The following is a 115,343-nucleotide window of genomic DNA, read 5'->3' as shown; positions in this document are numbered from 1 at the left end:
TCTAACGTAGGCGGTGGTTGGGGGAACTGAAGTCACCGGGAAAGTCTTGGCGACAGACAGAGGATCAACTAAAAGCTGGTAGGCGAGATAGGGGTTTTGAGCCAAGGTGGCATTAGATTCCTGACCAACGTTGGTATTTAAGCCTTTGATAATATAGGCCCCATCAGCAGCACTGACCGTAGACTTTTCGCCCAAGTCAAAGACGTTATTTCCGTTAGAGTCGAGAAAGACAGTAATGCCGTTAATTCCGGGTTCGTTGGCTTCTGGGACGCCATTACCATTTCGGTCATTAATGACTTTACCGTAAACACTATTGGGAACCACAAGTCCCAGATCCACTTTGTTGGTGGTTGAGCCAGCAAAGACATCAACAACTAATGGAGTATTGGTTGTTTGTACATCACCCAGAATAGAGATTGCTCCGTCTACCTTATCAGCAGGTTGAGCAATTCTTAACAGGTAGGAGCCAGCAGGTAAAGCATTAAAGTTATAGAACCCAGCTTCATTGCTGAGGGTTCTGGGTTCGTTAGCATTCAGGAAACCATCGTTATTGAGGTCAATGTAGACGGGAACCCTTGGTAACGTGGCATCCACTAAGGGATCGTATACCTGAGTCTGAGAGGAAAACCCATTGGGATTGACAACAAGGTTACCATTAACGTCGTAGACGTTAGTGTTGTTATAGGTAACAAGATTGCCTTTATCGTCATAGGCGTAGTTGTAGAGACCCTGTAGATTGTTATCTACAAAAACAGCCCCACTAATGTTGCCGGTCAAAGACGGAACTACCACAGGAGCAACGGCTCCAGTATTGGCAATGTTAACTGTAGTTGCATCAGCCGCTCCAGTCAGAGTAACTGGGGTTGCAAGCGTTGTCCGTGTGAAACCTGGAGGAACAATTTGTCCCACCAGAAAATTTCCTGCCGCTAGGTTAGGAAACGAATAAAAACCATTAATGTCAGTGACACGAACCTGTTCTAAGGCTTCCGGCGAACCATTGCCATTGGTATCTAAAAAGACAGTGACATTGGGCAGTGCCACGTCCCCGGCATCAAAGATGCCGTTGCGATTAATATCATTAAATGTTGTACCGTTGAGTGTACTCACGATTTGACTCCTCCACCAGAGTGAATTGCGAAACGCATCGAAAACCTTGACTGATTCCGTTTGACTTAGGGTAGAACTCCTTGCTTAACCTTCAACTACAACCCTTAATCGGAATCACCAGGGTGTATCCAGTCCGAGCAAGATATGAATTCTACATTATCGTAGGCAACTATATCAGACTTCCTAGAGATCTGGCAATTTGGATCGCCAGATTGATTTACAGGTTGCCCTTAATAGGCATCTTGCAACTCATGGAAATCAGGAGAGATATAATCTTTTCTTAAAGGCCAACCGATCCAATCTTCAGGCATTAAAATCCGTTTCAGATTAGGATGACCTTCGTAGACGATACCATACATATCGTAGGATTCTCGCTCCTGAAAATCGGCTGCTTTCCATATCCAGTAGACTGAAGGGACTTTGGGGTCATCCCGTGGGACGAAGACTTTGACGCAGATTTCCTGCGCTTGTTCCACGTCATCATCAATTTTAACTAAATGATAGACACTAACTAGGGCATCCCCGGGGCCAGCGTCATAGGCACATTGACAACGTAAGCAGTTAAATCCGTAAGCATACAGGGCAGTGGCAAGGGGAATCAAGTAGTCTCGATCAACTTTAATAATTTCTACCCCCATGGCATTAGGGCCAAGGGATTCATGCTCAAAGCCATTTTCTGTCAACCACTGGGAGACTTTTCCCGCTTCAACCAGGGGAGCTTCGGTGTTATCCACGTTTTTCCTCCCGGGCTGGTTCAGCAACTAAGGCAGGGGGAATTGCCCCACCCATCGCTTCGGTTAACTGTTTGGGCGGAACCTGACGGGATTGTGTCACCAAATATTGACCGGTTAAAATCGGTTCCACTGGTTTGAGATTGTGGGGGCGGGTGTAATAGCGATGGGTTTGTTGGAGATTGGCCCGCTCCTGGAGGGCATCATTGGCCACTTTCTTCCGTAGTTTGATCACCGCATCAATAATTGCTTCAGGACGGGGGGGACACCCGGGAATATAAACATCCACGGGAATTAATTTATCCACGCCTCGCACCGCCGAGGGGGAGTCCATACTAAACATCCCCCCGGTGACGGTACAAGCTCCCATGGCAATCACATACTTAGGTTCGGGCATTTGCTCATACAAACGCACCAAAATCGGGGCGTATTTCATGGTGATGGTGCCGGCGGTAATCAGTAAATCCGCCTGTCGAGGGCTAGACCGGGGAACCAGACCAAAACGGTCAAAGTCAAACCGAGAACCAATTAAACCCGCAAATTCGATAAAACAACAGGCTGTCCCGTACAACAGCGGCCATAGGCTAGAGAGCTTTGCCCAGTTGTAAAGATCATCTACCGTGGTCAGGATCAAGTTTTCCGAGAGTTCCTGAGTCACTTGGGGTCGCTCAACCGGATTAATAATTTTTTCCATGTCGGATGAAACGCTTTGAGTCATGGTTGTATCACTGTCTATGACCATTCCAATGCACCTTTACGCCAGGCGTAAACCAGTGCAATGACAAGAATTGAAATAAAAATTAAGGCTTCAATAAAAGCCAAGAGTCCCAAATTATGGAAGACAACGGCCCATGGGTAGAGAAACACGGTTTCAACGTCGAAAATGACAAACACCAAGGCGAACATATAGTATCGGATGTTGAATTGAATCCATGCCCCTCCAATGGGTTCGTTTCCTGATTCATAGGTGGTGTGACGGACACCCCGACGACTTTTTGGCCCTAAGATCTTGGAGGCTGTCAAAGCCAGGATGGGAACTAGGCTGCTGATGATTAGGAAGCCTAAAAAGTATTCGTAGCCACTGAGAACAAACACAATAAATTACTGACCGTTCTAGGTTTGTAACTGATTTTTTACATTTTGACATACTCCCACCCTTAATCTTCGATCTGATGGGGGATTCTTAAATTTAAACTTCTATGGGGCTTCCCAACTCAGAAAGTTTCCGTGATTTGCTCAAATTTTGTAATATTATTTAATAGTTATTTTAATAATCCCAAACTCATCCTTGTTGAAGTTATGAGTGATCCAGCCACTGAAGTTACAGTCCTTGATCGTCATGAGTGTAGGGCTTGTGGCTATGTCTATGAGCCGAATAAAGGGAGTTCTAAGGTTCCTGTGGGAACAGCCTTTACCGATCTACCCAAAAAATGGCGTTGTCCGGTTTGTGGTGCTCCCTCCAGCCAGTTTATCAATATTGGTTCTCAGGAAAACCCCTCGGGGTTTGAGGAAAATCAAGGCTTTGGTTTAGGGGTCAATACCTTGACTGCCGAACAGAAGAATCTCCTGATTTTTGGGGCCTTAGCCCTAGGATTTTTGTTTTTTATGAGTTTGTATGGCTTAAGTTGAGGGAGTTTAAATTTCTTTGAATCTGATGCACATTGTTAAATTTTTGCAAAAAATCGTTATAGTATTGACAGTTTCTCTCATCTGTGTTAGCTGTCGCTACTTGCCCCAACTCAGTTACAACCCCTGGGAAGTGGTTTCCACGGGAACCCAGTCCAATTTGGCCGATATTGCCTTTACCGGAACTAATCCCCAACGGGGTTGGGTTGTGGGGAGTGAGGCTACGCTACTGGAAACAACTGATGGCGGTGACCATTGGGAGGTGAAACAACTGGATTTAGGGGAAGAAAAAGTTCGCTTTAACTCCATTAGCTTTAATGGGGCTGAAGGGTGGATTGTGGGACTTCCCTCGATTCTGCTGCACACGACCAATGAGGGTCAAACTTGGGATCGGATTCTTCTGAATGCCAAGTTGCCCGGCGCCCCCTATAGTATTGTGGCTCTGAGTCCTAATCGCGCTGAGATGACCACGGATTTGGGGGCAATTTACCAAACTGAAGATGGCGGGAAAACCTGGACAGCCCTGGTGGAAGATGCTGTGGGTTTTGTCAGAAATTTATCTCGCTCTGAGGAGGGTCGCTATATCAGCGTTTCGGCGAAGGGCAATTTTTACTCGACTTGGGAACCCGGATCTCAAGCCTGGGAACCCCATAATCGCTTTAGTTCTAAGCGATTAGAGAAAATTGGCTTTGGTCAGGACGGCCGACTCTGGATGATTGCTCGTGGGGGTGAATTACGATTTACTGACCCGGAGAATCCCCAGGAGTGGGGTGAACCCATTAACCCTGAATATTCAACCAGTTGGGGATTTTTGGATTTAGCCTATCGCACCCCAGAGGAAATTTGGGTCAGTGGTGGGAGTGGAAATCTCCTCTGTAGTTTGGATGGGGGTAAAACCTGGCAAAAGGATGGGTCAGTGGAAAACGTCCCGTCTAACCTGTACAAAATCAAGTTTTTTAGCACGGAACAGGGTTATGTCCTGGGTCAACGGGGAGCCTTACTCCGTTATCAGGGTTCTACCCCACAAACGGCTTAAACCGATTCGCAGGAAATCTATGGGGTAGGCTTGTTCCACATTCCCTGCTCCCGTATCATTAGAGTTGAGTATTTAACTATTCCTTGAGGAGATTTAACGATGTCAGGTACAACTGGAGAGCGTCCTTTTGGGGATATTATTACCAGTATCCGGTATTGGGTAATTCACAGTATTACTATTCCGGCTTTATTTATTGCTGGTTGGCTGTTTATCAGCACGGGTCTGGCTTACGATACCTTTGGAACTCCCCGCCCCGATGAGTATTTTACTCAACAACGGCAGGAAATTCCGATTGTAAGCGATCGCTTTAGTAGCAAATCACAAATTGGCGACTTTACTAGTAAATAGTTGACATAGGAGTTTAATAAGATGGCAACTGGTAGCAGTTCCAATGAACCGATAACTTATCCGATTTTTAGTGTTCGTTGGTTAGCAATTCATACTTTGGCGGTACCTACGGTTTTTTTCTTAGGTGCGATCGCGGCTATGCAATTTATTCAACGATAGGAGACTAACTATGGATCGCAGTAATAATCCTAATCGCCAACCTGTGGAGTTGAACAGAACTTCACTCTATTTAGGTTTGCTGTTGGTTTTTGTTGTGGGTATTTTGTTCTCCAGTTATTTCTTTAACTAACTGGATTTTTTCTCGATTTAACGATTTTGGATTCACTTCGTGACGCTTCGCGAACGTTGATTGAAGAAACATATTTTTTCTAAAATATTTATCCTAAATCTCATATCCAAAATCTAAAATCCCTTGTCAATTAAACTTTGAATTAACGAGGTAATAACTGTGTCGCAATCAGGTAGACTTCCTTTGTGGTTAGTCGCCACTGTTGCCGGAACTGGCGTTTTAGTGGTGGTTGGTTTGTTTTTCTATGGTTCCTATGTGGGCATAGGTTCCTCCTTCTAATCAGTTAACAGTTATCAGTTAACAGTTAACAGTTATAACTGTTAACTGTTAACAGTCTAATTAAGTAGGTGGGCGAGAATATCCCACCATCCCAGTGTGGCTGAAAGGTATTTACAGCAAGGGTTTTCCCTATCTAAATAGTTAGGTTTAATTACGCCTACCTACTTAGTATCAGTGTAAGAGTTGATATTTCTGATAACTGGTAACTAATGACTGTTAACCAATAACTATTAACCGATTAACTGATTACTGATAACTGATAACTCTTAAACTGATGACTGATGACTGATAACTGATGACTGATTCTGTCTTTGATGCTGAACGTTTACTTTTTACTCCGACTCCCTCTAATTTAGATGCCATTCCAGTTATTTTTGCCTTTCCCAATGAATATACAGTAGGGATTACCAGTTTAGGATATCAACTGGTTTGGGCAACTTTAGCTGCGCGTTCCGATGTGGAAGTGAGTCGTCTGTTTACAAATCTACATGAACCCTTACCCCAAAATCCTGAATTGGTAGGTTTTTCCTTTTCTTGGGAACTCGATTATGTCAATATTTTTGAGCGTTTAGAATTTTTAGGTATTCCTTTACGTTCAGTTAAAAGAACCGAAAAACACCCCTTAATTTTTGGCGGGGGCCCGGTATTAACTGCTAATCCAGAACCATTTGCCGATTTTTTTGATATTATTTTACTTGGGGATGGGGAAAATTTATTGGGAGATTTTATCGACGCTTATCTACAGGTTCGTCATGAATCTCGCCTGACCCAATTACGACATTTAGCACAGGTTCCAGGCATTTATATTCCCAGTTTATATCAAGTATCTTATCACAGTTTAGAAGGCGAAATTGAAGATATTAAACCCCTAGATGCTAGTATTCCTTCCCAAGTCCAAAAACAAACCTATCGAGGCAATATTCTATCAGCTTCAACCGTCGTAACAGAAAAAGCCGCTTGGGAAAATATTTATATGGTAGAAGTGGTTCGCAGTTGTCCTGAAATGTGCCGTTTTTGTTTAGCCAGTTATTTGACTTTACCCTTTAGAACTGCTAGTTTAGAAGCCTCATTAATTCCCGCAATTGAAAAGGGACTGCAAGTAACAAGGCGCTTAGGTTTATTAGGAGCATCGGTAACACAACATCCCGAATTTGATCAATTATTAGACTATTTAACCCAACCGAAATATGATGATGTGCGGTTAAGTATTGCTTCAGTTAGAACTAATACCGTGACTGAAAAACTAGCAAAAACCTTAGCAAAAAGAGAGACTCGCACCTTGACAATTGCCGTAGAAAGTGGTAGTGATCGCCTGCGAAAAATTATTAATAAAAAATTAGAAAACCAGGAAATTCTGCAAGCCATTATTAACGCTAAAAATGGCGGTTTACAGGGCATGAAAATCTATGGGATGGTGGGGATTCCAGGGGAAGAATTAGAGGATGTAGAAGCCACCGTAGACCTAATGAAAGCCTTAAAAAAAGCGGCTCCAGGTTTTAGATTAACCTTGGGTTGTAGTACCTTTGTGCCCAAATCCCATACTCCCTTTCAATGGTTTGGAGTGAATCCCGATGCGGAAAAACGCCTAAAATTATTAGAAAAACAGTTAAAATCCCATGGGATAGATTTTAGACCCGAAAGTTATAAATGGTCAGTGATTCAAGCCTTACTTTCGAGGGGCGATCGCCGTCTTTCCCATCTGTTAGAATTAGTTAGAAACTATGGAGAATCTTTAGGAAGTTATCGGCGAGCCTTCAAAGAATTACGGGGAAAACTACCCACTATGGAATATTATGTTAACCAAAATTGGGATTTAGATCAAGTCTTACCTTGGGAACATCTGCAAGGCCCCTTACCCGTCGCCACCCTAAAAAAACACTTAGCCGACTCCCTGTAGGGTTATTCAGCAAACCTATCTATTTCTTAGTGACAATAGTGCTTTTGTGGTTTCTTCTTGACTTAAAACCCACATTCCGCAGATGGGGGCTAAATTTTCCACTAATTCTAAAAAATTGAAAACCCTTACAGTTCTTCGTTGAACTTCCGATGCTTTACTATCAGATTTTATAGCCCGTTTACCGCTTTTTAACTAAACATAAATAATTGCTATTTTTTCATAGAAATAGAATCCTATTTTTTTAACACATTTGTATTTTATAACCAAGTTCTTTGGTTTATTCGTTAATTTCTTGACCTGATTTTTTACCCCTTCTTGGGCTGTTTCTAGTTGTTTTCTCAATTTTCTTTGGGCTAGGTTATACACTAACAAACACAATTTCCTGATTTTCTTCTTCTTTACTTTTGTATTCTCCCTCTACTGATATCGAACTGCTGTCTAGGTGTACGCTCTCCCTTTCTACTTGGAATTTTTGGGCTGCTTTTAGGGCTATTGCTGTGAATAACTTTGTTGTTCCCGCTTGATAATATTTATTTACTTCTTCTACTAATTCCATCTCATCTATTACGCTTGCCACTATTCCTAAATGGTCTAAATTCACGATTTCTATCGCTTCTAGGGGTTTTTTCATATTTTTATTTGTTCAGTTACTCTAATTATTATTCTACATTAAAAATAGCCCAAATTATTACATGGCAATCATTTGGGCTATTATTTATTACAATTTAATTGGAAATTCAATTGGCTTAAATATCTGCGGAATGTGGGTTTCATTATACCCTATTTAGATGCTTAACAGCTTAGGTCTGAAAGAAGTCTTTAATAAAATTAGAAAAAAAGAGGATCAAACCTTTACAATCAAGGGAATTGCCAGGGCTTGTTGTCCTAAAAGACCCGAATATATTAACTTATATGTTATCGCCGATGAAGCTCAATATATAGGGAATTCAGGAAAACAACTGGTCTTGGTATTCTTTGAAGATGCCTCCGAACAGATGATTTATAGCAATTGCCTGGGTCGTTAGGAATTACCATGAATAACCATCCCATTAGGATTTAAACCCAATCAACTTATAACTAAGGTCTTAAAAAATTCAACAATTCCCGATTCACGGTTTGGGGAACTTCCTGTTGCATCCAATGACCACAATCGGGAATTAATTGTAGTTTAAACGGGGCAGCAATTAATCTATCTAAACCCTCAGTTAGATGATAACTTAAAAATGAGTCTTCCTTTCCCCATAATACCAAAGTGGGGGATAAAACTTTTGCCGGGGTTTTTGTCAAATTTAACAACCAAGTAGGCGGCCAAAATAAATGACGATAATAACTCATCGCCGCTTTTAATACCCCTGGTTTTTCTAAAGCTGCTTCATAAATTTGAGTTTCTTCGGCACTAAAAGCACCCTTACGAATAGCGTGTTCTCGCAACGCATTAGTGACAAATTCTTTTAAATTTTGTTGGATTAACCATTCGGGAATCCCCGGAACTTGAAAGGCAAAAACAAACCAACTGCGACGAATTTGATCTAAATTACTAACTAATTCTTGAACAAAGCGAGAGGGGGGAGGAGCGTTTAGAATCGCCAAACGATTGAGAGATTCGGGAAACTTCTGGGCAAAATGCCAGGCAATTAATCCCCCCCAATCATGCCCAACAATATGAGCTTTAACATAGCCTAATCGTTGAATCAAGCCTTGAATATCAGCTACTAGGGTGTCTAAATCATAACCACTATCCGGCTTATCAGAATCATTATAGCCGCGTAAATCAGGCACAACGACTTTAAAATGACGAGCCAGAGCCGGAATTTGATAGCGCCAGGCGTACCAAAATTCAGGAAATCCATGCAGAAGTATGACGAGTTCACCCTCACCTTGGGTAACCGTGTGTAAACGAATGTTATTCGTTTCTACAAACAGATGTTGCCAATCAGATTCTAATGTCACCATAAACTCCAATATAATGCTCACAAGCGCTTAGGCTAACGTCTTAGAGAATTTCCTCAACGGATTGGAGCAATGTTAAACAGTTGCTCGGTGATTTCAGATTACCACCGACAGGGGTTAACTCCATCAACTTCATTAGGTCTGTAGAGAGGCAATTCCGCATCTTCTACACACGCTGGGCAAGTTTGGGACTCATAAGATGGGGAGAAGGTGTTCCTCTGTAAATTACCAAATTAGCCAACTCCTGCAATTGTTGAATGGCTTCGGCACCCTCTAATTTCATGAGTTCCCGGTCATCACGCATTTCTGTCCAGGTAATTCCATAGTCTGATACCAGGAAACGAATCAAATGACTTTCGCCCAAACTGACCATGAATGAGGCACTATTCATCTGACCGCCACAGGTATAGCAAGAGGCAAGATACCCCTGTCTTTCTAGCACCGTAGCTAGAGCTTGGAGGTTCATCACCAAGTCCTGAACGAATTTGCGGTGTTGTTCTGCAATTCTGAGAAACATAATTCTCCTCCTATCACCACACCTAGGATTATTTACAAAATGTAACATAATCTTAAAGTTATGGTGCTGAAATATTAATCTTAGTCTGATCAGCCTAAATTGAAAAGATCACCCCCCCAGTGCCAGAATATAGACTGTTTTGCAGATTAACCAAAACCCTCCGTTGAGAAGGTATCTAGGAAAACAATAACCTTAAATTTTTCTAACTTTACTGTTTCAACTAGGCTAATATCCTGACACAACAAGGATTAGCAGGAAAATCGGGTCTAAACTGATAAAAAGATCTAATATTTGTGATAAGTTTAAACCCTACTAATCGGATCTTTGATATGTCGCCCTCGGAAACCCGTTTTAGGCACAGAAACTTTCCCTCAACCTCAATCAATTTGCCACCAACCAAATCCCGGGCCGATAAATCGAATCGTAACCCAAACAACAACCAGTAAACCAATCCCAAACCAACTGGCTTTACTCGTAATTTCTATGAATTGTTGACTTTGGTTTTTAGTAACGGGAAACCAAGGGGCAATTTTTTCCTCTTGGCCATAACGTTCTCCCATGGAATCTTTTCGGCGTTTTGCTTCACCCATATTTGTATATAAAAGTTAACAGTAGGACTCATTTACTCAACTTCATTTTATTTGATCTGTTGGCGAGTTGACGATTATTCCTTGATCGATCACAAATGGTAATAGTCGCTGCCAATTCAAAGTAACAGTTTCAGAGGCTGGATCAAATTTCCACCGCAAAAGCTGACTGGCGGATTCACCCATGAAGGAAAATAGACCCAGGGCTTGCCTCGGGGCAATAGTGGCTAAGGCGATCGCCTCCCCCAGATCACAACAATTCCACTTCACCAAATTTTCTACCCCTACCAATAAAGGTAAGGTGGTTCCAGATAACGTGCCATCGGCTAAACGGGCGGTACCTTCTTTCACTTCAATTTGTCGCTCATCCCAAGGATAAACCCCATCAGGTAGTCCCAAGGGGGCTAAGGCATCACTCACCAAAAACAGGGGAATTAAACCCTTGGCTTCGGTGGGTTGGTTAATTCCCGAAATCCGTAACAGCAAATTAACCATTAGGGGGGAAACGTGCTGTCCATCGGCAATAAAGCCCGATTGAACCTTTTTGTTAACTAAAGCCGTCCCTAATAAACCCGGTTCTCGATGGTGCAGACTGGGCATGGCATTAAAGGCATGGGTTACCATCGTTGCCCCGAGGGTAAAAGCGCGTTCTGCCTGCTCTGCTGTAGCTTGGGAGTGGCCCAAACTGACAATTATCCCTAAATCTCTCAAATAGGGAATCACCTTGTCTGTGGGGTCTAATTCGGGGGCTAGGGTAATGATTTTTACGACGTTTGCATAGTCCCCCAGAACCCGTTGCACCTGATCTAAGGTCAGGGGTAATAAATGCTCTTGAGGATGGGCACCCCGTTTGCTGGGATTGAGAAATGGCCCTTCCAGATGCACCCCTAGAATTTTGGCGCTGGGGTGATCGGAGGGAACCGCTTGGATAAATTCCGCTATTGTGGCGAGCGATCGCTGAATTTTATCTATTGAAGTAGTGACAATAGTGGGCATAAACCCATCAATGCCCTGTGCCCATAAATACTGGCAAATTTCGGTCAACTTAGAAAAATATTGCGGTTCTAAATCGGGAAAAGCTAATCCTAATGCCCCATTAATTTGTAAATCTATTCCTCCCAAAGATAGCCAATCTCCTTGCAAATCTAGTTGTTGAATTGCTGCGGTTGATGTGGGTTGAGATGAACCTGCCATCGCTTCAACGCCAGAGATTTTACCCTGACGAATTAAAACTCGTTGCAAATTTTGTGTTCCAGGGAGACGGACATTGATAATATCGAAGTTAACGGCGTCTGGCTGTGGTGTTGTGATCATGAGGAATGGTTGGCTTTGAACTCTACATTATTATCGACTAACTCTACTCCTGTGGTTGGGATTATCATGGGAAGTGATTCAGATTTACCCACAATGGCGGCGGCGATCGCCGTTTGTGAGGAATTTAATATTCCCCATGAGGTTGCCATTGTTTCCGCCCACCGTACCCCAGAAAGGATGTTTGAATATGCTAAAACCGCCCATTTGCGAGGATTAAAAGTGATTATTGCCGGAGCCGGAGGAGCCGCCCATTTGCCCGGGATGGTGGCATCTTTAACCCCTCTGCCTGTAATTGGGGTTCCGGTAACAACTCGCACCTTACAAGGAGTTGATTCTCTATATTCGATTGTACAAATGCCCGGGGGAATTCCGGTGGCAACGGTGGCAATTGGTAATGCTAAAAATGCGGGTTTATTAGCGGTACAAATCTTAGCCAGTCATGATCCTGAACTATTACAAAAAGTTCAAGACTATCGGGAAAATCTCAAACAATCTGTTCTGGAAAAACAACAGCGTTTGGATCAAGTCGGGTATGGTGAATATTAGGTGAAAAGCTGGAGATCTGCGAGCAGTCATTGAGAACTATAGTGCTATCAATATTCCCCATTCCCCATTCCCTATTGCCCATTCCCCATTCCCCATTCCCTATTGCCCATTCCCCATTCCCTATTGCCCATTCCCTATTGCCTATTCCCCAGCGCTATAACAAAAAAAATAGGATAAAAAAATTATGACAACCCCTTGGCAGTTTGGCAGTAATCACCCCGATAATGGCACCCATCTGGATATCATTCGTCAGTGGTGGGCATCTTTACAAGGTCAGGAAATTCACTGGCAACAACGTTTACTTCCTAACGATGGAGATTATTTAGGCGGTTTAGATTGGCAAGCCCAACGTTTCGATGAAACCTTTACGATAAAAAACCCAGAAATTCGCGGAATTACACTCTATTATTTTAAACCAGAACTCTCCCAAGAACTGAGTATTACTCCCCATAAATTAGAACTAGATTCTCAACAACAACGACTGTATATTTTCCCCCAATCTCAACAGCAAGTGGTGATTCGAGTCGAAGGCTATAAACCTCCTTATCAAATCATAGAATTAACCGATCCCGATTTGGCTGTTGGTAAAGATGGGATAATTTTATTCCGGGATCATCAACAGTTAACCGATGTTAAAATTAAACTGAGTTCTGATCGGCTAAAGTTATTAAAATCCAAACTGAATTCTATCGAATAATCAGTCTTTAAGAGATTCAACTTGCCGATCAGTTTCTTGACATCCCTGAGACGGATGCACTACCATATCCTCAATTACCGAAAAGCGAGGGTCAAGCTCCCGGATTTAGGCGTGGGGAGTATGTCAAAGACCCATCCCATAAATACTGACAATTTAGGACGTTTCTGATGTCAAAAACCTACAGTACAGAGGAACTGATCCAAATTTTAAATCAGGAGCGCCAAGCCTGCCTGAAAGGGGAGCGTTTGAATTTAAGGGCAACTCCTGCGGTTGGTAATCCAGTGGTTGATTGCTTTTTAAAACCCGAGGGAATTCAAAAGTTTACAGCCTATCAAAATTTTAAGGCAACGATTCATCAATACCAACAAGAACATCAAGTTTCCGGGATTGTTTGGCGGGAAATTGTTGTTAAGGGAAAAACCCTACGGTTTCCGTTTGTCAATGAACAATTAATTGCCTTACCCTATGATTTAGAACAGTTAAAAGCAGAAAAAACTAAACTATTAGAATTTTGGGATGATGTAACCGCCGGGATGGATTTATATTTAAGTTTAAATAGTGGTAAGGATTATCGTAAAATTTGCGTAGAAGAAGTAGATGCTATTGTCCAACGTACGGAATGGACTTGTGTTTGGAAGTGGGAGAAATCGAGTTTTTTAGAAATGTTATTACAATTAGGTTGGGGACAGCCCTCAGAAGCGGGTGATCGAAGGGGATGGCCCCAGTCAGGAAGCGAAAATATTCATGCGGTTAAGCCTGGTCAGCATCCGATTTGTTAAATCTATAGCAATCCTATTTGAGTTGTGTTCAAAATTTTTTCTCAAAAGGGAACAGCGGATCTGGGGTAATACTTCTGGCTGTTTGATGTCAGTATTAAAATGTTATGACCTCGGCGCGGATTGCTATATAGTCTAACTAAACCTACTATTGAAGTCGATGCTTATACGAGTTGTTCAAGCTTAATTAAATATCTGAAAAAAGTGCTGGAAAATTTAGGTCAAGAATATGCAATTAATTTTGTTTAGGTACTTATTAGATAATTCTACCATTTATGTAAATCATTTAAAATAGTAAAGTGGCTATTTAAGTTTTTTGCTGATGGTCAAATATTTGATTTTCCGAAACTTTCTCAGTATGGAATTTTGCCACAACCTATTTAGGATTGCTATAGATACTCAATCTTTATAGGGCTACGCATTACAGTTAGGACACTTCTAAATCCAGCAAACCCTTTCACAGCTTACTGTTCTCGTTCGACCGTTCGACTGGCTCACACGGCTCACGACGCGGCCTGTTCCCTAGCGCGTAGCGCTATAAAATTAATTCAGCCGTGAATCTGAAGTTGCCCAAAAGGGCGGTGTTTAGTTCAAATTGGCTAACACAACCTTTGAGTCGTTGGAGGAAGCATCACTAACCATCCCTGAATATTCGCCGTTATAGTTGGTAAATTGAGACGGAGATCTCCGAATATTAGATAGACGAATTTGCCAATCGGAAACCTGCTCGTAGTTAAGGTGATTAGTATTGGAAGTAGTTGTCCATACCCCCCAAAGACAGGTGTCTTCAAACTGTAGCAGTCCTGACTTGCGTAAGTTTTGGGATTGCGGAGTTCCGGGCAAGGGAATAATGCTGTAGCACGAAGTTTGAAATTCCAATTGAGGGTTAATCTCTACCAGTTCATCCACCAATTCTGTGATTGCTTCTTCAAGACGTAACAAGTCCTCATGGTCATCATCGGGTAGCCCGATAATGATGCCATAAGCAATAACAGGTACACCAGTTCTGACTACAGATTTCATCAAGGTACAATGCTCTTGCCAAGGCAACAACTTCTTGTAAGCTTCTCGTCCAAAAACGGGACGTTCGGCAGGGATATAAGCCAAAGGACAACCGACTTTGCCATCCCAGCCAAACAGTGCTTCAATCAGTTCTTCGTCAGGTCTGAGGTCGCTGCTTTCGTAGTTACGCCCAGCGCCGAGAGTTGTTTTCCTCAGTTCCAAACCATTCGGCCACATGAGTGTTATTCCCATCTCCCGCGCACCATTGGTAATGTCGAGGATCTCTTGTCGCCCATCAGGAAAGAGTCCACGGGCGAGGAATTGATCGGAACCGATATTGATCGAACGAGCCCCTGCTTCTTTCTGAATCGCCAACCATTTGAGGGATGTTTGTGGGGACATTCTCCGAAAGCCAGTGCCGTAGGTGGGTGTCATGCAAAAGTCACAGGTGCGATCGCAACCAATGTCAGCCACCAGTGAACCTACTGGAACAGTTCCCTGGACATTGGGAAGTGTCCCTAAACACTCCCGCGCCACTTCCACCGATGGTAGTGCCCACTCCTCTGGACTTTTGGCTTTAGCCTTCCTGGGATACTGTTTACCATCTGCGAGAATGACACCCGTGAGTTCTTCTCGTGGGGTTTTTCCGAGTACATAGTCAAAAATAGCCCAATTCGCTGCCCCGGATTTATCCTGAACGACTGCTGCTGCGCCAGCCTTCAAGTAGTGGTGCGGTTCAGCGAAAGCATCCGACCCGCCAACGACAATGGGACGACCTCCCTTAGCCAGATGCTCAATCACCATACAAGTCACTTGACGATCTTGGGAGAAATTCACTGTAATTCCCCAAGCATCGAATGCGTGGGGATCGAGCGCGGAAATTTTGCCCCCGACGTAGGTTTTCCGCAGGGTCATCCCTTTCCAGATAATCTCCCCAAATTCTTCACTATAATAATCATCTCTGAGGTTGACTAATCGGGCATCAAATCCTCCTGCTTGCAAGTCAGGTATCAAAACTTGCTTGCTGATTAAGGAACGATGTCTGTATAAAGAAGTCCAATTTTTGCCGTCTGCATCGTATAGTCCGGTGGCTGGAGGTTCAATCAGTCCAATGGTGGGATACTTGTTAGCTACCATAGTTCAGGGTGGGGAATGTGGGATAAGAGGATGGGATTTTCGATGGCTCGCGATCGCCTACGGCATCCAGGAAGCCGATCGCAAATCTTTGGCGATAGGACAAGTCAGTGAGCCAATCTTTGATAATATCAGAGGATAGGATAATTGGGCTATTTGTTTTTGAGTCTTGTCACTGTTATAGTCAACTATCTGGGATGGGGCGATCGCATTTTAGCCAATTTCGCACTCTCAGGAATTGCTACTCAGAAAAAAATAGCGTGATCGCTTGCTGTGTCTACGCTCTAAGACTCAAAAAATGCAATATTTTTCGGGGAGTGACAGAAGATGGATATAACTGTTAAGGAGGCATTTTAAATGACTTACCATTTTCGTGATCAAGTTCATTTTGCAAAATCTTTTCATAAATTTCGGGTAAGGAATTCGTGACCAGATTATCTTCAATTCCATAGCCTAAACTTGTCCAGGTTCCTGATAATAACTCTAACACCTGATCTACTTTTCCTTCGCGTAATAATTGAGAAATATTAACCCCCCAAAATTTGTCATCTAATAACCAACGATAAACCACCGTATCTTGATATTCCGGTTCAAAACTATAGGGAAGCCAAAACCAAAATTGAGCGGGTTTTGGATGATAGTGTTCGGCTTTTTCATCCCAGGTGGTTTTTAACATTTGATAGCGGCCGGCGGCGGTGCTACATTTGCCTTGATTTGGGCCCGTAACAATCTTCATACACAGGTCAGGATGGCTGTGTAAATTAGAGACATATTTTCCCCCGTATAAAACATGATAGGGGTCAGAATAACTGGACTCACTGGCGGAAATGGTGCGCATCAAAGCCCGAATATAGGGATCTCCTCCCCGCATCACTAACGGTGGCCATTGTTCTTCTACCTGTTGATCAATTAACGGTTCAAAGTCAGATTTTCCCTGGCAACTTCTGACCCCAATAAAGGTTAACGTCAACAGCAATAATCCACTCCAGAATAGCCGTTTTCGGCGATTAAGGTTCTGTCTTTTTCTTTGATAATGTTCCATCAATGACTTACACTGGCAAATAGTTGTTCTAAGGGCTGTTGTTGAGCCTCTGGGTTAGCTACAATTTCAATAATTTTATTCCGCGAATCTTCAACAAATAGGGCTTCTACACAAACTTGAGCCACTTTTGTTCGGGGAATACTGCCTTCAAATAGGGTATCGGCTGACTGCATGACTAAATTATCATTATTATCCTCATTTTTTAACCCACCCGGACGAACAATGGTATAATTCAATCCACTATTTTGAAGATATTCTTCCGCCTGTTTTTTCCACAAAAGAATCAGCCAAAATAAATTTAACGGGTGAAAAAATTGTGAAACACACAGGGAAGTCACTAAAACAAAATGTTCAATTCCCTGGGATTTTGCCCCGTCCACTAAATTTTTTGTTCCTTGATAATCCACTAGATAGGGCCCAGTAAAATCAAAACTGGGTTTGGCTCCAGTGGCACATAAAACAACTGTACAATCCCGGAGTGCTAAAGCTAGACTATCGGTATTTAAAACATCTCCGACCACCAGTTCCACCTCGGTCGGTAAAATTTGTTGAGCGGTTTCTGGATTCCGAACCAAGGCTTTAACCGGGATTCCCCGCTTCACTAATTCGGCAACAATTCGCCGTCCTGTTTCTCCTGTTGCCCCTGCGACAAATGCTTTCATAGTCTTAAAAGTTTTTCAGTAGATGTTAAGTTTTGCCAGCAATATCAAAAGTTCCATATATTGATTGTAGCGGTTCACGACAAGACAGGGCATTCTGGAAATAGAAAGCAAAGCAACCCTCACAGGAGAACTTATCATGCAACAGGACGAATCTGTTGAACTTCAACCATTAAGAGGGTCATCTGAGTCTGTTGATGATTCTGTTACTCTCCCAAACCCCGAAGAACAAAGCAACCCAGAGGCAGAAACTCAGGAGTTAATCTGGTTTCACAGCACTTTTGAAGACTGTATGGAAATGTTCGCCGATATGGATACGGTGGCGGAATATTTAGGTCAACATAGCGGGTGGTTTTGTCGGTGTGCATTACCGATGAAAACCGAACCCCTGGGAAATAATGCCTATGATTTATTAATTGGACGGTTTGGAGCCTTGGGTTATCGGGTGGAAGCGCGGATTGGGTTGGAATTGGTTCCACCGGATGCCGAGGGGATTTATCGGATTCGGACAGTTCCCATCCCTAATTATACGGCTCCCGGTTATGAGGTGGATTTTCAATCAACGATGAAGTTAGTAGAATTAGCCACGGCGGACTTTTGTACTGAACGGGGGATTAAATTAACGGAATGTCCGACTCAAATCACCGGGGCGCAATGGTGCTTAAATTTGGCCGTCGGGGTACAAATTCCCCAGTTTATTCGGGCTAAGTCGGAAGGGTTAATTCAAAAAACCGGGGACGCGCTGCTCAAAAATATTGTTAAACAAGTTTCTCGACGTCTGAGTGCAAAAACTCAACAGGATTTTCATAGCAGTTTGGGGATTCCTTTTCCAAAACATCGCTGTTAAGGCGGGCTGTTACGGATTTAAACTTTATTACCCTAGCGAGCACTGGACGTTTACTTGCCGTCTAATATAAGCGCACGCGACTATATAAAGCACCCCAACCCAGTCGGAGTATATTGACGTTTTTATATGTAAAGCATTCTAAGTATTGTTTTCTGTCAATGCTTGTCATCGGCTGTTTTTTCTTGACTTAAACAATCAATTTGTTGTTTAAATCTCAATTTTTGGCCAAAAATGGCGATTTTGATAATATTTGATTATATTTTAAATAAATATATTTAGAATAAACGATGAATGATAAGCAAAGCCTGATCACTCCCATTAAAAAAAAAATCATATTTAGCACTAAAAGGTAGTGACAATCTATAGATATGATGCTACTTTAGTATTTATAGACGGCTATGGCACGACTTAATTAACAATCAAGTCCCAACCTAAGTCACCCTGACCCTAGGGTAGTGTTTTATCTAGTGACTACCTCTAAGGAAAAGCTAGATCCCTTTAATGCAACAATGTACTACTACAAAATTCATTTTGTAAGTAGCAACCTATTTTTTCAACAGACAGGTTGTTAGGAGGTTTAATGTCTGAATTTTCAACAGGTTATTCTCGCAGAAAGTTTTTAATTACCGCCGGAGTTTCGGCGGCTAGTACCATCTTTTTAAAAGGATGTTTAGGCAACCCACCTGAACCTACAGCTAATACGGGAAATTCACCAGCGACAACAAACGTTCCGACGGCTAATATTAGTCCAGAACAAGCCCCAGAAGTGACAGCAATTAAACTAGGTTTTATTCCGATTGTGGAAGCTGCACCATTAATTATTGCCAAAGAAAAAGGCTTTTTTGCTAAGTATGGAATGAGCGATGTTGAAGTATCCAAACAGGCAAACTGGGCCTCAGCACGGGATAACGTCACCATTGGGTCAAGTGGGGGTGGAATTGATGGTGGACAGTGGCAAATGCCCATGCCCCATTTAATTACAGAAGGCATTATTACCGGGGGCAAAAAAGTTCCTATGTATGTCTTAGCCCAGTTAGTAACTAATGGCAATGGAGTCGCTATTTCTAATACCCATTTAGGCAAAGGAATAGGCTTAGATATTAAAGGTGCTGCCGAATATATTCGCAGTCTTCCAACTACCACTGGGCGCAAATTTAAAGCAGCTTATACCTTCCCTAATGCTAACCAAGATTTTTGGATTCGTTATTGGTTAGCTGCGGGTGGAATAAACCCAGATGTTGATATTGATTTGATAGCAGTTCCTCCGGCAGAAACGGTGCAAGGAATGCGAAATGGAACCATGGATGCCTTTAGTACAGGCGACCCTTGGCCCTATCGAATTGTTAGTGATAACATCGGTTTTATGTCCTGTTTAACCACTGAAGTTTGGCCGTTTCATCCTGAAGAATATTTAGCGATTCGTGCCGACTGGGTTGATAAACATCCCAAGGCAACAAAAGCCCTATTAAAAGGGATAATGGAAGCCCAACAATGGTGTGATAAACCGGAAAACAGAGCGGAATTAGTCACGATAGTTTCTGGACGGAATTATTTTAATGTTCCTGAAGCAGTTCTGACTCCTCCCTTCCAAGGAAACTATCAAATGGGAGATGGAAAACCGCCGATTCAAGACTTTAATAAAGGGCCGTTATATTGGAAAGATCCAATTGGGAATGTTTCCTATCCCTATAAAAGTCATGATTTATGGTTTTTAACTGAAAGTATCCGTTGGGGTTTCCACCAGGGTCAAATTAAAGATATTGCCCAAGCAAAAGCCATTGTCGATAAAGTAAACCGGGAGGATATTTGGCGAGAAGCAGCTAAAGAAGCTGGGTTTACTGCTGATATTCCCGCTTCAACATCAAGAGGTGTGGAAAAGTTCTTTGATGGGATTACTTTTGATCCGGCAAATCCAGAAGCCTATCTTCAAAGTTTAACGATCAAAAAAGTCTAGTGATGAGTTCATAATTAAGAATTAACCTATAGTAATCATAGATAATTCTTAATTGTGAAAAAGTGAATCTTCCCCATTCTCATTATAGACTCAGAAAAAAATAAAGGCTCATCTTCCCATTTGATTTACTAATAACTAATCAAGGAGTTTAAAAAATGACAAGTACCGCTAAAAGAAGAAGCAACGGAAATAGCTTTGTTGACAACTTGGGTGAATATTGGAAAAAGAACTCACAAAATATTATTCTTCCCTTCATGGGAACTTTGGGTTTTTTAGTAGTTTGGCAACTTTTATCCTTATCGGGAATTACCCGTTTACCAGGGCCGTTAAGTGTGATTACCAATGAACAAACCCGAATTTTATTAATGTATCCTTTTTATGATCGGGGAGGATTAGATAAAGGCTTATTCTGGCAAACTTTAGCCAGTTTAGGACGGGTGGCTCAAGGCTATTCAATTGCTGCAATTGTTGGCATTGGCGTTGGTATTTTAGTGGGAACAAATCCGATTTTAGATAAAGCATTAGATCCCCTATTTCAGTTTTTAAGAATGGTGGCTCCTTTAGCCTGGGTTCCCATTGCCTTAGTTGCCTTTCAACAAAACCAACCCGCCGCGATTTTCGTGATTTTTATTACCTCCGTTTGGCCGATTTTAATTAATACCAAAGAAGGTGTTAAACAGATTCCCGATGATTATAATAACGTTGCCAAAGTCTTGCAATTATCTCGCAAAGAATATTACTTAAATATTCTATTCCCTTCCGCCTTACCTTACATTTTCACCGGATTAAGAATTGCCGTAGGTTTAGCTTGGTTAGCGATTATTGCCGCCGAAATCGTGATGTCTGGGATTGTGGGAATTGGTTTCTTTATCTGGGATGCTTACCAACAAAACTATATCAGTGACATTCTTTTAGCCGTGGTTTATATCGGTGCCGTGGGTTTAATTTTAGACCGAGGTATTGGCTATGTTCAACAACTAATTGTGCCTGGGGAAAGAAAGTAATAACGGAATTGATAGGATTTACAGGATTAACCGGATAGACGAGACAGTTAATCCTTAATTCCCAACAGTCAAAAGTTACAGTGTGAGCGTCCTCGCTTGCTGAGGGTAAAAATAAACCATTAATCAGGAGTTAATATCATGGAAAAACCCTTAATTGAAGTGGAACAAATTGATAAAGTCTTTAACTTAACCGGGGGAGGTCAATATGTTGCCCTCAAAGGCATTGACTTACAAATTAAAAAAGGTGAATTTGTTACCTTAATTGGACACTCTGGCTGCGGAAAATCAACCTTATTAAACATGGTGGCGGGGTTAGATTTACCCTCAGAAGGAATTGTCACCATTGAAGGTCAAAAAATTACCAAACCAGGGCCAGATCGCATGGTAGTATTTCAAAACTATTCTTTATTACCCTGGCGAACTGTCCGAGAAAATATTGCTTTAGCAGTAGATTCCGTGATGAAAGGATTACCCTTAGCGGAACGGACAACTATCATTGAAAGCCATATTGATATGGTAGGATTACGCCCCGCCACAGACAAATATCCTGCCCAATTATCAGGGGGAATGAAACAACGGGTGGCGATTGCCCGTGCCCTAGCATTACGACCAAAATTATTATTATTAGATGAACCCTTTGGGGCTTTAGATGCCTTAACCCGGGGCAATCTTCAAGAACAATTAATGAAGATTTGCCAAGACAATGAAATTAGTGCCTTAATGGTGACTCACGATGTCGATGAAGCCGTGTTACTTTCGGATCGAATTGTGATGTTAACCAACGGCCCCGAATCAAAAATCGGACAGATTTTAGATGTAGATATTCCCCGCCCCCGCCAACGGATGCAAGTGGTAGAACATCCCAGTTATTACCGCTTGCGGAGTGAAATGATTTATTTCCTCAATCAACAAAAACTCATCAAAAAAATGCGGGCGAAAAAGAATAAAGTTGTTGCCCGTCATGGCCTAGAAAAAATTAATTTAGAACTCGGTTTTGTTCCCCTGACCGCCTGCGCCCCCCTCGCCGTGGCGAAGGAATTGGGATTTTTTGAAAAACACGGCCTCGATGAAATCAATCTCGTCCGAGAAACCAGTTGGCGCGGCATTAGTGATGGCATCGCTGGAGGCTATTTAGACGCGGCCCAGATGCCCTCGGGGATGCCTCTGTGGATGACCTTGGGAGGGGATGACACCCAACCCATAACGGTGATTACAGCCCTGACTATGACTCGCAACGGTAACGCCATTACCCTTGCCCGTCGCTTTTATGACCAAGGGATTTACACCCTGGCTGACTTTAAACAGATGTTGTTAAAATCCCCGGGACAACAACATCGCATGGGGGTGGTGCATCCAAGTTCCATGCACAACCTGTTACTGCGCTATTGGTTAGCCTCCGGGGGTATTGACCCAGACCATGATGTGGAACTGTTGACCATTCCTCCAGCCCAAATGGTGGTGGACTTACAAGGTGGTACTATTGATGGGTTCTGTGTGGGGGAACCTTGGAACCTGCGGGCGATGATGGAGGACGTCGGGTTTACCGTGGCGACGGACTTGGAAATTTGGCCGGGACATCCGGGGAAAGTTTTGGGAGTGCGCGAAGACTGGGCGCAGGCCTATCCCAATACCCATATTGCCTTAGTTAAGGCGTTGTTAGAGGCTTCCGCCTATTGTGCTAACCCGGAAAATTCCGATGAAATTCGGCAACTGTTGGCCCAACGTCACTATCTGGGAACCCGCCCCGAATATATTCAATTAGTCGATCCCAATGATGCAGCGTGCAACTTGGATCAACCCATGGGTCAATATGCCCATCATCAATTTTTTGGCGATGGAGTAAACCGTCCCAGTCGCACCGAACAGCTTTGGCACATGGTTCAAATGGCCCGTTGGGGACATACGCCTTTCCCCCGCAACTGGGTGGAAATTTTAGAACGGTTATGTTCGGTGGGTGCTTTTAGTACGGCAGCCCGGGAATTAGGACTTTCTGAAATTAGTTATAGTCGGGGCGCAATTCAATTATTTGATGGTACAAAATTTGATACCGAAGATCCCATTGGTTATCTGAATAGTTTGAAGATTAAACGGGATTTTACCGTAACAGAAATTGTATTAGATTCTCCCCGGATTAAAGTGGCTTAATTCAACAAAATTAGAGACGCGCTCCCGGCACGTCTCTACAAATCTAATTTAAAATTCAGGAAATATCAACCATGACTACTACTAAAATTTCTGCCTCTACCTTTGGGAAAAAATTTACTAAAAAATCCACCGATAAAACTGAACCTTATTTAGTATTTGATCAGGTTTCTAAGGTTTATCCCACTGCTAAAGAGCCCTACACGGTTTTAAAAGATGTTAACCTCACGATTAATGAAGGTGAGTTTATTTGCGTCATCGGACATTCCGGTTGTGGAAAATCGACTTTATTAAATATGGTGTCTGGGTTTAATATTCCTTCCGATGGTCAGGTGACATTGCGTTCAAAACCGATTTTGAAACCTGGCCCCGACCGGATGGTGGTCTTTCAAAACTATGCGTTATTGCCTTGGCGCACGGTGTTTGAAAATGTCTATTTAGCGGTTAATGCGGTTCATCCCAATAAGTCAAAGGCTGAAAAAAATGCTATTGTTCGAGACCATTTAGCCATGGTGGGATTATCAGAAGCCGCTGAGAAAAAACCTCCTCAAATTTCGGGAGGGATGAAACAACGGGCGGCGATCGCCCGGGCTTTAGCTATTCGTCCAGAAGTGTTAATTTTAGATGAACCTTTTGGAGCTTTGGATGCAATTACAAAGGAAGAATTGCAGGAAGAATTGTTAAAAATTTGGAATGATCATCGCTGTACAGTATTAATGATTACCCATGATATTGATGAAGCATTATTCCTGGCAGATCGCTTAGTGATGATGACTAATGGCCCCTCGGCAACCATTGGAGAAATCCTAGAAATTCCCTTTGAACGTCCCCGCGATCGCACTCAAATTATGGAAGATCCCGAATATTATAACCTGAGAAATTATGCCCTTGATTTCCTCTATCGTCGTTTTGCCCATGATGACGAATAAATAAATAATTGTTAACAGTTGACTACAACCCAAAACCCCGGTTTCTTCCAAAAACTGGGGTTTCAGTCTCCGTATCGTCTTATATACAAAAGCAATTCTAATAGGACTTACTACTTTTGTAGTAAGTCCTTCCGGGCTTAATCAGAGTCCTAAAGGACTCACTACGATTTTAGAATCAATTAATCATTGAAATGCTTAATAATTGCATCGGCAAATTCTGAACATTTCAAGGGTGTAACAGGGGGTTCCATCAACCGAGCTAAATCATAGGTGACTTCTTGATTAGCGATCGCTCCACTTAACCCTTTTTTAATCAAATCAGCGGCTTCTTGCCAACCCATATATTCTAACATCATCACCCCCGATAAAATCAGAGACCCCGGGTTAACTCGATCCAGTCCGGCGTGTTTGGGTGCAGTCCCATGGGTGGCTTCAAAAATCGCACAGTCATCCCCAATATTTGCCCCTGGGCCCATGCCTAAACCTCCGACCATCGCAGCGGCCGCATCGGATAAATAATCCCCATTTAAATTCATGGTAGCCAGGATAGAATACTCATCAGGACGGGTTTGAATCTGTTGGAAAATACTATCGGCAATCCGGTCATTGACCATAATTTTTTCTTTCCATTTCCCATTGCCATGGGTTTCCCCAATAGCCTTGAGAACATCTTCCACTTCCTGACAAATTTCGGCTTTTTTCTCAGGCGTTAGGGAGTCGTAACCTGGGTCAATCATTCGGGCATTATCTTCAATAGAAAGATCGGGATTTGTTTCCTGATTCCCCAAAATCCAAGATTCCCGTTCAGTCACACATTCGTTGCGAAATTCCGTGGTTGCCAGTTCGTAACCCCAATCCCGAAAGGCTCCCTCGGTATATTTCATAATATTACCTTTATGCACTAACGTCACCATTTGTTTGTTTTTAGGTAGACGCAACGCTTGAAAAATAGCTCGACGAACTAACCGTTGAGATCCGGTTTTACTAATGGGTTTAATTCCAATGCCAGAATCAAGGCGAATTTGTTTTTTCCCATGTTCAGGAGTCGCCGGAATTAACTCCGTATTCAGAAAATTAATTAATTTTTCGGCAATTTCCGTTCCCTGCCGCCATTCAATTCCTAAGTAAATATCTTCGGTATTTTCCCGATAGATAATCACATCTAATTTTTCCGGGGTTTTGTGGGGGGAAGGAGTTCCAGTATAATATTTACAGGGACGCACACAGGCATACAGATCATGAATTTGTCGTAATGCCACATTCAAAGACCGAATCCCGCCTCCGATGGGAGTGGTTAATGGCCCTTTAATGGCAATCCCATATTCCCTGATGGCGGTGGTAGTATCTTCGGGTAAATATTGATAAGTGCCGTAGAGTTCGCAGGCTTCATCGCCAGCGTAGACTTTGAACCAACTAATTTTACGTTGATCTCCGTAGGAGGCTGCAATAGCCGCGTCTAAAACTTTCTCCGTGGCGGGCCAGAGGTCAATTCCTGTCCCATCTCCCCGGATAAACGGAATAATCGGATTATTCGGGACAATGGGTTCGCCATTTTTGAAGGTAACTTTTTCGCCTGTGGTCGGTGGAGTGATTTTGTCGTACATATTCCTAAGAGGTGGAAAATAATTTTCCCTATTTTGTCATGATTGTTTACACCGATCCCCATTATTCACTGAAAAATTTTAGTTTTTCTGTTAGAATTGGCACAAGTATGTTGTTTTTTTACGGTTTATATCAAGGAATTATGACATTTTTAGCTAAGGATAGAATTTTGATGCAAAAGCTGCACCTTGGCATCATTTCTTAAACAATTGAAAGAAAAATACAAGAATATTTTAAAAAAAGTTAATATTCAAAAATTCAAACCTGTGTATGATGATTAGTAGCGAAAGCTAATGGAAATTGATTAACTTTCGACCCAACCTGGATTAGAGACCGACAAAGGGTTAAACTAGAGATTAAATATCAAACTCGTTGTTTCTTTTCTGAATATTTATATTCCAGTTATCTGTCATGCTGGGTTGCCAGGGTTAGACTGGCAATCCCAACCCGGACATCAAACGAATCAGTTGGAGAAAAGTGACCTCCTTCAAACTGAGTTTGTCACTTCAATAGGTTATTAATTTTTTACCCTTTTTAATTAATCCTAATTTCAGAAAACTTCAGATTTAATATTTATTGACTGGAGATTGCAACTATGGAAACCACTAGATCCATTAATCAAAACCCCTATCAAGATGTGTTTTCTCCCACATTAATTAATAGTCGATTGGCAGATCAGCAAGGGGATTTTCCCACAAATTATACCCCCAAAAAACAGACAGAACAACCCCTTTTATTAGAATTATCCGATTATGGGTTAGGAGAATTAGGACTGAGAAATCTGGGTCATGTTTATCGGAATTTAGCCATTCCCATTTTAGTAGAACATTCGATTGCTCGCATCGAAGGGATTTTGAGTGCTAACGGGGCGCTGTGTGTGAAAACCGGAAAATATACCGGACGTTCACCCCACGATAAATATATGGTGGATGAAGCCGAAAGTCGGGATGAAATTCACTGGAGCAAAACCAATGTTCCCATCCCAGAATTTAATTTTGATCGGCTGTATCGTCGAGTGCGGTCTTATGTTCAGGGACGGGATTTATATATTTTTGATGGCTATGTGGGTGCTGATCCTCAATATCAATATGGGGTGCGAGTGATTACCGAAAGAGCGTCCCAAAGTTTATTTGCACAACAACTGTTTATTCGCCCCACTCCTGAACAACTTCAAACCCACCACGCCGATTTTACCGTGATTGCGGTTCCCGGGTTACACGCCGATCCCGAAGATGATGGGATTAATAGTGAGGCTTTTATTGTTCTGAATTTATCAAAAAAAATGGTAATTATTGGGGGGTCTAAATATGCTGGAGAAATCAAAAAATCCGTATTTTCCCTGATGAATTACTTCATGACCAAAGCCGATGTGCTACCCATGCACTGTGCCGCCAATATGGATGCAGATGGAAACACCGCCCTCTTTTTTGGTCTCTCAGGAACTGGAAAAACCACCCTCTCGGCTGACCCCCAACGCTATTTAATTGGGGACGATGAACATGGCTGGTCAGATCATGGGGTATTTAACTTTGAGGGCGGCTGTTACGCCAAAACGATTAAACTGCGTCGGGAACAGGAACCCCAAATCTGGGATGCGATTCGGTTTGGGGCGTTGATGGAAAATGTGGTGTTAGATCATGACACCCGTGTTCCTGATTATGATGATAGTAGCTTGACGGAAAATACCAGGGTTGCCTATCCCATCGAATATATCCCGAATGCGGTGATTCCGGGCGTCGGTCGCCATCCTAAAACTATTATTTTCCTGACCGCAGATGCCTTTGGTGTGTTACCTCCGATCGCCAAACTGACTTCATTACAGGCGATGTATCATTTTATGTCCGGTTATACCAGTAAGGTCGCCGGAACCGAACGGGGGATTAAAGACCCAGAAGCCACCTTTTCCGCCGGGTTTGGTAAATGTTTCCTGCCCCTAGCTGCGTCAGTGTATGCCAAATTATTGGGGAAACGTTTGGAAGAACACCCAGAAACTAAGGTCTATTTGGTAAATACCGGGTGGTCGGGGGGGCCCTATGGCGTGGGTGAACGAGTGGCCATTGCCCATACTCGCGCCATGGTATCGGCGGCGGTGAATGGAGATTTAGATCAGGTAAAATTTAATCCCCATCCGATTTTTAAAGTCTTAATACCCGAAACTATTCCCGGGGTTCCCGATGAAATTTTAGATCCGGTGAAAACTTGGAAAGATCCCCAAGAGTATGAAAAACAGGCGAAACAATTAGCCCAGTTATTTGTGGAAAACTTCCAGAAATTTGAGGGAGTTCCTGAAAGTGTTCTGGAGGCTCAACCCCATATCAATTAAGTTCACCCGTAGTGAGGGCTGAAGCCCTCAATTCTATTAATCCCTTTGCTGTTGGAGCGGAGGGTTTTTAGATTTTTAAAAAGTTACAAATTTTGTGTTTTTCCGGTTTAATCTTATTTAGGTTCGGTTTGATCATAAAATGTAACTATTTAATCCATGAACCAGCTAATCAAACAACAAGCAATTCCGGGAATTATTGGGGGGTTAGGGCCCTTAGCTCATATTGAATTAGAGCGTCAATTAATTGCTTTAAATCAAGCGCGAGGAGCCTGTTGTGATCAGGAGCATCCCGTTTGGTTTTTAATTAATGCTACGGATATTCCCAATCGGACGAAAAGTATTATTGGAGAGGCGGAAAGTTGCACCCCCTGGTTAGTTAAATATGGCAAAATTTTACAAACCGCCGGGGCTAATTTTTTAGTGATTCCTTGTAATACTTCCCATGCGTTTTATGATCAAGTTCAACCTCAATTAGAGATCCCTTGGATTCATTGGATGAAGTCCACAAGCCTATTCATTCAAACCCATTATCCGCAATATCAAAATATTGGGGTTTTAGCAACAACAGGAACACTCAAAACCCAACTTTATCACCACAGTTTAACTGCATTGGGACTGAATTCGATTCAAACTCCCTTAAATTCTGAAATCCAAAACCAGATTATGAATGCCATTTATCATCCAATTTGGGGAATTAAGGCTACAGGAATTCAAGTTTCTGTCCCAGCTTTGGACATCTTAGTTAATGCGACCCATTGGTTAGCCGATCAGGGTGCAGAATTAGTGATTGCTGGATGCACAGAACTTTCTGTAGGTTTTAATTATTTAACAGATCTGCCTTTGATTTGGGTTGATCCGATGAAAATTATGGCTGAAATTACTTTGGATTTAGCTTGGGGATATTGTGCAACTTAGACCATTTCTTTTTGATCTATTACTGGATATTCAACTAAAATTCTAGTATCAGCAACAACTGAAGTTGCAGCGATCGCCGTATGAACAATACACAATGTTCGGAAAGGGTCAATAATCGGGTCAATGGCAATTAACAGGACTAACACCGCTTCTAAGGGTAATCCCAAGGGTTTTAGGACTAAATCTAATAGAGTTAGGGTTAAAACCCCCGTTGTCCCTGACGTTGCCATGCCCGCAAAAATGGAGGCAATAATAATAATTAAAAAACTAGATAAATTTAAGGATGTATTATATAACTGGGCAATAAAAACCGAAGATATCGCAAAATAAGTAACCGAACCAAATCGACAAATCGTAATCGCTAAGGGAGTGACTAAATCAACCGTTTGCAAATTAAATTTTAAGATTTCAGTTAAGGAGGAAATAGAGGAGGGTAAACAGGAAAAACTACTTCGGGTTGCTAGGGCTAATATGGTGGGTTCTTTTAAAGCTATACAGACATTTTTGAAGGAAGTCTTAGCTTGTTTAGAAACCACTAAGGTACTGAGACAATAGATTAAGGCATAGGCAAGAATCACCACTCCTACAAAATCACCCATAGCCAGAACAATTCCAAACCCAGTTTTAGCAATTTGGCTGGCTAATAGACAGAATAAGCCAAAAGGTAAGAGCAGAATCAGCCAATCAATTAATTGTTTTGAACTTTTATAAATAGTATCAAGCAGCAAAAACAAGCTGGAAGATGATGATTCTTTTACCGACCCTAAAGCGATGCCAAAAATAATTGAAAAAAACAAAATTTTTAAAGTATTACCCTCGCTCAAAGCTGAAAAAATATTGTCAGGAATCAAGTTGAATAAAAAAGAGATTAACATAGAAGTTTCTTCTGGTTTAGGGGTATCACTGCTAAGAGAGACTTCTAAATCTAGTTCTGATGAATTAACAATTACCCCTAAAGCCGTTAAAGTTGATTCATCTAAATTTCCCCCTGGATTAGTAACGACAGCTAGGGTCATACCGATGACGCTACAGGCTAATAGTCCAACAGAAAAAACCAACAGAATGCGTTTGATATATTTCTCAGTGTCTTGACTACTAATTAACCGCCCAACACTCATGGTTGTCGCCGAGAATAATATCGGTAAAACACACATTTTTAATAAGGCTAAATACAAATTGCCAAAGGGCGTTAAAAATGCCGATATTTCTTTTTGGAATATGCCAAAATATAGCCCTAATATAATTCCTGGAACAATCGCCAAGGGATGACGCAATATTTTGAATAATTGATCAAAATTGAAATATTTTTTAAGCATTTTCAGGATGATATTTATTGTTGTTTAGGTTGTCCGGGTTTTCCAAATATATCGGAATATTCTTGAATCAGACTATCAACGGTATAGTTGATTTTGTTCAAGTCTAGGTAGAGATTAACAAATTGTAAAAGATGCCCACTTGACCAAGGAAGGGCAATTGCAATCGGATCGTAACTATCTGAGAGGGCAACCGTTTTAAAATTTAATGCTATATTAGGTTGATTCAGAAGAATTTTTTTCACTTCTAACTCATCCCGATAGGCTGCTAAAACATCACCGTTGATTGCGGCTTCAATTACCTCCTCCCAAGTCGTAAATTCAACAATTTGAGCTTGGGGAAATTTCTCTTTGGTAAATCCCACATAGGATGATCCTTTAATCACCCCAATTTTTCCTTCAAAATTCTTTAAAAAATCAACCGTATCTTTCCCTTTTGACGCTTTTGCTAATTGTAAACGATTGATTAATAGACCATGCCTTAAGGTTAAATAAGGACGGGAAAAAGAGACCATTTTGGCTCTGGTCAAGGTCTGACTTAGTTTGGAAATTCCTAAATCGGCTTTTCGAGAATCAACAATATCCACGACATCATTAAAGGTTTTAGCCGTGCGATCAATTTTGAGAGAAACACCTAAAGCCGTAGCTAAATCTTGCGCTATTTTAATATCTGATCCGGTTAAATCACCCTGTTTATTTTTGACAAAAAATGGAAGAATATCAATTCCTATAATCGCAACAATTAGCTGATTTCGATCTACAATGGTTTGCAGATCGGGGGACAAACCAACAGAGGAAGTGGTTAACCCGATATTAGAGGTTAGTTCAGCCCTCATGCTATCATTGGGTTGGAGGTATTGCCAAGTTTGAGAATCAACTGTTCCCGTTGCCTCTAAGCCCATACTGACTTGAAAATTATAAACAGCCTCTTGTGTCCCTTCTCCATAAACTCCATCTAATGCACCTGGGTAATATCCTCGTTTTTTTAATTGAGTTTGTAAGTCAATGACTTGATTTCCCTGGCTATTAAGAGTGAGTAATGGTTGATCTGGATTAGATTGAACACTGACAGATATTGCCTGGGTTTCGGCAGTTTTTCCTATTGTTTCCTTAGGTAAAATATTGCTGGTTGAAATTGCAGAATCTCCCGTTGTCACCAAGACAGCTACAATGGCTGCTATACAACAAATAATCCCGATCAATTTTAGGAATGTCTGTTTCCGACTGGGGGGAATTGACATATTATTTTCCAAACTCCAAATCCTATTATACTCTGGTTGTGCTATTCTTCTAAAAATTCATAACTTTATCAGGAAAAATTCACATCTTTATGTGGGAATTGGGCATGAGTTATGACACTTTGCGGAATATTATCCAAAAATTCAGATATAATATATGTCAGTCGATTTTGCTAAAATGGAATTAGGAAGTTAACTTGATCTAATCCAGTATTAATCGGTCAAAATCATTTCAGGGTAATAGACTAATGAATTAGCTACTCTATTTTATAGAGTCCTATCAACTAAAGCATCTACTTTTAAACTTTCCCACTGGAACACCACTGCTTGATAAATTACCGGATTTTAGTCATAAAAACAAAAAATATTGATTTAATTTACTGAATTTTATCATCAGATAACCATGAAAAAAATCACAAAACAACAAAAAACAACAACCAGTATAAGTTTAAAAACAATGTTAACTGGTTTTATTGTTTTAACCATCAGCTTTACAACGGCAATTGTTTATTTACCTTGGTTTTTTACCTCTAAAAAAAATATTGCTAAAATTGTTACTCAAATCAACGAAGAAATTGCTCTATCAACCTCAAAAGAATTTACTGATTTATTCCAGAATGTTTACTATGCCCAGGATTTTATTAGAAGTGCCATTAATCGGGATTTAGTAGATATTAATAATCCCGAAGAACGCGATCGCTTTTTTTTAAGTATTCTGCAATCTAATCCCAGCTTTTCCTTTGTGCAATTTGCCTATCCGAATGGGGATTATGTCGGTGCTCAACGGGTAACAACAGCTTTTGAAAAACAAAATACGTTTAAACTGCATTTTCGTCAATGGGATGAAGAAAGAAAATTAGCGATTAAAACAACGGATAACTATGAATTAGTAGGCCAAAAACTACAATTAATTAAAACCACCCAAATTGAAGAACCGAATTGGTATACCCCGGGTCGTCCTTGGTATCGAGATGCACTGAAAACTCCTGGTCAAGCTGCTTGGACAGTCTATGTTTATCGCTCTACCAATACCCCTGGAATTGACTCTAATATCGCGCTTTATAAAGAACAAACAAATAACATCTACTGGCAGGTCGAAAACCCACCTGCACTCTTAGGCGTGATTGGTGTGGGGTTTGAATTCAAACAGATTTCCCGGCGTTTACAAGAACAACAAAAAGGGCGATCGCATATTGAGGTTTTTGTGATTAATTCTCAAGGAGAAATGATTGCTTCTACCGATCCCAATGAACATTCTCCAATTCAAATTAAAGGCCAAGATCAACCTCAGCTTCAACTCTTAAAATATTCTAAAAATCCCTATTTTCAGCTGGCTGTAAAAACACTAGAAGAACAAGCAGTAGATCTAAAACTGGTTAATATTCCTCAACAATGGATATCTAAAAATCCCCAGAATGGCAAATATTATTATGTCTCTCTGACTCCTGCTGTCACTCCAATGAATCAATTAGATTGGTTCATCGGAACAGTAATTCCCGAAGATCAATACATGGGAAAAATCAAAAAAAATAATCAAATTTTATTGGGGTTTGTGACAATATTAATTTTAGGAACAACGGGTTTAGTAATCACCGTTAGTGATCAATTATTGGTCAAACCGATTAATCAGATTAAAGAAGTGACTCATCGCGTTGAAAATGGAGATTTAGAAGTCAAAAAACTAGAAATTGAAACCTGTCAGGAGTTAAGCATTTTAACCAATTCGATTAATAATATGATTGTGGGACTTCGAGAAAGACAGCGAGAACGGGATATTTTCGGCCGTGTGGTTTCCCCGGAAGTCCGAGAAAAATTATTACAAGGTCAATTAAAATTAGGAGGGGAACTCTGTTGGGTCTCAGTTTTATTTACCGATATTCGCAATTTTTCTACCCTATCAGAACAGATGCAACCCCAAGAAGTGGTGGCATTTTTAAATGAATATCTAACCGAAATGACCGATGCAATTCGTCCTTGGGGGGGATATGTCAATAACTTTATTGGGGATGCAATTGTGGTAATTTTCGGAGCTCCTTTATCCCCAGCAGAAACAGAATGGCGTTCAGTGGCAGCCGCATTAACCATGCGTGAACGTTTAGAAGAACTAAATCAACGGCGAATTCAACGGGGTGAAGTTACTATTCAAGCGGGAATTGGTATTAGTAGTGGAGAAGTTGTGGCGGGACAAATTGGTTCCTTAGAACGGTTATTATATACGGTGATTGGGGATGCAGTAAATGTGGCGGCGCGTTTGGAAACCTTAACTAAAGAATATCCTGAATATACCATTTTAATTAATGAATCAACGGCCACCGCCATTGCCGAACATCATCATATTGTTCTCAAAAGTTTAGGTGAAATTAAAGTTAAAGGTCGCCAAAAGTCCGTAGAAGTTTATGCGGTTTTAGATTGGAAAAAAGAAGAAATTCTGGTTGTGACCTAGATTTAAATTAGGAAGGCAAAGGTGACATATAACATCGCTACGAATAGTTGCACAGCCATGACTGGAATTCCATAACGAAGAAAGGTTTTAAAGGAAATTGTTCGTCCATGTAGTTCAGAAATTCCGGCGGCGACAATATTAGAAGAAGCTCCCACTAATGTGCCATTTCCGCCCAAGGTTGCCCCAAACATCATCGCATAAAATAGCGGTAATACTTCCGGGGGAAACTGTCCGTTAAAAGCCGGGTCAAGCACTTCTGTACCGACAAATCCCACATTAACTAAATATTGTTTTAATAGAGGAACCATCGCCACCACTAAGGGAATATTAGGCACAACACTAGAAATAATCCCTACTGTTAATAGTAGCAAAATTGAACCGAGAGCAATATTTTTTCCTAAAATTACTGCTAGAAATCCTGATAAACCATTAATCACTCCGGTTTTTTCTAATCCCCCAATTAAAACAAAAATCGACATAAAGAAAATTAAGGTACTCCAGTCTACATCTCGTAAAATATTATTAACGGTATCGATCTTACTATGATGGGCTAACATCAAAGCTAAAGCTGCCCCTAATAAGGCCACCGCCGCCGGAGAAATCGGAACAGGTAAGGTTTCTCCAATTACAAAAAAGGTTAAAACAAAGGCTATAATTAAACCCCCCATTGCTAAAATGCGGGGATGATTAATTTTGGGACTGGGTAAATCTTCTAAATGTTCAAATTTTGCATTCCAGGTTTTGCGGAATAAAATGGGTAATAAAATCACTACACTAACTACGGCTAATACTCCTCCAATACTTAATCGTTGTAAGTAATCAAAAAAGCTAATATTAATCGCATCTCCGACAATAAATGTGGCAGGATCTCCAACTAAGGTTAATAATCCAGAACTATTAGCAATGAATACCATTAAAATTAATAAGGGGACAAAATCAATTCCTAAATCCTGAGCAATGGGAGGAATTAAAGGCGCTAACAACATCACTGTTGTAGCGTTGGGTAACATCGCACAAATGGGAGTCGTTAAGGCGACTATTCCCAACAATAATCGTTTCCCTTCTCCCTTAGCCATCAAAATCATTTTGACGGCTAAATAATCAAAAATTTTAGTAGGTTCAAAGCAACGGACTAAAACCATTACCCCAAAAAATAACCCTAAAGTTGCATAACTTTGACTGATATAATTAACAGCCTCCGTCAAGGTCATGACATGGAAAAAAATCAGAATCAGAGCACCTAAAAATGCGGCGATGGTCAGGTGTAGCCACTCTCCTATAATTAGGATAATTACCCCAATGAAGGTAATTCCAGCAATGAAAGAATCCAGGGTTTCTATTGATAACATAGGTTTAGGAATAGAGGATAGAATTTAAGCATCAATGAACTTTTTTAAAAGTATTAGATCTTTTTCCAAAGCCAAAATCAGCTTTAGTAATTTAATGAGCTTGTTTTTCCGATTTAGATACCGGGTTTAATTTTGCGGTAAAATTGATCGGATTGGATAAGGTTTTATCCTGTATTTGACCTTTAAATAGTTTGTTTTTAAATTCTCCTGTAAGTGTTAATGGATTAGAAGTTTGGGACAGATCAGATGAACAGAACAATAACGGATTTGAAATTCCCGATAATATCATTTTTGGCTCCTTAAATTTGCCACTTAACGCGATTTTATTCAGATTATCTGGGGATTTTTCTAATACTAAATTGGCAAAAATATAAATACCTGACTGTTCAATTTTCAAGGTTAAATCTTTGTTTTTTAAACAGTTGGGAGGGGTATCAAACTCTATAGAATAATCACCCCCAATACTGACAGGTGCTTTTAATTGGGTTTCTCCATAGGTTGTGACTCCTTTAAAAAGGATCAGAACTGAGGCGATTGTAGCCGCATAAAAGACGAAGGATATCCAGTTAAAATTATGGCGCATAGTTCAATAATAATTGTTAGGTGTTAATCGATTGCTGTAATAATGATTCGAGGTGGGAGGTAACTTGAGAATAACTCCGAGTAATCAGTAAAGATGAATGACAATCTTGAGCCAGTTGATCGGTATACCGTCCCAAAGTTTGCCTTTCAATTCCCCAGGTGCGGCTGGTACCTACAATGGTTAAATCTACGGTTTTTGAAGTTTCAATTACCGCTTGAATGGGATCGGTTTCTGGCAGTCGAATCATTTCTAAACGGGATTGAATCTGGGTGGGCAATATATCAATCATATTCCGTAATTCATAGCTTAATTCTTTCTCTGGTTCGTTAGATGTCACTAAAATTTTTAACTGACAATTGGGGTCATTGAACATCATTCTTAAGGCTAAAGTCAACCCTAAATCATCGTGAATATTAGAAGCATAAGCCACTAATAAGGACTGAATTTGTTGCTGTTCTTTATTGACAAATACGGCAACATCGGTGGGAGAAGTATTCAAAATTTTGCCAACTCTCCCACCTAAACGATTGTCACTGAAGGCGGGACGATGCCAACCTACTAATATTAAATTAGCTTGATCAACTTGTGCAATTTCTATCGTTTTTTTAGCAACATCCTGGGCAATGCGGATAATTGGATAAACTCCTTGTCTGAGTTCAGGAGGTTCTAAACTTTGAATTAATTCTTCTAAACGTTGTCGTTGTTTCTCAATTAAGCGGTTTGCTTCATCGGGCGTACTTTGAAATAAATAATCTTCCTCTAGTTCGATTAAACTTAAAGGATGAACAACAGCAGGAGGTTTTCCGGCGATCGCTAAAGCTAATTGTACTAATCCTCTTTGAGTATTGGGATTTGCAACAGGAACTAAAACTCGATAAGCAGGAGTCAGAGGTTCAGGACTTATTGTTCGGGTTTCCGGTTCAATAATATCAAGTTTAATTAACTCTTTGGGATAGGTCATTTCTAATAATGGCGAAGTCATAAAGGTTGTGACTAATGCCATAATGACTAATAGGGTAAAAAGTAACGGTGAAATTACCCCAAAACTTAAGCCAATATTTAAAACAATTAGTTCAGTTAATCCCCTAGTATTCATTAACCAACCTAACGCCGAGGCTTCCCGTTTTTCAATTCCACTAACCCTGGCGGCGACATAGGTTCCGACATATTTTCCAATAATTGCCACCCCAACGACTAACGCACATAATAACCACAATTCAGGACGATTTAGCAAGCCAATTTCCGTGCGTAATCCACTGTAAGCAAAGAAAATTGGCAGTAAAAAAATTAAGACAAAATCCTCTGTTTTTTCAGCTATTTCTCGGACTAAACCTGGATCTTTGGGCATCACAGCCCCGAGTAAAAAGGCTCCAAAAATTAAGTGAATTCCGATCAATTCAGTAATTAATGCAGAAGCCACCACTCCCATATAAATCCAAGCTAAAACCCATTGGGTGAGTCGTCCTGTGCGTTGATAATGGACAGAGAGTTTTCGCAAAAGCCACCGCCCTGCGGTTGCCATTAAAATAATATAAAGAATCGATGCAATAATCGTGGGAAATGCCCCCGATATACTGTTAGTTCTGGTGACCGCGATTGCTAAGGCTAATAAACACCAGGCGGTGACATCATCAACGGCGGCACAAGTTAAAGCTAAGGTTCCTAAACGAGTTCCTTGTAAATTATTTTCTGTGATAATTCGCGCTAAAACGGGAAAAGCCGTAATCGATAAAGCCGAACCTAAAAATAAGGCAAACGCAGTGAAGGAAACGCCATTATTAGAAACAATTGGATACAGAATTAATGCGGTCGAAATTCCCAATGCAAAGGGAACTACAATACTAACGTGAGAAATTAAAACTGCCTTTTCTAGTTGCCCACTCAAATATTTCGGGTTCAGTTCCAACCCAATTAAAAACATGAAGAAAATTAGTCCAATTTGAGATAAAACATTCAAGTAGGATAGAGTTTCGGCAGGGAATAAAGCGGTCATCACATTAGGAGCAATTAACCCTAATAATGATGGCCCCAACATAATTCCGGCAATAATTTCTCCAATGACTAAGGGTTGTTTAATTTGACGACAGAATAATCCCATTAATCGGGATAATCCAATCACGATCAAAACTTGCAGGAGAACTAAAATCGCAGGGTGCATAGTCAGCCTCAAATGGAATACGAAAGTTAAAGGGAGATTAATGTTTGTTAATCCCCGCACTCATTGAATTTTAGGACAGGTTATCTATATCTGTGATTACCCAAAATTAGCAAACAACAAAACCTAGCCATTTCCATGACCCTCACACATCTTTGCAAGTGGGTTTGATTCTCGTATTCAACCCTCACGGATTGAATATTAATAACACAGTCTGATATACTTAGAATTCCGGTGAGGGCAATGATCAAAACTTTGCCGATCAACAGTCTTCTCTCACAGCCGACGGGGTTAGCTGACGGGCTAGGACTGAGAGATGTCCTTCTCGACAATCGTAAACAATCGAAGATAAGCCCCTAAAAATGGTTCCCCCGCTCTTAACTCATTAAAAAAGAGTGGATTAGGCTGACTGACTCTACTTAATAGGTTAACCTAGCATATTAATTGAATTTTGTCTATCTATAGCAATCCGTGTAGGGGTTGTAACATTTTATAGTAGGGGTTTGGTCTCCAAACCCTCTTTGCGCCTGGGTTTGGTCTCCAAACCCCTACAGGTTTTTATCACAAATCATTTAAGATTGCTATATAGCAATCAAAAGCGCCCTGAACTTCGATTCAAGGCGCGTAAAGTTTCGATTAATTCGTTGAAATTAAGATAAAATTCGTTCAACGGTAGCGCGATAGGAATTGCTATCTAACCCATCGCCGGAGTTAACCATACTGGGATCAAGAAGTCGTTGCATGGCGGAAATGCGATCGCCCGTGGCTGGGTGAGTGCTAATAATGGTTGGCGGAGACCCACTTTTTAACAGTTTGGCCATAAAATCTACAGCACCCCGCGGCGCATAACCCGCACGAATTAAAGTTGCTAAACCCAGGCGATCGGCTTCATATTCAGCTTCACGGCTTTTAGGGCGGTTTAAGGCTAATTCCACCCCAATTTGAACTAATTTATTCTGATCCGCACCAACGGCCGTAGCCACCCCCGCCGCCACCGCCGCTTGACGCATTTGTTTAATCGCATGACGTCCAGCAATATGTCCGATTTCATGGGCTATCACACTCGCTAATTCCGCTTCATTATCCGCCGCCGCAATTAAGCCCGTATTAACATAAACAAACCCGCCCATAGTGGCAAAAGCATTGACATTCCGATCATCAATCACTTGAAACGTGTAGGGAATATTCGGGCGCTCGCTGGCTTGGGCTAGACGTTGACCAATTTGATTAATATAGTTTTGAGCCTCTTGATTACGAAATAATTTAACTTGTTTAGAGAGTAATTCTTGATTAATTTGTTCCCCGATCGCAATTTCCTGACGGGCCGATAAATTCGATAACTGGATAACTTGAATTCCTCTAAAGATTAATTCGGGTAAAGGAATTGCCAAAGTTGTGACCGTTGAACTCAATACAATACCCAGGGTAAGAGTTATTGAAATCACCGGATACAACCAACGACGGCGCAAAGATCGGGCAATTGTCAAGCGGTTTAACATAATGAGTGCAGGTGAGAATTTACAGGTTAAAGGTATAAAACAAAAGTGGGGGTGTATTTAAGTCTATAGACGCAGATTTAAGAAACCGGGTTTCTAATCCTTATCTCTGAGTCTCCATCAAGTTCTGTTGAGAAACCCGGTTTCTGAGCTAAACTGACCAAGTGGCTAAATAAGCATCATTTCCTCCTAATGGATTAGGATTAATCGCGTTAGTTGTTGTCGCAACAGAGGGTTGGGTTACTGTCCCCAAAATCACCGCTTGACCCTTTGCCACCGCAAAACCATTCACACTTCCTTTCGCCCCATCAGCGTCACTGGTTTGAGTTAAAGGAGTCCAGAATTTTCTGATAGTATAATCAGCCGATAATCCTAATACTGCCATTTCTCCCAAGGTATAAGCTCCAACGGGTTGATTATTAATGGTTTTAGCCGGACGATTTTGCAATTGAAATGCCGAAGATCCTCCTATATATACATTACCAAATTCGTCAGCCGTGATGGAATTGGGGGTAAAACTATTCGCCCCGGTACTAGTCCGGGTAACAATAAATTGACCCCGATCAACAATTCCATTATTCGGATTAATTTTGGCATGAAAAGTGAAAGTTCCCGCCCCAGCACCGGAGAAATTATTAAAAGAATCAACATCAACTTTTGAGGCTAAATTTTGCGTAATGGTTTGACCATCCCGTTGAAAAACATTATTGCCACCATCGGTTCTTCCTAAGAAATACAGTCCCCCATCTTTACCCATTGTAATTCGTTCTCCTCTTGTATCTGCTCCTAAATTTTGTCCGGTGACTTCCGTTGCACTAAAATCCCAGGTTTTCCATAACAAATTTAAGGAAGAATCAAACCCGCGTAAGAACGGCGTTTGTAAAGTGCTGGTAACTTGATTATACCCGGTAACAAAGACTTGTTTAGTGGTAGGATCAATCGTAATATCCGCCGGATTAACATTCGTTCCAGTTAAGGTTGTGCTAGTTAATTGAGTTCCCGCTGCATTCCATAAAGTAATCGTATCTGTACTATTATTTAAAGTGGCAACTGTACCATCCGACGCGATCGCAACTCGATTAAAAGTTCCCAGTTGTGACCATAAAACCGTATTAGCTGTAGGGTCATAAACCTTAATTCCAAAATCCCCAACAGCGACAATTTCTCCACTATCTCGATCCACATCTAAATCATTCACAACACCGCCTAATGGTGTATTAGATAAAGGTGCTGTATTGCCATTTTGTAACCTTTGAATTTCTCCCACACCGTTGAAATTACCCGCAATAATAATATTATTATTAACTGGGGAAATTTCAACCGATGTACCACTATCATTTCCAGTTGTTCCTAAATAGGTTGCACTATTTAACGGGAGATTTTCACTCGGATCATTATCAACAATTTGTAAAATTGCAGTATTTTGAGTTCCGATGGTCGCGCTTCCTTCGGTAATAGCTAAGGTCAAATTAATGCTTTCCGTCGGTTCAAATACCGTATCCTCAATGATGGGAATTGTAATAGTTTTAGGGGTAATATCTCCATCCGCAAATGTTACCGTTAGGGGCGTATTAGTATAATCTGAAATTGCCGTTGCAGTTCCATCCGTTGGGGTGATTTGTGCCGTCACTAAACCACTACTTCCTCCCGTTCTATTGATCGTAATAGTGTTAACAGGTATGCCATTTTCATTAACACTAAAATTAGCAGAACTAAACCCTAAAACACTAAGAGGTACTGGTGTTGGTGTTGGTACTGGAGTCGGATCGGGTGTTGGTATTGGAGTCGGTAATGGAGTCGGTACTGGAGTTGGTATTGGAGTTGGTATTGGAGTCGGTACTGGTGTTGGATCGGGTGTTGGTAATGGTGTCGGTACTGGTGTTGGTGCTGGAGTTGGTATTGGAGTCGGATCGGGTGTTGGTGCTGGAGTTGGTATTGGAGTCGGATCGGGTGTTGGTGCTGGAGTTGGTACTGGAGTCGGATCGGGTGTTGATACTGGAGTTGGTATTGGTGTGGGCGCTAATGTTGGTGAAGGTGTGGGTTCTAATGTCGGTGCGGGAGTTGGTTCTGGGATAGGATCAGAACCTTTAAAAATAAAATTATCAGAATTGAGACTATTGTTATTTACATTTTTGAGAATTGCTAAATATTCATTAGAACTTTTATCTTGAATAATTGTATCATTAGTATATTCCCCAGTTCCTTGAGTAATCTTTAACGCAGTGAATGTCAGATCTCCTAATAATCCAATAGCATCTTGATTTAGAGTAAAATCTGTGATAATATCAGCGTCAGTAATCGCAAATCCTCCCATAGTTTTGCCAATATAAAAGAGATCATTTCCCTCTCCACCCGTGATCATATCAGCACCTAAATCTCCATAGAGAATATCATCTCCAAAATCCCCGAATAATTGATCATCTCCTTCTCCTCCGGCGACTAAATCATCCTCTTTTCCCCCATAAATAATATCGTTATTCTGGTTTCCAAATAATGTATCTGCACCGCGATCGCCCACAATAAAATCACTTCCCACATCACCAAAAATCAGATCATTATCTTGACCTCCAGCTAAAGTATCGTCATCTTGACCGCCATAAATACTATCATTTCCTAGATTACCAAAAATATAATCAGCTTGTTCATTTCCTCCTAAAATATCATTACCTTCTAAACCATAAATCGTATCATTTCCCTCCAAAGCAAAAACATTATCATCAAATGTAGTACCAATAATTAAATCAGAATTATTAGTTGGAATAAAATTAGTTTCAGTCGGAGTAATAGCTGTAAAACTTCTTCCCACGGGAAGATTACCACCCAAACTAAACGATAATATTTGAGGATCAGGAATAATCTGGGTCGGACTGAAAAACAAATTTCCAGAATCAAAAGTGTCAAAACTCATAATCTAATTTTCCTCGCAAAGACTCGCAATAGCTATACTATTTTTCTGGATATTTTCAATTAATCAGGAAAATATTTAATTTAATCTGATCAACAATTTAGTAGATGTAAAAGCTGTTTAAACCCTGACTCTGAAGGTAATACACTAAATAATGAAGACGATTTATTGAGGCAAAAAGTTTCTGACATTTAGCTTTTTTTGATCCAAATTATTGATTTATAAAAGTAATTTAATATACATTAATTTTAAAAATCACCGTATTTTTAAGGATACTCAGTTATTCATTACATCCTGTAGTCATTAAAAATACTGAGTAAATTAATAACTTTTATTGAAATTATTCTATATTTGATCAGTAGATCGACTTAGACCCATAGAATTTTATAGAATTGACCCATAATCGGTTAAAATAGTATCTCAGTGAAAACCAGTCGTCGAAAAATGATTAAACCTGATAGCACTCAACCCGGTTTAGGACAGCAAAGTTGGCAAAGTCAGTTAGATCGGTTTGTGAAAGATAACCGTCAGGAATTAGCCGCCTTAACTTGGGGTTTACACCTACAATGGGGAGAAGAACCCAATACCCTCGGAATTGATCTCAAACCCACCCCGCACTTTGTCGCTTGTCCGAAATCAACCATTGAACAACTGAATCAAAATGTTGAAAATCGGTTAAAAGAAATTGTCGGAATTGTAGACGGGTATCAACCGGAAAAAGAAGTATTAATCATTGGAATTGGTTTTGATCATGTCAGATTAATTTATTTTGAATCTAATCCTACTCCTCCAGACTGTTTTCAACAAGTGGGAAAGGATGTGGATACTTTATTAACACAGTTAGAAGATTCTATGAATCAAATCATAAATCTTTCCAATCTGTAGGGGCGGGTTCTGAAACAATATTTAATAATAATAAAAAATCTGAATAAACCCGCCCAAACCAAACCAAAAATCGAATTAATTATTGATTTATGAATATAAAAAAAGGGCGGGTTGATTTAATTCTTTTGTTGTTATTCAATATTATTGTAGAACCCGCCCCTACATATAAAAACAGGGTTTCTGGTTATTGACAATTTAAAATAAGATATTGTTGAATAATAGGAGAAACCTTAAAATATGTTTGCTGTTGCTGTTCTTCAGTTTCAATTAAACAACGCCGTTCTAAAGATTGAATCGCTTTAAATACATCCGTTGCAGGTAATTTAGATATTTCTATTAATTCTGCAATTCCTAGCGGTTGCTTTTCTTGACTCAGAGTAGTAATCACCGTTTTTTCAATCTTTGATAACCGTTCCAAATGCTGTTTTAAGATTTCGGTCAGTTCCTCCCCTAAGTATAGATTATCATATTTGAGAAATTCTGCAACCCTTCCCCTAAAAATATCTTGAATCATGTTTGCTACGATTTTTAACCATAAAGGATTTCCTTGATAAGTCTCAATTAACAGATGCCATTGTTCCTCATCTTTTAATCGTTTTTCGTGTAAAATTTCCGTTGCTGCTGAACCCAAACCCGATAACTTTAAACAGCGAATGGGTGCATTATCATCGGTTAAAGTAACAATATCTTGGGGAAGTTCCCAACTGTTGAGAATTAAACAACTCTGATGGGAGGTTTCAGCAATTAATTTAAATAATAGGCTATAATTTTTAGAGTCAGGATGATATTGTCCGGCTAGGGTTCCTTGATTGAGTAAGGTTTGCACATCATCCAGAATAATCAGACAGCGTTTTGTTCTCAGATGTTCGATTAATAAAGATAATTGTTCTTCTAAACTAACAGGTAATTCTGTTAAGGATTGATTAGATAAAAATAATAATAAATTTTTGAGGGTAATCTCTAAACTGGGGGAAGTATAAAAACTTCGCCAGATAATTGCTTCAAATTCCGGTTGTAAAGTTTGAATTAAATAACGAGTTAGGGTAGTTTTACCAATACCACTTAATCCAATAATAGAAACGAGGCGACAATTTTCTTGAATTATCCAATTTTGTAGGGTTTTTAATTGGTGAGTGCGATCGCATATTTTCTTAATATCGGGTGCTGTTCCTAAGTCAATTTGTTGTTGTTTTGGGGGAGAAGGTGATCGCTCTTTGGGTATGATTGATGATGGGTTATTACTGCATATATGAACGTTACTAATATTAAAAGAATCATTTTTGCAATTCAAAAAATAAGCTGATTGTGAGCGTTCTAAACTCGATCTAATATTCGATTTCCTAATATTTTCACCTAAAATCCCTGAAAACATTTTCCATAATTCTGAGGCTAAATTTCTCACATAAGCCTCGGTACGATAACATTCTTCTGCGATTTCAGAATATTTTTGGCCATCCCATACACCGCGCAAGACCGCTTTTTGCAGATCATCCAGATGTTTTTCTGTCTCCGAAAAAACCACACTGTCTGCTAACTTTAAGAATTCTTCTATATCCATAACTCCACAAAATAAGCTGCTACGCAGCTTGATTTAATAAATAGCATTTCCTTTGTTTTTAATTTTGCGAGACCAATTAATGATTAAATCTCCTTCGTTTAACAATTTATTCAATAATTCTTCTAACTGCTCTACTGATTCAAATAGCCGATGAGCAATATATTCTTTAGCTGAGTGCCAAACCAATTCAATTAAATTAAAGTCAGGGCTGTAAGGGGGCAAAAACTCTAACCTAATATTCGGCATTTCTGCTTCTATTCTCTCTAAAATCTCTTTCTTTTTATGAAAACTAGCATTGTCTAAAATTATTACTAATTTAGGCCCAGTTTCTAAAAATTCTTCGGCTAATTTTCCCGACTCTATCCATTCTTCAACAATCCAATTATGTAAAGCTTTGATTTGTTGATAAAAGGTCTCCGATTCTCCTTTCTTAATCACAAAATTTATTCTTTTTTTATCGCTATACCTTAACCCTCCCATTAGATTTACTCTTCCTTTCCTTCTTTGTCCTGTTACTTTTTTTCGGCTTCCCTTTTTCCCCCAGGTTTTTCTTCTTATTACTCTCAAACTAAATCCTACTTCATCCCAAAACCATACTTGCAAGCGTTCAGGTGATTCTTTTTCTATTTTTAAATACTCTAACAATTTCTCTTTAAATGCTTTCCTGTGTACCGGATTTTGTTTGTCCTCTAAGCTGTACTTTGCCCAAAGGTAAACGTACTTTTTTCTTTGTAATATTCTCCTGACTTGAGAGCCACTCAACTTAATTCCTGTTGCTTGCTCTAAATATGTTGCTAATCTATTTCCTGTCCATCTCCCAAATTCATATCCGTATTCTGATGGTTCTTTTTCTACTACTTTTAGTAACATTTCTTCATATTCAGCCGTAGCTTTCCGAAAGTTTCCTTGGCTTCTTCCATCTATAAAACTCTCCATTTTATCGGGATCACCATGAACAGCCCAGTACGCTACTGTCGGATAGGAAATTTCTAAAAAATTGGCTATCTTTTGATAGGTTTTTCCCTCATTCATTAATAATAAAATTAAAATCCTTTCTCTAATTTGAGCATTTTGATTTTCTTTCATTTCTTTAAGTAATCTTTCTTTTTGCTCTTTAGACAGATGATTTTTGGCTGGCATTGGGGGTTATATCCCTAAAAATACTTAATCTTCTATTATACAATCAAGCTGCGTAGCAGCTTATCAGTATTTTCACTAGGATATCAGACTTTTTGTGATTTAACATGACATTTTTCAAAATATTATGACAATTTATGATGAAAACAATTTTAATTATCTGCTTAAAAGTGATGTTTTATTACTTTACAAAAACAGGTTTTTCATCCATACTATTTTTTAAATCAGTTACTTGAGTCAGTTAATTATATTTATCAAAATTATCTCACTTTTACCTCACCTAAATTCAGGGAAGATATATGTCTAATCCACTTTCGCAAGATCCTAGTCAGAATTTGCTCCCATCTGCCAGTTTTTCTGCTTTGAATTGGAACCCTAGTCAGGAAACTAATCCAGTAGTTGTTCTACAATCTGACTTATTAATCGGTCATATTAATCAAAGCCCCAATATTACAACACTCACGCCAAACCCCTCTGATAGTTTATTGCTGGCTCAAATTCAAGGATCAATTGCAACTATTGACCCGAATATAACGTTACCGAATGACAATTCTTTCGATGGGTTGACGGGTGAAGCAATGGATATTGTCAAGGAACAATTAACCCAGTTTGCAAAGGTTCCTAATTTTGTCAAAAAGATGAATTTAGCCTTTGGAGAAAGTTGGGATACTCAAGCTGCAAATGTTCTAACCCAAGATTGGTTAAACGGTGATTTTAGTTTAATTCCCCCAGTTAAATTTGTCTCGTCTGCCGAAATTGGTGGGGCGAATGGGGCTTTTGCAGGGGCGACAGATACGATTTATTTATCGAGAGAATTATTGGCTGGGAATAGCGCAAATCCGGCGGCGGTGGCCGATGTGTTGTTGGAAGAAATCGGGCATTCTATTGATGCGCGGTTGAATATTACGGATGCACCCGGAGATGAGGGGGCGATTTTTGGGGCGGTTGTGCAGGGGAAGACATTGGAGCCACAGGAACTTTTAAAGCTGAAAGCTAAAGATGATAGTGGTACTGCAATCATAGGCGGGATTAACTTTCCTATTGAGCAGTCAAGAATAAAGAAACAAAGAGACTTTAATGGCGATAACATAAGTGATCTGCTCCGTCAAGAAAAAGGTTCATGGATAAATAATAGTCGTGATGCTGAAGTTTATCTATCCAATGGATCTTGGGGCTTTAAACAGCAAAGTGTTCTGCCCGATGGTTATTGGATGAACGGTGACTTGGCAAATTTCATCTATGGTGACTTCAATGGAGATGCCAAAACAGATTTCATTCGTCAAGAAAAAGGTTCCTGGGTGGATGGCGGTAATGATGTACAAATCTTTATTTCCAAAGGTGATGGAACTTTCCAAAACCCCGTCAACATGAATGAAATGACTTCTATGAATGGCAATAATGTCAATCTAATTGTCGGTGATTTTAATGGTAATGGGACTGACGACATAATCCGTCAAGAAAAAGGTAACTGGGTAAATGGCGTAAATGATACTCAATTCTATACTTATTCCAACGGCAATTTTGTCAAAGTCAAAGATGTACCAGATATGGCTGCTATGAACGGTAATTATACCAATTTAATCGCTGGAGACTTTGATGGGAATGGAATAACTGACCTGATCCGCCAAGAAAAAGGTTCCTGGATAAATAATACTCGTGATGCTGAGGTTTATCTATCCAATGGGTCTTGGGGCTTCAAACAACAAACTGTTCTGCCCGATAGTTCTTGGATGAACGGTGACTTAATAAATTTAATTTCTGGTGACTTCAATGGAGATACCAAAACAGATTTCATTCGTCAAGAAAAAGGTGGATGGGTGGATGGCGGTAATGACGTAAACATCTTTATTTCCAAAGGAGATGGAACATTCCAAAACTCCGTCAATATAAATGATATGGGTATGATGAATGGTAATGTTGCCAACCTAATTGTCGGTGATTTCACTGGCGGAGGGGCTGATGACATCATTCGTCAATCAAAAAATTCTGGTGATGCGCAGTTTTACACATTCTCAGCAGGTAACTTCCGTAAAGTAGGAAATGTACCTGATATGGCTGCTATGAACGGTAGTGGTGTTAATTTGGCTCCTCAAATAGATGGAGCATCGTCATATCCTTATGCTGCCCCACCTCCGTCCCAACCAACCAATCCTGGAAATTTTCAACCCAATCCGAGCTACATTTACAAAGATTCTGATTACTTGGGTTCACTTTATCAAGATAATATTTCCAATGGTTTTAGTCGCAAAATACATGATGGCACATCAGCATTTGATTCTGATGATAGTGCTACAGATGGAGTTGATGGAGATAATCGACTATATGCAATGGTTGGTGGAGAGGTTATTGAGGCTAAAAATGGGAAGGAGATTTCATCTAAATACTGGGGATATAATGGGACAGTAGCAATTTATAATAAGGATTTGAATAAAACCTTCATATATTGTCACTTGCAAGAGGGTTCTATTAATGAATCTATGAAAGGAAAAACCATCTCACCCGGTTCTTTAATTGGTCGAGAAGGCAATACGGGAAATAGCTTTGGCTCTCATACTCATGTGGAAGTTCATAACGGTCGGGCTTCCGTCAATATGTCTAATCCATTGAGTCCACAATTTCCTGCTAATAGTGGACGCTTAGATGTTGCATCGGTGTTTCAGGATGCTGTAAGGAAAGGACTTGTTAAGCTTTATCGTTAGCTATCCCTGTTTCCCTCATTTCCCAGGTTCCAATGCAGAGCATTCTCAAGATTACGAATACAAATTCGGCTGTGACTAATCCAGCGTCAACTTCAGAAACTACTTTATCACTGCCCACTATTCTAAGTTGAAATATACTGGTATCGCTCCTTTTTTATTAGGGGCGATCGCTCTTTATTTAGAAGATGCGATCGCCCTTTTAATTTTTTACGGGGCGATAGTTTTTGTTTAGAAGATGCGATCAGGCTTTTTTTCCGAAAGTGCGATCGCCCCCACAATAGATTATAATTGAATAGCCTAAATCACTCGACAGATTAAATAACATAATCAATTGAGGTAATTTTAAATGAGATTAACAGCAACAGAGCAAGGATTATTAATACCTAAAGAAATGTTAGGAAAAGACCAAGAGTTTGAAATCATTCAAGAACAGGAAAAAATTATTATTACGGGTATCAAAAAAGAATCTTCTATTTGGGATTTAGGTTCAAACCCTGTGGAATGTGATGTAAAAGATGGCGCAGTTAACCATGATCATTATCTGTATATTCCATGAAAAATATCTATTTTTTAGATACCAGCCATATTTTAGCTCTGGAAATAAGAAATGAAGACGCTCATAAAAAAGTATTACAAAATTGGGCAGCTTTAGCAAGCTCCAAACCTTTTTTAGTAACCACAACTTATGTTTTTGATGAAGTTGTCACTTTTTTTAATAGTCGCAACTTTCATTATAAGGCTGTTGAAGTCGGTAATCGTCTCTTGGAAAGTCCTGATATAGAGTTGATAGAGATTGATCGGACTTTCTTTAATCAGGGATGGCAATATTTTCAAAAGCATAAAGACAAATCTTATTCCCTCACTGATTGTTTATCATTTATCGTTATGGAAGAACGAGAGATTGTTACAGCTTTAACCTTAGATCATCATTTCATTCAAGCTGGATTTCAAATTTTACCATCATAACCTAACTGCAAATAACTTTTTATTTTTATCCCATAAAAGTTAGATGATAGTTCATGTATGATGGTTTCTGAGATGGTTATTTTGTTTCGGTGACTTTTTGTCACTTGATTTCCTACTGCCTACTATTTTAATTTGAAATGTGCTGGTATCGCTCCTTTTTTATTAGGGGCGATCGCTCTTTTTTTACAAGATGCGATCGCCCTTTCCTAATTTACCGCACGTTTGAGAATTTGAGCGACAACTCCGTACCTGTCGCCAACCAACCCATCCAATTCGTGTTCAATATCTTCCAACCAGCCCAGCTTACTCGTCCACTTACCATTAGCTAATTGTCTAGCTGCATGAGTTGGAATACCGCTTGAGTCAACATATATCGCTATTTTCTGATATCCAACTTCTAATCCATCGCCCTGACAAATTTCATATCCCAGTGTTTGATAAGCCTGAATATAGGCTGCTATAGTCTCCTCTTGTGGCACACCTTCTGGCCAATAAAATTGCTCTCCAGGTATCGGTTGCCACCAACGATCATTTTCCGCCGCCGCCCATGCAAAGCAGTTATATTCTTGAGATTTGGGGCTGGTAACTTGATAATCGGTGCGGGATAAATTTGGCCACTTAACTTCAAGTTCTGGTCTTCTATACATTATCTTCGATCGCGTAACCTTGATTTTTACCCCACTCTATCCAAGCTGATGCCATCTGTTTTACCCGCCCCCTTTGTTCTGGTTTAATCGGATTTTCACCCGTAATTGCACTCAACGCTGATAACCAGTAAAGCGGATTATTTTTCAGTTCTAATAGCAAAAGCGGCACTATTTTAGTTCCCATATTAATAATTTCCTGATAGGCCGGATGCTCAGATATTTGGGCAGTTGAAGACATTCCAGAAACCTCTTTCTCCCAATCGGAGGCTAGTACATAAAATTTCTCAACTACCTCTGTGGAAATTTCAGCATTGTTGTTAGGGCTATTTTTAGCAGTATTTGGTGAAGAAAATTCTCCCCGGGCGAGGAAGTTTTCTATGCCTATTAAAACTAATTCTTCTATCGACAGATTCAGTTCGTTGGCGACTTGTTTTAACTTGAGAAGGCGTTCATCTGAAATAGTGATCGAGATCGTGTTCATCTGGATTACAAACTAGGATGATACCTTGAGTGTAGCAAAAAAAATTACTTACTTTTTATTGCGATCACCCTTTTTTTCCGAAAGTGTGATCGTTCTTTATTTAGAAGATGCGATCGCCCTTTTGATATTTTATCGGGCGATCATTTTCAGAACATCAAAAATATTTTGCTATAATCAATTTAATTTTGATAAAACTATGAAATATTAATATGAACATCACTTTTAAACAAGATTTGATTAATACATTTGATAATTTAACTTCAGAAGAACGAGATCAACTGATTGAGTTTCTGCAAAAACGCCGGCTAGAGTTACAAGAACAAGAAATACTAAAATCTGTCAAGCTGACACGAGAAGCCAAGAAAAATGGCACAGCTTTTTGTGGCACTGCGGAAGAAGCAATTGCAAATCTTTTGGCAGACTAATTCATGAAAATAGTCTATGAAAATAGTTTTAAAAGGTCATTTAAAAGATTAGTAAAGAAGAATCCCCAACTGCAAGAAAAAGTCATTTCAGTAATAACTTTATTATCTGAAGACCCTTTTATCCCATCCCTAAAAACCCATAAATTAAAGGGAAATCTGGATGGTTTGTGGTCTTGCTCTGTTGCCCATGATTGTAGAATTATTTTTGATATGGAAACAATAGACGAGTCAACAGGAGAGGAGATTATTAGGGGTCGAGGGGGGCTTTGCAACCCCCGACTCCCATTCAAAACCGTGCTTGCGACTTTCATCGCACACGGCTCCTAGTCTAGTTGACTGTTATCATCAGAACATCCGGTTTCTTTTGAGTTGTAAGACCCATCAGTTGCCGTTTTAGTATCGTGACAATGGCGGTGTAGTAATTGCAGGTTCTTATAGTCATTTTTTCCGCCTAAAGACGTAGGAATGATATGGTCGATTTCTGCAATGTCTTCTGAGGTGAAATATTGTCCACAGAAGGTACACTTGCCTTTCTGTTTTTTAAGCAGAAACGCTACTTTGTTGGGTACATCGAAGGATGTACCTTTTCTTGTACTCCAATATGTCCAGTTTCCGTCATAGGGTGATGCTTCAGGTCTTATAGTTACATGACGGGTGATAGATGTATCTTGATGGGCTAATAGTTTATAACCCTCTTTGGTTTCAAAGTTCCACGAACTATTCCCGTTTTTCCTGAAATAATTTTTCAGTTTTCCATAACTTGCTTTACCGCATCTTCTGACTGTCCATGCTCTTAATCTTTGCCATGTCATGTGGTCTAAGGAGGAGAACGTTTCTTTAGAAACGACTTTGGAATGATAATTGCACCATCCTCTTATGACCGGATTTAGGTTTTTGATTAATGCGTGTTGGGGTGAGGATTTGTGGTTTTTTATCACTTCCTTTACCTTATTCGCGTGAGCGTTGATTGCCTTATTACTAGGTTTAATTAGGGTTTTGAGTCCTAATAATTTAGGATTTTTACCACCAGTTTTACTGGCATGATGTTTACCAACTGGATATTGGCGAAAATTCCAACCTAGAAAGTCGAATCCTGGTGCTACCTTTTTGCCGTTTACTTCGATTTCTCTCAGTGTGTGGCATATACGGGTTTTGGCTGGTTTCAGTTCTAACCCTATAGGTTTTAACCATTTTTCGATGGAGGCTTGGCACTGTTGAATGATTTTTAATTGTGGACTGATTACCACGAAATCATCGGCATATCTGATGGTGGTAGCGTAATTTTTGCTATTTGGTTTCTTTGGAAAGAAATTTTTAACTAAATTAATCATTCCATCTAGTGCGATGTTTGCAAGTAAAGGACTAATGACACCTCCTTGCGGAGTGCCTGCCTCTGTTGCGTTAAATATGCCGTTGTCCATAACTCCAGCTTTTAACCATTGTCTGATTTGGGCTTTTATTGTTGATGGACAATCAATTTTGGACAGTAGGTGTTTATGGTTAATCTGGTCAAAGCACTTTGAGATATCAGCATCTAGGATGTAGTATTCACCTTGATTGATGCTTTGGAAGATTCTTGACATTGCGTCGTGGGCTGAACGTCCAGGTCTGAACCCGTAGCTTTCACCCTCGAATCTGGCTTCCCATTGTGGCTCTAACGCCGATTTAACCAAGGCTTGCCTTACTCTGTCGTTTATAGTTGGGATTCCTAAAGGTCTTTCCTCACCGTTGGATTTGGGTATCCATTTCCTTCTGAGTGGTTTCGCCTTTTGGTATTTACTCAGACTTTCGACAAGTTTTAACCGTTCTTTGGGTGTGATGGATTTAACTCCGTCTACCCCGGCTGTTCTCTTGCCTTGATTGTCTTGAGTAACCCTTCTAACTGCTAAGAGTTTTGCGTAATATGACTTAACTAGAAGTTTTTGGAGCTTCCGAGATGCGGCATTTTGTCCCGATAATGATGCCTGGTAAATTCGCTTTTGCAGCTTGAATACTTTTCGCTGAACTTTCGCCCAGTTAATTGTATTCCATGCTTCCGTAGTCTTGGTTATACTCGTTTTCACCGTTTATACTGCTATTAACAACTTTACCTAACAACCAAACCGGAATCTATCGGCATATCCTAAACATTACATTTAGGCATTAGCTTCTGACTCCATCTTTCACCCTCATAACATACACCTTAGATTTGTGGCTACCTGACAGTTTTCGACCACTGTAGGGGTTAATGAGGGGTTTTAACGTTCCTTAAATATGGGATTATTGCCTTTAGTTTCATCCTATCTGCCGGGGTACTTTTGGGAATCTCAGTAAGTGTTGTATAAAAAACCTTACCTTTTATAAAGGTGTTTGGAGACCTCTATCTTTTCCCCTTGTTCTTTTGAACGCAGTGTATCAAGTCAATTTCACTACATAATGTTTACGACAGTTCAGACGGATGTTTACTCGCGTTAAACTTGGGCAATTGGCTAGAGAACTACCTAGGCATTTGACTTACACCCGATTTCCCGTTATTCCCAGCTTCAACGTTTTGATAATCAGTCTGGCGTTGTGGGAATTGCCGAATCTTTTTGGTTTGGCTACCGTATTTTTTTTAATTTCGGATATCCGTACCATTGATTCCAAGATTGACCTTCCTTTAAGGTCACATATTTAAAGTTAAGACAGGTTTTGATTGGATTTATTGGTGGATTTTAACTCCATTGACCAATTGTCTGAACCTATCTCCCTGCTTACGTTTTCGGGTTTTATTCCTAGACTTTGGCAGGAACGTCTCGCACTTAAACTTATATTATATTGGTAGTCATGATGAGGCTTATAGTTGATATGATTTTGATTTTTGAAAGTGTGATCGCTCTTATTTTCCCAAATAACCAAAAGGGAAATCAATTTTTGTTTAGAAGATGCGATCACCTTTTTTGGCGATCGCGCCTCTCCCATCCCAAATCTCACGCGATCGCTCTTTCTTTCCCAAAGCGCGATCGCTTCTCTCTAACTTCTATTCCTCTTACGTTTCTAAGCAACAGCTAGTTCATATTGCAGAACTAAAATTTCATCTGCTTTTAAAATAGCCATAGCATATTCAATCCCTTGACTATCAGCAAACTCCACTAAATACTGACATTCTTTTCCCGTATTATACACTTCAACAATAGTTCCCACAAGTCCTTCGGGTAAACTAGAAACAGATTCGTATTCCGGTTCCACTAGCGTTAACCGTGTATTTGAAATAGGCTTGAGAATAGCAACAGAATCCAAAAGTTTAAGGTGTTTTGTCATAGTTTAAGGAAAGCTGAAATCAAACGAGGATTAGAATTAGTTGAAGTAATTTCCCAAATTGTCCTAAGCTCAATCCCTGCTGTATCGGGTACAGTCCAATCAACTTTAAACTGTTGCCCAAAATCAGTAATATTAGGATCAATTTTTCTTGTAACGGAGATGGTGGACTATTGCGCTTTAATTCTTCCACCCTAACTCGACTTTCAGCAGTGCGACGATCAATTTCTTGTCTATGATCGTAATAATAGGTCATTGCTGCATGAACAGAGGCTAGAGGCAAATCATACTTACCCGCGATTTCTTCTATAGAAATCCCCATTTTGAGATACATTTCGGCGATGTGTGCTACAGCAATTCGATGACCGGAAATGCACGGTTTACCACCAAGCACCCCAGGCGTGATTTCAATATGTTCGATGATGACGGATTCCTTAGACATTATAGTAAAAGACTCTTAATAGTTAATATTTAAGCTCTTTAATGTTAGCACAAACAAATGTAGTGCGATCGCGTTCTGCATTTAATTTTTGTAAGAAAAAAAAGCCTAGTTTCGCCGATACTTTCGCTTTTCTCTAAATAATGTTAATATCGAAGTAAGGATAGTGTGTACAGACTGCAAGGTGTTGACTTTGAATGGGACACAAACAAAGCCGAGAGCAACCTAGAAAAACATGGCGTTAGCTTTGAAGAAGCCGCAGAAGTTTTCTTCGATCCATTCTATCAAGAGGGAGACGCTACTGCCAATCAGGAACCGCGCGATTTTATACTGGGTTATTCCCTTTCTCAACGCCTATTACTCGTCGTTTATGTAGAACGTAGTCTGCGAATCCGCATCATTTCTTCCCGTCCCGCTACCCGCACTGAAAGGAAATTATATGAACAATCCTGAAGCAGAAATAAAATTGCAATTGCGGCCACGAATCACGGAAACAGTCTCAATTGAAATCCCAACAGATACTTTAGAATCACTGACAAAAATAGCGACAATTCGAGATATGTCTGTAGAAGCATTGCTGAAGTTTTATATAGGACAAGGCTTACGGACAGACTTAACTAAAGCCTTTTCAGAACGCTTGTTGGATACAACGGCTCAAGTTCTGGCCAGACATCTTGATTCAGAAGAAGAAATATCCACCATTATTAGAGAAATTCAAGCTGAAACTGCACGTTAAATGATGGCGTAATTACAAAAATAAATGCGATCGCCCTTTTTTTCCCAATAACAAAAAGTGCGATCGCCATTCCTTAAGTTAAAATATAAGTTGTCATAATCGAGGTAAATTACTACTGGTAGAAGTTTACAGAATTCGCATTCGAGAATAAAAATTGACAGCGATCGCCATTTTTTCCCAAATAACCAAAAAGTGTGATCGCTCTTTATTTAGAAGATGCGATCGCTCTTAATTTTCCGAAAGTGCGATCGCCTCATATCAAGCTTTTACCCGTTACAAACTCATAGTAAAAAGAATACGCTCATAAAAAATTATTAAAAAATTGGGCAGCTTTAGCAATCTCCAAACCTTGTTTCTATTCTATTGTTTAGTATAAGATTGTTCTATTTTTTCCCTATTTTAAATATTAATATAAATTTTAAAACTTTGCTTGATTTTATACAAATACAGCCAAGAAGTGCTGAAGCACAACAACGGTTGTTATTTCAGTGAAACCCTTTAATCATAAACTATTGCGTACAGAAACATAAATTAAGGTACAATCATAGAATATTTATCAATTGTATATCAATAAAACCAATGAATGACTTAGATCCCACAGTAGAAGAACTCAACAACTTGCTAGAACATCATCATCATCATCCTGAACATTCTAGCCATCCCCATATTCATAGTGAAGAATCTTTGAGAAAGATAGTCAATCGTCTATCACGACTAGAAGGACATATTCGAGGCGTTAAAACCATGGTACAGGAAAATCGCCCTTGTCCCGATGTCTTAATCCAAATTGCCGCGATTCGAGGAGCTTTAGATCGGGTAGCACGAATTATTTTAGATGAACATTTGAGTGAATGTGTTGCAAGGGCGGCAAAAGAAGGGAATATTGATGTTGAAATTGAAGCCTTAAAAACAGCATTAGATCGGTTTTTACCCTAAAAATCAGTCATCATTTAATAGTTTATTACCCATTACCAATTCGTAATTTGTAATTACCCATTACCCTAAGTTTAATTATGAAAAATAAGATTATTTTTGGTTTGATTTGGCTTGGATTTACTCTATATGCGTTTATATTTGCACCAACCGATCAGCCGGAAACCTTGGATTTAATCAAAAATCTCTCAACGGGGAACTGGACAGGAATTAATCCTTTGATTATTGCCCTATTTAATATTATGGGAATTTGGCCGTTAATTTATAGCTGTGTTCTATTTATTGATGGACATGGGCAAAAAATTCCAGCTTGGTTGTTTGCAACTTTATCCTTTGGGGTAGGTGCTTTTGCAATTTTACCTTACCTAGCTTTGCGCCAACCCAACCCTCAATTCTCAGGAAAAAAATCATGGTTTATAAAAATATTAGATTCTCGAATTACAGGACTATTATTAACAATAGGAACAATTATACTGGTTATTTATGGTTTAACCCAAGGCAATTGGGAAGATTTTATTCAACAGTGGCAAACTAGCCGTTTTATTCATGTTATGAGTCTTGACTTTTTATTGTTAAGTCTTCTGTTTCCGGTTTTATTAACAGATGATCGAGCTAGACGAGAAATGAAAAATTCTGTAATCTTGGAGTCGATCAGTTTAATTCCTTTATTTGGGGCACTATTTTATTTAACTACGAGAGTGCCTTTGACTGCTCAAACTGAGTGATAAGAATTATTTTGTCGATCTTAAAATTCTTACAACATCATCTATAATACACTTCCAATATTCTCAATTGAGTTTATTCTCCGTTTCCCGTTTTCGACAAAACCATGAACAAGCGTCTAGCATCTTGGCATTCCTATTTTCCTCTCATCCTAACTAGCTTTCTAATGACTGCTTGTGGAGATGAACCCCAGGCGGCGGCACCTCCACCTGTCTCGGTGAATTTAGCCGTGGTAGGCAAGAGTAATGTTAGAAATACTAGCGAATTTAATGCTAGGGTGGAAGGGATTCAAAATGCGGTGATTCAACCTCGTGTTAGTGGCGTGGTGAAACAGGTTTTTGTCCGTTTGGGCGATCGCATTTCTCAAAATACCCCCTTAATTGCAATTGACGCGCGACAACAACAGGCAAATTATGAAGGTCAATTGGCCACCGTTGAGTCCAGAATCGCACAATTAAATAGTGCTAGGGCCAATCTTGATGCCCAACGATCAGAATTGAAGCGAATACAAGCCCAACTTACTTATCAATCCCAAGAAGCTGATTTACAAGATGCTCAACAAAGCCTAGCCGCAGAAAAGAATGAAAAAGAGCGATTACAGTATGAATTAGAATACACCTCCGTTGCTGATGAGCTAAAAACCGCCCAAGAGAATGTGCAGGTAGGGCTTAAAGAACGGGAGCGCCGACGGGCAATTATGGACGAGCGGAAAAAAGCCTATGATCGCTATCAACAACTGTATGAACAAGGAGTAGTTTCCTCAGAAATCTACGATCAAAAATTAAGGGACTATCAAGCATCTCAAGCGGATTTTGCGGCTCAAGAACGGGAGATTATGTCCCTACAGGCGAAGGTGAGAACTTCGCAACAAAACCTAGACCGTCAAATTTCCACTTTAAACACCCAAATAGAGACTCAACAAAGACGGGTGGATGCTTCTCAAGCAAAAGTTGAAAGTGCCACGCAGAATTACAGTCGTCAAGTCTCAACCCTAGAGGCTCAAATTGCTAGTCAGGAAAAAGTGATTGTGGCTCAAGAATCGGATATACAAAGACTACAGCGAGATATTGACCAAGCCCGGTCAACAGCAACGGCTGGACAAATAGAATTAGGATATTATCAAATCAATTCCCCGATTGATGGGATGGTGGGGGAGGTATTGGTAAAAGTTGGGGATTTGGTCAGTAATCAAACCACGATTACCACGATTCGACAAAATGATTTATTAGAAGTTAAAATCAATATCCCCATTGAACGTCTATCTCAAATCAGAGCCGGAACTCTAGTAGAACTCAGGAGTCAGGAGACCGGAGAATTAATCGGAAATTCCCAGGTGTCCTATATTGCCCCCAGTGCGGGTACAGGAACCCAAACAATTTTAGTTAAAGCGATTTACAATAACCGTGATAATAGACTGCGGACGGATCAAATTGTCCGAGCTAAGATAATCTGGGAACAACAACCTGGAATCACAGTTCCAGTCACCTCTATTAGTCGGATTGGAGATCAAAGTTTTGTCTTTGTTGCCCAAGAACAAACCAAGGAGGGGAAAACTCAATTAATCGCCAAACAAAAGCCCTTACAATTGGGCAGTATTCAAGGTCAGAGCTTTGAAGTCTTATCGGGTTTGAAAGCTGGAGAAAAGGTGGTGACAGATGGCGTGGTCAAGTTACGAGATGGGACACCAATCACGGATAAAAAACAACAATCCACGACCGACGCCCCCTCACCTGGAAAACAATGATATGAATTACGAATTATGAATTACGAATTACGAATTACGAATTACGAATTACGGATGGTTGCCTATTCCCTATTCCCTTCTTAAGTCTTTTCTGTTGCCTGTTGCCTGTTGCCTGTTCCTTATCCCCTATTCCCTTCCACAGCTAACTACCAACCCCACAACCAGCAAGAATGCTTCTATTTGTTCAAACCTTTATCAAACGACCCGTCCTAACGACGGTCTGTAGTATCCTGATTATTTTGATCGGGGCTATCTCCATTCCCCTACTGCCGATTACCCAACTGCCCAACCTGGCGAATACCAAAATTAGTATAACGGCGGCTAATATTGGTGCGGATGCTGAAACCACTGAAACTACGACCACCACGATTATAGAACGGGAAATTAACGGCGTGGAGGGGATGAAATATATGTCCTCCAGTACGGGAAATAATGGGATTAGTAATATTTCCGTCTATTTTCCCAATGATGCTGATCGGAATATTGCTCAAGTTAACGTCCAAAATCGAGTGGGTCAAGCAGAATCCAATTTACCGGATATTGTCAAACAAACCGGAGTTACGGTTCAAGCTTCATCGCCCAATATTCTGTTAGTTATAGCCTTTTATTCTGATAAAGACGAAACGGGAAAACCCTTATACGATCCCACATTTATTAGTAACTATATTGATCTTTTCATTGTTGACCAAATTAGTCGGGTTCCTGGGGTTGGTCAAGTCACCATCTTTGGGGAACGCAAATATGCCATGCGACTCTGGCTCGATCCGTCTCGGATGGCCGCCAGGGGATTAACGGCTCAGGATGTGATCGCGGCTTTACGCGAACAAAACGTCCAAGTCGGGGCGGGAAAAATTGGTCAACAACCCACTCCCCCTGGTCAATTGTTTGAAATTCCCCTACAAGCTGCGAGTCGGCTTAGGGGTGCGGAAGAATTTGAACAACTGGTACTGAAAACCAATGATGATGGCAGTTTAATTACCGTTCGGGATGTGGGAAAGGCGGAGTTAGGGGCGGAAAGTTATGACCTAGAATCCACCTTTAACGGAGAACCCGCCGTTGGTTTAGGGATTTATCAATTACCCGGAAGTAACGCCTTAGAAACCTCTGATCAAATCAAAGCCACGATTGCGGACATGAGTAAGAGTTTCCCCCCCGGACTTAAAAACCGTATTGCTTATGATACGACTCTGTTCATTAAGGTGTCCCTTGAGGAAGTGGTGATCAGTTTACTGATGGCCGTTGGCTTAGTGGTGTTGGTAATTTTTATCTTTTTACAGGACTGGCGAGCAACTTTAATCCCCTCCATTGCCATTCCGGTGGCCTTAATCGGGGCGATGGCAGGGTTAAAAGTCTTTGGTTTTGAACTCAATACCTTAACCCTATTTGCTTGTACCTTGGCAACGGGGTTAGTGGTGGACGATGCCATCGTAATTGTAGAAGCCGTCTCAATCAAAATTGAACAGGGGATGAAAGCCCGTCAGGCGGCTTTAGATGCCATGCAGGAACTCACTGGAGCGACCATTGCCACTTCGGTGGTGTTGATGGCCGTCTTTATTCCCGTGTCCTTTTTCCCGGGAACCACCGGGGCGATTTATCGGCAATTTGCCCTGACGATTATTTTTGCCTTGGTATTTTCTACCTTTAACGCCCTTTCCTTTTCCCCCAGTATGGCCGGGTTATTACTCCGCCCCAAAGGGGAAAGCCACGGGCCTTTAGGATGGTTTTTTGATCGATTTAATCAAGGTTTCGGTTGGGTACAGGAAGGGTACCGTAAATTCATTACCTTTTTAACCCGGATTAATGCCTTAGTTATGGGTGTGTTTGTGGCGGGGTTAGTGGCAACGGTGTTCATGTATCAACTGGTTCCTTCGGGATTTGTTCCCGAAGAAGATCAGGGCTATCTGCTGATTCTATTTCGGGCTCCTGATGGGGTGTCCCTCAACTATACCGCTAAAGCCTCGCAGCAAATTGTGGATCGGGTTTTAGCCATTCCTGAAATTGAAAGTGCCTTTGTGGTGCCGGGATTTGGTTTTGAGGGACAAAACCCCAGTCAGGGGATCGCCTTTGTGTTACTTAAACACTGGGAAGAACGCCAGAACCCAGAACAATCGGTTTATGGGGTTTTAAGAAAATTAAATGCGTCTTTACAATTAATTCCTGAAGTTCAAGCCTTCGCGGTGAATGCTCCCCCGGTACAGGGTTTAAGTACGACCGGAGGCTTTGAATTTCAACTCTTAGATACTACGGGGACTTTACCAATTCAATCCTTAGTGGAAAATGGCAATCGTTTAATCGCTGCGGCCAATGCTAATCCGACTTTCGCCGGGGTATTTAGTCAGTTTTCAGCCGGTAAAGCTCAGAAGCGAGTGGAGGTTCTGCGCGATCGCGCCAAAGCCCTAAATGTCAATATTAATGATATCTTTGGCACGCTACAAACCTATTTAGGGTCATCCTATGTGAATGATTTTGTCCTGGGTCAGCGTCAATATCGGGTTTATGCCCAGGCTGCCCCAGAATTTCGCGCTAGACCCGAAGATATTTCTCAATTATATGTGCGTTCCCAAGACGGCGAGATGATTGCCCTGAGTAATTTGGTGAAACTGACTGATTTTGTCGGGCCAGAAACTATTAACCATTTTAATATCTTCCGTTCCATGCTAATTCAAGGCAACCCCGCCCCCGGTTCTAGTACGGGCCAAGCGATCGCCGAGATGGAAAAATTAGCCTCTGAGGTCTTAGACCCCGGTTTTGATTATTCCTGGCAGGGAAGTGCCCTGGAGGAAAAATCCTCCGGGGGTTCGGCGATTTTAATTTTCGGATTAGCTTTTATTATGGTATTTCTGGTGCTATCGGCCCAGTATGAAAGCTATATCGATCCGACGATTATTATGTTGTCCGTGCCTCTGGCGGTTTTGGGGGCAATGGCCGCGGTTTGGTTCCGGTCGAATATCCTGATGCAAGGGACGGTCTGGCCGGTGATCACCAATGATGTCTATGTGCAGGTGGCCTTGGTGATGTTGATTGGTTTGGCGTCTAAAAACTCGATTCTGATTGTGGAGTTTGCTAACCAACTGCGGGACAAGGGGTTAAATATTACCCAAGCAGCTATTCAAGCTGCGGAACAACGGTTTCGACCGATTCAAATGACGGCTATTTCTAGTTTAATTGGGTTTTGGCCGTTGGTTGTTGCTTCTGGTGCGGGTTCTAGTAGTCGTTGGTCATTGGGAACGGCAATTTTTGGGGGTTTGTTAGCAGGAACGGTGTTAAGTTTGTTAATTACACCCAACCTATACATTACGATTAAAACCCTGGAATCTCGTTTTCTGAAAGGGGAAAAATCTGATAAGTCTAATAACAATAAATCGGATAAAAATAACCCCCCCTCTCCACCGGAAGATCCCCATTCTAAGGGTAAAAGTTCTGAGACTTTGGCCCCCTCAGATAATGGTTCTATCCAACCCGATAGTAGTGTCAGTAAACCCTAAATTGTTACCGATCAATCTGGGAAAATGTCAAATAATAGGGTATCTAGGTCATAGTTGCAGTCGAGTTCTGATAGACTCAAGTTAACCCGGTTAGGAGGACTAGCATCCACCATGGCTAAAGACATTTTCCATCAACAGGTTAGAAATGCTTTAATCAAAGATGGATGGAATATTACTCATGATCCTTTAACAATTCGCATTAGCGAATCCATAAAATTACAAATTGATTTGGCGGCAGAAAGTGCGATCGGTGCAGAAAAAGATTCCGAAAAAATTGCCGTAGAAATTAAAAGCTTTATTGGAGACTCTGATATTAGCTCTTTTCATACTGCCTTGGGACAATATCTTAACTATTGTCAAGCCATGGAAGAAAAAGAACCAGAGCGGATTGTTTATTTAGCAATTCCTTCTGAAACTTATAAGGATTTTTTTCAGCTTTCTTTCATCCAACGTGCTTTGAGACGTTACCAAGTCAAGCTAATGATTTATAATCCTAAATTAGAGGAGATTAAGCAATGGATAAAGTAGAAGGTTATCGACAATTGATTAAACAAATTTTGACCGAACACGCCCAGACCGCAACAACTGAGGATACGGTGAAGGCAGCGTTAATCTTTGATAGTGAACATGACCATTATCAACTCGCTTATGTGGGTTGGCAAGGAGATAAGCGGGTATTTGGCCCAGTGCTGCACTTTGATATTCAAGAGGGCAAAATTTGGATTCAGTATAATGGAACGGAAGACTCTGTTGCCCAGAGATTAGTGGAGATGGGCGTACCCACTTCAGATATTATTCTGGGTTTTCATTCCCCTTTCAAACGCCAATTTACGGGTTATGCAATGGGCTAGTTAAGTTGAATAAACCATGAAAAACTGGGCTTAAGTTAACAAGTATTATGATGGCTATGGTTAGTCGTAAACTTTCAATCAAATCCTCTATAAAATATGTCAAACGCATCGCAACAACCCAAACAGTCTAAACCTCAATCTCAACCGTTGAGTTTAGATGCTTTATCAGAACGAGTTGAACGCTTAGAACAGAAGTTAGATAAAGCGTTATTATTATTAACGGATATATACCGATACCAAAAATTACGGGATTTTTTAGAAGCTGAAAATTGGAAGGGTGCGGATGAGGAAACCACAAGAATTATGTTAGAAATTATGGGGAAAACCAGTCTGGAAAATATTATTCCTGATGAAGTCATGAATTTTCCCTGTAGTGCATTAAGCCTACTGGATCAACTGTGGATGAGTTACAGTAAAGATCGTTTTGGCTTTAGTGTTCAACAACAAATTTATACCAGTTTGGGGGGAACCGATGATATTTCTGATATTGATATGAAAGTTTTACAAGCCATGGAGGCTCAATTTGGATGGAGTGTCAATAATAAATTATTAGATTATGACGATCTTGATTTTAGTTCAGAAGCTCCTGTGGGGTGTCATCCGTCTGGGTGGTGGAGATCGCCCTACGGAGCCAAAATGGAAGTCTATTTTATTGCCCGTTTAATTCGTTGTGGTGTTGATTGATCTGGAGCATTTATGAATCTTAATGGATTTAATCATTGGTTGAATCAAAGACAAATTCAACTCTTAGAATCCGCTTATCAAAGTGCCCAAGAAATTCAAGCCCTCGAAGATCAATATTTTCAGGGAAACCCAATTGGGTATGGTCTTGAATCTAAAAAAACCGTGGTTGATTATGTTAAAAGTTTACGCGATCGCCACCTCTTAACGATTCGTTTTAATTTGAGTCAATTCAAGTTGAATAGTTTTTTGTGGAATTATCAATCCTTATCCCAGGAAGAAACTTTTCAATCCGTTGGTATTCCCGAAACTGAAATTATCGAAAAGCTGGATTTTATTGATGGGGTGATCAAAAAATATCGGGACGACTCGGAGGATGCCTTAATTAATGGTTTAGCCAATACCTCGACACCGATGGGGTTAACACCGGAAGAATTAAAAACAGAAAACAATGAATCTGCGATCGCCCGTACCCTAGATACTCCAATTATATCGGCGACCTCTATTATTACACCTCAACCCCAAAATAATTGGTTTAGTTGGGGATGGTTTGGGGGAAATAAAGTTAAACCTGACTATGAGCAACAGGTAGTTCAAGAATTAAGAATTAGACGCATCCAAGATAAAATGGCTAGGCGTTGGATCTTGATTTTATTCTTGATTCCCGTGTTGGTTCAAATCGCTGTAAAAAATATAGTTTTTAACCCTTTAATGGGAAATTATAGTGACAAACATCCGACTAAAATAGAACTGAGTTCTGCGATTCAAGAGGAATTTTTACAGGAGTATTCTTTTTTTAAAGAAGGTTTAGAAATCAAACGGTTATTGGCAAGAAAACCGATGCTTTCTGAGGAAGAAAAAGAAGAAAAATTATCAGAAAAAGCCACTGAAATTTGGCGAGAGTCTCGCAATCGTGCCTTGAATGGATTCAAAAATATTTTATCCGATGGTGTAGCTTTACTTACCTTTGGGGGATTAGTTTATTTTAATCGAAATAAAATCACGGTATTAAGAGGTTTTTCTAATCGAACTTTCTTAAATTTGAGCGATCCTTTAAAAGTATTTTTATTTATTTTAATTACGGATATGTTTGTGGGCTTTCACTCCGCCGAAGGATGGGAAGTTTTATTAGAAGGTGCGATCGCTCATTTTGGACTTCCAGAAAGTAGGGTAGCAATTAATGGTTTTATTGCAACGGTTCCCGTGATTATTGATTCCTGTATCAAATTCTGGATTTTTAGCTATCTCACCCGTTATTCTCCGGCTGCTTCTGCTATTTACGAGCGCATGAATACCTAATCTATATAGAATTTGTAGTCTGCTGATTCATAGTTCCCAGGAAAACTTATATTTTCAGTATATCAGTTGAATATATCAGTGTTTCATATTGATGGAAAAACCACATATTTATAAAGGATTAAGCCTCTAAAACTCTACAAATTGTATCAACTTTTTTAAACTTTTGTGAACAAGGTTAAAAATATTGTTCAAAAACAGAAAAATAGAGCTACTTTTAGAATATAGGGCTATGATTGCAACAAATTATATTTAGGATTATCAAAGGAAGATAGTTATGAATATGCGACTGGTAATTTTTTCTGGAATGGTGATGATGATCGTCGGTACAATTGCCGGACTGGGGGCTTCTAAATATAGCGAGAAACACTATCAATGCTGTAATATTGGCCCTTCCTTGGACTTAGGCTACAGTCAGTCGCGCGACCCCCGGACTTATGCCCTAGCAGGGGCAGCCATGGGTTTTGTTTTTGGTTCTACCCTAGAGTTAGTCAGACAATCTGCTCCGCAAGAAGCGGAAAAGTAGTCTCCGTTTTAATCTCTGTTGATATCTTCATAGATGTGGCGACTGCTATATCTAATCAAGCAGAGTAAAGGGTTGTTTCTATCGGTTTATCAAAAGAGCCAATTATGGTAATAATATTATTAAGCTGTTAAGCATCTAAATAGGGTATAATGAAAAACTAAGTTTAGAAAAATCAATAAAAATATGCCTGCTAAAAATCACTTAAATGAAAAGCAAGTAGAGAAACTACAGAAAAGATTGAAAGAGGAAGAAAATGGACAAATTAGAGAAAGAATCTTGATTCTACTATTGCTAAATGATGGTAAAAAACAAAGTGAAATTGCCAATTTTTTGGGATGTTCAATAAATAAAGTATGTTATTGGTGTGTACATGGAGATCCGGACAAGTTAGAAAGCCTAAAAGATGAAAGAATGAAAGGAAATTATAGAAAAGCCACAGATAAATATATAGAGATATTATTAGAAACTGTAGAAAAAGAACCGGAAGAATTAGGATATGAATTTGGGAGATGGACAGGAGAAAGATTGGCAACTTATTTAGAACAAATCACAGAAATAAAATTAAGTGGTTCACAAGTGAGAAGGATATTAAAGAAAAAAAAGTATGTTTACTTGTGGGCAAAGTATAGCTTGGAAGAGAAAAGAGATCCAGAAAAAAGGAAATTATTTAAAAATAAAATAGAAGAGTATTTAAAAATAACAAAAGAAAGTCCAGAACAATTACAGGTATGGTTTTGGGATGAAAGTGGATTTAATTTAAGAGTAATAAAAAGAAAGAACTGGTGTAAAAAAGGAAAGAGGAGAAAGATTAGAGGAGACAGAAGAAAAGGAAAAGTTAATGTTATGGGAGGATTGAGGTACTCGGACAAAAAAAGATTTGTAGAATTTCTGGATAAAGGGAATGCAAATAATTTTTATCAAGTGTTAAAAAGTTTTTATCAAGAGCTAATTCATGAGTGGGTATTAGCGGGAAATCAAGCAGAAGAATTTGTAGAAAAAGGAGCCAAGATTGTCATTATTCTTGATAATGCAAGTTTTCACAAAAAAGAAGAATACCTAGAAAAAATCAAAGCAGAAATGCCGAATATCTATTTAGAATTTCTTCCAGAATATAGTCCAGATTATAATTTAATTGAATTGGTCTGGCATTCAGCTAAAGAATATATTGCTAATCGACTCTTTAAATCAGTTGATGAGCTAGAGTGTTTATTGCATCAGCTTTTAAATGAGGGACAGTTATCTATTAAATGGGGACGTAAACTTAAAAACAAAGGTAATGCTATAATCACAGTTTAAATGCACAACAGCTTAACATTAAAACTCACCCGGACAAATCATTATTTATGTTTCCATTTATTCCTACATTTGTTTTAGCAGAAGTGATTACCATTCCTCCCCCCAATTCAGGAAAACAATATATTACCCAACGGCAGGAAATTAGAGCTTTACCGGGACAATTGAATGAAATTCCAGTATTTAATAGTAATAGTCCCGAAGTAGTGCAAGGGGAAGGAATTTTATTATCTACCTTTCCCCAAACCGCTAAAAAATTTCCAAACGCTCACCTAAATGTACCGATTAGCGGAAAGTTTGAATTTTTTTCCCATCATATTGCTCGGCCGATTAATAAACAACAAACCCTATATCAAGGCGTATTGGTTTATAATCCCAGTTCTCAACCCGTAACCCTAAATATTCTGCAAGGAATTAGTTATGTGACCTCACCGGACGCGCCCTTTATAGAACTACCGTCTCTTGTAGAAGACCCCCAGGGTCGGGTATTTTCGGGGCCAGGGTCACGGATGGCGGGGGATATTTTGCGGGGAAGACATCAACGCAGCTTTCCCGAACAAATCATAATTCCGCCCCAACAAACCCAGATATTGTTTAATTTACCCATCCCAACGGCCAGTGCCCGTTCAACCCTACTACGATTACAAAGCAATGGCCCTGTATACCTAGCGAATTTAGTGCGGTTTAACTCCCCAATGAATTCTCCGATGATTCCCAATATCCCACGGTTGTCTCTATCTGGGTTTTTTCCCCCACAAATTCCAGCTTTAGCCCCATGGCAGAATTTTTTAAATATGGGAAAACTGGCTGAACCCAGAGATGTGATCCCAACCTCGGGAGATAATGTCTACACAGGAGAAAAGGTTTATGGTCGTGTGGCGGGGGTATCTGTAGGTTCCCAATGGACGGGGACAGTGGTAGACCGTCCGGGGATGAATTATTTAACCATTCCCGATCGGGGGTCGGCTTTTTCCTATCCTTTAAGCACGGTATCGACGGCAACTTTAGGAACCCAGCAGGTTCAAAGCGCACCCTTGTTAGCTCGTTATCCTGATACAGCCCTGCGCGCCCATGGCAATTATGGGGTGCGTTATAGTCTCACTTTACCCTTATATAATCCTACCCAACAATCCCAAACCGTGAGTTTATCAATTCAAACTCCCTTTAAACAAAATGTGGCATCTAATCGGTTAACCTTTATTGACCCCCCCCAGGGACAAATATTTTTTCGCGGGACGGTGCGACTGAATTATGTTGATGATTTTGGACAAAACCAACAGCGTTATTTTCACCTAGTCCAACGCCAGGGACAACGGGGGGAAGGGTTAGTCAGCTTAAATTTACCTGCGGGGGGATCTCGTGCGGTGGGAGTGGAGTTGATTTATCCCCCCGATGCGACCCCGCCCCAAGTATTAACGGTAAAAACTTTAGACTAACAGTGGAAACTGACCTTATTTAGCTCTAAAATTAAGCACTATAATTAGGATATTTAATCCCGAGGGAAAAACAATGACTCAAAAATATAGATTGGTTACCCGTAGCGATTTTGATGGTTTAGTCTGTGCGGTGCTTTTAAAAGATTTAGAGATGATTAATGAAATTAAATTTGTCCATCCTAAAGATATGCAGGATGGCAAAATAGAAATCAATAATCAGGATATCACCACTAATTTACCCTATGTTGAAGGGGTTTATCTTGCCTTCGATCATCATTTTAGTGAAACCCTTAGAAATCCTTCTATTCATCAAAATTATATTATTGATCCCAAGGCGGCTTCGGCGGCTAGGGTTTTATATAATTACTATGGAGGAAAGGCTAAATTTCCTAATATTTCTGAGGAAATGATGCAGGCAGTGGATAAGGCAGACTCCGCCCAATTTAATCGGGAAGAAGTTTTAAACCCTGAAGGCTGGGTTTTATTAAACTTTATAATGGATGCTCGAACTGGATTAGGAAGATTTCGAGATTTTCGGATTTCTAATTATCAACTAATGATGGAGTTAATTGACTATTGCAAAAACCATCCAATTACTGATATTTTACAACTTCCTGATGTTAAAGAGCGAGTAGAAATTTATTTTGAACATGAAGAAAATTTTAAAGAACAACTGAAACGCTGTTCTCAAGTGCATCAAAACTTAGTGGTTTTGGATTTACGCCCTGAAGACATTATTTATGCGGGAAATCGGTTTATGATTTACGCTTTGTTCCCGGAATGTAATATTTCTATTCATATTTTATGGGGAGTTAAACAACAAAATACGGTATTTGCTGTGGGGAAATCTATTTTTCAAAAAACCTCTAAAACTAATATTGGAGAGTTGATGTTAAAGTATGGGGGTGGGGGTCATGAAAACGCTGGAACTTGCCAAATTGATAATGATCAGGCTCCGCACATTTTAGAGGAATTAATTGCTCAAATTAATCAGGACGGTTAAGTTTAATAGTCTGGTTTCTAGGGATGTTTCATGTTTGAGAATTATCGCGTTGTTTTTGGCTATAGCAAGTCTAAATGAATTGTACAAAATAATGATCAAAATTATTAACCCTAAAAAATGGACACAAATTCGTTGTGTAGGGGGACGGGGCACCTCGCCCCTACGATTATTTGGATTTCCAGCTATTTGTACAACTGATTTAGACTTGCTATAGCAATCCTAAATTTTATCGTAGGGGTTGGGTCTCCCAACCCAAGCGCAAAGAGGGTTGGGAGACCCAACCCCTACGAGTTTTTATCACAAATCCTACACGGATTGCTATATAACTTTTAAAAGATGGCAGCTATCCCTATTAATAAGATGACAAATCATGACTAAATTTAATAAAATTAAACGTCTTTTTTTGTTGGGGTTGATATCATTTTTAATAGTAATTTTAAGATTATCTCAAGTTGATGCTCAAGGGGTTTCCATCTCTGATTTTAGAGAAAATTTAGTAGCTCAAGAAGTTACCCAACAATCTTTTGAGGAGCTAATTAAAGGCAGTCAAAAATTAGAAGGTTTATTCACAATTTATCAAAATAAAGAATCAGGAAAGGTTTATTTAGAATTAACACCTGAACAATTAAATCAAGATTTTTTGTGTTTTACGACCTTAGAATCCGGTATCGGAGAAGCCGGAATTTTCAGTGGATATCATCTCAGAGATATTCTATTTCAATTCCGTCATTTACAGAATAACATTCAATTTGTTGTTCCTAATATTAATTTTCGTACCGAGGAAAATGATCCTCAAATTGATTCTATTAATCGTTCCTTTAGTGAATCAGTTTTAAAAACTTTACCTATTTTAAGTATTCATCCTGAAAACAAAAATATATTAATTGAAATTGGTGATTTATTCAATGGTGAAAGTGATTTACCGGGGTTGATGATCCAATTCTCAGAGTTTTTAAAAACTAACTATGCGATCGATCCGAGTAAATCCTATATTTCGGAAATTCAAACCTTTCCAGAAAATGTTGAAATTGAATCCCTATTTGGATTTTCTCTTACCCAATATGCAGATGGACAATATATTCCTTCTTTGCCCGATAACCGCACCTTCAATTTAAAAGTTCGTTATAGTTTATTAGCAGTTCCCTACCATAATAATTATCGTCCTCGGTTAGCAGATGAACGAGTTGGGTATTTTACAACCACCTATAAAGATCTATCAAAGCGGAAGGAAAGATCGACGGCCGTTCGTTATATTAATCGCTGGAATTTAGAAAAACAAGATCCCAATGCTGATTTTTCTCCCCCGGTTAAACCGATTACATTTTGGATTGAAAATACCGTCCCTTTAGAATATCGGGAGACAATTCGAGAGGGAATTTTATTTTGGAATAAAGCCTTTGAACAAGCCGGATTTATTAATGCGATCCAAGTCGAACAAATGCCCGATAATGCCCCTTGGAACCCCGCAGATGTTCGTTATAATACCATTCGTTGGTCTACTTCCTTTGATGCTGAGTTTAGTGGTTATGGCCCCTCCCATACTAACCCCCTAACAGGGGAAATTTTAGATGCAGATATTATTATAGAAAGTAATGCTATACGGAATTTTTCGGATGAAATAGATGTATTTTTAGGAGAAAATTTATCAACGATGGGGGAGGAAAATAATTTGCTAAATTCACGATTAAAGCCAGAAAATCAACCTTGTCCAAGGGGATTATCTGCCTATTCTATTGCCAATCAATCTGAATCTCAAAAAAACCAAAAATCTCGGGATAATTTCAACCATGAGTCGTGCTTTTATCGAGGTTCAAAACAACAATTTAACGTAGGAGCCACAGCTTTATCTCTTTTGGGAAATGTGATGCCCAATAGCCCGAAAATGGAACTCTATATCAAGCAATATTTACGTTTTTTAATTGCCCATGAAGTCGGACATACTCTGGGATTAAGACATAATTTTCAAGGCAGTACCCTGCTATCTCCAGAGGAATTAAATAATACTGAAATTACCCAAGAAAAAGGATTAGTGAGTTCAGTGATGGATTATGTTCCAGTTAATTTAGCCCCCCCAGGAATAACCCAAGGAGATTATTTTTCTACTCGAGTTGGGCCCTATGATCAGTGGGCAATTGAATATGGTTATCAACCCATTGCGAGTACAACTCCACAGGGAGAATGGCAAAGGTTACAAGAGATTGCAAAACGATCTATTCAACCAGAATTAGCCTATGCAACGGATGAGGATTTGGGATCTTTTCTTGACCCAGCAATTAATGAGGAAGATTTAAGTAATAATATGTTGCAGTATTCCCAATGGCAATTTGACAATGCAATTGAGATGTGGAAACGCTTAGAAAAATATACCCCAAGTCGGGGAGAAAGTTATGATAAAATCAGGAAAATGTTCAATACAATTTTTAACTATTATTTTATGCAAGCCAATCGTTTAAACCTTTACATTGGCGGACAATCTTTTACTCGCACAGGCACCGGAAATGTAAATAGTCGTTTACCCTTGGAACCGATTTCGATTGAAAAACAAAGAAATGCTTTAAAACTATTGGAAACCTATATTTTTAACGATAAAGCCTTTAATTTTTCTCCTGATTTATTAAACAAATTAGCTCCGTCGCGCTGGTCAGATTGGGCAAATCCCGATCAAAATAGTCCGTTAGATTATCCCGTTACTAGCTTAATTAGTCTGCTTCATCGTTATGTTTTACAAGAGTTATTTCATCCGATAAGGTTATTTCGGTTACGAGATTTAGAATTAAAAACAACGGCGAATAATGCTTTAACCATACCGGAATTATTTGAAACTATTCAGAATGGAATCTGGACAGAAATTTTAGCTAATAATGGAGAAATTGAGATTTCTAGTATTCGGCGTTCTTTACAACGGCAACATTTAGAGATTTTAAGTAAGATGGTATTGCGAAAAATCTCAATTCCTGAAGATGCGGAAACCGTAGCTTGGTATCAGCTTAAACAGTTAAATAATCAGTTAGAAATTACCTTAAAACGGAGTAGAAATAAAATGAATGCTTACACCTTAGCCCATTTAGAACAAACTCAGAATCGGATGCAAAAAATATTGGAATCACAGGTGCAATCTAATTAACTTTATATTGAATTAATAAGGTAATCCAGTGTCAGAAAATATAAACTCAAATCAGCCTATATCTATTCCTGAACTCCAAAGTCTAGGAGATAATTATTTGGGTCAAAAACATTTTTCAAAAGCTATCTCGGTTTATGAACAGTGTATTTTAGAGTCCCCTGATATTGTTGCTAACTATTGGTATTTGGGATTATCTTGGTTATTACAGGGAGATGTATTACAGGCGCAAACAATATGGTTTTCTGCCTTGGCTGAATCTAATTCAGCCACAACTGAAATTACTGAATTAGTTGATTTTTTAAAAGGTAAAGCAAGAGACTATTTATCCTGTCACTCTTTTGAATTTGCCCAACGGATTTATGAAGCAATTTTAGACTGGTGTGAAACTGATATTGAGGTTTATGACAATCTAGGTCATACGATGGCACTTCAAGGGGATTTGGAAGCAGCTATTAGGATTTGGCAAACAGGGATTGAGTTACAACCTAATTCTATCCAAATGTATCTCAATCAAGGCACTATCTTTCAAAAATTAGAACAATTTGAAGCGGCAATTCAATGTTATCAAGTAGTAATTCAACATTCCCCAAACTATTTAATTTATTACCAATTAGGACTATGTTTAACTCAAATTAAACAATGGAAATCTGCGATTCATGCCTTTGAAAATGCGATTCAACTTCAACCGGATTATGCACCCGCTTATAGTGATTTGGGGATTAGTTTAATAATTGGGGGTTTATTGGAGAAAGGCATTAATTCTCTCCAACAAGGAATCCAGAAACAGCCTCAATTTTATCAGGCTTTAACGGGAAATAAAACCCTGTCAAATCGGAATATAAATTCCTTAGCAATTAATTTTTTAGACTTATTATTATTTCCCTCAACACCCCCAATAGAGTTATATCTTGGCTTGAGCAAAATGTTATCTAGTTTTGATCCAGATTCAGCCTTGATTATACTTCAAAAAGCCCAGGATATCGCCTCTAATAATTTTCAAATTTATTTAAACTTTGGAGATATATTTTATAATTATAAACAGGATTATTTTGAAGCCATTCAGTGTTATTTAGGAGCTAATTTATCGGGTTCTTTGTCTGTAATAGATGATATTATTTCCTTAGAAGAAAAACAAGCTCTTTATCATTTAGCATTGGGAAAATGTCGGCTAAAATTAAACTGTTATCAACAGGCGATCGCCAATTTTAAAACGGTTATTGATTTTAATTATAATCTAGTTGAGGCTTATTATGGTTTAGGTCAGGCTTTATTTCATACTGGAGAAATTAATGAAGCTATTAATAGTTTAAAACAATGTTTAAAACGGGATTCTGAATCGGCTTTATATTCAGGATATTTAGGATTTTTATTGATTTATAATAACCAGATTGAATCCGGCTTATTTTATTTCAAAAAAGCCATGATTTATGAATCTTCCGTTTCTAGTTGGATTGATAGTTTATTAAACAATTTATCAGAATCAGGGAAATTAAAGGCTTCTGTTGATCTCTCGGAAATTAAACCAATTAATCCTCCAATTCAATTTGATCAATCAACGGAAGATTGGCTAAAATCCCACACGGAAATTCAACACAATTATCAACAAATTTATCCCAAAACTATTGTTAACCTAAAACCCCCAAAATCCGGGGATGATTCTCTCCATTTTAGTTTTAGATTTGGTCAACAGATAGAACTTCCTGCTGCTTTTGTAGTTAAAATTCCTCAAGGGCGATTTTGGTTAAGTTCCGATCAAACTCAATCGGCTATTTTAACCCGGGAACAACATTTTTTAGGGGATCTTTCCCCAGAGTTTCCTTTATTAAGTCCGGGTCATCCTGACAAAAATCCGAGTCAGCATTCTATTTTATCCCTGAATAAATTACCGCCAATTCATTTGATCAACGGGACTGTTGCTATTTTAGCCGGACTTTCAAATTCCGTTTATTTTCACTGGATGTTAGATGTTTTACCTCGAATTGAGTTATTGAGAAAAAGCAGTATTAATTGGCATGAGATTGACTATTTTATTGTCGATAATCGTTTGCCTTTTCAACAGGAGACTTTAGAGAAATTACAAATTCCCCAAAATAAACAAATTAATATTAATGAATTCCATCACCTCCAAGCCCAAGATTTAATTGTGCCTTCTTTCCCCGGTTGTGCCGCTTGGATGCCCCAATGGACTTGTGATTTTTTAAAGCAACATTTTTTGCATCCCGATGCTATTGCAAATTCCCCTAATATTAAACGAATTTATATTACCAGAAAAGCAGCAAAAAGCCGTCGAATTTTAAATGAGAATGAATTATTGACGGTTTTACAACCCCTGGGATTTCACTCTATTGAATTAGAATCGATGTCTGTGATTGAACAAGCAGCTTTATTTTCCCAGGCTGAAATAATTATTGCACCCCACGGGAGTGGGTTAACCAATCTTGTATTTTGTCAACCCAATACCAAAGTAATCGAGCTATTTTCCCCAAATTATGTCTATCATTGCTATTGGTGGATTAGTAATTTAGTCCCATTAGATTACTATTATTATATTGGGGAAACCTTCCCGGGTTACCATCTACATCGTTTCGTTTATCCTCAATCTTTTTCCGAAGATATTTTGGTTAATATTCAAGAATTTTTAAATAAACTATCAGCATCGGGAATAGGTTAAAATTACCGACAAATTAATATCTAAAAACCAACAATCGGCAGCTAATCTTAAATTAAACAAAAATTTTGCCGGATCAGGGACGATCAACGGTAAAAATTAGAAATTAACTCAATTCTATAATCGGGAAAGGTCTCTGGCCGACTCTGACAGGGTAAACGTGCTACCTTAATCCCAGAGTCCACCAGAAAGATAATCTCGCTGTCGCAAAAGGAACAGACATGGTAACACTGATTGAAAATCCCTTGCGGGTGGGACTGCAACAAGATCGAATTCCCGAACCCCAGATTTTAGTAATTTTTGGTGCATCGGGAGACTTAACCCAACGGAAATTAGTCCCAGCCCTCTATCAGATGAAATTAGAGCGCAAACTCCCGCCAGAAATAACCATTGTCGGGGTTGCTCGTCGGGAATGGAGCCACGAATTTTTCCGCGAACACCTGCGGGAAGGAGTGGCAGAATTTGGGGGCGGTTTACATTCCCAAGTCCTTTGGGACGACTTCGCCCAGGGGATTTTTTATTGTTCGGGGAATATGGATGAACCCGAAAGTTACCAAAAACTCAAAGCCTTTTTAGAGGAACTCGATGAACTGCGCCGCACCAGGGGAAACCGAGTCTTTTATTTATCCGTAGCCCCACGTTTTTTTGCCGAAGCCATTCAACAATTAGGTGGGGCGGGAATGCTCCCCGACCCGAAAAAACAGCGTTTAGTCATAGAAAAACCCTTTGGTCGAGATTTAGGTTCGGCCCAGGTTCTTAACCGGGTGGTGCGTCAAGTTTGTTCCGAAGAACAGGTCTACCGCATTGACCATTATTTGGGGAAAGAAACCGTCCAAAACCTGATGGTGTTTCGGTTTGGCAATGCCATTTTTGAGCCGCTGTGGAACCGTCAATTTGTTGATCATGTCCAAATTACCGTGGCGGAAACCGTCGGTTTAGAAGGACGGGCGGGTTATTATGAAACCTCCGGGGCGCTGCGGGATATGGTGCAAAACCATCTGATGCAGTTATTTTCCCTAACGGCAATGGAACCCCCCAACTCCCTGGACGCCGATAGTATTCGGAACGAAAAAGTCAAAGTGGTACAAGCAACCCACCTAGCGGATACTAATTTTTTAGAATATTCTGCGGTACGGGGACAATATACCCCCGGTTGGATGAATGGCCAACAGGTGCCGGGGTATCGTTCAGAAGATGGAGCCGCCCCCGAGTCCATCACCCCAACCTATGCCGCGTTAAAATTTTATATTGATAACTGGCGCTGGAAAGGTGTTCCCTTCTATCTGCGAACTGGAAAACGAATGCCGAAAAAGGTGACAGAAATTGCCATTCAATTTAAAGAAGTACCCTTTTTAATGTTCCAGTCGGCGGCAAAACAGGCTAACCCGAACGTTTTGGTCTTGAGAATTCAACCGAATGAGGGAATTTCCATGCGCTTTGAGGTGAAAACCCCGGGAAATTCTCTGCGGACTCGTTCCGTTGATATGGATTTTCGTTATGATACGGCTTTTGGTAAACCCAATACAGATGCCTACGCCCGTTTATTGATTGACTGTATGTTAGGCGATCAAACCCTATTTACCCGAGGGGATGAAGTCGAAGCCTCTTGGCAAGCTCTCACCCCGGTTTTAGAAGTTTGGGATGCTCCAGCACCAGCCGAGTCTATCCCGCTCTATGAAGCCGGAACTTGGGGGCCAGTGGAATCGGAAATTCTGCTCAACCGAGATGGGCGTCGTTGGAGACGACTTTAATCAGTCATCAGTTATCAGTTAACAGTTATCAGTGCAAGAGTTATCAGTGTAAGAGTTAAGAATTTGATCAACTGTTTCTTAATTACTTCTTTTCTTTACTGATAACTAATGACTGGTACGGGCGGGTTCTTTTAGATATTTGTGAATCACCTGAATTTTGATGAACCCGCCCCTACAACTAATGACTGATAACTAATAACTGATAACTGATGACTGATAACTAATAACTGATAACTCTTACACTGATAACTGATTACTGATAACTGATAACTGATTATGACTACACCACTTGTTGCCCTGCAAAAACCCAAGGATATTTCCCTCAGTCAAATTGAAGCTGAGTTAAGTAGTATTTGGCTGAGTCAGAATATTGGCAATGGGAAAACTACCGCCATTGCCACCCGGGCGGCTACCTTTAGTATGGTGGTTTATGAACCCGAAGAATTTCAACAATTGTTAGGAGCTTTAGGGTTTTATCTCAGTACTATTGATGGAATTCATGGAACATCAACCCGGGATGCGATTAAAGAAGCTCAGAGAATTTATGGTTTACCTATTACCGGGCGAGTTGACCCCGATACCTTGGTAAAATTACGCCAAGAATTTGCTAAACTTCCCCCCGCAGATCAAATTATTCCGAATTTGGATGGCCGGGGATTTAGCATTAGTGAAACCATTGCCGCCCAAAATCCCTGTCGGATTATTACTTTGTGTCCAATTTTGGGAGAGGATACCGGAGTAACGGCCCAGGTTTCCGCCTACTGCCCGATTCAGAAAAAAAGTGAAGAAGGCTTAGTCTGTTGTGAATATATTACTCTCAGAGGCACAAAAGCAGCCCTAGAACGGGTGGGAAATGTGGTTTCATCCCTGATGATTCCCGATCTACCTAAGTTTGTTTGGTGGAAAGCCACACCTAACCCAGAGCAGGAATTGTTTAAACAATTAGCGGGTTGTTGTAATTGTGTGATTGTGGATTCCTCCTATTTTAGTGATCCAGAATCGGAATTGTTAAAAATGAACGATTTGATTGAACAGGAAACCTATATTGCTGACTTAAATTGGCATCGACTTTCCCCTTGGCAAGAATTAACTGCCTCTGCCTTTGACCCCCCAGAACGCAGAGCTTCCTTAGTCGAAATTGATAATATCACCATTGACTATGAAAAAGGCAATGCGGCTCAAGCCTTAATGTTCTTGGGGTGGTTTGCGAGTCGTTTGGAATGGAAACCTGTTTCTTTTGTGGCTCAAGGTGGGGATTATGATTTAAAACATCTTGAGTTTATTGGGCCGAATGATAAAAAAATTATGGCGGAACTTGCGGCAATTCCCACGGCGGATTATGGTGAAATTCCCGGGGATTTAGTGGGGTTACGGTTAACTTCTAGTAATCCTAACGCCAACTGCTGCACGATTTTATGTTCGGAAACCACCGGGTGTATGCGGATGGAAGCCGGAGGAAGTGCCCAATCTTGTCGGACTGAACAAGTGATCGCCGCCACGGATCAAAAAGCAGAATCCCTGATGGCGCAACAGTTACAGCGTTGGGGACGGGATGTTCTCTATGAGGAAAGTCTGGATCTAACGGCTCAAATTCTGAAGTTACGATAAGTTCAGATTAATTTCAAGTGAGAATAGCCCCCTTTTTTACACCCCATGATGGGGTGTTTTTTGTTAAGTCCGCCATTAGTGGTGATGGGTGTCATTGTCAAATCGTGATCAATCACCGTAAAATATAATCTAAATAGTTCCGTATAAGTTTAGATACTCAACAGGTTAGGGGTATTGTGTCTTTTGTTTCCTTTTGGGAAGCATTCAAAATAAATCCGTTGATCAATGGTTATGAACATTTATCATTACGTTGAGTTGAGATAGTAATTTGCTTTTTGCTGGAACAATTTCGATTGATCCATAAATCATAATCCCATTCAATATGAACTCCAACTCATTTAAGGAAACCACCATACTAATTGTCGATGATAGCCCAACAAACCTTAATTTATTATCAGGTTTCATTGAGAATTGTGGCTGGAGAATTTTGATTGCAAACCATAGCAATCAAGCCATTAAAGTTGCGGAAACTGAACAGCCTGATTTGATTTTATTAGATGTGGTAATGCCCGAAACCGATGGGTTTGAAACCTGTAAACACCTCAAAAGTCATGCTTCAACCTATGATATTCCGATCATTTTTATGACCGCAGTGGCGAATGATTTAGAGAAGGTTAGGGGATTATCGATTGGGGCTGTAGATTATATTACTAAACCGTTTAAAGCCGAAGAAGTGATTGCTCGAATTAAAATTCATTTAAAAATTAGCTCTTTAACACAACAATTATTAGAAAAAAATCAAGAATTAGAACAACGAGTTTTAGAACGAACGGCTGAGTTATCTCAAGTATTAGAAGATTTAAAACAGTCTCAAATGCAATTAGTACAAAGCGAAAAAATGTCAACTTTAGGACATTTAATTGCCGGAGTTGCCCATGAAATCAATAATCCAATTAACTTTATTGCGGGTAATTTGAATCATGCCAATATTTATATTAAGGATTTAATTCAGCATTTAAAACTGTATCAAAGTTATTATCCTAATGTCGATCATTCTATTCTTGCCCATGCTGAATCTATTGATTTAGACTATTTAATTGAAGATTTACCTAAATTGATTTCTTCTATGAAATTAGGGACGGATCGGATTTCTAATATTAGTACCAGTTTACGAACTTTTTCCAGGAGTGATATTAAGGCTCAAGTCCCTTTTAATATTCATGAAGGTTTAGAAAGTACCCTATTAATCCTGAAACATTTATTACAAGCAACCGATCACCGTCCCGATATTAAGGTGATTAAAAAGTATGGTCAAATGCCTTTGGTTGACTGCTATCCGGGGCAACTGAATCAAGTCTTTATGAATTTAATTAATAATGCTATTGATGCTTTAAATGAATCCAGTGCGACTAAATCCTATCAAGAGTTATTACAACATCCTAATCAAATTATAATTTCAACTTATCTTGTTTCTAATAGTCGTGCTGTTGCTGTTTCAGTTAGGGATAATGGGACGGGGATGTCTGAAGATACTAAAAAATGTGCCTTTGATTATTTATTTACTACTAAACCCGTGGGAAAAGGCACGGGACTGGGACTATCCATTAGTCGAAAGATTATTGAAGATACCCACAAAGGGCGATTATTGTGTCATTCTCAGTTAGGAAAAGGATCGGAATTCATTATTGAGATTCCGATTTGCAAGGAGTTAGAAATCGGTAATCAGTAGAGACGTTGCATGCAACGTCTCTACTATAGGAAATAAAGCCAAAAATAATGACTGATAAAAAATATAAATTTAAACTCAAATTCTCTGGTTTTACTTTGGGGATGATCTCAATATTTATTGGATCTATTCTTTTAAGATTTTGGGGTTTAGAGCAATTTAATAGTTTGGTTTTTGATGAAGTTTATTATGCTAAATTTGCCAATAATTATTTAACTCAAACTCCGTTTTTTAATTCCCATCCTCCCCTGAGTCAATATTTAATTGCCATGGGAATTTGGCTCGGATCTAAACTACCCTTTGGACAAGAAACCATTAATAATTTAACGGGTTCGACCCTATCTACTTGGAGTTATCGATGGTTTAATGCTTTATTTGGATCGTTTATTCCTTTAATAGTTGGTGCGATCGCCTATCAACTTACCCAACGTCGCAGCTATACTTTAATTGCTACTTTTTTAATGGCAACAGATGGATTATTTATCGTAGAATCTCGCTATGCTCTGAGTAATATTTATATTGTATTTTTTGGATTATTAGGACAACTCTTTTTTTTAAAGGCTTTACATCAACAAGGGATTAAACGTTGGTTTTGGATGGGTTTAGCAGGAATCGGATTAGGATCAGCAGCCCTAACTAAATGGAATGGATTGGGATTTTTATTGGGAATTTATTTAATATTAATAGTCTCAGGATTGATTCAATTTTTTACCAAAAAATCACAACAATTAATCCCAGAAACATCTTTTAAATCTCCCTTGCAAAACCTAAATAAACTCACCCCAATTATCATTCTAGTCACCTTAATTATCATTCCGATTCTGGTTTATTGGATCGGTTGGCTTCCCCATTTACAACAAAATCCAGATCCGCCCTTTTGGGGTCTGCAAGCCAAAATTTGGGCTTATCATCATAACTTAGGAGATGGGACAAAAGTTCATCCCTACTGTTCTAAATGGTACAGTTGGATTCTGATGTTACGACCCATTGCCTATTTTTATAAGAAAGTTGATGCAACAACTCCCCTTGATCCGACTTTACCCTTAAATCATCCCGACCAACTTCCCATTATTTATTCAGTTTATGCGATGGGAAATCCCTTTTTATGGTGGTTATCTACCCTAGCTAGTCTATTATTATGTGGGATGTTAATTCAACGAGTATGGATAGCTTTATCTGTGAGGTTTTCCGATTTAAAACCTAGATTATCCCTAGATTTTCCGCCGACACCTGAACTGTGGTTAACCCTATTTTTAATTTTGAATTGGTTGGCAAATTTATTACCCTGGGTGAGAGTCACTCGCTGTTTATTTATTTATCACTACATGACCGGATTTGTGTTTAGTTGTATGGCGTTAGCTTGGTGGTTAGAACGATGGTTATATAGTTCTAATCAACAATTTCGGTGGCTAGGAGGTCTGATCCTATTCCTGGTTTTATTCGGTTTTTTGTATTGGATGCCGTTATATTTAGGACTGCCTTTGTCCCCTGCACAATGGCAACTGCGAATGTGGTTTCCGTCATGGATTTAGTTTTTGGGACTAATCTCAATACAGAATAGAAGGTGAGATTCATCACAGGAATTGGTAATAATGATCACAAATAATCTTGATAGATATTGCGGAAATCTGAAGCTGGATCGTGAATACTTGTAATAGGTTCTAAAAAATATAATTTTATGAATAACGATAACTATCATCCCACAGGATACTCCCTACCGGGCTCTCAAGAAAAACAATTAGATGCGATCGCCAAATTAGCAGTTTTAAGTTTAACCTGGTCTTTAGCGGGTCTATCCCAAGAAAAGAGATCCAGTGCTAACCCTGAAAGAGTCGCCCCGGAGATCCACATTAACTTGTCTGGACTTAAAGATGAAGTTTCTCCCCCTGAGTTCCCCCCATAAGGTGAAGCCATCTAAGTTTTGTGGAACAGTAGAATCTGGGGCAAGGACATATTAAACTAAATTGTGAATTGGTTAATACCCCAAGGAGAACACCGGACGTGGCAATCGAAATTGGTCAAAGAGTCAAGATTCGTCGAATTAGAGAGCGAGTCCCTGGCAATATTGTCGATCAACTCAAGCAAAATCCTTTTGGAACCGTCAAAGGCTTCAAAATGGTGGATGGAAGTGGAGTCGGTTTTATTGTCCAACTCGATAATAAAGCAGCAACTTGGTTCTTTGAAGATGAACTAGAAGTTTCTCGTTAATATTCCCCTATGGTGGGGGGCGAGAAATATTAAGAGGATGATCTGCAAGTTTGGCTTGAGGCTATTGTGGATCATCCTCTTGATTTTTGGAAATTGTCGAAATGTCATTCCCTGCTATATGACTATGATCGGAATCGGGTAAATAATCAATGTTTAGTGTTTCTTCAATAGAAAATGGACAATTTTCAGGAAAAGAAGAACGGGGTAAACCTGTTTCTGCGGCTGCTAATTTTTTAGCACCTTGATAACATTGTATAAAAATATTTTCTAAAAATGGCTTGAGACTGGGACTGTTTTCGAGTGCATCTTCAATCCTTTGACGATGCTCAATGATTGTATATTGCCAACTATTAGAACGTTTTTCTGGCTGAAATCTATATTTCAGTAAGTGCATTAATAAAATCCTCAGATTACTTTTTAAGGCATTTTTATCATTTTTTCCCATACTGTCTAATTCTTCAATTAAATTTTGACAATCTAATTCTTCAAAATGTTTATTTTCTAGCAATTGAATTGTTTGCTCTACCCATAAATGGAAATCTTGTTCATAAAGTTGGTTGAGTTTGAGTGACAATTCAGAATTCATCAAATTAGCTCCTTGATGAGTTTAAAATATACCCGATTACAATATACCCATTCTAATTGATTTATTGTAGGATCAAGTTTCCATGAACGAGATTAGGAAAATCATAAATGGCCTTAACATTAACATTTTTGGGTAAGGGGGGTACGGGTCGGACAACACTGGCGATCGCAGCCGCTCAACAATTGGCAGCCAGCCAGAAGCGGGTATTATTGGTTGGACAAGATGGCAGTCCCGCCTGGAATATCCTGCTAGAAACGGAAGTGGGGTGTGATCCAACGGAAATTACCACCGATTTGAAAGCCGTGCAATTGAAAAGTGCAGTTTTACTCGAACGCAGTTGGGAGGAAGTGAAAAAGCTGGAAACCCAATATGTTCGTACCCCATTTTTTAGGAATGTTTATGGTCAGGAATTGGGGGTTTTACCCGGAATGGATAGTGCCTTGGCCCTCAACGCTATTCGCCAATATGATGCCAGTGGCGAATATGATGTAATTGTTTATGATGGGTTAGCCAGTCAAGATACCCTGAGAATGTTAGGAATGCCAGAGATTTTAAGCTGGTATCTGCGCCGTTTTCGGAATGTATTTATGGAGTCGGATTTAGGAAAAACCCTTTCTCCTTTTGCACAACCAATTGCTAGTAGTATTCTGAATATTGATATTTCTGGAGATACTTTTGCCCAACCGACTCAAGACATGAATAATATCTTGGATCAGGGGAAAACGGCGGTATCCGATCCCCGACGAGTGGCGGCTTATTTAGTTAGTACCCAGGATGAAGTGGCGATCGCCACAGCCAGATATTTATGGGGAAGTGCCCAACAGGTGGGACTAACCGTGGGTGGGGTGTTGTTAAACCAAACGTCGCTGACAGAGGCGATTACCGAAGCGTTTGATCCGTTAAAAGTCAGTGTCATTCCCCCACGTTCGGGTCAAAGCTGGCAATCTCTGATCGAGTCTTTGCCTGATTTTACCCAGGCTGGGTTAGCTCCAAAACCAATCAGCATTGACGTGGCACAACGCAAGGTCAGCCTGTTTCTGCCCAGTTTTGATAAAAAACAAGTCAAGCTAACCCAATACGGCCCAGAAGTCACGATAGAAGCCGGAGATCAACGGCGGAACATCTTTCTTCCCCCAGCCTTGACCGGAAAACCTGTAACTGGAGCAAAGTTTCAAAACGGTTATTTAACGATTAGCTTTTAATCAGTTAACAGTTATCAGTTAGCAGTTAACAGTCATCAGTTAACAGTCATCAGTGTAAGAGTTAATCGTTAACTGTTAATTTATTAATCGAAAAATAAACTACTGTTCCCCATTACCCATTCGTAATTCGTAATTACCCATCTCCTTAAATGAATTATTGATGAGGATCAGAATAATAAGAATCTGGTAAAAACTCGACTTGAGGATCAATATTTTGACGATTTAAGTTTAATTTATCACCAATAGTAACAGCAAGTCCGAGGAATAAAAGACTACTAATAACGGCTAAAAGCGGTAATCCTTTGGTTAGACTCAGATCTCGTCGAATACGGGCAAAGGGACGACTTTGGCGTCGGAGCATTTGGGCAACGGCACACTGCTGGAGACAAAAGGGATCTCGCACATAATGACCACTGTGACTCATGACAAAATGGGTATGGCAGTGAGGGCAAGTAAAGAGTCCACCTAACATTCCAATTGAGGGCAAAATGCTAGTATGATGGCAAATTGGACAGGTAACAGAATGAGTATTAAAGGTATCTGCGTTCATAAAAACTGGACTCAAACGTAGAAAACTAAGGTTTCATCGAAACTCGGGAACACTTCCACAGCCTGGGCAGTGAGTTATCTTTGTTGCTTTCCATCACTTCTAGTCTACCTCTAAGGTAGGAGAGTTTATCAGGGAGAAACATTAATATTTGTAGAGCGGAAACCACCAACCCTCAACTCCAACCCAAGAGGGGCGATAAATCAGTTAAACTTTATTGAGAGACTTTGAACATCACAAAAAGGGGTTTGGGCATCGCATGGAAAAACCAGTCAGTGGTTCCGCTATGCTGGGACAGGGGGTGCTGCGGGGGCTGAATCTCCGTCAGGAGGAAGTAGAAAGAACCCTACTGATGTTTTTGGTCTACACCTTAGCGTCCGTAGGGTTGATTTGGTTAGAACTCAGTACCGTGGGTCTGTTCCTCGATGAATACGGGGCTGATAAATTACCCTGGATCTATATCGCCAGTGCCGGGATGGGTTCAGGTTTGGGCTTTGTTTATTCGTCGCTGCAAAAGGTTTTTCCCCTCCGTCGGGCGATTGTGATTATCTTTGTGATGATGGCAATACCCCTATTTTTATTTCGTTGGGGACTGGGATTATCCGAGATTAAAATATTAGGGTTAAGTCTTCAATTTATTACCCTATTTCTCATGTGGTTATGGGTGGAAGCCTCTTATGTTCTCAACGACTTAAATAATGCGATCACCGCTAACCAACTGTTTAATATTCGAGAAATTAAACGCACCTATCCAATTATTAGTAGTGGATTTCTGGTCGCTGGGGTGATTAGTGGGTTTTCCCTCCCCCTGCTATTAAGAGTGGTGGGACTCAATAACGTCACTTTGGTTTCTGGGGTGATGGTACTCCTAGCCGCCGTAATTTTATTTTATCTATCCCAACGCTACGGTCAATCCTTCCCCGACTCCACCCGATGGACACCTGACGATGAGGAACAAGAATTTAGTACCCGCAATCTCAAGGGCCCAGTTTTGGGTTATGTAATTCCCTTAGTCTCATTTTTTGTTCTAGCAGAAGCCCTCTATGTATTAGTAGATTTCCAATTTTTTAGTCAATTAGAATTTCAAAGCGATACAGCCGGAGCCAGTGGGATTGTTAGCTTCCTGGGAATCTTTGAAGGGATTTTGAGTGTGGCTCAAGTTCTAACTCAGTGGTTTGGGTCTAGCCGATTAGTTGAACGCACGGGGGTCTTTGTCACCGCCATTGTTTTACCCGTTGGGGTGATTATTTTAGGTACTATTTCCTTAATTGGGGGAATTACGGGAATATTTTCTGTTTTTATAGGATTTGTGATCCTGCGATTCCTGGATGAATTATTCCACTACACCTTAATTGAAACCACCGGAGCCGTACTGTTCCAACCGTTGCCGGATCACGTTCGCAGCGATATTCAATCGATGGTCAATGGCATCTTTGAACCGATGTCCACGGGGGTAACGGGGGTACTGATTTTAATTACCCTCTGGGTGTCCAGGTTGATTTTTCCTGAATCGACCGAAACCCAGTTACAAAGTGAACAGGGATTAATGTTCGTCGGTCTGATCATCCTCATGGCTGCGGTTTGGCTATTGGTGGTTTGGTTAATTCGTGCCCAATATGTCAGTTTATTGGTGCGGAGCGCCGAACGGGGACGGCTGAGTGTCTCGGATATTGATATGCCCCAACTCAAGCGGAATGTGGTGGAAACCCTGAAAAAACCCGGAGAAGAAGCGGATAAACGCTCTTGTATTGAACTCCTGAGTCAACTGGATGCGAAAAACGTGGGTGAAACCCTGGTTCCCCTCCTTGGTAGTCTTTCCCCTGGGTTACAGCGTCAGAGCTTGGAAATTATGCTCAATCACCCCAATCCGGCTTATTTGGAGGAAATCCGAGCTTTTACCCAGGGGACTTTAGCCCCGGAGGTTCTGGCCCTGGCTTTGCGATACCTGTGGTTGACCGAAACCAGTCCCGATATTGAACAGTTGCGCCCCTATCTCCAACCCCAGGTTGATCCGGTGGTGCGGGGAACGGCTGGGGCCTTGATTTTGCGTCGAGGCGATCGCGAACAAAAAGCCGCCGCCACTAATACCATCCGACGGATGATTACCAACGGCCAAGAACGGGAACGGGTGATGGGAGTCCGCGCCCTGGGAGAAGCCGATTATTTACAGGGACTGCGGCTCTATCTTAACGATTTATTACAGGATGAATCTTTGCGCGTGCGTTGTGCATTATTAGATGTGATCGCCTCTACCCATTTGGAAGAATACTATCCCTCTTTAATGAAAGCTCTCTGCTATCGTTCCACAAGAGATACAGCTTTGCAGGCTTTAGTGAGGTTAGGAAATGAGGCGATTCCTTTATTAATCCAGCAAGCCAGTGATATCTACAAACCGGATTTGGTGCGGTTACAGGCTTGGACAGCCCTTGGTGAAATCGGGACAGCCGAAGCCCTCGATACCCTAATTAGTGAATTGATGATTTCCTGGGGAACCACCCGGCGCAATATCCTGAGAATTTTACTTAAAATTCCTCAAGATGCGGGAATTGAAGGAGTCTTAGATCGGGTCGGACGCACCGGGGTAGAAATTTTAATTGAGCAGGAATTAATGTTCATCGGTCAAATTTATGCGGCTTTGCTGGATTTGTCCCTGGAAACCCCTATCCTGTCGGACTCAGATGATGAAGATTCAGACACCTTTGATCCCTTCGATCCGGTTGTGCATGATATTCATGCTCCCCAACAGTTATTAAAACGCGCCCTGGAAGGACTAGAAATTGATGCGGTGGATCGCTGCTTTTTATTAATGAAGTTTTTATATCCCCATGACTCGATTCAAGCAGCATCCTTTAATATTCAGTCAAATTCTTCTTCTAATGTGGCACGGGGGTTGGAAATTATTGATAATATTGTTGATATTGCCCATAAACGGGCATTAATTAGCATTCTCGATCAGCACTCCAAATTGGAGAAATTGCAAAATTTATCTGATTTAGTTAGCTATCAACCCCTGAAACCCAGCGATCGCCTACGCCGTTTATTAGAGTTACGCCATTTCCTCTCGGACTGGGCCTTAGCCTGTTGTTTCCATGTCGCCAAAAGCTCCCGATGGAGTTTAACGGCTGAACAAGCCCTGATGTGCTTACGTCATCCCACCGGGTTTGTTCGAGAAGCAGTCTTAGCATATCTAAAGATTGCCTCTCAACGGGCTTTGATAGAATTATTACCAATGCTACAAAATGATCCCGATCGTTTAGTCGCAAACCAAGTTGAGGAGTTAATGCTTCAGCTTGGAGTTAAATAAGCTCTTGGCTATTTGACTTGGGTGGGGAGAGCTATCAATGTTAACTTCAGACTAAAAGTAGGCTGTAAAACTGCAAGTCCCTTGACTTTTCTTTTCTGAAGTCCTAGATCCCCCCTAACCCCCCTTGGGAAGGGGGGAACCCGATTCAAAGTCCCCCTTGCTAAGGGGGATTTAGGGGGATCTAATCTTGGAGGTAATCAGGGATTTTCGGCTGAAGTTGACACAAATGGGGGTCTCCCCACCCCTACCGGATCTAAATTTTAAATTTTTTTAGTAAACCTATGTTAACCAGCGTTGAACGCCTTTTATTTGTCAGGGGTGTCCCGATTTTTAAAGAATTGCGAGACGATTTTTTAGTCCGCCTAGCATCGGTTATGGATGAATTATCCTTTCCGAATGAACATAGTATTTTTACTGAAGGTCAAGAAGGACGGGCACTTTATATTGTGGTTTCTGGACGGGTGCGGGTTCATATTGGCGATCGCAATTTAGCCGAATTAGGCAAGGGGACTTGTTTCGGTGAAATGTCTCTCTTTGATGCCGAACCTCGCTCCGCCACCGTCAGCACCCTAGAAACCTGCGAATGTTTAATCTTAACCCAAATGCAACTCTATGATGCCATTGATGAAACCCCCGGCATTGCGATTAATATTATTCGTTTATTGTCTCGACGCATTCGAGAACTAAATCAAAAATTAAACCCTCCTACCTCTCCCCCGACCATCGAGGGGAATAAGGTTATTGAACTGCGATCGTCGGCGGGATAGTCTGTTAGTAGGAATTTTTAGGAGGATAAACGTTCAAAAACTTATATGTCTAAGCTCGAAAAAAACTGGTTTCAGTTAACACTCCGCATTCAAAGTTCCGTAATTCCAGCCATCATGCCCCGTGTGATTTTATGTACAACATTGGGCATTATTATTTCTCTATTAGATCATCAGAATCTACCCTTACCTACCGAAGTATTTAGTTATTTTATTTTTCCTGATTTAGTTCTAGGTTTATTATTAGTTTTTAGAACAAATACAGCCTATGATCGATTTTGGGAAGGTCGAAAACTCTGGGGAACTTTAGTTAATACCGTGAGAAATTTTTCTCGTCAAATCTGGTTAATGGTTCCCGAAAAAGAGGTTAATGATACCAATAATAAAATCGCCACATTAAAACTATTAGTTGCTTTTGCCGTAGCAACTAAACTTCATTTAAGGGGAGAAAAAGTCAATCAAGAAATTGAGGCTTTAACATCTTCAGAACAGTATACAAAACTGCAAACAATGAATCATCCTCCCCTGGAAATTGCCTTTTGGATTGGAGATTATTTACAGGATAAAAATAAACATCATCACCTCCATATCTACCAATTAACAGCTTTATATAAACTCTTAGATACCATGGTAGATGTTTTAGGAGGTTGTGAACGAATTGCTAAAACTCCTCTGCCTTTAGCTTATCAAATTCATCTACAACAAATTTTATTAATTTATTGTTTGATTTTACCGTTAAAAATTGTCAATAATTTAGGATTATTTACCGGGTTAATCGTAGCAATTATGACGTTTACTCTATTGGGAATTGAGGAAATTGCCCGCCAGATTGAAAATCCTTTCGGTTACGACGAAAACGATTTACAACTGGATGCAATTTGTCAAGCAATGTCAAAAAATATTCAAGATTTGACTTCTCTCCCCCCCAGTGTTCAGACCTATGAACAAGAAATCAAAGGTGAACTTAATGATATAGCAGTCGCTAAGGAAGTTAGGACTCCTACCGATTCTGAAACCTAGACTTGTACTCCTCCAATTCGTAATTCGTAATTCCCTTAGTCTTGAATAATTCTAAAAATGAAAGGATAGGAATAGGGTTGATCAGGATTAGAAACAACAGAAACAATCGCCAAAATCGGCATGACTAAACTAAAAACCCCCAAAATCACTAATAAAGGAAACCCAATTAATAAAAAGGTGAGCATTCCAAATACAAACGCATAAACATATAAATTAATATGAAAGTTTAAGGATTCTCTCGCATTGGCTTTGACAACGGAATCTTTAACTAGAAATAAAATAGCAATGGGAATCCCAATGGCGACTAAAGTAGCACTAAAGAAGATGGCGCCATGACTCAGTGCCGATAGAATTAGTCGTTTATCTCGTTCCATGAGAATAAATCCTTCAAAGTTAATTCATCTATTATAATATGTTCTTGGCTGATTAAACACTATTAATTTTTTTTCGATGAATTGAGCTAAAGAAAGATTACAAGCCATTCAAACTAAATGGAATGGGGATTTATCTTAATATGATTGTTATTTTAGATGAGCGATCACATATATTTTAAAATTGATTACAATAAATCACCTAATTGTAGAGTTCTATGTTCTTGAGGTTGATTATTTTCTGGTGGGAAAAACTTCATTGTAATCTTATCCTTATCATTCAGGATAGTCCGAACGGTAAAAAGTTCTGCTCTATTATCAGAGGTTAAAATTTTATATAGGTCACTGTCATTACTATCATCATCTGATGATATTTCATTTTTATTAAAAATAATAATGCCTTTAAAATCAATATGTATACTTACTCCTGAGTAACCTTTTCTGGGGTTTTGATGATTATTTAAACTCATTAACATATACATTTGATTCATATTGCACTGAATCTTTTCTTTTATGTCTGTTAAACTGCTTGGTTTAGGTTTGGATTCGCCTTTTTTCACTGTACGAGGTTGTAGAGATGATTTCATTTCAATTAAGCAAACATTTAATTTATAATCTCCTGTTTCATATTTTTGTAAAATTATTAATGCCACTTCTGCTGTTTTTCCTTGAGTTGATATACCTGGAATATTTTTTTCTAAATTGATTTTCCAAATAGTTTCTATTCTTGATTTTTTATCTTTAAAATCAAGTTCACGAATAGATACCTTTTTTAAAGTTGCTGATCCCCTTGTTTCAATAATCTCTATAGAATCATCATTTAAATCTACTTCTTCAATTAAACCTTCATATTTCAAAGATTCTTGAACATTAAATCTCAGTAATTTTTTATCATTTTTCGTTTCTTTCTCACCAACACTCAAAAATTGTTTCTGTCTACTCATACTTTTCTGATTCTTTGATATAAATATAATCTGTTAATATTTTACTCGATTTCTCTACAGAATCTATCGCAGAATAAAAGTTTCTAAAGTATACTCCATAGTCGTCTGCTTCATAATCGATAATTGTTTTACCATTAAAAAAGTATACACCCAGATCCTGCTGAGACATTGAAGTCTTGGCATCTACATACTCTAAATTATTTTCTTCTATAATTTCATCAACATCCAGTTTGTATTTTTCTTTAAGAACATCTATAGAAATATAGTTGCTGATAGCTTTAGCCATTATTGAACTATGGGTAGTAATTAAGACTTTGTTGTCATTTTCGATAGCAAACTGAATCAGTATTTCTAGTAGTTTTAATTGATTCTCAGGATAGAGATTTTCTTCGGGTTCATCTATCATTAAAAAATTATTTTCCTTCTCTACCCAATATTTTAAATATAAGTAAAGTAATGTTAATTGATTCACAGATGAAGATGCTAAATACATGGGTAAATCGAAATCACTATCCTCCAAATTAAAATAAAACTCAATAGGGGATAATCCTTCAACTGATTTTACTAGCACATTACCTCCCATAAGTTTTACCAACTGTTCTAAAATAGTTTTATAATATGAAACGGTTTCAGTGTCTTGGTTGAGAGAATAAATTTTCTCAAAAACATGATTCATGGGTTCAGTATAAGGTCTTTTGAACAAATTTAGATTTTTAATTGAATCTAAATTTATTTTATCTTCTTTATATCTATTTTCAATTAAATCAACTAAGCGTTTCATATCTTCCTCACGTTTTTTCCGCTCTATATCATAAATATATCTATAGAAAGTCGGATAAAAAAGACGGCTAGATGGCAAAAAGAAAGTTTCATGTTCATGCTTGAGTAGTAATCTAATAATAAACATTAAAAAAACTGTTTTTACTTCAGACTTCATATCTTGATCAAATCGATTCTTGGGGACAAAATCAAAAAAATCTGAAGGTAATTCTTTTACTTCTATTTTTACCTGTAAGGATTTTTCCTCTTTCTTAATTAAAATATATTCGATTTTTTCAGATGTTTCAGCATTTATAGTTATGGAAGTTTCTCCTTTGTGCTGTTCAACTTCATCTATACTACAACTCAATGATATGGAAATATTTTTAGCTAACGGGGAATCATTTTCAATATTCAAGATAGTAAGAATTTCTTTCTCTAAAAATCTAGCATACTCATCAATAATATTATCAATTAATTTTTGATCTATTACTACAGCATTATTTAATTCAATTTGAATATCTTCTAATGTTGCTTGGTTTGAAAATTTATAAATAGTCTTTTGATTGAAAATTGCCCATAAAACTTGTGATACATAAGTTTTTCCACTATTATTATAACCAACGAAAATATAAAATCTTTTTGATAAATCAATGCTTTGCTTGTTATTTTTAATTGGGCCTAAGTTTTTGATTAATAATTCCATAATAATATGCTCAATCTGAAATAGTGGGTTGGGGTGAAGTATGCCTACCTGACATTATACCTTACTTTAAACCTTTTGTGACAAATATCTTAACCTTTCTAAATCTCAAAATATAAAAAGCCCCTCACCTAGCAGGGGAGGGGTTAACTTAACTTATTTCAACCCTTCAACTAACTGGGTTTTTGCACTCTCCAACGCTGCTTTTAACTGCGTTGCATCCCGACCGCCCGCTTGCGCTAAATTCGGACGTCCGCCACCGCCACCGCCACAAATTTTAGCAATACCGCCGATAAATTTACCCGCTTGTAAGCCTTTATTATTAACAGCTTTACTGAACGCGGCAACAAAATTCACCTTACCATCGGTTGTAGCTGAACCCAAAACAACGGCACTTTCTCCTAACTTTTGTTGTAGCCTTTCTGCGGCGGTTTTCAAAGATTCTGCATCCGCATCATGGAGTTCTGCTACAATTAATTTAAACTCACCAATGGTTTCAGCAGTGGTTAATAATTGTTGGGAATTGGCGATCGCTAATTCTGCTTTAACTGCTTCTAATTGTTTCTGAGTGGCTTTTAACTCCTGTTGTAAATTATTAATCCGGTCTGGTAATTCTTCGGGTTTAGCTTTAAAGCGATCGCCTAACTCCTTAACCACCGTATCCCGTACTTTTAAATACTCTAAAACCGACTGTCCCGCCACCGCTTCTATCCGTCGAATTCCCGATGCAATTCCGGTTTCCGAAATAATCTTAAATAGTCCTATTTCGGCGGTATTACTAACATGAGTTCCCCCGCATAATTCCATCGAAACTCCCGAATAATCAACCACCCGCACAATATCAGAATATTTCTCTCCAAACATCGCAATAGCACCTTTAGCTTTAGCGGCTTCGATCGCCATTTCTGCAATTACCGCCGGGTGAGCTTCGGTGATCCAACTATTCACTTGATCTTCAATTTGTTGCAATTCTTCAGAGGTTAAACCCCGGGGAGAATGAAAATCGAACCGTAAACGCTCAAAATCCACTAAAGAACCCGCTTGAGAAATAGAAGAATCTACGATTAATTTTAACGCCGATTGTAATAAATGGGTTGCCGTATGGTTAGCTTGGGAACGACGACGACAGGCGCGATCAATTTGGGCGGTTAAGGTCATTCCTGGGGTCACTATTCCCCGTTCAATGCGTCCGAAATGGATGAAAATATTAGATTCTTTTTGCACATCTTCGATCCGAATTACCGTATCACCATAACTCAAATAACCGCGATCGCCAATTTGTCCCCCCGACTCAGCATAGAAGGGAGTTTTATTCAAAATTATTTGAATTTCTGTTCCCGCTTCTGCTGTTTCTACAGGTTTTCCATTCACTAAAACCGCTTCCACTTTGGCATCAGATGTTAACAAAGTATAGCCTAAAAATTCCGTGGGGTGAATATGTTCTGCTAATTGATCCAAACTACCTTGGACGGTTAAATCAATAGTTTCATGGGCATCTTGAGAACGACGGCGTTGTTCTTCCATGGCTGTTTCAAACCCGGCAATATTAACAGTTAACCCATTTTCTTCGGCAATTTCTTGGGTTAATTCTAGGGGGAAACCGTAGGTGTCGTATAAAACAAAGGCATCTTGACCGGAAATTTCACCCTGAGCTTTTTCCATAACTTCAGCTAACAGTTTTTCACCCCGTTCCAAAGTTTCCAAGAACCGAGTTTCTTCTCGCTGTAATTCCCCTTTAATTGCACTTTCCCGTTGACGCACATTCGGATAAATAGCTTCCGATAATTGCATCGCTGTTTCAGCGACTTGGGTGGTAAATTCCTGATTAATTCCAATTAACCGACCATGACGCACCACCCGCCGAATTAAGCGCCGGACAATATAACCCCGGCCAATATTAGACGCCGTAACTCCATCAGCAATTAAATGCACAACCGCCCGAATATGATCCCCAATAACTTTGAGGGAAACCTTGGTTTTATCATCGGATTTGTGATAGTCTATCTGGGCAATTTCCGCCGCCGTTTTAATAATTGGAAAAATTAGATCGGTTTCATAATTATTAGGAACTTGCTGTAAAATTTGCGCCATTCGTTCTAACCCCATTCCTGTATCAATATTTTTATTTTGTAAAGGGGTTAAATTGCCATCGGCATCTCGGTTATACTGCATGAAAACCAAGTTATAAAACTCAATAAACCGAGTATCATCTTCTAAATCAATATTCTCCTCGCCACGTTCGGGGTGAAAATCATAATAAATTTCTGAACAGGGGCCACAGGGGCCAGTGGGGCCAGATTTCCAGAAGTTATCCGCTTCTCCCATGCGTTTAATGCGTCGGGGAGACACCCCAATTTCATCCCGCCAGATGGCAAAAGCTTCGTCATCTTCCTCGAACACACTGACCACTAAACGGTCTGGCGGTAACTCAAAGACCTTTGTGGAAATTTCCCATCCCCAAGCGATCGCTTGCTGTTTAAAATAATCCCCAAAGCTAAAATTGCCCAACATCTCAAAAAAGGTGTGATGTCTGGCCGTTCTGCCCACATTTTCAATATCATTAGTACGGATACATTTTTGGGAGGTGGTGGCGCGGGGAAATTCCGGTTGTCGCTGTCCCAGAAATATCGGTTTGAAGGGTAGCATCCCGGCAATGGTTAACAACACCGTCGGGTCTTCGGGAACTAGGGAAGCACTGGGCAGAATTTTATGCCCTTTTTCGGCATAGAAGTTGAGAAACTTTTGCCGAATTTCGTCGCCTGTGGAATACTGAGGAAAAAAAGTCATAATACTCACGGTAAAAAAATTAGACCAACCTTTCAGAATAAATGAAAGATCAAACCTTACATCGGATCACTTCTATTTTAATTGTTAGTTTGTCTGGCTTGGGGGGAGCGGTCGGAGGAATTTTTTTTCGGCAAACGGTCATTGTTGAACGGTTTCCTACCCTTTTGCCGCGGTTGCCCTTTGCCAATGCCTTGCCCCCCCAGGAAATTATTGCTCAGAACGAAGTTCGCCCCTTACCTGGGAAACTGGATGAGGTGTTAATGTTTAATAGCAATAGTCCAGAATGGGTGAAACAGGAAGGAATTCTACTCTCAACTTTTCCGGGGGGATGGCGGGGTGATCCTGAAGCTCATTTAGAATATCGTTTAACGGGAGAATTTGAGGTCTTTGATCATCATTTTACCCACACTCCCCCTGATTTAAAAACCTTATATTTGGGGTTGATGGTTCATAATCCCGATAATGAACCTGTGACCGTTGAAGTATTGCAGGCAGCAAGTTATTTATTGGAGCCAGATGCTCCTTTTAAAGAACAACCTGCCATGAGTGATAATGCTAAGGGTGAGATTTATTCTGGGCCAGGAATTCGGGCTGTTGATGATGTGTTAAGGGGAAAGCGCCAGGCTGAATTTCCTGAAACCTTGGAAATTGGCCCAGGGGAAACTCAAATGTTAATGAATTTGCCAATCCCAGTCAAGGGTTTAGAACGTCCGGTAAATGGGCGTTCTACTTTTATGCGCCTGAAAGTTCGGGGTCAAAGCGATGATTCTGCCCCGGCTTCAATTTATATGGCGAGTTTAGCTCAATATGCGAAAATGCAGCCCGATGGCAAGGAGCGTGCGCCAACTGTAGAAGAATGGCAACAGTTACTTGACAATGGCAGTTTAGCACAACCCAGGGATAAAATTCCTACTTCTCCAGAGCAAACGGGAGGTCAGTTAATTTATAGTCGGGTTGCAGGTATTCAAAAAGGGGCAGAATGGTCAGCAGATTTAGTCGATGAGGGCAAAGATTTTCTGACTATTCCTGATAGGGGAAAGGGAATTTCTTTTCCCATTAGCACCGTCCGGGCGGGAACATTAGGCACAAAACAAGTTCAAGCCGCGCCGTTAATTGTTCGTTATCCAGATACTGCTTATGAATCCCATGGCAATTATGGGGTACATTATGATTTACATTTACCGCTATTAAATATAACGGATGAAACCCAAACGGTAACAGTAACTTTAGAAACGCCTTTTAAAGAAGAAACCTTATCTAAAAATGGATTAATTTTTCAACAACCTCCTTTGAATCTTCCGTTTTTTCGGGGCACGGTTCGGTTAAGATATGAAGATGAACAGGGAAAAACGGTGATCAAATATCTGCATTTATGGCATCGTCGGGGGCAAATTGTTGATCCTTTAATTAAACTCAAATTAAACCCCAAATCCTCACGGTTTGTGAGAGTTGATTTTCGTTATCCCCCGGATGCGACACCGCCTCAAGTTTTAACGATTAAAACCTTAAATTAATCATCTCCTAGGACGAAAGTGGTAAAAATAAGCCCAAAAATTTCAAGCTACAAATTCCCCCTGTAGAGACGTTGGATGCAACGTCTCTACAGGGGCTATGGTGTAAAATTTCTGATCAATCATTTCAAAATAGTCTAATAATCAATGATAATAAAAAGGATTAGCACCAATTTAAGGATCTCAAGATGATTACAGGCGAGTTAAAATCTAAAGTTGATAAATTGTGGACAACCTTTTGGAATAACGGCATTAGTAACCCCCTATCGGTGATTGAACAAATATCCTATTTACTGTTTATCAAACGCCTAGATGACCTACAATTAGCCCAAGAGAAGAAGAACAAACGCTTAGGGGGGACATTAGAAAATCCGACCTTTACCCCAGAAAACAATCATTGTCGCTGGTCTGAATTTAAAAATCAAAACCCTATTGATATGTTAGTTACGGTCAGGGATTCTGCATTTCCCTTAATCAAAACTATCGGTAAGGAAGGAGGGACTTATGCCCAACACATGAAGGATGCTGTATTTTTAATTGCTAACCCGGCCCTATTAGCAAATGTAGTCGAACAAATTGACCTAATCTTTGAATTACTCAATCAACAAGCTGGTCAATCTCAAGATAAAACCTATATAGATTTACAGGGAGATTTGTATGAATATATGTTATCAAAACTCACCACCGCCGGAACAAATGGACAGTTTCGCACCCCTCGCCATATTATTAAAATGATCGTCGAATTAATGAATCCTAGCACCCATGAGGTAATCTGTGATCCCGCTTGTGGGACTGGGGGCTTTTTGGTGGCGGTGGCGGAATATTTGCGTCAGCAAAAAGATAGTGAGGGTAATTCTATTTTGAGTAATCCTGTCAATCGTAAGCTGTTAAGCATCTAAATAGGGTATAATGAAAAACTAAGTTTAGAAAAATCAATAAAAAGATGCCTGCTAAAAATCACTTAAATGAAAAGCAAGTAGAGAAACTACAGAAAAGATTGAAAGAGGAAGAAAATGGACAAATTAGAGAAAGAATCTTGATTCTACTATTGCTAAATGATGGTAAAAAACAAAGTGAAATTGCCAATTTTTTGGGATGTTCAATAAATAAAGTATGTTATTGGTGTGTACATGGAGATCCGGACAAGTTAGAAAGCCTAAAAGATGAAAGAATGAAAGGAAATTATAGAAAAGCCACAGATAAATATATAGAGATATTATTAGAAACTGTAGAAAAAGAACCGGAAGAATTAGGATATGAATTTGGGAGATGGACAGGAGAAAGATTGGCAACTTATTTAGAACAAATCACAGAAATAAAATTAAGTGGTTCACAAGTGAGAAGGATATTAAAGAAAAAAAAGTATGTTTACTTGTGGGCAAAGTATAGCTTGGAAGAGAAAAGAGATCCAGAAAAAAGGAAATTATTTAAAAATAAAATAGAAGAGTATTTAAAAATAACAAAAGAAAGTCCAGAACAATTACAGGTATGGTTTTGGGATGAAAGTGGATTTAATTTAAGAGTAATAAAAAGAAAGAACTGGTGTAAAAAAGGAAAGAGGAGAAAGATTAGAGGAGACAGAAGAAAAGGAAAAGTTAATGTTATGGGAGGATTGAGGTACTCGGACAAAAAAAGATTTGTAGAATTTCTGGATAAAGGGAATGCAAATAATTTTTATCAAGTGTTAAAAAGTTTTTATCAAGAGCTAATTCATGAGTGGGTATTAGCGGGAAATCAAGCAGAAGAATTTGTAGAAAAAGGAGCCAAGATTGTCATTATTCTTGATAATGCAAGTTTTCACAAAAAAGAAGAATACCTAGAAAAAATCAAAGCAGAAATGCCGAATATCTATTTAGAATTTCTTCCAGAATATAGTCCAGATTATAATTTAATTGAATTGGTCTGGCATTCAGCTAAAGAATATATTGCTAATCGACTCTTTAAATCAGTTGATGAGCTAGAGTGTTTATTGCATCAGCTTTTAAATGAGGGACAGTTATCTATTAAATGGGGACGTAAACTTAAAAACAAAGGTAATGCTATAATCACAGTTTAAATGCACAACAGCTTAACAATTTAATCATAAATATTAAACACCAAAAAACGCCCCCCTTGCGGAGAGCGTCTTTTGGAATATTGAGGTTAAAAATTAACCATTAATTTGAGGAGCAACCAAAGCCACAGGAGCCGATTCACCAGAAGCTAAGTCTAAGGGGAAGTTGTGAGCGTTGCGCTCGTGCATGACTTCCATACCCAGGTTAGCGCGGTTTAACACATCCGCCCAGGTGTTGATCACGCGACCGGTAGAGTCGATGATTGACTGGTTGAAGTTGAAACCGTTCAGGTTGAAGGCCATGGTGGACACACCTAAAGCGGTGAACCAAATCCCGATCACGGGCCAAGCACCTAACAGGAAGTGTAAGCTCCGGCTGTTGTTGAAGCTGGCATATTGGAAGATTAAACGACCAAAGTAACCGTGGGCTGCAACGATGTTGTAGGTTTCTTCTTCTTGACCGAATTTGTAACCGTAGTTTTGGGACTCGACTTCGGTGGTTTCACGCACCAAAGAGGAGGTAACTAAGGAACCGTGCATGGCGGAGAATAAACTACCACCAAACACCCCAGCAACGCCTAACATATGGAAGGGGTGCATCAGGATGTTGTGTTCGGCTTGGAACACTAACATGAAGTTGAAGGTTCCAGAAATTCCTAAAGGCATACCATCAGAGAAGGAACCTTGACCGATGGGGTAAATCAGGAACACGGCGGCTGCTGCTGCAACGGGTGCAGAGTAGGCGACGCAAATCCAAGGACGCATACCTAAACGGTAGGATAATTCCCATTCCCGACCCATGTAGCACAGAATGCCAATGAAGAAGTGGAAAATCACTAACTGGTAGGGGCCTCCGTTGTACAGCCACTCATCTAAGGAAGCTGCTTCCCAGATGGGGTAGAAGTGTAAACCGATGGCGTTAGAGGAAGGAACAACGGCACCAGAGATGATGTTGTTTCCGTATAGCAGTGAACCCGCAACGGGTTCGCGGATACCATCGATGTCTACAGGGGGAGCCGCGATGAAGGCGACGATGTAGCAGATGGTGGCGGTTAATAAGGTGGGGATCATCAGGACACCGAACCAACCGATATAAATGCGGTTGTTGGTGGAGGTCACCCAGTTACAAAACCGTTCCCAGATAGAGGCGCTTTCGCGCTGTTGAATCGTGGTTGTCATGTTGGTTATGATTGCTATGTATTTGTCGAGGTACGTTTGGTATCTATGTCTACTACATTAAGGGTTTTGTTACGGTTTGTAAAGTCTTTTAACATCAGGGTTTTGGATAACAGTCATAAGTTTTATTAATGCTATCGCTCTATTACCTAGGCTGTAGGGGTTTGAACCAAAATTCACAAAACAGGTTGTTAAAAATATTAGAGGGGTCGCTATATTATCTAGAACCAGAAAACGATAGAATACAATTTTAACTCTTACCTTAAATTTATTTATAATAAACGAATATGGGAATACAAATTTCAATTTCTGATTCTGTTTTGCAAGCAATTCATTTACCTGAACAGCGTATTGAACAGGAATTGCGCCAAGAATTTTTGACTTATGCTAGTAGTTAGTAATACTTCACCAATTTTGAATTTGGCTATTGTGAATTAGCTTACCCTTTTACATCAGCAATATCGAAAGCAAATCTTATGAAAACATTTACTGCCATAATCGAAAAAGATTCTGATACCAATCTTTACGTTGGTTATATTCCTGGGTTTCCTGGCGCACATTCCCAGGGAGAAACATTGGATGAGTTACAGGAGAATCTGCGTGAGGTAATTGAGATGCTCGTAGAGAATGATAATCTCGTTATTGAGACAGAGTTTATAGGGACACAACAGATTGTGATCCGATAAATTATGAGCAATATTCCAGTTCTAAAACCACAGGAAATAGTTCGCATACTAGAAAACCTTGAGTTTGTAGAGGTGCGTCAAAAAGGGTCACATAAGCAGTTCCGTCACGAAGATGGACGAGGAACGACTATTCCTTTTCATAAAGGGCGTGATATATCACCTCGATTGCTTCGGCAGATTGCTATTGATATTGGCTTGACAGTTGAGGAAATGTTGGAGTCGCGGTGATTTCCAATAGAAAGGGATCGCTTCTTTTGTATCAATAAAAGCGATCCCTCTAGGATTAGTATTTTAGGGTAGAATCTTGAAACGATAAAAAAATCTTAAATGCTGTTTCTGATTTTTTTATCCAATCTCTAATTCATTGATAGCACACATAACACCAAGATTAGGATCGCTGAGAAGAATTGTTTTAATATCATGCAGAGACTCGACTAAATCCTCACGCAAACGAGGCTTATTTTGTTCGACTCCATTAGTATAATCCCAATAATCCCATGCAATCAAACCAACAGCGACTGCTGGCTCGATCATACTCGCTACTTTACTAGCAATAAAGCCAGCAGCAACTTTACTACCTGCTGAAGCGGCGAGTGTAGCTAGAATTTTAGTCCCACCATAAGCACCGAACAGTTTTACGGGCAATGCTTCACCGCCTTGTTCATTGTCTAATCTTATCTTGATCGTATCTAAATGCTGATTCCAGTCTGTTTGAGAAATACTATTATATGTTTTAGGAACATTTTCTAGTGCCTCAGATAGTTTTTTAAGATATAATTCAGTCGTATCAATAACTATTCCCTGAAATTTTTCATTCGCCTTGTTTGGATCAACTACTAGACGAGCAAATTGTCGGTTAATATTATCATGGATGCGCTTTTCAATTCTGTCGTTAACTATAGACTGATTACCTTGAGTAATTACTATTTCACCTAAATATTGAAAGAAAACTTCAGCCTCTTGTTTTTTCTGATTAAAATAACTAAAATACCAATTTAAAAAATCATTATCTATTTTTAAAATTAATTCTTGTTCCCAGTTATCTAATTCTTGTTTTGCATATTCTTTAGCTTCTTTATAGGCTTGATCATGAGCTTTTTTAATAACTTTCTGGTTGTCCCAAAAAGAAACCATATTTTGTGTAATTTCAAGTGACGGAGGAGAATTTAATTCAGCCGCCAATGCTTGACTCATAATAAAGCGTCCCACTAATGGAAGTAATACCAATAAAATCACCAGAGTCCAAATGATTATAGTAACTGTTTTAAAAACTGTAGATAGGGTAGATTGTTTTTTTGAGTCAACTAAAACAAAATCTTGAGGGCCAAAAAAATCACTTAATTTTTTATCGAGTTTTTTAACGATGACCTGCCTTCCTGAAGGGAACTCATTGGGAAGATAAATTAGATTATTATTTTCGTCTAAAAATATCTGAGTTAAAGTCTTCCCTTCGGGATGATCTTGACGAATAATAGCTGTTTGTTTAGCATTAACATTTTTGGGGCGATCGCTTTTAAAATAACTGATTACCTGATCAAAGCTGATCTCATCTAATACTTCAGGATTTCCTTCTGGTAACAATGACTTATTAAACTCACCCACTATCCTTTGAATATCCTCATCAGTGATTTTACCTTTTCTATCAGAGGTTTTGTTCGCCAACCAATTAAACAATGCCATAATTTTTCTTTGTTATTTGATAATCAACTTTTTTAAATTGAATGCTTCACCGATCTCATTCTATAAGGTATATTTATATCTAACAACTCCAAACCGTAGCATTTAGCACCCAATTTTTCTAACCATCCCGAACCAATTTAGTAGGATTCAGTATAATTCAGTTGACAAAGTAGGATTCGGTAGGATACATTACAAACAATATCTATCTGTGTCTACTTATGAGGAATGTTGAGGATGTGTTAGAGTGGGCCGGTAACGTGATTTTTGATAAAACTGGAGAAAATCTTACACCGATACAGGAAGCAATATTAACAGGTGTTTGGGATAGAAAAAAATATCCTCAAATTGCTAAAGATTATAACTGTAGTGAATCTCACATTAAAAAAGAAGCAGCTAAGTTATGGGAAAAGCTGGGTGAAGATTTAGGAGAAGATCTCAAGAAATTTAATTTCCGTTCTAAACTAGAGAAAAAATATAGAGTTTCTAATATTTCTCATTTGCATGACTCTTTATTACAAATTGATAATGTTATTTGTAGTCAATTTATACAAAATATTAAAAATCAAAAACCGCGATCGCAATCTCCCCCAGAAACATCCCAAACTCAAAATCAATCAACAATCATCAATTTAATAGAAGCACCAGAATTAACAACCTTTTACGATCGCACTTCAGAATTAACCACCCTCAAACAATGGATATTAGAAGACCATACTCGCTTAATTACTATTTATGGATTAAGTGGAATTGGGAAAAGTGCGATCGCTCTTAAACTTATCGAAGACATTAATACCCAATTCGATTATATTATCTGGAAAAGTCTTAATAATATTCCTACCCTTTCAACCCTACAAACCCAACTAAAACAATTCTTTTCTCAATCTCAACCAACCCCCTTATCTACAGTTATCGAATATTTTCGTAACTCTCGGTGTTTAGTTATTCTTGATGATCTACAGGATATTTTTAAACCCGGTGAATTAGCGGGTCAATATTTACCTGAATATGAAGATTACAGTCAATTTTTTAAACAAATTGCCACATCTCCCCATCAAAGTTGTTTAATTCTCCTGAGTTGGACAAAACCTATAGAAATCGCCAATTTAGAAACAGAAAATAGATCCATACAAACCTTAAGTATCAAAAGTTTAGGAGAAGAAGCAACCGAAATACTCCGAGAAAAAGGATTAATTGATCAGGAAAACTGGTTAGAATTAATTACAATGTATCAAGGTCATCCCAGGTGGTTAAAAATTATCACTTCAACAATTATTGAACTGTTTAACGGTAGCGTTTCCCTATTTTTAGCCGAGCAAAATGATATCTATTTAGGAGATTTAGAACCTAATTTAAAATCTCACTTAGAGCGGTTATCGGAATCAGAAAAAACGGTAATTAATTGGTTAGCAACTCAAGATCAACCCGTTAATATTTCCCCAAAACCTGCTAATATAGAATTATCAAAACCTGAACTTTTGCAAGCAATACAATCATTAATTCGACGGAATTTAATCGAAAAAGTTGAGGAAGGAGGGCGATCGCTATTTCTCTTAAATCTAATTTTCCAATGCTATATTAAACAGAAGATTAGATGAAGATGTATTTAATATTAGTCAGTAATTCAGATAATCATCAATATTAAACACCAAAAAACGCCCCCCTTTCGGAGAGCATTTTTGTTCACTTTTGACTGATCATGCGGACAAAAGGACTTGAACCTTCACATCTTTACGATACTAGAACCTAAATCTAGCGCGTCTACCAATTCCGCCATGTCCGCGTTTATTGTTCGATATTATATCTTAGCACAGATCCGCAGAATTGAACATTAATAATTTGACTTCATCCGATCTGCCACTGCTTCAATAGCTTGCAGAAGTTGGGTATTACTCCAACCCAGGGCCAGATAAGCCGCGATCGCAGCCCCTCCAGCCCCCACCCCTTCCTTCACATAACCCTGTTCATAGGCCCGCAGTTGGGGATAAACCGACGCAGAAAAATTCAGTTGCGTGGCTAATAGGGGGACATTTCCCACCATTTCCGCTAATCCAACCGTATCCCCCGTGGTATCTTCAGCGACCCAACGGGTTGTTCCCACCACCACCCCATCAGCACCCCAAGGAATATGATATTGAGTTGCGATCGCCTCTACCAAACCATAAACCGCTAACATCTGAGTTCCACCCGCCAACAGTACCCCTATGGTACGACTAGCCGCCAAAGTCATCCCCGCCACCACAATTTGCATCGGATCACCCACCGCAGCCACCAACTCGAACGGATCAATCCCGATCCCCGATAACGGCCAAAACCCGGCTTGCTGTAATCCCGTGGTGGCGATCGCTAATTTTTGGCCATGATTACAACGGGGATGACTACTATTCACCTTATCCATGGCAGAAATTCCCAGCCCCAGCAACACCGCTAAGGCCGTAGTCGTTCCGCCCACCACACATTCCGATAAAATTAGATAACTATTTGGGGCATCCTGCGCCATCCGTTCACCCCAGATTAACCCCTGCTCAAACAGATGCTTGACAGTTTCTAAGGTCATGGCGGAACCCGATGTTATACATCCGGCAGCTACCCCCCCCAAATCAATTGTAGGAATCGCAGGAGCAACAGATAATCCCGCATTAAACAGATACAAAGGACATTTTAAGGATTCCACCACAGCCCGGGAAATTAACACCGGAGAAGCCCCCGCATCTAAGGGCGGTAAGGGGTACTGGGGATGGGGCTGGGGGCCATTATAGAGAAACTCAGCATCCGCAACGGCTGTATATTGTCGAGAGTCGGTGGTAGCTCCGGCGGCGGAAATCCCTGGAATTAAAGCCGTTGCGGTAAATCCCAACACACAAGCAAACACGGGTTGAGTCCCTTGATAGCGGTGTAACCATCGATCACCTTGCGTAAACTGGGTATAAACCTTAACAGTCATTTAAACGTCGTAATCTAATAAAATTTGTACCCATTTAGGAGGTCGAGGAATGGGACTATTGAGACGATCTAATAATAATAACGAGACTAGATGAACCACAAATAAATAGACAATACTATTAATTAAAATCATCAGAACAGCCAGCACCTGAACCAACATTAGACTGGGTTGAGCTAAAATCCCCAACTTAATAAAAATCCAGTCCGCCACCGCAGTAATTTGGATCGTAGCGTAGGCCCACAAATTCCGTCCCAGTAGAATTGAAAGTAACCAATATTTAAAGAAAAAACCAATAGCAACAATCAAAGAACCCGTCCCAATGGACATCCACCAAGGAGATTTGCGTTTCCACATTCCCCCCAAAACCACCCCTAACCAACCATAAGGAATTAAAAACACAATACTGCGAGTTGGCCCCATTAATACCGATAATAATAAAAATGAAGCCACGGCCCCCATAACCGCAGCCCGTTTTCCCCATCGTAAATATAATAAAGCCATAGGCAAAGCGAAAAACAGTCGCAGCACTGGCCCCATGGGAAAATAATAATTAACAAACCAAATCAAACTGGCGGCACTGGCCAGAAAGGCCGTTTCTACTAAAATCAGGGAGTTTCGATGGGAAGCAGATAGTTTAGCCAGATGATCCGAAGGTTCAGAGCCGGGGATATCTGCATCAACCGATACCCATTCCTGAGTTTCAGATTCACGGGGGTTAACAGAGGAACTTAATGGAGAAGGATCACTCATTTAATAGGGAATGGGCAATGGGCAATGGGCAATAGTACCATTCAGACTAATATCCGTTCTAGGGCATGAACATAAGGATCACTCATTTAATAGGGAATGGGCAATGGGCAATGGGCAATAGTACCATTCAGACTAATATCCGTTCTAGGGCATGAACATCGGGAATACTCAAAATATCCCGTTCCCGATGAATTAATCCTTTTTTCTCTAACTTACTGAGCACCCGAGTTACGGTTTCCCTGGCTAGACCACTCAAACCACTTAACTCCCGATGGGGAAGATTCGGAATTTGTGTTCCTCCTTGATCTGAAGTTGTACCTTGGCCTTCCGCCAGAAATAGGAGAATATCAGCCACCCGGGAGGTACTATCAGATTCGCGCAATCTCAGACGTCGATTCACCTGGCGTAAACGCCGGCCCATCAATTGAGCCAGTCGCATTCCCGCCTTGGGTTCGGTGGTAATCAACTCCACAAAATCCTGAGCGGGCATATTCCCAATTAAGGTCGGTGCTAATGTAATAACATCGGTGGAGCGGGGGACTTCATCAAGTGCTGCCATTTCTCCAAATAGTTCACCCTTACCCAAAATATTCAGCGTTACTTCTTTCCCATCCAAATTATAGGTACGAATTTTGACCCAACCGTCCAGAATAAAATAAACGGAGCTTCCCCAGTCATTTTCTAATAAAATCACTTGGTTAGCTGGATGGTTTCGACCCACAATATGAGAGGTTGCTTTATCCGCCGCATCCGGTGGCAAGCCTTGAAAGAAAGGCGTTGAGCAGATCATCTTGTGAATATCAGAGTGATTGTCACGGGAGAAATACCGATCTTCCATGAGGCTGTGATAAAATTATAAATTCGTATTGAGCAGTAGCTAATCAAGAGATTGGATTTTCAGTCAATTGCACCGAAAGCAGAATTGGCATTCTTTATTGGTCAATTACCCTAAAATTTCCCGATCATTGTTAACTCAGATTCTGCCTGGTGTCAATTACAACACCGAATCAAAAATTACTAGGCAATTTTATATTTTAGAGCTATCAGGACATAAAAAAGTTAAACTGGTTTAGTTTTTAACCGTATTGCCTCCGGTGGGTGATTAGCCAATAAATCCCAAATCTCAAGTTAGCTGCTTGAGTGCTTCGTGCCAAGCCTAACATATTATGTAGATCACAACTGCTTTAATCAAGGGAATCCTTGAGATTAAGCAATTATGGAGTCCCATTAACAGAAAGATTATTGAGGGGGTTCAGCCTTGAATGTTCAGAAAGGTCAGATTCAAGCACTCATCACCGAAATTGACGAGGTTCTTAGTCAGCCCAGCTTACGTTTGCCTTGGGTCGTTTTTGGCGAAACTGTCACACGCTCCCGTCAAGTCCTAGAGCGTGTCCGCAGGTATTTGGTCTTTCTTCAGGAACAGGTGGACGAGGAGGCTCTCGGTGTTACCCTGGAGAATCATCAACCCTCTATATCCCACGGAACGCGAGAACCTCTGTGGCAGGCAATCCGACGGGAAATGATTTATTTGCGGACTAATTTGACTCAACCCCTTCAGGATGAGATTGATCGTTTGCGTACCGAACAACGTAATTTAATCCAGGAAATTCAACAATTAGAAGCCCGCAAAGCCCAAGCCATCGGACAAGTCCCGCCTCAACCCTATCAACAACAACTCAGTCGTGAATTTCTGCAAGAGTTCATGACTCGATTACAGGACAGTCTGATTCATAATGTGACTGAAACCCTGAACCATATTGAAACCCGATTTTTAGATTCGGTGTTATTAACTGAATCTAACTCACTCCCGGCCCTGGTTTCTGAAGCCGTGGACAGACCCCAAACTGCTCTCGACCGTCTGACTCCAGCCCAACGCCTGGAACAGATGCGACAGTTACAAGCGCAATCTGATCATTTATTGATGACTCTCGATTCCAGTCTAAGTGTGATTTTTGAAGCCTTGCAACGAAACCTACAAACCTATTCTGATTCCCTTTCCCAAAGCCTAGAAAGGATGCACAGTTTGGGGAAACAGGGGGAGGTCATGTTTACCACCTTAGTCAACCAATTAGCCCAACAGGTAGGTCAAGAAACGTCTTCCTATTTACAATCTTCACTACAATTAACTGAATCGGAAACCCCCTCCAACACTGGTAATTTACCTTCTCCTCCGTCCGTGGTTTCTCTACCCCAGAATTTCTCCTCCGCTTTTGAGGGACTCTTTCCCTATGCGGGGGCAGAAGTTCCTAGACAATCGACTCCCACTGTTACTTCTGATCATGATATTGATGAAGATGACGAAGAACAGCTAAAAATCACCGATGAAGATGAATTCGAGGTGGCGTTTGAGACCATCGAGGGATTATCTACTCCCCCTATCGAGGATGGGTTAGATAAAACACCAGAAAGGTCTCTTTCTCTGGATTGGGATGAGTCGATGGTAGAACAGTCTCTCCCCGATGCCGATTCAGAATTAGAAAGTTTGTTTGATCTGGCGCCGGAGGCAGAATCCCCAGTTGTGACTGTGACGCCTCAAACACAAAATAATGATTTATTTGAGGATGATTTTGATGTCATTCAGGTACTGGATGAGGATGATGTTTCTGAGGACATAGAAACCCTATTGCTCGACGAGGAAACCGATGTTGCAAGTTCTTCAGGGGTCGAGAATGAATCAGAAATCCATTTAGACATCGAAGATTTATTTGGGGATGGGTCAACACCGAAAATCACAGCCAGAGAATCGGAAAATATTCACACCGAATCCCTGGAGGCAACGGCTGATTTCTTGAGCTTAAATAATTTGGATATATTCAGTCAACCGGAGCAAAATTTTCCGATAGAATCTGATTTCTCCTTAACCGCAGATGCCATCGATCCTATATCCTTAGAGTCTGAGAACTTATTTACACCAAGAGTTGAGTTAGTGTCTCCTCTGACTGATGAAATCACGGATTCCTCTTTCACTTCTGCACCGAATCCCTTCGAGGAAACCCTGGCAGATTTAAGTGATGTTTTTGAAGAACTCACCTTTGAGGAGGTTTCCCCCCCGAATTCCGGTGTAGTCTCGGCCAGAACCCAGCAAGAACTTACGGGAATAGTCAGTCCTATGGCATCCCCTCCTGGTCAGATTGACAGCCAAACATTTAGTTTAGAAAAGGATGCTTATATTCAAGCTTCCCCGGATGAAAATTTACTGCCCCTAGATTTGGAGGAGGATAGCGAACAAGTCGATTCCCGTTTATTAATTGATCGCAATACTTTAGAACATTTAGAGGCAGATCTATTTAATTTAGAACAACCTGAAGCCAGTCCAGTTTCTAAACCAACTCGCGTAAAATCAGCCTATTCTCAACCTGAAGTTACTCCTCAAAAATTATCAGCAAAAACGACCTTAAAAGTATCTCAGGCTGATGAACTAATTACTTTTGAAGATTTATTTAGAGATATTGGGATGGAACCTAGTTCGGCTCAATCAGTTCCCTCTATTTCCGTTGAATCCCTAAATAAACCAGCAGCAGAAAAGCAAAATGTTGCATCAAATCAAGGATTATCAGATTTAACTTTAGATGATATTTTCAACAGTTTGAACCTGGCAGATGAAAAAAACTTAAATTTGGACATCGAACAAGAGGAGGATTCCCTCAGTCTTGAAGCCTTGAGTCAGGAGTTTTTTAAAAACTGATGACTAATAACTGATGACTGATAACTGATGACTGATAACTGATTATGAAATGGTATTTAGGAGTTGACTTAGGAACAACGGGAATATCCGCCGCTTTGTTACAGAGCGAAACCCAAAAAGTTTATCCGATTTATTGGCAAGCGGAACAGACAGAACTCTCTGGAATCGAGGATCTTCCCTTTACCTTTCGGCTAGCGGCGTCAATTTACTATTTAGATCCCCAGGAAGAAACCACTCAAGGCCTGATACAACGGTTTAAATCCTTATTAAACCTGGGAATTCCCTATCATTCAGTTAATTCTCCCGAGTTAACGGGGCTTCCCATGATTCAGTGGTCAGAACAACAGTCCCTCCCCTTGGGGGGGTTTCGAGAAGCGTGGACAGCGTTATTATCTACGTTGCATCCCCATCGAGTGTTGTCCGGTCGCAGAATTTCCCCATTAAAGCAGCCCAACCGGGAAATTTCCCCCATCATGGCTTTACCTAATTTTTATACTGTGGGTGCAGTGGGACTCGATACGGTCGAATTTCAGCAGGCGTTAAATTGTTTAGACGGGGTGGTTTTAGGCTGTTCCACGGCCTCGACAGAAGCCTATCGTTTCAATCTGAGGGAAGCCGTATTAGCAGCAGGAATCATCAAACGTCCTGAACAAATTTTTATTATTGAGGATGCGATCGCCACTTTACTCTATCAATTCTATCTCCATCCCCCCGATCCCAATGGCACAATTTTAATTATTAATATCGGCGCTACAACCACGGAAATAGCCGTAGTCCAACTTCCCCAGGATTTAACTGAATTTGTGGCTTCCCAAGTGGTTTGTCATCATTTGGCCTATGCTGGAGATGCCTTAAATCAGGATATCATTACTCAACTTTTGATTCAGCCAGAGGGTTCACCCTTCCCCACATTTAATAATATTCCAAATGTGGAATTTCCTGAACCTGGACATCCTGATTTAGCCAAACGTTATCGTTTACAACAAATTTTACAGAGTGATTCTACAGGATTAAAATTATTAGAAATTGCAGAAACTTTAAAATTTGAACTGCAACAAAGCGATCGCTATACCCTAACATTAAATAATTATTCTTGGGAAGTTTCCCAACGAGATTTAGAACAAAAGATTTTTATTCCCTTTATCCAACAGTTAAATCGAGAACTCAACCATCTTTTCAGTCATAATGGAATTTCTCCGATTAGAATTACTCAGGCCATTTGTACGGGAGGAAATGGAACTTGGCCGACCTTTAGCCGTTGGCTACGCCAAAAATTACCCAATGCGTTAATTACCCAAGATAGTCCTCACGATCAATATAATAGTGATAATAATTATTCCCATTGTAGTCGCTTGGCTTGGGGTTTAGCTGTATTACCCCTTTATTTTCAAGTCTTGGATATGTCTCGACATCAATACAGTGATTATTTTCTTTTAGCGGAACTACTGCGAGTTTTTAAAGAACAACCTTTATCTTTATCAGAGGTTTATCAACTCTTAGAAAATCGTGGGGTGAATACCCGTTCTGTTTCAGATCGAATTCTGGCTATTCTCAATGGAAAATTACCCTCGGGTTTCATTCCTTCACCTACTGATGCGATTTGGTTAACGGTAGAATCTCAAAATCATCCTGATTATCAAGGGTTACTTGAAGGATCATTATTCTATCAAGATGTGGATAATAATTATTTTATCAGTTTAGACCGCGCCGACCTGACCCGAAAATATTTAGCACAATTAAGTCTAAATTCCCTACAAAATTGGGAAGAACCCTTAATCAGTTATCAGTCATCAGTTAGCAGTTATCAGTTTAAGGGGGGAATTAGAGTTCAAAGTCCCCCTTATTAAGGGGGATTTGGGGGGATCTAATAAGATAATATAATAACCGAAAACTGATTACTAATTTATGAATTTACCGAATTGGATTACTATTTCTCGTTTGTTCGGAATCCCATTTATACTCTATTATTTACATGATCCAACTATTACTAATCGTTGGATTTGTTTAGGAATTTTTTTAATTGTAGCCAGTACCGATTGGTTAGATGGATATTTAGCGAGAAAACTAAATCAAGTTACAGATTTAGGAAAATTTCTCGATCCTTTAGTCGATAAATTATTAGTTTTCGCGCCCTTACTCGCCTTAATTGAGTTAAAAACTATTCCAGCTTGGGGAGTATTTTTAATCTTAGCCCGGGAACTAACTATTGCCGGATGGAGAGTCAATCAAACTCAAATTTCTGGAGCAAATATTTGGGGTAAACTCAAAACAGTCAGTCAAATTTTAGCGATCGCATTTCTAATAGCACCCTTACCCTTATCTTGGCAAACACCCAATTTAATTCTATTCTGGATAACCGTAGGATTAACCCTAATTTCAGGTTTAATTTATCTAATTCCCCAACCTTCCTTAGAATCAAGTGTTAAGAACATCAAAACTTAAAACAACCACAATCTCAATCTTCCCCATCACCTATCACTGATTTCAGAGGATTACGCAGATTAACCCTGCCCTCGACTTGATTGGGGGACAGATTAAAATCCGTGAAATCCGTGAAATCCTCTTAAATCCGTGATCCCTATTCCCCAATAAATAAGGGGTGACAAAAGCCACCCCATATCAAACTATAAATTAGTAATCAGGATCTTAGTAGTCGAAATCGCCACCCATACCAGCGCCAGCACCAGCAGGAGCGCCGTCTTTAGGTTCAGGTTTGTCAGCAACAATACACTCAGTTGTTAACACCATTCCAGCAATAGAAGCGGCGTTTTGCAGAGCAGAGCGGGTCACTTTGGCCGGGTCAACAATCCCCGCTTCAAACATATCCACAAATTCGTTAGAAGCCGCGTTGTAACCAACGTTGAAGTCTTTTTCTTTGACTCGTTCGGCGACCACAGCACCGTTAACGCCAGCGTTTTCCGCAATGCGTTTCAGGGGCGCAGCCAAGGCCCGGGACACAATTAAGGCTCCGGTTAAGGCTTCGTGGGTTAGGTTAGCATTAGCCCATTCTTCCAGTTGAGGAGCTAAGTGGGCTAAGGTTGTGCCACCACCCGGAACGATCCCTTCTTCAACGGCCGCTTTCGTGGCGTTGATGGCATCTTCCAGACGCAGCTTGCGATCTTTCATTTCGGTTTCGGTAGCTGCACCCACTTTGATCACAGCCACGCCACCAGCTAATTTAGCCAAGCGCTCTTGGAGTTTTTCTTTGTCGTAGGAAGACTCGGTTTCTTCCATTTGACGGCGAATTTGCTCACAACGGTTTTTAACAGCAACTTCATTACCTTCGGCAACGATGGTGGTGTTATCTTTGGTCAAGGTGATCCGACGGGCTTTACCCAGCATATCCAGCTTGGCGTTTTCCAGTTTCAGACCCGCATCTTCGGTGATGAGTTGACCACCTGTTAAGACGGCGATATCTTCCAACATGGCTTTCCGGCGATCGCCAAACCCAGGAGCTTTAACGGCAGCCACATTCAGCACACCGCGCAGACGGTTAACCACCAGGGTCGCTAAGGCTTCTTTTTCGATATCTTCAGCGATAATCACTAAAGGACGGCCAGAACGGGCAACTTGCTCGAGAACAGGCACTAAGTCTTGAACTAAGGTGATTTTTTTATCGGTAATTAACAGATAGGGTTCTTCCAGAACTGCTTCCATCCGTTCGGTATCGGTGGCGAAGTAGGGGGAAATATAGCCTTTGTCAAAGCGCATCCCTTCGGTAATTTCTAATTCGGTGGTCATGGATTTTCCTTCTTCGAGGGAAATCACGCCTTCTTTACCGACTTTATCCATGGCCGAAGCAATCATTTTACCGACTTCTTCGTCGTTTCCGGCAGAAATTGAACCGACTTGAGCGATCGCTTTGGAATCTTCCACTTGGCGAGCGTGTTCGGCGATTCTTTCGACTAAAAAGGTGGTGGCTTTATCAATACCGCGTTTGAGTTCAATCGGGTTAGCACCAGCCGCCACGTTCCGCAGACCTTCTTTAACCATGGCGTGGGCTAAAACCGTTGCAGTGGTGGTTCCGTCGCCAGCGGCATCGTTGGTTTTGGAAGCGGCTTGACGAATCAAAGCTACTCCAGTATTCTCGATGTTATCTTCTAGTTCAATTTCTTTAGCAATGGTGACGCCATCATTCACGATTTGGGGCGCACCAAATTTTTTTTCTAATACGACGTTACGACCTTTAGGGCCAAGGGTGACGGCAACTGCTTCCGCCAGGATATCCATACCACGCTCTAGGGCGCGACGAGCATTTTCGTTGTAAATAATACGTTTAGCCATGTTTTGTCTTCAGGTTTTAGGTTGATAATTAGAAATGAATTTCTCAAGGAGGGAGTTTTAACCTTGTAGATCGGATAACAAATTTGTGGTGTACGATCTAGGGTTGAAAACACCGATTAGTTGACGATCGCTAAGATGTCTTTTTCGGCCAACAGAACAAATTCTTCGGTACCGAGTTTGATGTCAGTGCCCGCGTATTTGGAGTAGAGAACTTTGTCACCGACGCTGACTTCTAATTCCGAGCGGGAACCATCGTCGTTACGTTTGCCAGGGCCAACGGCGATCACTTCGCCGACCTGGGGTTTTTCTTTGGCGGTATCGGGTAGTAAAATTCCACCGGATGTTTTTTCTTCAGATGCACTAACTTTAACGAAAACGCGCTCACCAAGGGGTTTAACGGTTGATACGCTTAGAGATACAGCAGCCATTTATTAGCCTCCACTTTATATAAATATTGGGTGATCAGAGCTTGATCATTTCCTTTGAGGAATTCAAATTAGCACTCTCGATCCCTGAGTGCTAATTTACCGAAAAAAGCCTCCCCATTGCAACAGTCTAAGTTGTACGGGTTCCCGAACAAGGGAGCGGGGGAGGCAGGGGGAGCAGGGGA

101 protein-coding genes, 1 tRNA gene, 1 pseudogene and 1 riboswitch (1 of these 104 cut by a window edge) are annotated in these 115,343 nt (G+C 40.0%); of the genes and pseudogenes, 62 read left to right on the top strand and 41 right to left on the bottom strand.

Annotation, left to right across the window (positions count from 1 at the left end; genetic code table 11):
• The 4 genes from PL11201_RS20355 to ndhC form a co-directional block, all read right to left on the bottom strand.
• Positions 1–1,107, bottom strand: partial view of an SdrD B-like domain-containing protein gene (locus tag PL11201_RS20355; RefSeq protein ID WP_079680694.1) — the 5' portion only. It extends 525 nt beyond the left edge of the window; only the first 1,107 of its 1,632 coding nucleotides appear in the window; its start codon is at positions 1,105–1,107; its stop codon lies beyond the left edge, outside the window.
• A 230-nt stretch (positions 1,108–1,337) separates the two neighbouring features.
• Positions 1,338–1,841, bottom strand: a complete 504-nt coding sequence (locus PL11201_RS20350) for an NAD(P)H-quinone oxidoreductase subunit J (protein ID WP_079680693.1) — start codon at positions 1,839–1,841, stop codon at positions 1,338–1,340.
• Positions 1,834–2,556 (bottom strand): NADH dehydrogenase subunit K, encoded by a 723-nt coding sequence (locus PL11201_RS20345; RefSeq protein WP_234996789.1) that lies wholly within the window; start codon positions 2,554–2,556, stop codon positions 1,834–1,836. The genes PL11201_RS20350 and PL11201_RS20345 overlap by 8 nt, the downstream gene beginning before the upstream one ends.
• A gap of 14 nt (positions 2,557–2,570) precedes the next feature.
• Positions 2,571–2,933 carry a photosynthetic/respiratory NAD(P)H-quinone oxidoreductase subunit C gene (gene ndhC / locus PL11201_RS20340; protein ID WP_079680691.1) on the bottom strand — a complete coding sequence of 121 codons (363 nt, stop codon included), beginning with the start codon at positions 2,931–2,933 and terminating at the stop codon, positions 2,571–2,573.
• A gap of 204 nt (positions 2,934–3,137) precedes the next feature.
• Here ndhC and PL11201_RS20335 point away from each other — a divergent pair, with 204 nt between their 5' ends.
• The 7 genes from PL11201_RS20335 (at position 3,138) to PL11201_RS20305 (ending at position 7,313) form a co-directional block, all read left to right on the top strand.
• Positions 3,138–3,467 (top strand): rubredoxin, encoded by a 330-nt coding sequence (locus tag PL11201_RS20335; protein WP_079680690.1) that lies wholly within the window; start codon positions 3,138–3,140, stop codon positions 3,465–3,467.
• Positions 3,468–3,492: 25 nt separating this feature from the next.
• Entirely contained in the window at positions 3,493–4,500 is a 1,008-nt protein-coding gene (locus PL11201_RS20330) for a photosynthesis system II assembly factor Ycf48 (RefSeq protein WP_079680689.1), read from the top strand.
• A gap of 99 nt (positions 4,501–4,599) precedes the next feature.
• Positions 4,600–4,848, top strand: coding sequence for a cytochrome b559 subunit alpha (gene psbE, locus PL11201_RS20325; RefSeq protein ID WP_079680688.1), 249 nt, complete (start codon positions 4,600–4,602; stop codon positions 4,846–4,848).
• A 21-nt stretch (positions 4,849–4,869) separates the two neighbouring features.
• The gene (psbF, locus tag PL11201_RS20320) at positions 4,870–5,007 is read left to right on the top strand and encodes a cytochrome b559 subunit beta (RefSeq protein WP_079680687.1); all 138 of its coding nucleotides are present in this window, start codon (positions 4,870–4,872) and stop codon (positions 5,005–5,007) included.
• Between the two features lie 10 nt (positions 5,008–5,017).
• Positions 5,018–5,137 carry a photosystem II reaction center protein L gene (locus PL11201_RS20315; RefSeq protein ID WP_071782613.1) on the top strand — a complete coding sequence of 40 codons (120 nt, stop codon included), beginning with the start codon at positions 5,018–5,020 and terminating at the stop codon, positions 5,135–5,137.
• Positions 5,138–5,296: 159 nt separating this feature from the next.
• The gene (locus PL11201_RS20310) at positions 5,297–5,416 is read left to right on the top strand and encodes a photosystem II reaction center protein J (protein WP_079680686.1); all 120 of its coding nucleotides are present in this window, start codon (positions 5,297–5,299) and stop codon (positions 5,414–5,416) included.
• 295 nt (positions 5,417–5,711) lie between these two features.
• The gene (locus tag PL11201_RS20305) at positions 5,712–7,313 is read left to right on the top strand and encodes a B12-binding domain-containing radical SAM protein (RefSeq protein ID WP_079677411.1); all 1,602 of its coding nucleotides are present in this window, start codon (positions 5,712–5,714) and stop codon (positions 7,311–7,313) included.
• 358 nt (positions 7,314–7,671) lie between these two features.
• On the opposite strand, the gene PL11201_RS20295 is transcribed toward PL11201_RS20305, so the two are convergent.
• Positions 7,672–7,944, bottom strand: coding sequence for a hypothetical protein (locus tag PL11201_RS20295; RefSeq protein ID WP_234996608.1), 273 nt, complete (start codon positions 7,942–7,944; stop codon positions 7,672–7,674).
• 157 nt (positions 7,945–8,101) lie between these two features.
• Between PL11201_RS20295 and PL11201_RS20290 the strand changes: the two genes are divergently transcribed.
• On the top strand, positions 8,102–8,338 hold the full coding sequence (locus tag PL11201_RS20290) for a hypothetical protein (protein ID WP_079677413.1): 237 nt from the start codon (positions 8,102–8,104) through the stop codon (positions 8,336–8,338).
• A 52-nt stretch (positions 8,339–8,390) separates the two neighbouring features.
• On the opposite strand, the gene PL11201_RS20285 is transcribed toward PL11201_RS20290, so the two are convergent.
• The 4 genes from PL11201_RS20285 to nagA form a co-directional block, all read right to left on the bottom strand.
• Positions 8,391–9,266, bottom strand: a complete 876-nt coding sequence (locus PL11201_RS20285; RefSeq protein WP_079677414.1) for an alpha/beta fold hydrolase — start codon at positions 9,264–9,266, stop codon at positions 8,391–8,393.
• A 163-nt stretch (positions 9,267–9,429) separates the two neighbouring features.
• Positions 9,430–9,780 carry a DUF1815 family protein gene (locus PL11201_RS20280; RefSeq protein WP_079677415.1) on the bottom strand — a complete coding sequence of 117 codons (351 nt, stop codon included), beginning with the start codon at positions 9,778–9,780 and terminating at the stop codon, positions 9,430–9,432.
• 377 nt (positions 9,781–10,157) lie between these two features.
• Positions 10,158–10,370, bottom strand: coding sequence for a DUF2839 domain-containing protein (locus PL11201_RS20275; protein ID WP_079677416.1), 213 nt, complete (start codon positions 10,368–10,370; stop codon positions 10,158–10,160).
• Between the two features lie 42 nt (positions 10,371–10,412).
• Entirely contained in the window at positions 10,413–11,681 is a 1,269-nt protein-coding gene (nagA, locus tag PL11201_RS20270; protein ID WP_079677417.1) for an N-acetylglucosamine-6-phosphate deacetylase, read from the bottom strand.
• Between the two features lie 66 nt (positions 11,682–11,747).
• On the opposite strand from nagA, the gene purE reads away from it, so the two are divergent.
• The 4 genes and pseudogenes from purE to PL11201_RS26905 form a co-directional block, all read left to right on the top strand.
• Complete coding sequence (gene purE / locus PL11201_RS20265; RefSeq protein ID WP_079677418.1) at positions 11,748–12,227, top strand: 5-(carboxyamino)imidazole ribonucleotide mutase; 480 nt, start codon at positions 11,748–11,750, stop codon at positions 12,225–12,227.
• A 184-nt stretch (positions 12,228–12,411) separates the two neighbouring features.
• Positions 12,412–12,924: a hypothetical protein gene (locus PL11201_RS20260; protein WP_079677419.1), complete on the top strand. Its 513-nt coding sequence runs from the start codon at positions 12,412–12,414 to the stop codon at positions 12,922–12,924.
• Between the two features lie 167 nt (positions 12,925–13,091).
• On the top strand, positions 13,092–13,703 hold the full coding sequence (locus PL11201_RS20255; RefSeq protein ID WP_079677420.1) for a hypothetical protein: 612 nt from the start codon (positions 13,092–13,094) through the stop codon (positions 13,701–13,703).
• Between the two features lie 261 nt (positions 13,704–13,964).
• Positions 13,965–14,084: pseudogene (locus PL11201_RS26905) on the top strand (IS630 family transposase); the annotation flags it as partial.
• A gap of 201 nt (positions 14,085–14,285) precedes the next feature.
• Here the strand turns inward: PL11201_RS26905 and PL11201_RS20250 are convergent.
• The 3 genes from PL11201_RS20250 to PL11201_RS20240 form a co-directional block, all read right to left on the bottom strand.
• Positions 14,286–15,839 carry a radical SAM protein gene (locus PL11201_RS20250; protein ID WP_079680685.1) on the bottom strand — a complete coding sequence of 518 codons (1,554 nt, stop codon included), beginning with the start codon at positions 15,837–15,839 and terminating at the stop codon, positions 14,286–14,288.
• A 337-nt stretch (positions 15,840–16,176) separates the two neighbouring features.
• The gene (locus tag PL11201_RS20245) at positions 16,177–16,878 is read right to left on the bottom strand and encodes a glycoside hydrolase family 24 protein (protein ID WP_079680684.1); all 702 of its coding nucleotides are present in this window, start codon (positions 16,876–16,878) and stop codon (positions 16,177–16,179) included.
• The gene (locus PL11201_RS20240) at positions 16,878–17,540 is read right to left on the bottom strand and encodes an SDR family oxidoreductase (protein ID WP_079680683.1); all 663 of its coding nucleotides are present in this window, start codon (positions 17,538–17,540) and stop codon (positions 16,878–16,880) included. Before PL11201_RS20240 ends, PL11201_RS20245 begins: the two co-directional genes overlap by 1 nt.
• Before the next feature lie 136 nt (positions 17,541–17,676).
• Here PL11201_RS20240 and PL11201_RS20235 point away from each other — a divergent pair, with 136 nt between their 5' ends.
• The 5 genes from PL11201_RS20235 to PL11201_RS20215 all read left to right on the top strand — a co-directional run bounded on the left by PL11201_RS20235 (position 17,677) and on the right by PL11201_RS20215 (position 24,413).
• Positions 17,677–18,384 (top strand): DUF1997 domain-containing protein, encoded by a 708-nt coding sequence (locus PL11201_RS20235; protein WP_079680682.1) that lies wholly within the window; start codon positions 17,677–17,679, stop codon positions 18,382–18,384.
• Between the two features lie 580 nt (positions 18,385–18,964).
• Positions 18,965–20,338, top strand: a complete 1,374-nt coding sequence (locus PL11201_RS20230) for a CmpA/NrtA family ABC transporter substrate-binding protein (protein WP_079680681.1) — start codon at positions 18,965–18,967, stop codon at positions 20,336–20,338.
• 155 nt (positions 20,339–20,493) lie between these two features.
• Entirely contained in the window at positions 20,494–21,342 is an 849-nt protein-coding gene (gene ntrB / locus PL11201_RS20225) for a nitrate ABC transporter permease (RefSeq protein WP_079680680.1), read from the top strand.
• Positions 21,343–21,480: 138 nt separating this feature from the next.
• Positions 21,481–23,487: an ABC transporter ATP-binding/substrate-binding protein gene (locus PL11201_RS20220; RefSeq protein ID WP_079680679.1), complete on the top strand. Its 2,007-nt coding sequence runs from the start codon at positions 21,481–21,483 to the stop codon at positions 23,485–23,487.
• 71 nt (positions 23,488–23,558) lie between these two features.
• Positions 23,559–24,413: a nitrate ABC transporter ATP-binding protein gene (locus PL11201_RS20215; RefSeq protein ID WP_079680678.1), complete on the top strand. Its 855-nt coding sequence runs from the start codon at positions 23,559–23,561 to the stop codon at positions 24,411–24,413.
• Positions 24,414–24,592: 179 nt separating this feature from the next.
• Here the strand turns inward: PL11201_RS20215 and PL11201_RS20210 are convergent, their stop codons facing one another.
• Positions 24,593–26,017: an NADP-dependent isocitrate dehydrogenase gene (locus tag PL11201_RS20210; protein ID WP_079680677.1), complete on the bottom strand. Its 1,425-nt coding sequence runs from the start codon at positions 26,015–26,017 to the stop codon at positions 24,593–24,595.
• Positions 26,018–26,610: 593 nt separating this feature from the next.
• Here PL11201_RS20210 and pckA point away from each other — a divergent pair.
• Both pckA and PL11201_RS20195 read left to right on the top strand, forming a co-directional pair.
• Positions 26,611–28,338, top strand: coding sequence for a phosphoenolpyruvate carboxykinase (ATP) (pckA, locus tag PL11201_RS20200; RefSeq protein WP_079680675.1), 1,728 nt, complete (start codon positions 26,611–26,613; stop codon positions 28,336–28,338).
• A gap of 156 nt (positions 28,339–28,494) precedes the next feature.
• On the top strand, positions 28,495–29,253 hold the full coding sequence (locus PL11201_RS20195) for an aspartate/glutamate racemase family protein (protein WP_079680674.1): 759 nt from the start codon (positions 28,495–28,497) through the stop codon (positions 29,251–29,253).
• Here the strand turns inward: PL11201_RS20195 and PL11201_RS20190 are convergent.
• Together PL11201_RS20190 and PL11201_RS20185 are read right to left on the bottom strand one after the other, a co-directional pair.
• On the bottom strand, positions 29,250–30,569 hold the full coding sequence (locus PL11201_RS20190) for a dicarboxylate/amino acid:cation symporter (RefSeq protein ID WP_079680673.1): 1,320 nt from the start codon (positions 30,567–30,569) through the stop codon (positions 29,250–29,252). The two genes, PL11201_RS20195 and PL11201_RS20190, sit on opposite strands and share 4 nt — an antisense overlap.
• A gap of 14 nt (positions 30,570–30,583) precedes the next feature.
• A complete protein-coding gene (locus PL11201_RS20185) occupies positions 30,584–31,807 on the bottom strand; it encodes a peptidoglycan-binding protein (RefSeq protein ID WP_079680672.1) in 1,224 nt (407 codons plus the stop codon).
• Between the two features lie 400 nt (positions 31,808–32,207).
• Here PL11201_RS20185 and PL11201_RS20180 point away from each other — a divergent pair, with 400 nt between their 5' ends.
• Positions 32,208–34,247, top strand: coding sequence for an adenylate/guanylate cyclase domain-containing protein (locus tag PL11201_RS20180; RefSeq protein ID WP_079680671.1), 2,040 nt, complete (start codon positions 32,208–32,210; stop codon positions 34,245–34,247).
• A gap of 2 nt (positions 34,248–34,249) precedes the next feature.
• On the opposite strand, the gene PL11201_RS20175 is transcribed toward PL11201_RS20180, so the two are convergent.
• From PL11201_RS20175 to PL11201_RS20155, 5 genes are all read right to left on the bottom strand, one after another.
• Positions 34,250–35,596: an ArsB/NhaD family transporter gene (locus PL11201_RS20175; protein ID WP_234996788.1), complete on the bottom strand. Its 1,347-nt coding sequence runs from the start codon at positions 35,594–35,596 to the stop codon at positions 34,250–34,252.
• Between the two features lie 91 nt (positions 35,597–35,687).
• Positions 35,688–36,179, bottom strand: coding sequence for a hypothetical protein (locus tag PL11201_RS20170; protein ID WP_079680670.1), 492 nt, complete (start codon positions 36,177–36,179; stop codon positions 35,688–35,690).
• 16 nt (positions 36,180–36,195) lie between these two features.
• A complete protein-coding gene (locus PL11201_RS20165; protein ID WP_079680669.1) occupies positions 36,196–38,337 on the bottom strand; it encodes a cation:proton antiporter in 2,142 nt (713 codons plus the stop codon).
• A 263-nt stretch (positions 38,338–38,600) separates the two neighbouring features.
• Positions 38,601–38,751: riboswitch (cyclic di-AMP (ydaO/yuaA leader) on the bottom strand.
• 233 nt (positions 38,752–38,984) lie between these two features.
• Complete coding sequence (locus PL11201_RS20160) at positions 38,985–39,833, bottom strand: M48 family metallopeptidase (RefSeq protein ID WP_079680668.1); 849 nt, start codon at positions 39,831–39,833, stop codon at positions 38,985–38,987.
• Between the two features lie 148 nt (positions 39,834–39,981).
• Entirely contained in the window at positions 39,982–42,738 is a 2,757-nt protein-coding gene (locus tag PL11201_RS20155) for a Calx-beta domain-containing protein (protein WP_079680667.1), read from the bottom strand.
• A 441-nt stretch (positions 42,739–43,179) separates the two neighbouring features.
• Between PL11201_RS20155 and PL11201_RS20150 the strand changes: the two genes are divergently transcribed.
• On the top strand, positions 43,180–43,620 hold the full coding sequence (locus PL11201_RS20150; protein ID WP_079681044.1) for a beta-carboxysome assembly chaperone CcmS: 441 nt from the start codon (positions 43,180–43,182) through the stop codon (positions 43,618–43,620).
• A gap of 184 nt (positions 43,621–43,804) precedes the next feature.
• Here the strand turns inward: PL11201_RS20150 and PL11201_RS20145 are convergent, their stop codons facing one another.
• Positions 43,805–45,178, bottom strand: coding sequence for an NB-ARC domain-containing protein (locus tag PL11201_RS20145; protein WP_079680666.1), 1,374 nt, complete (start codon positions 45,176–45,178; stop codon positions 43,805–43,807).
• 33 nt (positions 45,179–45,211) lie between these two features.
• A complete protein-coding gene (locus PL11201_RS20140) occupies positions 45,212–46,318 on the bottom strand; it encodes an IS630 family transposase (protein ID WP_079678947.1) in 1,107 nt (368 codons plus the stop codon).
• Positions 46,319–46,614: 296 nt separating this feature from the next.
• Here PL11201_RS20140 and PL11201_RS20135 point away from each other — a divergent pair, with 296 nt between their 5' ends.
• The 3 genes from PL11201_RS20135 to PL11201_RS20125 all read left to right on the top strand — a co-directional run bounded on the left by PL11201_RS20135 (position 46,615) and on the right by PL11201_RS20125 (position 49,980).
• Positions 46,615–49,014, top strand: a complete 2,400-nt coding sequence (locus PL11201_RS20135; protein WP_079680665.1) for a peptidoglycan DD-metalloendopeptidase family protein — start codon at positions 46,615–46,617, stop codon at positions 49,012–49,014.
• A 346-nt stretch (positions 49,015–49,360) separates the two neighbouring features.
• Positions 49,361–49,570 carry a hypothetical protein gene (locus PL11201_RS20130; protein WP_079680664.1) on the top strand — a complete coding sequence of 70 codons (210 nt, stop codon included), beginning with the start codon at positions 49,361–49,363 and terminating at the stop codon, positions 49,568–49,570.
• A complete protein-coding gene (locus PL11201_RS20125; protein WP_079680663.1) occupies positions 49,567–49,980 on the top strand; it encodes a type II toxin-antitoxin system VapC family toxin in 414 nt (137 codons plus the stop codon). The genes PL11201_RS20130 and PL11201_RS20125 overlap by 4 nt, the downstream gene beginning before the upstream one ends.
• Positions 49,981–50,186: 206 nt before the next feature.
• Here the strand turns inward: PL11201_RS20125 and PL11201_RS20120 are convergent, their stop codons facing one another.
• A complete protein-coding gene (locus PL11201_RS20120) occupies positions 50,187–50,627 on the bottom strand; it encodes a DUF7689 domain-containing protein (protein ID WP_079680662.1) in 441 nt (146 codons plus the stop codon).
• Complete coding sequence (locus PL11201_RS20115; protein ID WP_079680661.1) at positions 50,620–51,108, bottom strand: hypothetical protein; 489 nt, start codon at positions 51,106–51,108, stop codon at positions 50,620–50,622. Before PL11201_RS20115 ends, PL11201_RS20120 begins: the two co-directional genes overlap by 8 nt.
• A gap of 25 nt (positions 51,109–51,133) precedes the next feature.
• Here PL11201_RS20115 and PL11201_RS26220 point away from each other — a divergent pair, with 25 nt between their 5' ends.
• The 3 genes from PL11201_RS26220 to PL11201_RS20105 are packed head-to-tail and all read left to right on the top strand — an operon-like array spanning position 51,134 to position 51,860.
• Positions 51,134–51,316 (top strand): hypothetical protein, encoded by a 183-nt coding sequence (locus tag PL11201_RS26220; RefSeq protein WP_144017835.1) that lies wholly within the window; start codon positions 51,134–51,136, stop codon positions 51,314–51,316.
• A 1-nt stretch (position 51,317) separates the two neighbouring features.
• Complete coding sequence (locus tag PL11201_RS20110) at positions 51,318–51,533, top strand: hypothetical protein (protein ID WP_079680660.1); 216 nt, start codon at positions 51,318–51,320, stop codon at positions 51,531–51,533.
• Between the two features lie 3 nt (positions 51,534–51,536).
• Positions 51,537–51,860, top strand: coding sequence for a type II toxin-antitoxin system RelE/ParE family toxin (locus PL11201_RS20105; protein ID WP_079680659.1), 324 nt, complete (start codon positions 51,537–51,539; stop codon positions 51,858–51,860).
• Here PL11201_RS20105 and ltrA read toward each other — a convergent pair.
• The 3 genes from ltrA to PL11201_RS20085 form a co-directional block, all read right to left on the bottom strand.
• Positions 51,857–53,596 carry a group II intron reverse transcriptase/maturase gene (ltrA, locus tag PL11201_RS20100; RefSeq protein ID WP_079680658.1) on the bottom strand — a complete coding sequence of 580 codons (1,740 nt, stop codon included), beginning with the start codon at positions 53,594–53,596 and terminating at the stop codon, positions 51,857–51,859. The two genes, PL11201_RS20105 and ltrA, sit on opposite strands and share 4 nt — an antisense overlap.
• Positions 53,597–54,548: 952 nt before the next feature.
• Complete coding sequence (locus PL11201_RS20090; RefSeq protein ID WP_079680656.1) at positions 54,549–54,812, bottom strand: DUF4926 domain-containing protein; 264 nt, start codon at positions 54,810–54,812, stop codon at positions 54,549–54,551.
• 19 nt (positions 54,813–54,831) lie between these two features.
• Positions 54,832–55,251: a DUF433 domain-containing protein gene (locus tag PL11201_RS20085; protein WP_234996787.1), complete on the bottom strand. Its 420-nt coding sequence runs from the start codon at positions 55,249–55,251 to the stop codon at positions 54,832–54,834.
• A gap of 165 nt (positions 55,252–55,416) precedes the next feature.
• Here PL11201_RS20085 and PL11201_RS20080 point away from each other — a divergent pair, with 165 nt between their 5' ends.
• The 22 genes from PL11201_RS20080 to PL11201_RS19975 all read left to right on the top strand — a co-directional run bounded on the left by PL11201_RS20080 (position 55,417) and on the right by PL11201_RS19975 (position 82,980).
• Complete coding sequence (locus PL11201_RS20080) at positions 55,417–55,701, top strand: BrnT family toxin (RefSeq protein WP_079680655.1); 285 nt, start codon at positions 55,417–55,419, stop codon at positions 55,699–55,701.
• Positions 55,688–55,984 (top strand): hypothetical protein, encoded by a 297-nt coding sequence (locus PL11201_RS20075; RefSeq protein ID WP_079680654.1) that lies wholly within the window; start codon positions 55,688–55,690, stop codon positions 55,982–55,984. The genes PL11201_RS20080 and PL11201_RS20075 overlap by 14 nt, the downstream gene beginning before the upstream one ends.
• Before the next feature lie 579 nt (positions 55,985–56,563).
• Positions 56,564–56,920 carry a metal-sensing transcriptional repressor gene (locus PL11201_RS20070; RefSeq protein WP_079680653.1) on the top strand — a complete coding sequence of 119 codons (357 nt, stop codon included), beginning with the start codon at positions 56,564–56,566 and terminating at the stop codon, positions 56,918–56,920.
• A gap of 77 nt (positions 56,921–56,997) precedes the next feature.
• Positions 56,998–57,642 carry a DUF2834 domain-containing protein gene (locus PL11201_RS20065; protein WP_079680652.1) on the top strand — a complete coding sequence of 215 codons (645 nt, stop codon included), beginning with the start codon at positions 56,998–57,000 and terminating at the stop codon, positions 57,640–57,642.
• A 104-nt stretch (positions 57,643–57,746) separates the two neighbouring features.
• The gene (locus PL11201_RS20060) at positions 57,747–59,384 is read left to right on the top strand and encodes an efflux RND transporter periplasmic adaptor subunit (RefSeq protein ID WP_079680651.1); all 1,638 of its coding nucleotides are present in this window, start codon (positions 57,747–57,749) and stop codon (positions 59,382–59,384) included.
• A gap of 170 nt (positions 59,385–59,554) precedes the next feature.
• Entirely contained in the window at positions 59,555–62,869 is a 3,315-nt protein-coding gene (locus tag PL11201_RS20055; RefSeq protein ID WP_079680650.1) for an efflux RND transporter permease subunit, read from the top strand.
• Positions 62,870–62,980: 111 nt separating this feature from the next.
• A complete protein-coding gene (locus tag PL11201_RS20050) occupies positions 62,981–63,397 on the top strand; it encodes a XisH family protein (RefSeq protein WP_079680649.1) in 417 nt (138 codons plus the stop codon).
• Complete coding sequence (locus tag PL11201_RS20045) at positions 63,385–63,720, top strand: XisI protein (protein ID WP_079680648.1); 336 nt, start codon at positions 63,385–63,387, stop codon at positions 63,718–63,720. The genes PL11201_RS20050 and PL11201_RS20045 overlap by 13 nt, the downstream gene beginning before the upstream one ends.
• A 96-nt stretch (positions 63,721–63,816) precedes the next feature.
• Positions 63,817–64,404 (top strand): GUN4 domain-containing protein, encoded by a 588-nt coding sequence (locus tag PL11201_RS20040; protein WP_079680647.1) that lies wholly within the window; start codon positions 63,817–63,819, stop codon positions 64,402–64,404.
• 12 nt (positions 64,405–64,416) lie between these two features.
• Positions 64,417–65,700: a hypothetical protein gene (locus PL11201_RS20035; protein ID WP_079680646.1), complete on the top strand. Its 1,284-nt coding sequence runs from the start codon at positions 64,417–64,419 to the stop codon at positions 65,698–65,700.
• A gap of 274 nt (positions 65,701–65,974) precedes the next feature.
• Positions 65,975–66,223 (top strand): hypothetical protein, encoded by a 249-nt coding sequence (locus PL11201_RS20030; RefSeq protein WP_079680645.1) that lies wholly within the window; start codon positions 65,975–65,977, stop codon positions 66,221–66,223.
• A 183-nt stretch (positions 66,224–66,406) separates the two neighbouring features.
• Entirely contained in the window at positions 66,407–67,519 is a 1,113-nt protein-coding gene (locus tag PL11201_RS20025; protein WP_079678737.1) for an IS630 family transposase, read from the top strand.
• A gap of 47 nt (positions 67,520–67,566) precedes the next feature.
• On the top strand, positions 67,567–68,952 hold the full coding sequence (locus PL11201_RS20020) for a DUF3370 domain-containing protein (RefSeq protein WP_079680644.1): 1,386 nt from the start codon (positions 67,567–67,569) through the stop codon (positions 68,950–68,952).
• Positions 68,953–69,025: 73 nt separating this feature from the next.
• Positions 69,026–69,955, top strand: a complete 930-nt coding sequence (locus PL11201_RS20015; RefSeq protein ID WP_079680643.1) for a DHH family phosphoesterase — start codon at positions 69,026–69,028, stop codon at positions 69,953–69,955.
• A 370-nt stretch (positions 69,956–70,325) separates the two neighbouring features.
• Entirely contained in the window at positions 70,326–73,079 is a 2,754-nt protein-coding gene (locus PL11201_RS20010) for a zinc-dependent metalloprotease (RefSeq protein WP_079680642.1), read from the top strand.
• Positions 73,080–73,107: 28 nt separating this feature from the next.
• A complete protein-coding gene (locus PL11201_RS20005) occupies positions 73,108–75,750 on the top strand; it encodes a glycosyltransferase 61 family protein (RefSeq protein ID WP_079680641.1) in 2,643 nt (880 codons plus the stop codon).
• A gap of 218 nt (positions 75,751–75,968) precedes the next feature.
• Complete coding sequence (zwf, locus tag PL11201_RS20000; protein WP_079680640.1) at positions 75,969–77,498, top strand: glucose-6-phosphate dehydrogenase; 1,530 nt, start codon at positions 75,969–75,971, stop codon at positions 77,496–77,498.
• A gap of 276 nt (positions 77,499–77,774) precedes the next feature.
• Positions 77,775–79,106 (top strand): glucose-6-phosphate dehydrogenase assembly protein OpcA, encoded by a 1,332-nt coding sequence (opcA, locus tag PL11201_RS19995; RefSeq protein ID WP_079680639.1) that lies wholly within the window; start codon positions 77,775–77,777, stop codon positions 79,104–79,106.
• A 322-nt stretch (positions 79,107–79,428) separates the two neighbouring features.
• The gene (locus PL11201_RS19990) at positions 79,429–80,775 is read left to right on the top strand and encodes a hybrid sensor histidine kinase/response regulator (RefSeq protein ID WP_079680638.1); all 1,347 of its coding nucleotides are present in this window, start codon (positions 79,429–79,431) and stop codon (positions 80,773–80,775) included.
• Positions 80,776–80,822: 47 nt separating this feature from the next.
• Positions 80,823–82,304 carry a dolichyl-phosphate-mannose--protein mannosyltransferase gene (locus PL11201_RS19985; RefSeq protein ID WP_079680637.1) on the top strand — a complete coding sequence of 494 codons (1,482 nt, stop codon included), beginning with the start codon at positions 80,823–80,825 and terminating at the stop codon, positions 82,302–82,304.
• A gap of 146 nt (positions 82,305–82,450) precedes the next feature.
• Positions 82,451–82,675 carry a hypothetical protein gene (locus PL11201_RS19980; RefSeq protein ID WP_079680636.1) on the top strand — a complete coding sequence of 75 codons (225 nt, stop codon included), beginning with the start codon at positions 82,451–82,453 and terminating at the stop codon, positions 82,673–82,675.
• A 98-nt stretch (positions 82,676–82,773) separates the two neighbouring features.
• Positions 82,774–82,980, top strand: coding sequence for a cytochrome b6f subunit PetP (locus tag PL11201_RS19975; RefSeq protein WP_079680635.1), 207 nt, complete (start codon positions 82,774–82,776; stop codon positions 82,978–82,980).
• A 61-nt stretch (positions 82,981–83,041) separates the two neighbouring features.
• Here the strand turns inward: PL11201_RS19975 and PL11201_RS19970 are convergent, their stop codons facing one another.
• Positions 83,042–83,566 (bottom strand): DUF29 domain-containing protein, encoded by a 525-nt coding sequence (locus tag PL11201_RS19970; RefSeq protein ID WP_079680634.1) that lies wholly within the window; start codon positions 83,564–83,566, stop codon positions 83,042–83,044.
• 107 nt (positions 83,567–83,673) lie between these two features.
• Here PL11201_RS19970 and PL11201_RS19965 point away from each other — a divergent pair, with 107 nt between their 5' ends.
• Positions 83,674–84,768 (top strand): Get3/ArsA fold putative tail anchor-mediating ATPase NosAFP, encoded by a 1,095-nt coding sequence (locus PL11201_RS19965; RefSeq protein WP_079680633.1) that lies wholly within the window; start codon positions 83,674–83,676, stop codon positions 84,766–84,768.
• A 154-nt stretch (positions 84,769–84,922) separates the two neighbouring features.
• On the opposite strand, the gene PL11201_RS19960 is transcribed toward PL11201_RS19965, so the two are convergent.
• Positions 84,923–85,318, bottom strand: coding sequence for a hypothetical protein (locus tag PL11201_RS19960; protein WP_079680632.1), 396 nt, complete (start codon positions 85,316–85,318; stop codon positions 84,923–84,925).
• A gap of 256 nt (positions 85,319–85,574) precedes the next feature.
• Between PL11201_RS19960 and PL11201_RS19955 the strand changes: the two genes are divergently transcribed.
• The 3 genes from PL11201_RS19955 to PL11201_RS19945 all read left to right on the top strand — a co-directional run bounded on the left by PL11201_RS19955 (position 85,575) and on the right by PL11201_RS19945 (position 90,403).
• A complete protein-coding gene (locus PL11201_RS19955; RefSeq protein ID WP_079680631.1) occupies positions 85,575–88,619 on the top strand; it encodes a HEAT repeat domain-containing protein in 3,045 nt (1,014 codons plus the stop codon).
• Positions 88,620–88,900: 281 nt separating this feature from the next.
• Positions 88,901–89,386 (top strand): Crp/Fnr family transcriptional regulator, encoded by a 486-nt coding sequence (locus tag PL11201_RS19950; protein ID WP_079680630.1) that lies wholly within the window; start codon positions 88,901–88,903, stop codon positions 89,384–89,386.
• Between the two features lie 45 nt (positions 89,387–89,431).
• A complete protein-coding gene (locus PL11201_RS19945; RefSeq protein WP_079680629.1) occupies positions 89,432–90,403 on the top strand; it encodes a bestrophin family protein in 972 nt (323 codons plus the stop codon).
• 35 nt (positions 90,404–90,438) lie between these two features.
• Here the strand turns inward: PL11201_RS19945 and PL11201_RS19940 are convergent, their stop codons facing one another.
• The 4 genes from PL11201_RS19940 to alaS form a co-directional block, all read right to left on the bottom strand.
• Complete coding sequence (locus PL11201_RS19940; RefSeq protein WP_026788859.1) at positions 90,439–90,777, bottom strand: DUF4870 domain-containing protein; 339 nt, start codon at positions 90,775–90,777, stop codon at positions 90,439–90,441.
• Between the two features lie 185 nt (positions 90,778–90,962).
• Entirely contained in the window at positions 90,963–91,718 is a 756-nt protein-coding gene (locus PL11201_RS19935) for a hypothetical protein (RefSeq protein ID WP_079680628.1), read from the bottom strand.
• The gene (locus PL11201_RS19930) at positions 91,711–93,183 is read right to left on the bottom strand and encodes an AAA family ATPase (protein ID WP_079680627.1); all 1,473 of its coding nucleotides are present in this window, start codon (positions 93,181–93,183) and stop codon (positions 91,711–91,713) included. Before PL11201_RS19930 ends, PL11201_RS19935 begins: the two co-directional genes overlap by 8 nt.
• 153 nt (positions 93,184–93,336) lie before the next feature.
• A complete protein-coding gene (gene alaS, locus PL11201_RS19925; RefSeq protein ID WP_079680626.1) occupies positions 93,337–95,967 on the bottom strand; it encodes an alanine--tRNA ligase in 2,631 nt (876 codons plus the stop codon).
• A 41-nt stretch (positions 95,968–96,008) separates the two neighbouring features.
• On the opposite strand from alaS, the gene PL11201_RS19920 reads away from it, so the two are divergent.
• The 3 genes from PL11201_RS19920 to PL11201_RS19910 all read left to right on the top strand — a co-directional run bounded on the left by PL11201_RS19920 (position 96,009) and on the right by PL11201_RS19910 (position 99,534).
• Positions 96,009–97,481 carry a DUF3370 domain-containing protein gene (locus tag PL11201_RS19920; protein WP_079680625.1) on the top strand — a complete coding sequence of 491 codons (1,473 nt, stop codon included), beginning with the start codon at positions 96,009–96,011 and terminating at the stop codon, positions 97,479–97,481.
• 185 nt (positions 97,482–97,666) lie between these two features.
• Positions 97,667–98,377 carry a type I restriction-modification system subunit M gene (locus PL11201_RS19915; RefSeq protein WP_079680624.1) on the top strand — a complete coding sequence of 237 codons (711 nt, stop codon included), beginning with the start codon at positions 97,667–97,669 and terminating at the stop codon, positions 98,375–98,377.
• Between the two features lie 44 nt (positions 98,378–98,421).
• The gene (locus PL11201_RS19910; protein WP_079678737.1) at positions 98,422–99,534 is read left to right on the top strand and encodes an IS630 family transposase; all 1,113 of its coding nucleotides are present in this window, start codon (positions 98,422–98,424) and stop codon (positions 99,532–99,534) included.
• Positions 99,535–99,627: 93 nt separating this feature from the next.
• Here the strand turns inward: PL11201_RS19910 and psbA are convergent, their stop codons facing one another.
• Positions 99,628–100,710: a photosystem II q(b) protein gene (gene psbA, locus PL11201_RS19905; RefSeq protein ID WP_079680623.1), complete on the bottom strand. Its 1,083-nt coding sequence runs from the start codon at positions 100,708–100,710 to the stop codon at positions 99,628–99,630.
• 473 nt (positions 100,711–101,183) lie between these two features.
• Here psbA and PL11201_RS19900 point away from each other — a divergent pair, with 473 nt between their 5' ends.
• Positions 101,184–101,393, top strand: a complete 210-nt coding sequence (locus PL11201_RS19900) for a type II toxin-antitoxin system HicB family antitoxin (protein WP_079680622.1) — start codon at positions 101,184–101,186, stop codon at positions 101,391–101,393.
• 3 nt (positions 101,394–101,396) lie between these two features.
• Positions 101,397–101,621: a type II toxin-antitoxin system HicA family toxin gene (locus PL11201_RS19895; RefSeq protein ID WP_079680621.1), complete on the top strand. Its 225-nt coding sequence runs from the start codon at positions 101,397–101,399 to the stop codon at positions 101,619–101,621.
• A 117-nt stretch (positions 101,622–101,738) separates the two neighbouring features.
• On the opposite strand, the gene PL11201_RS19890 is transcribed toward PL11201_RS19895, so the two are convergent.
• Positions 101,739–103,073, bottom strand: coding sequence for a hypothetical protein (locus PL11201_RS19890; protein ID WP_079680620.1), 1,335 nt, complete (start codon positions 103,071–103,073; stop codon positions 101,739–101,741).
• Between the two features lie 236 nt (positions 103,074–103,309).
• Between PL11201_RS19890 and PL11201_RS19885 the strand changes: the two genes are divergently transcribed.
• The gene (locus tag PL11201_RS19885; RefSeq protein WP_339394371.1) at positions 103,310–104,668 is read left to right on the top strand and encodes an NB-ARC domain-containing protein; all 1,359 of its coding nucleotides are present in this window, start codon (positions 103,310–103,312) and stop codon (positions 104,666–104,668) included.
• Between the two features lie 102 nt (positions 104,669–104,770).
• On the opposite strand, the gene PL11201_RS19880 is transcribed toward PL11201_RS19885, so the two are convergent.
• The 4 genes from PL11201_RS19880 to PL11201_RS19865 all read right to left on the bottom strand — a co-directional run bounded on the left by PL11201_RS19880 (position 104,771) and on the right by PL11201_RS19865 (position 107,602).
• Positions 104,771–104,853 (bottom strand) — tRNA-Leu (locus PL11201_RS19880).
• Positions 104,854–104,901: 48 nt separating this feature from the next.
• Positions 104,902–106,014, bottom strand: a complete 1,113-nt coding sequence (gene cobT / locus PL11201_RS19875) for a nicotinate mononucleotide-dependent phosphoribosyltransferase CobT (RefSeq protein ID WP_079680618.1) — start codon at positions 106,012–106,014, stop codon at positions 104,902–104,904.
• Positions 106,015–106,764 carry a DUF2232 domain-containing protein gene (locus tag PL11201_RS19870; RefSeq protein WP_079680617.1) on the bottom strand — a complete coding sequence of 250 codons (750 nt, stop codon included), beginning with the start codon at positions 106,762–106,764 and terminating at the stop codon, positions 106,015–106,017.
• Between the two features lie 127 nt (positions 106,765–106,891).
• Positions 106,892–107,602 (bottom strand): Crp/Fnr family transcriptional regulator, encoded by a 711-nt coding sequence (locus PL11201_RS19865; protein ID WP_026786569.1) that lies wholly within the window; start codon positions 107,600–107,602, stop codon positions 106,892–106,894.
• Positions 107,603–108,022: 420 nt separating this feature from the next.
• Here PL11201_RS19865 and PL11201_RS19860 point away from each other — a divergent pair, with 420 nt between their 5' ends.
• The 3 genes from PL11201_RS19860 to pgsA are packed head-to-tail and all read left to right on the top strand — an operon-like array spanning position 108,023 to position 112,891.
• Positions 108,023–110,449 carry a hypothetical protein gene (locus PL11201_RS19860; RefSeq protein ID WP_079680616.1) on the top strand — a complete coding sequence of 809 codons (2,427 nt, stop codon included), beginning with the start codon at positions 108,023–108,025 and terminating at the stop codon, positions 110,447–110,449.
• Positions 110,450–110,493: 44 nt separating this feature from the next.
• Positions 110,494–112,296, top strand: coding sequence for an acetate and sugar kinases/Hsc70/actin family protein (locus tag PL11201_RS19855; RefSeq protein WP_079680615.1), 1,803 nt, complete (start codon positions 110,494–110,496; stop codon positions 112,294–112,296).
• Between the two features lie 58 nt (positions 112,297–112,354).
• Positions 112,355–112,891: a CDP-diacylglycerol--glycerol-3-phosphate 3-phosphatidyltransferase gene (gene pgsA, locus PL11201_RS19850; RefSeq protein ID WP_079680614.1), complete on the top strand. Its 537-nt coding sequence runs from the start codon at positions 112,355–112,357 to the stop codon at positions 112,889–112,891.
• A 204-nt stretch (positions 112,892–113,095) separates the two neighbouring features.
• Here the strand turns inward: pgsA and groL are convergent, their stop codons facing one another.
• Both groL and groES read right to left on the bottom strand, forming a co-directional pair.
• Positions 113,096–114,733 (bottom strand): chaperonin GroEL, encoded by a 1,638-nt coding sequence (groL, locus tag PL11201_RS19845; RefSeq protein WP_079680613.1) that lies wholly within the window; start codon positions 114,731–114,733, stop codon positions 113,096–113,098.
• Positions 114,734–114,849: 116 nt separating this feature from the next.
• The gene (gene groES, locus PL11201_RS19840) at positions 114,850–115,161 is read right to left on the bottom strand and encodes a co-chaperone GroES (protein ID WP_079680612.1); all 312 of its coding nucleotides are present in this window, start codon (positions 115,159–115,161) and stop codon (positions 114,850–114,852) included.
• Positions 115,162–115,343: the final 182 nt, after the last annotated feature.

It is taken from the genome of Planktothrix sp. PCC 11201, from assembly GCF_900009135.1.
In the GTDB taxonomy this organism is placed as follows: Bacteria; Cyanobacteriota; Cyanobacteriia; order Cyanobacteriales; family Microcoleaceae; genus Planktothrix.
The sequence above is the reverse complement of the archived record's forward strand: the minus strand, read 5'-3'. Positions and strand labels throughout refer to the sequence as shown.

Coding starts and splice junctions, on each gene's coding strand:
- PL11201_RS20175 (WP_234996788.1), bottom strand. CDS start 35,596: ATGTTATCAATAGAAACCCTGGATTCTTTCATTGCTGGAATTACCTTC.
- PL11201_RS20130 (WP_079680664.1), top strand. CDS start 49,361: ATGAGATTAACAGCAACAGAGCAAGGATTATTAATACCTAAAGAAATG.
- PL11201_RS19890 (WP_079680620.1), bottom strand. CDS start 103,073: ATGGCATTGTTTAATTGGTTGGCGAACAAAACCTCTGATAGAAAAGGT.
- PL11201_RS20165 (WP_079680669.1), bottom strand. CDS start 38,337: ATGCACCCTGCGATTTTAGTTCTCCTGCAAGTTTTGATCGTGATTGGA.
- PL11201_RS20280 (WP_079677415.1), bottom strand. CDS start 9,780: ATGTTTCTCAGAATTGCAGAACAACACCGCAAATTCGTTCAGGACTTG.
- PL11201_RS20230 (WP_079680681.1), top strand. CDS start 18,965: ATGTCTGAATTTTCAACAGGTTATTCTCGCAGAAAGTTTTTAATTACC.
- PL11201_RS20255 (WP_079677420.1), top strand. CDS start 13,092: ATGTCAAAAACCTACAGTACAGAGGAACTGATCCAAATTTTAAATCAG.
- PL11201_RS20210 (WP_079680677.1), bottom strand. CDS start 26,017: ATGTACGACAAAATCACTCCACCGACCACAGGCGAAAAAGTTACCTTC.
- opcA (WP_079680639.1), top strand. CDS start 77,775: ATGACTACACCACTTGTTGCCCTGCAAAAACCCAAGGATATTTCCCTC.
- PL11201_RS20050 (WP_079680649.1), top strand. CDS start 62,981: ATGGCTAAAGACATTTTCCATCAACAGGTTAGAAATGCTTTAATCAAA.
- PL11201_RS20235 (WP_079680682.1), top strand. CDS start 17,677: ATGCAACAGGACGAATCTGTTGAACTTCAACCATTAAGAGGGTCATCT.
- PL11201_RS20260 (WP_079677419.1), top strand. CDS start 12,412: ATGACAACCCCTTGGCAGTTTGGCAGTAATCACCCCGATAATGGCACC.
- PL11201_RS20135 (WP_079680665.1), top strand. CDS start 46,615: ATGTCTAATCCACTTTCGCAAGATCCTAGTCAGAATTTGCTCCCATCT.
- PL11201_RS19910 (WP_079678737.1), top strand. CDS start 98,422: ATGCCTGCTAAAAATCACTTAAATGAAAAGCAAGTAGAGAAACTACAG.
- PL11201_RS20125 (WP_079680663.1), top strand. CDS start 49,567: ATGAAAAATATCTATTTTTTAGATACCAGCCATATTTTAGCTCTGGAA.
- PL11201_RS19895 (WP_079680621.1), top strand. CDS start 101,397: ATGAGCAATATTCCAGTTCTAAAACCACAGGAAATAGTTCGCATACTA.
- PL11201_RS20215 (WP_079680678.1), top strand. CDS start 23,559: ATGACTACTACTAAAATTTCTGCCTCTACCTTTGGGAAAAAATTTACT.
- nagA (WP_079677417.1), bottom strand. CDS start 11,681: ATGATCACAACACCACAGCCAGACGCCGTTAACTTCGATATTATCAAT.
- PL11201_RS20105 (WP_079680659.1), top strand. CDS start 51,537: ATGAAAATAGTCTATGAAAATAGTTTTAAAAGGTCATTTAAAAGATTA.
- PL11201_RS20145 (WP_079680666.1), bottom strand. CDS start 45,178: ATGGATATAGAAGAATTCTTAAAGTTAGCAGACAGTGTGGTTTTTTCG.
- PL11201_RS20120 (WP_079680662.1), bottom strand. CDS start 50,627: ATGTATAGAAGACCAGAACTTGAAGTTAAGTGGCCAAATTTATCCCGC.
- PL11201_RS20015 (WP_079680643.1), top strand. CDS start 69,026: ATGACTCAAAAATATAGATTGGTTACCCGTAGCGATTTTGATGGTTTA.
- PL11201_RS20160 (WP_079680668.1), bottom strand. CDS start 39,833: ATGTTAAACCGCTTGACAATTGCCCGATCTTTGCGCCGTCGTTGGTTG.
- PL11201_RS20315 (WP_071782613.1), top strand. CDS start 5,018: ATGGATCGCAGTAATAATCCTAATCGCCAACCTGTGGAGTTGAACAGA.
- PL11201_RS20070 (WP_079680653.1), top strand. CDS start 56,564: ATGAATGACTTAGATCCCACAGTAGAAGAACTCAACAACTTGCTAGAA.
- PL11201_RS19855 (WP_079680615.1), top strand. CDS start 110,494: ATGAAATGGTATTTAGGAGTTGACTTAGGAACAACGGGAATATCCGCC.
- PL11201_RS20075 (WP_079680654.1), top strand. CDS start 55,688: ATGAACAATCCTGAAGCAGAAATAAAATTGCAATTGCGGCCACGAATC.
- ntrB (WP_079680680.1), top strand. CDS start 20,494: ATGACAAGTACCGCTAAAAGAAGAAGCAACGGAAATAGCTTTGTTGAC.
- PL11201_RS20285 (WP_079677414.1), bottom strand. CDS start 9,266: ATGGTGACATTAGAATCTGATTGGCAACATCTGTTTGTAGAAACGAAT.
- PL11201_RS19990 (WP_079680638.1), top strand. CDS start 79,429: ATGAACTCCAACTCATTTAAGGAAACCACCATACTAATTGTCGATGAT.
- PL11201_RS20030 (WP_079680645.1), top strand. CDS start 65,975: ATGAATATGCGACTGGTAATTTTTTCTGGAATGGTGATGATGATCGTC.
- pckA (WP_079680675.1), top strand. CDS start 26,611: ATGGAAACCACTAGATCCATTAATCAAAACCCCTATCAAGATGTGTTT.
- PL11201_RS20020 (WP_079680644.1), top strand. CDS start 67,567: ATGTTTCCATTTATTCCTACATTTGTTTTAGCAGAAGTGATTACCATT.
- zwf (WP_079680640.1), top strand. CDS start 75,969: ATGGTAACACTGATTGAAAATCCCTTGCGGGTGGGACTGCAACAAGAT.
- PL11201_RS20140 (WP_079678947.1), bottom strand. CDS start 46,318: ATGCCAGCCAAAAATCATCTGTCTAAAGAGCAAAAAGAAAGATTACTT.
- PL11201_RS20155 (WP_079680667.1), bottom strand. CDS start 42,738: ATGAGTTTTGACACTTTTGATTCTGGAAATTTGTTTTTCAGTCCGACC.
- PL11201_RS20275 (WP_079677416.1), bottom strand. CDS start 10,370: ATGGGTGAAGCAAAACGCCGAAAAGATTCCATGGGAGAACGTTATGGC.
- PL11201_RS20245 (WP_079680684.1), bottom strand. CDS start 16,878: ATGGAACATTATCAAAGAAAAAGACAGAACCTTAATCGCCGAAAACGG.
- PL11201_RS19965 (WP_079680633.1), top strand. CDS start 83,674: ATGGCCTTAACATTAACATTTTTGGGTAAGGGGGGTACGGGTCGGACA.
- PL11201_RS19915 (WP_079680624.1), top strand. CDS start 97,667: ATGATTACAGGCGAGTTAAAATCTAAAGTTGATAAATTGTGGACAACC.
- PL11201_RS20150 (WP_079681044.1), top strand. CDS start 43,180: ATGATTAAACCTGATAGCACTCAACCCGGTTTAGGACAGCAAAGTTGG.
- PL11201_RS19920 (WP_079680625.1), top strand. CDS start 96,009: ATGAAAGATCAAACCTTACATCGGATCACTTCTATTTTAATTGTTAGT.
- PL11201_RS20195 (WP_079680674.1), top strand. CDS start 28,495: ATGAACCAGCTAATCAAACAACAAGCAATTCCGGGAATTATTGGGGGG.
- PL11201_RS19865 (WP_026786569.1), bottom strand. CDS start 107,602: ATGGAAGATCGGTATTTCTCCCGTGACAATCACTCTGATATTCACAAG.
- PL11201_RS20085 (WP_234996787.1), bottom strand. CDS start 55,251: ATGTCTAAGGAATCCGTCATCATCGAACATATTGAAATCACGCCTGGG.
- PL11201_RS20345 (WP_234996789.1), bottom strand. CDS start 2,556: ATGACTCAAAGCGTTTCATCCGACATGGAAAAAATTATTAATCCGGTT.
- cobT (WP_079680618.1), bottom strand. CDS start 106,014: ATGACTGTTAAGGTTTATACCCAGTTTACGCAAGGTGATCGATGGTTA.
- groL (WP_079680613.1), bottom strand. CDS start 114,733: ATGGCTAAACGTATTATTTACAACGAAAATGCTCGTCGCGCCCTAGAG.
- PL11201_RS20055 (WP_079680650.1), top strand. CDS start 59,555: ATGCTTCTATTTGTTCAAACCTTTATCAAACGACCCGTCCTAACGACG.
- PL11201_RS20335 (WP_079680690.1), top strand. CDS start 3,138: ATGAGTGATCCAGCCACTGAAGTTACAGTCCTTGATCGTCATGAGTGT.
- psbF (WP_079680687.1), top strand. CDS start 4,870: ATGGCAACTGGTAGCAGTTCCAATGAACCGATAACTTATCCGATTTTT.
- PL11201_RS20045 (WP_079680648.1), top strand. CDS start 63,385: ATGGATAAAGTAGAAGGTTATCGACAATTGATTAAACAAATTTTGACC.
- PL11201_RS19950 (WP_079680630.1), top strand. CDS start 88,901: ATGTTAACCAGCGTTGAACGCCTTTTATTTGTCAGGGGTGTCCCGATT.
- psbA (WP_079680623.1), bottom strand. CDS start 100,710: ATGACAACCACGATTCAACAGCGCGAAAGCGCCTCTATCTGGGAACGG.
- PL11201_RS20110 (WP_079680660.1), top strand. CDS start 51,318: ATGAACATCACTTTTAAACAAGATTTGATTAATACATTTGATAATTTA.
- PL11201_RS19900 (WP_079680622.1), top strand. CDS start 101,184: ATGAAAACATTTACTGCCATAATCGAAAAAGATTCTGATACCAATCTT.
- PL11201_RS20035 (WP_079680646.1), top strand. CDS start 64,417: ATGAATCTTAATGGATTTAATCATTGGTTGAATCAAAGACAAATTCAA.
- PL11201_RS20065 (WP_079680652.1), top strand. CDS start 56,998: ATGAAAAATAAGATTATTTTTGGTTTGATTTGGCTTGGATTTACTCTA.
- PL11201_RS20330 (WP_079680689.1), top strand. CDS start 3,493: ATGCACATTGTTAAATTTTTGCAAAAAATCGTTATAGTATTGACAGTT.
- PL11201_RS19930 (WP_079680627.1), bottom strand. CDS start 93,183: ATGGAATTATTAATCAAAAACTTAGGCCCAATTAAAAATAACAAGCAA.
- alaS (WP_079680626.1), bottom strand. CDS start 95,967: ATGACTTTTTTTCCTCAGTATTCCACAGGCGACGAAATTCGGCAAAAG.
- PL11201_RS20295 (WP_234996608.1), bottom strand. CDS start 7,944: ATGAAAAAACCCCTAGAAGCGATAGAAATCGTGAATTTAGACCATTTA.
- PL11201_RS20250 (WP_079680685.1), bottom strand. CDS start 15,839: ATGGTAGCTAACAAGTATCCCACCATTGGACTGATTGAACCTCCAGCC.
- pgsA (WP_079680614.1), top strand. CDS start 112,355: ATGAATTTACCGAATTGGATTACTATTTCTCGTTTGTTCGGAATCCCA.
- PL11201_RS19940 (WP_026788859.1), bottom strand. CDS start 90,777: ATGGAACGAGATAAACGACTAATTCTATCGGCACTGAGTCATGGCGCC.
- PL11201_RS20240 (WP_079680683.1), bottom strand. CDS start 17,540: ATGAAAGCATTTGTCGCAGGGGCAACAGGAGAAACAGGACGGCGAATT.
- PL11201_RS20190 (WP_079680673.1), bottom strand. CDS start 30,569: ATGCTTAAAAAATATTTCAATTTTGATCAATTATTCAAAATATTGCGT.
- PL11201_RS20290 (WP_079677413.1), top strand. CDS start 8,102: ATGCTTAACAGCTTAGGTCTGAAAGAAGTCTTTAATAAAATTAGAAAA.
- PL11201_RS19935 (WP_079680628.1), bottom strand. CDS start 91,718: ATGAGTAGACAGAAACAATTTTTGAGTGTTGGTGAGAAAGAAACGAAA.
- psbE (WP_079680688.1), top strand. CDS start 4,600: ATGTCAGGTACAACTGGAGAGCGTCCTTTTGGGGATATTATTACCAGT.
- groES (WP_079680612.1), bottom strand. CDS start 115,161: ATGGCTGCTGTATCTCTAAGCGTATCAACCGTTAAACCCCTTGGTGAG.
- purE (WP_079677418.1), top strand. CDS start 11,748: ATGGGAAGTGATTCAGATTTACCCACAATGGCGGCGGCGATCGCCGTT.
- PL11201_RS20010 (WP_079680642.1), top strand. CDS start 70,326: ATGACTAAATTTAATAAAATTAAACGTCTTTTTTTGTTGGGGTTGATA.
- PL11201_RS19970 (WP_079680634.1), bottom strand. CDS start 83,566: ATGAATTCTGAATTGTCACTCAAACTCAACCAACTTTATGAACAAGAT.
- PL11201_RS20305 (WP_079677411.1), top strand. CDS start 5,712: ATGACTGATTCTGTCTTTGATGCTGAACGTTTACTTTTTACTCCGACT.
- PL11201_RS20180 (WP_079680671.1), top strand. CDS start 32,208: ATGAAAAAAATCACAAAACAACAAAAAACAACAACCAGTATAAGTTTA.
- PL11201_RS19960 (WP_079680632.1), bottom strand. CDS start 85,318: ATGAACGCAGATACCTTTAATACTCATTCTGTTACCTGTCCAATTTGC.
- PL11201_RS20115 (WP_079680661.1), bottom strand. CDS start 51,108: ATGAACACGATCTCGATCACTATTTCAGATGAACGCCTTCTCAAGTTA.
- PL11201_RS19980 (WP_079680636.1), top strand. CDS start 82,451: ATGAATAACGATAACTATCATCCCACAGGATACTCCCTACCGGGCTCT.
- PL11201_RS20060 (WP_079680651.1), top strand. CDS start 57,747: ATGAACAAGCGTCTAGCATCTTGGCATTCCTATTTTCCTCTCATCCTA.
- PL11201_RS20040 (WP_079680647.1), top strand. CDS start 63,817: ATGTCAAACGCATCGCAACAACCCAAACAGTCTAAACCTCAATCTCAA.
- PL11201_RS19945 (WP_079680629.1), top strand. CDS start 89,432: ATGTCTAAGCTCGAAAAAAACTGGTTTCAGTTAACACTCCGCATTCAA.
- PL11201_RS20220 (WP_079680679.1), top strand. CDS start 21,481: ATGGAAAAACCCTTAATTGAAGTGGAACAAATTGATAAAGTCTTTAAC.
- PL11201_RS19955 (WP_079680631.1), top strand. CDS start 85,575: ATGGAAAAACCAGTCAGTGGTTCCGCTATGCTGGGACAGGGGGTGCTG.
- PL11201_RS20025 (WP_079678737.1), top strand. CDS start 66,407: ATGCCTGCTAAAAATCACTTAAATGAAAAGCAAGTAGAGAAACTACAG.
- PL11201_RS20170 (WP_079680670.1), bottom strand. CDS start 36,179: ATGCGCCATAATTTTAACTGGATATCCTTCGTCTTTTATGCGGCTACA.
- PL11201_RS19870 (WP_079680617.1), bottom strand. CDS start 106,764: ATGAGTGATCCTTCTCCATTAAGTTCCTCTGTTAACCCCCGTGAATCT.
- PL11201_RS20185 (WP_079680672.1), bottom strand. CDS start 31,807: ATGTCAATTCCCCCCAGTCGGAAACAGACATTCCTAAAATTGATCGGG.
- PL11201_RS19985 (WP_079680637.1), top strand. CDS start 80,823: ATGACTGATAAAAAATATAAATTTAAACTCAAATTCTCTGGTTTTACT.
- PL11201_RS20090 (WP_079680656.1), bottom strand. CDS start 54,812: ATGACAAAACACCTTAAACTTTTGGATTCTGTTGCTATTCTCAAGCCT.